104 protein-coding genes and 1 tRNA gene (2 of these 105 running past the window's edge) are annotated in these 115,343 nt (G+C 67.8%); 54 read left to right on the top strand and 51 right to left on the bottom strand.

What is annotated here, in order from left to right:
• The 4 genes in view from IEY68_RS08200 to IEY68_RS08185 are tightly spaced (at most 33 nt apart) and all read left to right on the top strand, a layout consistent with a single transcriptional unit that may run on beyond the window.
• Positions 1–836, top strand: the 3' portion of a protein-coding gene (locus tag IEY68_RS08200; RefSeq protein WP_229718663.1) for an ABC transporter permease. Its footprint begins 58 nt before the window's first position; 836 of the gene's 894 nt are visible here — the last part of the coding sequence; its start codon lies beyond the left edge, outside the window; its stop codon occupies positions 834–836.
• Between the two features lies 1 nt (position 837).
• Positions 838–2,490 (top strand): dipeptide ABC transporter ATP-binding protein, encoded by a 1,653-nt coding sequence (locus tag IEY68_RS08195; protein WP_062996479.1) that lies wholly within the window; start codon positions 838–840, stop codon positions 2,488–2,490.
• Positions 2,487–3,731, top strand: coding sequence for an NtaA/DmoA family FMN-dependent monooxygenase (locus tag IEY68_RS08190; protein ID WP_062996481.1), 1,245 nt, complete (start codon positions 2,487–2,489; stop codon positions 3,729–3,731). The genes IEY68_RS08195 and IEY68_RS08190 overlap by 4 nt, the downstream gene beginning before the upstream one ends.
• A gap of 33 nt (positions 3,732–3,764) precedes the next feature.
• On the top strand, positions 3,765–4,760 hold the full coding sequence (locus IEY68_RS08185) for an aldo/keto reductase (RefSeq protein ID WP_062996483.1): 996 nt from the start codon (positions 3,765–3,767) through the stop codon (positions 4,758–4,760).
• A 140-nt stretch (positions 4,761–4,900) separates the two neighbouring features.
• Here IEY68_RS08185 and IEY68_RS36025 read toward each other — a convergent pair whose 3' ends face one another.
• Complete coding sequence (locus IEY68_RS36025) at positions 4,901–5,071, bottom strand: hypothetical protein (protein ID WP_229718662.1); 171 nt, start codon at positions 5,069–5,071, stop codon at positions 4,901–4,903.
• 5 nt (positions 5,072–5,076) lie between these two features.
• The gene (locus IEY68_RS36020; protein ID WP_229718661.1) at positions 5,077–5,277 is read right to left on the bottom strand and encodes a nuclear transport factor 2 family protein; all 201 of its coding nucleotides are present in this window, start codon (positions 5,275–5,277) and stop codon (positions 5,077–5,079) included.
• A 232-nt stretch (positions 5,278–5,509) separates the two neighbouring features.
• Here IEY68_RS36020 and IEY68_RS08175 point away from each other — a divergent pair, with 232 nt between their 5' ends.
• Positions 5,510–6,637 carry a helix-turn-helix domain-containing protein gene (locus tag IEY68_RS08175; protein WP_062996485.1) on the top strand — a complete coding sequence of 376 codons (1,128 nt, stop codon included), beginning with the start codon at positions 5,510–5,512 and terminating at the stop codon, positions 6,635–6,637.
• Positions 6,638–6,731: 94 nt separating this feature from the next.
• Here IEY68_RS08175 and IEY68_RS08170 read toward each other — a convergent pair whose 3' ends face one another.
• Positions 6,732–8,027, bottom strand: a complete 1,296-nt coding sequence (locus IEY68_RS08170; RefSeq protein ID WP_189094127.1) for an MFS transporter — start codon at positions 8,025–8,027, stop codon at positions 6,732–6,734.
• Positions 8,028–8,098: 71 nt separating this feature from the next.
• Here IEY68_RS08170 and IEY68_RS08165 point away from each other — a divergent pair, with 71 nt between their 5' ends.
• The 3 genes from IEY68_RS08165 to IEY68_RS08155 all read left to right on the top strand — a co-directional run bounded on the left by IEY68_RS08165 (position 8,099) and on the right by IEY68_RS08155 (position 11,772).
• Positions 8,099–9,076, top strand: coding sequence for a LysR family transcriptional regulator (locus IEY68_RS08165; RefSeq protein ID WP_063916214.1), 978 nt, complete (start codon positions 8,099–8,101; stop codon positions 9,074–9,076).
• Positions 9,077–9,365: 289 nt separating this feature from the next.
• The gene (locus IEY68_RS08160; protein WP_062996489.1) at positions 9,366–10,277 is read left to right on the top strand and encodes a polysaccharide deacetylase family protein; all 912 of its coding nucleotides are present in this window, start codon (positions 9,366–9,368) and stop codon (positions 10,275–10,277) included.
• A 460-nt stretch (positions 10,278–10,737) separates the two neighbouring features.
• Complete coding sequence (locus tag IEY68_RS08155) at positions 10,738–11,772, top strand: TetR/AcrR family transcriptional regulator C-terminal domain-containing protein (RefSeq protein WP_063916202.1); 1,035 nt, start codon at positions 10,738–10,740, stop codon at positions 11,770–11,772.
• Positions 11,773–11,929: 157 nt separating this feature from the next.
• Here the strand turns inward: IEY68_RS08155 and IEY68_RS08150 are convergent, their stop codons facing one another.
• Positions 11,930–12,604 (bottom strand): EthD domain-containing protein, encoded by a 675-nt coding sequence (locus tag IEY68_RS08150; protein ID WP_062996491.1) that lies wholly within the window; start codon positions 12,602–12,604, stop codon positions 11,930–11,932.
• 111 nt (positions 12,605–12,715) lie between these two features.
• Between IEY68_RS08150 and IEY68_RS08145 the strand changes: the two genes are divergently transcribed.
• Positions 12,716–13,588: a TIGR03619 family F420-dependent LLM class oxidoreductase gene (locus IEY68_RS08145; protein WP_062996492.1), complete on the top strand. Its 873-nt coding sequence runs from the start codon at positions 12,716–12,718 to the stop codon at positions 13,586–13,588.
• 75 nt (positions 13,589–13,663) lie between these two features.
• Here the strand turns inward: IEY68_RS08145 and IEY68_RS08140 are convergent, their stop codons facing one another.
• Complete coding sequence (locus IEY68_RS08140) at positions 13,664–14,299, bottom strand: helix-turn-helix domain-containing protein (protein WP_062996494.1); 636 nt, start codon at positions 14,297–14,299, stop codon at positions 13,664–13,666.
• 94 nt (positions 14,300–14,393) lie between these two features.
• On the opposite strand from IEY68_RS08140, the gene IEY68_RS08135 reads away from it, so the two are divergent.
• Together IEY68_RS08135 and IEY68_RS08130 are read left to right on the top strand one after the other, a co-directional pair.
• Positions 14,394–15,221, top strand: coding sequence for an SDR family oxidoreductase (locus tag IEY68_RS08135; RefSeq protein WP_229718660.1), 828 nt, complete (start codon positions 14,394–14,396; stop codon positions 15,219–15,221).
• A 71-nt stretch (positions 15,222–15,292) separates the two neighbouring features.
• The gene (locus tag IEY68_RS08130) at positions 15,293–16,318 is read left to right on the top strand and encodes an NAD(P)H-dependent amine dehydrogenase family protein (protein WP_062996792.1); all 1,026 of its coding nucleotides are present in this window, start codon (positions 15,293–15,295) and stop codon (positions 16,316–16,318) included.
• Here IEY68_RS08130 and IEY68_RS08125 read toward each other — a convergent pair.
• Positions 16,253–17,230, bottom strand: coding sequence for a LysR family transcriptional regulator (locus IEY68_RS08125; RefSeq protein ID WP_189094126.1), 978 nt, complete (start codon positions 17,228–17,230; stop codon positions 16,253–16,255). The two genes, IEY68_RS08130 and IEY68_RS08125, sit on opposite strands and share 66 nt — an antisense overlap.
• A 102-nt stretch (positions 17,231–17,332) precedes the next feature.
• On the opposite strand from IEY68_RS08125, the gene IEY68_RS08120 reads away from it, so the two are divergent.
• Entirely contained in the window at positions 17,333–17,698 is a 366-nt protein-coding gene (locus IEY68_RS08120; protein WP_062996496.1) for a YybH family protein, read from the top strand.
• Positions 17,699–17,801: 103 nt separating this feature from the next.
• Here the strand turns inward: IEY68_RS08120 and IEY68_RS08115 are convergent, their stop codons facing one another.
• The 3 genes from IEY68_RS08115 to IEY68_RS08105 all read right to left on the bottom strand — a co-directional run bounded on the left by IEY68_RS08115 (position 17,802) and on the right by IEY68_RS08105 (position 21,966).
• Positions 17,802–19,757 (bottom strand): acetoacetate--CoA ligase, encoded by a 1,956-nt coding sequence (locus tag IEY68_RS08115; RefSeq protein ID WP_062996498.1) that lies wholly within the window; start codon positions 19,755–19,757, stop codon positions 17,802–17,804.
• 65 nt (positions 19,758–19,822) lie between these two features.
• Entirely contained in the window at positions 19,823–20,569 is a 747-nt protein-coding gene (locus IEY68_RS08110; RefSeq protein ID WP_062996500.1) for a 3-hydroxybutyrate dehydrogenase, read from the bottom strand.
• Positions 20,566–21,966 (bottom strand): MFS transporter, encoded by a 1,401-nt coding sequence (locus tag IEY68_RS08105; RefSeq protein WP_062996502.1) that lies wholly within the window; start codon positions 21,964–21,966, stop codon positions 20,566–20,568. The genes IEY68_RS08110 and IEY68_RS08105 overlap by 4 nt, the downstream gene beginning before the upstream one ends.
• Before the next feature lie 140 nt (positions 21,967–22,106).
• Here IEY68_RS08105 and IEY68_RS08100 point away from each other — a divergent pair, with 140 nt between their 5' ends.
• Positions 22,107–23,021, top strand: a complete 915-nt coding sequence (locus IEY68_RS08100; protein ID WP_229718659.1) for a LysR family transcriptional regulator — start codon at positions 22,107–22,109, stop codon at positions 23,019–23,021.
• Positions 23,022–23,035: 14 nt separating this feature from the next.
• Here the strand turns inward: IEY68_RS08100 and IEY68_RS08095 are convergent, their stop codons facing one another.
• A complete protein-coding gene (locus IEY68_RS08095) occupies positions 23,036–23,884 on the bottom strand; it encodes an LLM class F420-dependent oxidoreductase (RefSeq protein WP_062996506.1) in 849 nt (282 codons plus the stop codon).
• A 232-nt stretch (positions 23,885–24,116) separates the two neighbouring features.
• On the opposite strand from IEY68_RS08095, the gene IEY68_RS08090 reads away from it, so the two are divergent.
• A complete protein-coding gene (locus tag IEY68_RS08090) occupies positions 24,117–25,319 on the top strand; it encodes a glycoside hydrolase family 76 protein (protein ID WP_189094165.1) in 1,203 nt (400 codons plus the stop codon).
• A 101-nt stretch (positions 25,320–25,420) separates the two neighbouring features.
• Here IEY68_RS08090 and IEY68_RS08085 read toward each other — a convergent pair whose 3' ends face one another.
• Positions 25,421–27,007, bottom strand: coding sequence for an ABC-F family ATP-binding cassette domain-containing protein (locus tag IEY68_RS08085; protein ID WP_373292952.1), 1,587 nt, complete (start codon positions 27,005–27,007; stop codon positions 25,421–25,423).
• Positions 27,008–27,263: 256 nt separating this feature from the next.
• On the opposite strand from IEY68_RS08085, the gene IEY68_RS08080 reads away from it, so the two are divergent.
• The 16 genes from IEY68_RS08080 to IEY68_RS08005 all read left to right on the top strand — a co-directional run bounded on the left by IEY68_RS08080 (position 27,264) and on the right by IEY68_RS08005 (position 45,314).
• Entirely contained in the window at positions 27,264–27,950 is a 687-nt protein-coding gene (locus IEY68_RS08080) for a TetR/AcrR family transcriptional regulator (RefSeq protein ID WP_063916203.1), read from the top strand.
• A complete protein-coding gene (locus IEY68_RS08075; RefSeq protein WP_062996510.1) occupies positions 27,947–29,623 on the top strand; it encodes an acyl-CoA dehydrogenase family protein in 1,677 nt (558 codons plus the stop codon). Before IEY68_RS08080 ends, IEY68_RS08075 begins: the two co-directional genes overlap by 4 nt.
• Before the next feature lie 411 nt (positions 29,624–30,034).
• A complete protein-coding gene (locus tag IEY68_RS08070) occupies positions 30,035–30,541 on the top strand; it encodes an NADPH-dependent FMN reductase (protein WP_062996512.1) in 507 nt (168 codons plus the stop codon).
• Positions 30,538–31,038 carry a flavin reductase family protein gene (locus IEY68_RS08065; protein ID WP_062996514.1) on the top strand — a complete coding sequence of 167 codons (501 nt, stop codon included), beginning with the start codon at positions 30,538–30,540 and terminating at the stop codon, positions 31,036–31,038. The genes IEY68_RS08070 and IEY68_RS08065 overlap by 4 nt, the downstream gene beginning before the upstream one ends.
• A complete protein-coding gene (locus IEY68_RS08060) occupies positions 31,035–32,309 on the top strand; it encodes a bifunctional 3,4-dihydroxy-2-butanone-4-phosphate synthase/GTP cyclohydrolase II (RefSeq protein WP_062996516.1) in 1,275 nt (424 codons plus the stop codon). Before IEY68_RS08065 ends, IEY68_RS08060 begins: the two co-directional genes overlap by 4 nt.
• Before the next feature lie 166 nt (positions 32,310–32,475).
• A complete protein-coding gene (locus IEY68_RS08055) occupies positions 32,476–33,291 on the top strand; it encodes a UTRA domain-containing protein (RefSeq protein ID WP_062996518.1) in 816 nt (271 codons plus the stop codon).
• Positions 33,292–33,337: 46 nt separating this feature from the next.
• A complete protein-coding gene (locus tag IEY68_RS08050) occupies positions 33,338–34,006 on the top strand; it encodes a flavin reductase family protein (RefSeq protein ID WP_189094125.1) in 669 nt (222 codons plus the stop codon).
• A 242-nt stretch (positions 34,007–34,248) separates the two neighbouring features.
• On the top strand, positions 34,249–35,166 hold the full coding sequence (locus IEY68_RS08045) for an ABC transporter permease (RefSeq protein ID WP_062996522.1): 918 nt from the start codon (positions 34,249–34,251) through the stop codon (positions 35,164–35,166).
• Positions 35,163–36,023, top strand: a complete 861-nt coding sequence (locus IEY68_RS08040; protein ID WP_062996524.1) for an ABC transporter permease — start codon at positions 35,163–35,165, stop codon at positions 36,021–36,023. Before IEY68_RS08045 ends, IEY68_RS08040 begins: the two co-directional genes overlap by 4 nt.
• Entirely contained in the window at positions 36,020–37,681 is a 1,662-nt protein-coding gene (locus IEY68_RS08035) for an ABC transporter ATP-binding protein (protein ID WP_062996526.1), read from the top strand. The genes IEY68_RS08040 and IEY68_RS08035 overlap by 4 nt, the downstream gene beginning before the upstream one ends.
• Positions 37,678–39,210 carry an ABC transporter substrate-binding protein gene (locus IEY68_RS08030; RefSeq protein ID WP_189094124.1) on the top strand — a complete coding sequence of 511 codons (1,533 nt, stop codon included), beginning with the start codon at positions 37,678–37,680 and terminating at the stop codon, positions 39,208–39,210. The genes IEY68_RS08035 and IEY68_RS08030 overlap by 4 nt, the downstream gene beginning before the upstream one ends.
• Positions 39,211–39,487: 277 nt before the next feature.
• A complete protein-coding gene (locus IEY68_RS08025; RefSeq protein ID WP_062996530.1) occupies positions 39,488–40,801 on the top strand; it encodes an NtaA/DmoA family FMN-dependent monooxygenase in 1,314 nt (437 codons plus the stop codon).
• A gap of 53 nt (positions 40,802–40,854) precedes the next feature.
• Positions 40,855–42,165 carry an NtaA/DmoA family FMN-dependent monooxygenase gene (locus tag IEY68_RS08020; RefSeq protein ID WP_063916204.1) on the top strand — a complete coding sequence of 437 codons (1,311 nt, stop codon included), beginning with the start codon at positions 40,855–40,857 and terminating at the stop codon, positions 42,163–42,165.
• The gene (locus IEY68_RS08015; protein ID WP_062996532.1) at positions 42,165–42,980 is read left to right on the top strand and encodes an alpha/beta fold hydrolase; all 816 of its coding nucleotides are present in this window, start codon (positions 42,165–42,167) and stop codon (positions 42,978–42,980) included. The genes IEY68_RS08020 and IEY68_RS08015 overlap by 1 nt, the downstream gene beginning before the upstream one ends.
• A 56-nt stretch (positions 42,981–43,036) precedes the next feature.
• Positions 43,037–44,479, top strand: coding sequence for an MFS transporter (locus IEY68_RS08010; RefSeq protein WP_062996534.1), 1,443 nt, complete (start codon positions 43,037–43,039; stop codon positions 44,477–44,479).
• Positions 44,451–45,314, top strand: coding sequence for an alpha/beta fold hydrolase (locus IEY68_RS08005; protein ID WP_229718658.1), 864 nt, complete (start codon positions 44,451–44,453; stop codon positions 45,312–45,314). The genes IEY68_RS08010 and IEY68_RS08005 overlap by 29 nt, the downstream gene beginning before the upstream one ends.
• 150 nt (positions 45,315–45,464) lie before the next feature.
• Here the strand turns inward: IEY68_RS08005 and IEY68_RS08000 are convergent.
• The 3 genes from IEY68_RS08000 to IEY68_RS07990 form a co-directional block, all read right to left on the bottom strand.
• Positions 45,465–45,538, bottom strand: a tRNA-Asn gene (locus tag IEY68_RS08000).
• A gap of 279 nt (positions 45,539–45,817) precedes the next feature.
• The gene (locus IEY68_RS07995; RefSeq protein ID WP_062996798.1) at positions 45,818–46,552 is read right to left on the bottom strand and encodes a DUF7873 family protein; all 735 of its coding nucleotides are present in this window, start codon (positions 46,550–46,552) and stop codon (positions 45,818–45,820) included.
• Positions 46,553–46,669: 117 nt separating this feature from the next.
• Positions 46,670–47,416, bottom strand: a complete 747-nt coding sequence (locus IEY68_RS07990) for a histidine phosphatase family protein (RefSeq protein WP_062996538.1) — start codon at positions 47,414–47,416, stop codon at positions 46,670–46,672.
• 350 nt (positions 47,417–47,766) lie between these two features.
• On the opposite strand from IEY68_RS07990, the gene IEY68_RS07985 reads away from it, so the two are divergent.
• Positions 47,767–48,927: a transcription termination factor Rho, short form gene (locus IEY68_RS07985; protein ID WP_062996540.1), complete on the top strand. Its 1,161-nt coding sequence runs from the start codon at positions 47,767–47,769 to the stop codon at positions 48,925–48,927.
• Positions 48,928–49,088: 161 nt separating this feature from the next.
• On the opposite strand, the gene IEY68_RS07980 is transcribed toward IEY68_RS07985, so the two are convergent.
• Together IEY68_RS07980 and IEY68_RS07975 are read right to left on the bottom strand one after the other, a co-directional pair.
• Positions 49,089–49,874 (bottom strand): adenylate/guanylate cyclase domain-containing protein, encoded by a 786-nt coding sequence (locus tag IEY68_RS07980; RefSeq protein ID WP_062996542.1) that lies wholly within the window; start codon positions 49,872–49,874, stop codon positions 49,089–49,091.
• Between the two features lie 9 nt (positions 49,875–49,883).
• A complete protein-coding gene (locus tag IEY68_RS07975) occupies positions 49,884–50,663 on the bottom strand; it encodes a MerR family transcriptional regulator (protein WP_229718657.1) in 780 nt (259 codons plus the stop codon).
• Positions 50,664–50,900: 237 nt separating this feature from the next.
• Between IEY68_RS07975 and IEY68_RS07970 the strand changes: the two genes are divergently transcribed.
• Positions 50,901–52,262: a PucR family transcriptional regulator gene (locus tag IEY68_RS07970; RefSeq protein ID WP_189094123.1), complete on the top strand. Its 1,362-nt coding sequence runs from the start codon at positions 50,901–50,903 to the stop codon at positions 52,260–52,262.
• Between the two features lie 63 nt (positions 52,263–52,325).
• Here IEY68_RS07970 and IEY68_RS07965 read toward each other — a convergent pair whose 3' ends face one another.
• From IEY68_RS07965 to IEY68_RS07910, 12 genes are all read right to left on the bottom strand, one after another.
• Positions 52,326–53,225 carry an alpha/beta fold hydrolase gene (locus tag IEY68_RS07965; protein WP_062996548.1) on the bottom strand — a complete coding sequence of 300 codons (900 nt, stop codon included), beginning with the start codon at positions 53,223–53,225 and terminating at the stop codon, positions 52,326–52,328.
• A gap of 35 nt (positions 53,226–53,260) precedes the next feature.
• Complete coding sequence (locus tag IEY68_RS07960) at positions 53,261–54,400, bottom strand: MSMEG_0565 family glycosyltransferase (protein ID WP_062996550.1); 1,140 nt, start codon at positions 54,398–54,400, stop codon at positions 53,261–53,263.
• A complete protein-coding gene (locus tag IEY68_RS07955; protein ID WP_062996552.1) occupies positions 54,400–55,251 on the bottom strand; it encodes a carbon-nitrogen hydrolase family protein in 852 nt (283 codons plus the stop codon). Before IEY68_RS07955 ends, IEY68_RS07960 begins: the two co-directional genes overlap by 1 nt.
• A gap of 10 nt (positions 55,252–55,261) precedes the next feature.
• Complete coding sequence (locus IEY68_RS07950; RefSeq protein WP_062996800.1) at positions 55,262–56,452, bottom strand: MSMEG_0569 family flavin-dependent oxidoreductase; 1,191 nt, start codon at positions 56,450–56,452, stop codon at positions 55,262–55,264.
• 125 nt (positions 56,453–56,577) lie between these two features.
• A complete protein-coding gene (locus tag IEY68_RS07945; protein ID WP_062996554.1) occupies positions 56,578–57,501 on the bottom strand; it encodes a carbon-nitrogen hydrolase family protein in 924 nt (307 codons plus the stop codon).
• The gene (locus IEY68_RS07940) at positions 57,498–58,961 is read right to left on the bottom strand and encodes an MSMEG_0567/sll0787 family protein (RefSeq protein ID WP_189094122.1); all 1,464 of its coding nucleotides are present in this window, start codon (positions 58,959–58,961) and stop codon (positions 57,498–57,500) included. The genes IEY68_RS07945 and IEY68_RS07940 overlap by 4 nt, the downstream gene beginning before the upstream one ends.
• Position 58,962: 1 nt before the next feature.
• A complete protein-coding gene (locus IEY68_RS07935; RefSeq protein ID WP_062996556.1) occupies positions 58,963–60,021 on the bottom strand; it encodes an MSMEG_0568 family radical SAM protein in 1,059 nt (352 codons plus the stop codon).
• Positions 60,022–60,031: 10 nt separating this feature from the next.
• Positions 60,032–60,577, bottom strand: a complete 546-nt coding sequence (locus IEY68_RS07930; protein WP_062996558.1) for an MSMEG_0572/Sll0783 family nitrogen starvation response protein — start codon at positions 60,575–60,577, stop codon at positions 60,032–60,034.
• A gap of 414 nt (positions 60,578–60,991) precedes the next feature.
• Complete coding sequence (locus IEY68_RS07925) at positions 60,992–62,395, bottom strand: MATE family efflux transporter (RefSeq protein WP_062996560.1); 1,404 nt, start codon at positions 62,393–62,395, stop codon at positions 60,992–60,994.
• Between the two features lie 3 nt (positions 62,396–62,398).
• Positions 62,399–63,466, bottom strand: coding sequence for a PLP-dependent cysteine synthase family protein (locus IEY68_RS07920; protein ID WP_062996562.1), 1,068 nt, complete (start codon positions 63,464–63,466; stop codon positions 62,399–62,401).
• A complete protein-coding gene (locus IEY68_RS07915) occupies positions 63,463–64,809 on the bottom strand; it encodes a type III PLP-dependent enzyme domain-containing protein (RefSeq protein ID WP_062996564.1) in 1,347 nt (448 codons plus the stop codon). The genes IEY68_RS07920 and IEY68_RS07915 overlap by 4 nt, the downstream gene beginning before the upstream one ends.
• Positions 64,800–65,777, bottom strand: coding sequence for an ornithine cyclodeaminase family protein (locus tag IEY68_RS07910; RefSeq protein ID WP_062996566.1), 978 nt, complete (start codon positions 65,775–65,777; stop codon positions 64,800–64,802). Before IEY68_RS07910 ends, IEY68_RS07915 begins: the two co-directional genes overlap by 10 nt.
• Before the next feature lie 305 nt (positions 65,778–66,082).
• On the opposite strand from IEY68_RS07910, the gene IEY68_RS07905 reads away from it, so the two are divergent.
• Positions 66,083–69,958 carry a DUF6531 domain-containing protein gene (locus IEY68_RS07905; RefSeq protein WP_189094121.1) on the top strand — a complete coding sequence of 1,292 codons (3,876 nt, stop codon included), beginning with the start codon at positions 66,083–66,085 and terminating at the stop codon, positions 69,956–69,958.
• 2 nt (positions 69,959–69,960) lie between these two features.
• The gene (locus IEY68_RS07900) at positions 69,961–70,326 is read left to right on the top strand and encodes a hypothetical protein (RefSeq protein WP_062996570.1); all 366 of its coding nucleotides are present in this window, start codon (positions 69,961–69,963) and stop codon (positions 70,324–70,326) included.
• A 53-nt stretch (positions 70,327–70,379) separates the two neighbouring features.
• Here the strand turns inward: IEY68_RS07900 and IEY68_RS07895 are convergent, their stop codons facing one another.
• The 12 genes from IEY68_RS07895 to IEY68_RS07840 all read right to left on the bottom strand — a co-directional run bounded on the left by IEY68_RS07895 (position 70,380) and on the right by IEY68_RS07840 (position 84,704).
• On the bottom strand, positions 70,380–71,606 hold the full coding sequence (locus IEY68_RS07895; protein ID WP_189094120.1) for a glycosyltransferase: 1,227 nt from the start codon (positions 71,604–71,606) through the stop codon (positions 70,380–70,382).
• Positions 71,603–72,934 carry a glutamate-1-semialdehyde 2,1-aminomutase gene (locus IEY68_RS07890; protein WP_229718680.1) on the bottom strand — a complete coding sequence of 444 codons (1,332 nt, stop codon included), beginning with the start codon at positions 72,932–72,934 and terminating at the stop codon, positions 71,603–71,605. Before IEY68_RS07890 ends, IEY68_RS07895 begins: the two co-directional genes overlap by 4 nt.
• A gap of 20 nt (positions 72,935–72,954) precedes the next feature.
• Positions 72,955–73,515 carry a YdcF family protein gene (locus IEY68_RS07885; protein WP_189094119.1) on the bottom strand — a complete coding sequence of 187 codons (561 nt, stop codon included), beginning with the start codon at positions 73,513–73,515 and terminating at the stop codon, positions 72,955–72,957.
• Position 73,516: 1 nt separating this feature from the next.
• Positions 73,517–74,905: a glycosyl hydrolase family 28-related protein gene (locus tag IEY68_RS07880; protein ID WP_062996809.1), complete on the bottom strand. Its 1,389-nt coding sequence runs from the start codon at positions 74,903–74,905 to the stop codon at positions 73,517–73,519.
• Entirely contained in the window at positions 74,902–76,371 is a 1,470-nt protein-coding gene (locus tag IEY68_RS07875; protein ID WP_189094118.1) for a hypothetical protein, read from the bottom strand. The genes IEY68_RS07880 and IEY68_RS07875 overlap by 4 nt, the downstream gene beginning before the upstream one ends.
• The gene (locus IEY68_RS07870; protein WP_189094117.1) at positions 76,368–77,789 is read right to left on the bottom strand and encodes a hypothetical protein; all 1,422 of its coding nucleotides are present in this window, start codon (positions 77,787–77,789) and stop codon (positions 76,368–76,370) included. The genes IEY68_RS07875 and IEY68_RS07870 overlap by 4 nt, the downstream gene beginning before the upstream one ends.
• Positions 77,790–77,813: 24 nt before the next feature.
• The gene (locus IEY68_RS07865) at positions 77,814–78,818 is read right to left on the bottom strand and encodes a CgeB family protein (RefSeq protein WP_062996577.1); all 1,005 of its coding nucleotides are present in this window, start codon (positions 78,816–78,818) and stop codon (positions 77,814–77,816) included.
• Positions 78,815–80,287: a lipopolysaccharide biosynthesis protein gene (locus IEY68_RS07860; RefSeq protein WP_229718656.1), complete on the bottom strand. Its 1,473-nt coding sequence runs from the start codon at positions 80,285–80,287 to the stop codon at positions 78,815–78,817. Before IEY68_RS07860 ends, IEY68_RS07865 begins: the two co-directional genes overlap by 4 nt.
• On the bottom strand, positions 80,284–81,438 hold the full coding sequence (locus tag IEY68_RS07855) for a glycosyltransferase family 4 protein (protein ID WP_062996579.1): 1,155 nt from the start codon (positions 81,436–81,438) through the stop codon (positions 80,284–80,286). The genes IEY68_RS07860 and IEY68_RS07855 overlap by 4 nt, the downstream gene beginning before the upstream one ends.
• Positions 81,435–82,502 carry a glycosyltransferase family 4 protein gene (locus IEY68_RS07850; protein WP_229718679.1) on the bottom strand — a complete coding sequence of 356 codons (1,068 nt, stop codon included), beginning with the start codon at positions 82,500–82,502 and terminating at the stop codon, positions 81,435–81,437. Before IEY68_RS07850 ends, IEY68_RS07855 begins: the two co-directional genes overlap by 4 nt.
• A 23-nt stretch (positions 82,503–82,525) precedes the next feature.
• A complete protein-coding gene (locus IEY68_RS07845; RefSeq protein WP_062996581.1) occupies positions 82,526–83,362 on the bottom strand; it encodes a glycosyltransferase family 2 protein in 837 nt (278 codons plus the stop codon).
• A gap of 178 nt (positions 83,363–83,540) precedes the next feature.
• Positions 83,541–84,704 (bottom strand): class I SAM-dependent methyltransferase, encoded by a 1,164-nt coding sequence (locus IEY68_RS07840; RefSeq protein WP_189094116.1) that lies wholly within the window; start codon positions 84,702–84,704, stop codon positions 83,541–83,543.
• A 14-nt stretch (positions 84,705–84,718) separates the two neighbouring features.
• Between IEY68_RS07840 and rfbC the strand changes: the two genes are divergently transcribed.
• Positions 84,719–85,282: a dTDP-4-dehydrorhamnose 3,5-epimerase gene (rfbC, locus tag IEY68_RS07835; RefSeq protein ID WP_062996583.1), complete on the top strand. Its 564-nt coding sequence runs from the start codon at positions 84,719–84,721 to the stop codon at positions 85,280–85,282.
• On the opposite strand, the gene IEY68_RS07830 is transcribed toward rfbC, so the two are convergent.
• From IEY68_RS07830 to IEY68_RS07815, 4 genes are read right to left on the bottom strand one after another with little or no spacing between them, the layout of a single operon-like run.
• Complete coding sequence (locus IEY68_RS07830; protein WP_062996585.1) at positions 85,266–86,294, bottom strand: NAD-dependent epimerase/dehydratase family protein; 1,029 nt, start codon at positions 86,292–86,294, stop codon at positions 85,266–85,268. The two genes, rfbC and IEY68_RS07830, sit on opposite strands and share 17 nt — an antisense overlap.
• 2 nt (positions 86,295–86,296) lie before the next feature.
• Positions 86,297–86,947 carry a PIG-L deacetylase family protein gene (locus IEY68_RS07825; RefSeq protein ID WP_062996587.1) on the bottom strand — a complete coding sequence of 217 codons (651 nt, stop codon included), beginning with the start codon at positions 86,945–86,947 and terminating at the stop codon, positions 86,297–86,299.
• Positions 86,944–87,726: a glycosyltransferase family protein gene (locus IEY68_RS07820; protein WP_062996589.1), complete on the bottom strand. Its 783-nt coding sequence runs from the start codon at positions 87,724–87,726 to the stop codon at positions 86,944–86,946. The genes IEY68_RS07825 and IEY68_RS07820 overlap by 4 nt, the downstream gene beginning before the upstream one ends.
• Entirely contained in the window at positions 87,723–88,970 is a 1,248-nt protein-coding gene (locus IEY68_RS07815) for a class I SAM-dependent methyltransferase (protein WP_062996591.1), read from the bottom strand. Before IEY68_RS07815 ends, IEY68_RS07820 begins: the two co-directional genes overlap by 4 nt.
• Before the next feature lie 427 nt (positions 88,971–89,397).
• On the opposite strand from IEY68_RS07815, the gene IEY68_RS07810 reads away from it, so the two are divergent.
• Positions 89,398–90,888, top strand: coding sequence for a sugar transferase (locus IEY68_RS07810; RefSeq protein WP_062996593.1), 1,491 nt, complete (start codon positions 89,398–89,400; stop codon positions 90,886–90,888).
• Positions 90,889–90,915: 27 nt separating this feature from the next.
• Here the strand turns inward: IEY68_RS07810 and IEY68_RS07805 are convergent, their stop codons facing one another.
• On the bottom strand, positions 90,916–91,062 hold the full coding sequence (locus tag IEY68_RS07805) for a hypothetical protein (protein ID WP_189094115.1): 147 nt from the start codon (positions 91,060–91,062) through the stop codon (positions 90,916–90,918).
• A gap of 212 nt (positions 91,063–91,274) precedes the next feature.
• Between IEY68_RS07805 and IEY68_RS07800 the strand changes: the two genes are divergently transcribed.
• Positions 91,275–91,736, top strand: a complete 462-nt coding sequence (locus IEY68_RS07800) for an SRPBCC family protein (RefSeq protein WP_062996595.1) — start codon at positions 91,275–91,277, stop codon at positions 91,734–91,736.
• Positions 91,737–91,802: 66 nt separating this feature from the next.
• Here IEY68_RS07800 and IEY68_RS07795 read toward each other — a convergent pair whose 3' ends face one another.
• On the bottom strand, positions 91,803–92,729 hold the full coding sequence (locus tag IEY68_RS07795; RefSeq protein WP_229718655.1) for a MerR family transcriptional regulator: 927 nt from the start codon (positions 92,727–92,729) through the stop codon (positions 91,803–91,805).
• Between the two features lie 71 nt (positions 92,730–92,800).
• On the opposite strand from IEY68_RS07795, the gene IEY68_RS07790 reads away from it, so the two are divergent.
• The 3 genes from IEY68_RS07790 (at position 92,801) to IEY68_RS07780 (ending at position 95,511) form a co-directional block, all read left to right on the top strand.
• Entirely contained in the window at positions 92,801–93,427 is a 627-nt protein-coding gene (locus tag IEY68_RS07790) for a maleylpyruvate isomerase family mycothiol-dependent enzyme (protein ID WP_062996599.1), read from the top strand.
• 64 nt (positions 93,428–93,491) lie between these two features.
• On the top strand, positions 93,492–95,099 hold the full coding sequence (locus tag IEY68_RS07785) for a long-chain-fatty-acid--CoA ligase (RefSeq protein WP_373292951.1): 1,608 nt from the start codon (positions 93,492–93,494) through the stop codon (positions 95,097–95,099).
• Positions 95,100–95,307: 208 nt separating this feature from the next.
• A complete protein-coding gene (locus IEY68_RS07780; RefSeq protein WP_062996605.1) occupies positions 95,308–95,511 on the top strand; it encodes a GNAT family N-acetyltransferase in 204 nt (67 codons plus the stop codon).
• 50 nt (positions 95,512–95,561) lie between these two features.
• Here IEY68_RS07780 and IEY68_RS07775 read toward each other — a convergent pair whose 3' ends face one another.
• Positions 95,562–96,113, bottom strand: a complete 552-nt coding sequence (locus tag IEY68_RS07775; RefSeq protein ID WP_062996607.1) for a TetR/AcrR family transcriptional regulator — start codon at positions 96,111–96,113, stop codon at positions 95,562–95,564.
• Positions 96,114–96,149: 36 nt separating this feature from the next.
• Here IEY68_RS07775 and IEY68_RS07770 point away from each other — a divergent pair, with 36 nt between their 5' ends.
• Together IEY68_RS07770 and IEY68_RS07765 are read left to right on the top strand one after the other, a co-directional pair.
• Positions 96,150–96,839 (top strand): lysophospholipid acyltransferase family protein, encoded by a 690-nt coding sequence (locus IEY68_RS07770; protein WP_062996609.1) that lies wholly within the window; start codon positions 96,150–96,152, stop codon positions 96,837–96,839.
• Positions 96,840–96,856: 17 nt separating this feature from the next.
• On the top strand, positions 96,857–97,153 hold the full coding sequence (locus IEY68_RS07765) for a winged helix-turn-helix transcriptional regulator (protein WP_062996611.1): 297 nt from the start codon (positions 96,857–96,859) through the stop codon (positions 97,151–97,153).
• A 44-nt stretch (positions 97,154–97,197) separates the two neighbouring features.
• Here IEY68_RS07765 and IEY68_RS07760 read toward each other — a convergent pair whose 3' ends face one another.
• Positions 97,198–98,874, bottom strand: coding sequence for an acyl-CoA synthetase (locus IEY68_RS07760; protein ID WP_062996613.1), 1,677 nt, complete (start codon positions 98,872–98,874; stop codon positions 97,198–97,200).
• 85 nt (positions 98,875–98,959) lie between these two features.
• Between IEY68_RS07760 and IEY68_RS07755 the strand changes: the two genes are divergently transcribed.
• Positions 98,960–99,814 carry an oxygenase MpaB family protein gene (locus IEY68_RS07755; protein WP_062996615.1) on the top strand — a complete coding sequence of 285 codons (855 nt, stop codon included), beginning with the start codon at positions 98,960–98,962 and terminating at the stop codon, positions 99,812–99,814.
• Positions 99,815–99,854: 40 nt separating this feature from the next.
• On the opposite strand, the gene IEY68_RS07750 is transcribed toward IEY68_RS07755, so the two are convergent.
• On the bottom strand, positions 99,855–100,748 hold the full coding sequence (locus IEY68_RS07750; RefSeq protein WP_189094112.1) for an SAM-dependent methyltransferase: 894 nt from the start codon (positions 100,746–100,748) through the stop codon (positions 99,855–99,857).
• 497 nt (positions 100,749–101,245) lie between these two features.
• Here IEY68_RS07750 and IEY68_RS07745 point away from each other — a divergent pair, with 497 nt between their 5' ends.
• From IEY68_RS07745 to IEY68_RS07710, 8 genes are all read left to right on the top strand, one after another.
• Complete coding sequence (locus tag IEY68_RS07745) at positions 101,246–102,181, top strand: TauD/TfdA dioxygenase family protein (protein ID WP_062996619.1); 936 nt, start codon at positions 101,246–101,248, stop codon at positions 102,179–102,181.
• Positions 102,182–102,588: 407 nt separating this feature from the next.
• Positions 102,589–103,233: an ABC transporter permease gene (locus IEY68_RS07740; RefSeq protein ID WP_062996819.1), complete on the top strand. Its 645-nt coding sequence runs from the start codon at positions 102,589–102,591 to the stop codon at positions 103,231–103,233.
• A gap of 64 nt (positions 103,234–103,297) precedes the next feature.
• Complete coding sequence (locus IEY68_RS07735) at positions 103,298–104,584, top strand: ABC transporter ATP-binding protein (protein WP_062996621.1); 1,287 nt, start codon at positions 103,298–103,300, stop codon at positions 104,582–104,584.
• The gene (locus IEY68_RS07730) at positions 104,581–105,318 is read left to right on the top strand and encodes an ABC transporter permease (protein ID WP_189094111.1); all 738 of its coding nucleotides are present in this window, start codon (positions 104,581–104,583) and stop codon (positions 105,316–105,318) included. Before IEY68_RS07735 ends, IEY68_RS07730 begins: the two co-directional genes overlap by 4 nt.
• Positions 105,315–106,301: a glycine betaine ABC transporter substrate-binding protein gene (locus IEY68_RS07725; RefSeq protein WP_062996625.1), complete on the top strand. Its 987-nt coding sequence runs from the start codon at positions 105,315–105,317 to the stop codon at positions 106,299–106,301. Before IEY68_RS07730 ends, IEY68_RS07725 begins: the two co-directional genes overlap by 4 nt.
• Before the next feature lie 250 nt (positions 106,302–106,551).
• Positions 106,552–107,595, top strand: coding sequence for an FAD-dependent oxidoreductase (locus IEY68_RS07720; RefSeq protein WP_062996629.1), 1,044 nt, complete (start codon positions 106,552–106,554; stop codon positions 107,593–107,595).
• 99 nt (positions 107,596–107,694) lie between these two features.
• A complete protein-coding gene (locus tag IEY68_RS07715; RefSeq protein ID WP_062996631.1) occupies positions 107,695–108,273 on the top strand; it encodes a pyridoxamine 5'-phosphate oxidase family protein in 579 nt (192 codons plus the stop codon).
• A gap of 342 nt (positions 108,274–108,615) precedes the next feature.
• Positions 108,616–108,978, top strand: a complete 363-nt coding sequence (locus IEY68_RS07710; protein ID WP_062996633.1) for a hypothetical protein — start codon at positions 108,616–108,618, stop codon at positions 108,976–108,978.
• A 393-nt stretch (positions 108,979–109,371) separates the two neighbouring features.
• Here the strand turns inward: IEY68_RS07710 and IEY68_RS07705 are convergent, their stop codons facing one another.
• Entirely contained in the window at positions 109,372–110,016 is a 645-nt protein-coding gene (locus IEY68_RS07705; RefSeq protein ID WP_062996635.1) for a TetR/AcrR family transcriptional regulator, read from the bottom strand.
• Between the two features lie 200 nt (positions 110,017–110,216).
• On the opposite strand from IEY68_RS07705, the gene IEY68_RS07700 reads away from it, so the two are divergent.
• From IEY68_RS07700 to IEY68_RS07690, 3 genes are read left to right on the top strand one after another with little or no spacing between them, the layout of a single operon-like run.
• Complete coding sequence (locus IEY68_RS07700) at positions 110,217–111,020, top strand: SDR family NAD(P)-dependent oxidoreductase (RefSeq protein ID WP_062996637.1); 804 nt, start codon at positions 110,217–110,219, stop codon at positions 111,018–111,020.
• Between the two features lie 59 nt (positions 111,021–111,079).
• Positions 111,080–112,207 carry a DUF5938 domain-containing protein gene (locus IEY68_RS07695; RefSeq protein ID WP_062996821.1) on the top strand — a complete coding sequence of 376 codons (1,128 nt, stop codon included), beginning with the start codon at positions 111,080–111,082 and terminating at the stop codon, positions 112,205–112,207.
• 9 nt (positions 112,208–112,216) lie between these two features.
• Entirely contained in the window at positions 112,217–113,749 is a 1,533-nt protein-coding gene (locus IEY68_RS07690) for an acyl-CoA synthetase (RefSeq protein WP_062996638.1), read from the top strand.
• Between the two features lie 297 nt (positions 113,750–114,046).
• On the opposite strand, the gene IEY68_RS07685 is transcribed toward IEY68_RS07690, so the two are convergent.
• A protein-coding gene (locus tag IEY68_RS07685) for an ATP-binding protein (RefSeq protein ID WP_062996640.1) crosses the window boundary here: on the bottom strand, positions 114,047–115,343 show its 3' portion. The gene runs 1,214 nt beyond the window's last position; 1,297 of the gene's 2,511 nt are visible here — the last part of the coding sequence; the start codon falls outside the window, past its right edge — the gene reads right to left on this strand; it ends in the stop codon at positions 114,047–114,049.

Raw genomic sequence — 115,343 nt, 5'->3', positions numbered from 1 at the left:
CGATCTACGCGACCCCGCGCACGAGACTCCGGCCGGCGGCAACGGATCTCTGGAACACCTACACGTTTCTGGCCGTGGTCGTCGTCGTGGTGATCACCGCCTGGGCAATCGCCCCGGGGCTGTTCACCGACCAGGATCCCTACTCCGGGATCACCGCCGACAACTTCCGGGCACCGTCCTGGGAACACCCGTTCGGGACCGATCAGCTGGGCCGCGACATCTCGGCGCGAGTCGTCTACGGAACGCGGCCGGCCGTACTGACAGCACTGCTGGCCGTGGCCATCGGACTGTTCGCGGGCAGCGTCGTCGGATTGGTCGCGGGATTCTTCGGACGTACCGTCGACGCGGTCCTGGGGCGGGTTATCGACGCGCTGCTGGCGATTCCCGGTTTCCTGCTGGCCGTCATCGTGGTGGTGTCACTGGGCTTCACGAGTGTCAATGCGGCCATCGCGGTGGGTATTTCCTCGGTGGCCGTCTTCGCCCGGCTGATCAGATCGGAGACCCTGTGGGTGAAGAACCGGGCGTTCATCGAATCCTCCCACCTCATCGGCGGCGGGAAGCTCACCGTGTTGTTCCACCACGTCCTTCCGAACGTGTACCGATCGGTGCTGGCACTGGCGGTACTGCAGTTCGGGCTGGCCATCATCAATGTCTCGGCGCTGGCGTTCCTCGGCTACGGGAACCCCCCACCGAGCCCGGACTGGGGGCTGCTCGTGGCCGAGGGCAAGGATTTCTTCTACCGCTACCCGTGGTTCGTCTACGCCCCAGGGATTGTCATGGTGGCGTCCGTTCTGGCGCTGGGACAACTGGGCAAGCAGATCGGCAGGGACAGGTGATATGACAGCGACAGCAGACCTGCAGGTCGATTCCGATCGGGCGACGACTCCGGCACCGCTGCTCACCGTGCGCGATCTGGCGGTGTCCTACAGCGGGAAGCTGGAGACGCCGACGGTCTCGGGGGTGTCGTTCGACGTGCGGCCCGGCACCACGGTGGCGATCGTCGGTGAATCCGGGTCCGGAAAATCGACAGTGGTGAACGCGATCCTCCGACTGCTGGACCACCGGGTGGCGGTCGGCGGCACCGCCGAGTTCCAGGGTCGCGACATACTCCGATTGCGGGAACGCGATGTCCGCCGTATCCGCGGTCGCGAGATCGGTTTCGTGCCGCAGGACCCGACCTCGTCGCTGAACCCGGTACGGCGCATCGACCGCCAGATATTCGAAGCCTTCCGGTCGTCCGGGCTGCCCGAATACGCTCACTCCGGTCGTTTCCACGACCAGGCGGTCGACCTACTGGACTCGGTGGGCATCGCCCATCCCGAGCGTGCGCTGCACTCGTATCCGCATCAGCTCTCCGGCGGTCAGCTCCAGCGTGTCCTGATCGGGATCGCGATCGCGCAGCGCCCCGCCCTTGTCATCGCGGACGAACCGACCTCCGCGCTGGACGTAACCATCCAGAAGACGATCCTGGATCTCATCGACCGGCTGAAGGACCGGCACGGGCTGTCCGTACTGCTGATCACTCACGACCTCTCGCTCGCCGCCGAGCGGGCAGACCGGATCGTCGTGCTGAATTCCGGCCGGGTCGAGGAGGCGGGCACCTCGTGGGAGGTGCTCCGAGAACCGGAATCGCACTACGCGCGCACACTGATCGGTGATATTCCGAGTATCGATCCCGACCGCTTCGCTGCCGCGAAGGCCGGTCGTGCCGAGCCGGACGACGAGGCTGCCTTGACGGTGATCGATGTGCACAAGGTGTTCCAGGTCGGTGCGCACCGGACGCAGGCGCTGAAGGGTGTGTCCTTCGACATCCCGTCCGGCCGTACGCATGCCCTCGTGGGTGAATCCGGGTCGGGAAAATCCACTCTCGCCCGGATCGCGCTGCGACTGCTGGAGCCGGACTCGGGGCAGGTACTGGTGGGCGGCCGGGACATCTCGCACCTGGGCCGCCGTGAGCTCCGCGATGCGCGCCGGAATCTGCAACTGGTGTACCAGAATCCCTTCCACTCGCTCGACCCCACGTACACGGTCGGACGGCTCGTCGCCGAGCCGCTCGTGCGCTACCGCGTCGGGTCGAGAGCGCAGCGGCGGGAGCGAGTGATCGAGGTCCTGGATCTCGTCGGTCTCGACGAGTCGTTCCTGACCCGCGGAATCCGCCGGCTCTCCGGCGGGCAGCGGCAGCGCGTGGCCATCGCGCGGGCCCTGGGCCTGAGCCCGAAGGTGCTCGTACTCGACGAGCCGACATCGGCATTGGATGTGACCGTGCAGGCACAGATCCTGGAGGTTCTGGTCGATCTGCAGGCCCGGTTGGGCGTCAGTTACCTGTTCATCTCCCATGATCTGAGCGTGGTGCGGCAGCTGGCGGATACGGTGACCGTGCTACGGCGCGGTGAGGTCCAGGAATACGGCGATACCGCGGACGTGTTCTCGAATCCGGCGGGGGAGTACACCGCGACACTGGTCGACTCGATTCCGAAGGCAGGCGTATGAGTCGATATATCCGCCTCACGGTCAACCTGATTCCGGGTCCGCTACAGGCCCCGGACGGATCGCACCCGTTCATCGATATCGACGACTTCGTCCGCTCGGCGCGACTCGCCGAGCAGGCGAGATTCGATGCCGTGTTCTTCGCCGATTCGCAGGGAATCGGGCCCGACGGTAGGGGATTCGCCTACCTCGACCCGCTGGTGGTTCTGCCCGCGCTCGCACGCGAGACCGAGCACATCGGTCTCGTCGCGACGGCGTCGACCACCTATGGAACGCCGTACGCGCTGGCCCGGTCGATTCTGTCGATCGACCACATCTCGCACGGCCGCGCGGGCTGGAACATCATCACCACGATGGATCCGGCCGTGGCCCGCAATTTCGGATTGCGCACGCCCCCGCCCCGGGAGGAGAGATACCGCCGCGCACAGGAATTCACGGAAGTGGTCGACAAGCTGTGGGCCTCGTGGCGCGACGATGTCACCGAAGTGTGGGATCTCGACGGTCTGCGGCGCGCTCCGATCGATCACCACGGCGAGTTCTTCTCGGTAGCCGGGCCGTTGCAGCTACCACGATCCCGTCAGGGCAAGCCGGTGGTCTTCCAGGCCGGCGGGTCGGATCAGGGGATCGACACCGCGGCGCAATTCGCCGACGCCGTCTTCTCGGTCGGACTCGGCGAAGCGGCGTCCCGGGACTACCGGGAAAGGTTGAACAAGGAGGCCAGGAGCCGGCGCGGCGACTCGGCGGAGGTACTCGTACTACCCGGTATCTTCTGCACCATCGGAAGTACCACCGGCGAGGTCGAGCGACTGCTGCACGAGGCGGAGCAGGCATTGGACGATTCGGATGTCCTGCATCGTTTCCTGTCCCGATTCGATCTCGACCCCGCGACCGTGGACCTCGACGGACCGGTACCGCCGGAGGTCGCGGTGACCGGCAGTACCCGTTCGATCGGGTTCGCGCGGGGCGGGGTCGATCTGGCGGCGAACAACCCGGGTCTCACGCTGCGCAGATTCATCGTGCTCGGCGGGGGTGGCCATCGGCGGGTGTTCGGCACGCCCGAGTCGATCGCGGACGAGCTGATCGGCTGGGTGGAGCGCGGCGCCGCGGACGGTTTCACGGTATTCGTGGAGTCGCTGCCCCTATTCGCCGAGCATATCGTGCCGCTGCTGTGGGAGCGCGGCGTCCATCGGCGCGAATACACGGGTACCACCCTCCGCGACAATTTCCGGCAACACGACGGTTGAATACCTGTCGACCAACACAATTCGAGGACAACAATGACCGACCAGCGCCGGCTCGGCACCGACGGACCATGGGTTTCGCCGATCGGTGTCGGATTCATGAGCTTCCGGGCCGGGGCGGGACCGCAGGACGAGCGTGCCGCGCACAAGGTCGTCGACGCGGCCCTGGAATCCGGGATCTCGTTCTTCGATACCGCCGACGTGTACGGCCCCGAGCACAGCGAGATCCTGCTCGGCCGGGCGTTGCGGGGTCGCCGTGATCAGGCGGTCGTCGCGACCAAGTTCGGTAATCCCCTGGACCGCGCCACCAATCCGGATCCCCGGATCGACGGGCGGCCGGAATACCTCCGGTCCGCCATCGACGCCTCGCTGCGGCGACTGGATGTCGACCACGTCGACCTCTACTACCTGCACCGCGTGGATCCCACGGTTCCGATCGAGGATACGGTCGGAGCGCTGAAAGAACTGGTCGAGGCGGGCAAGGTGCGGTACATCGGACTGTCCGAGGCCGGTCCGAACACCATCCGCCGCGCACACGCGGTCCACCCGATCGCGGCGATCCAGAGCGAATGGTCGCTGTTCAGCCGTGATATCGAGAGTTCGACCGTACCGGTGGCGCGGGAACTGGGGATCGCGCTGGTCCCGTACTCGCCCCTCGGGCGGGCCTGGCTGACCGGTACCGTGCGCTCGCGCGACGATATCGAGGAGCAGCTCGCGGCACACCCGCGATTCGCCGAGGAGAATTTCGAAACCAATCGCGCGCTGGCCGCCGAGGTCGCCGCGGTGGCCGAGGAACTGGAGATCCGCCCGTCCCAGGTGGCACTCGCCTGGGTGCTCGGGCGGGGTACCGATGTTGTGCCGATTCCCGGGACCCGCCATCCCGAATACGTCCGTGAGAACGCCGGCGCCCGCACGGTCGAATTGTCGGGGGACCAGGTGAGCCGGCTCGAGAAGCTGGCCGACCGGGTCGCCGGGCACCGGTCCCTGCAGCCGCAGAACCTCGGAACGGAAGCACCGGCACCTGGCGCCTAGAGCCGTGCGGTGGTAGCGAGGTGTGGCCGGACAGCCGCGCCCCGCTACCTCGGCCTATCGGATCATCGCCGGTCAGGAGCTGTCGGCGGACGGTCCCGGTGCGGCACTTCGGACCGGCTTCCCGGCGAGCTCGATGGTCTTCAGGCCAGCGCTGCCTGCATGGCGACCCCGTCGACATAGGAATGTTTCTCCTCGACCGCGCCTTCCTCGACCAGGACGTAGTCCGCGAGGTCTACGCGGACGGGTCGACCGCTCGCCGAGTGGCCGGTCAACTGCCACTGCACCACCCAGAAGTCCGCTCCGGTGCGCAACGAGATCAGATGGAAGTCAGATCCGGAACCAGGGCGAACGTATTCGCCGCGGCCTCCCGGATGGCGGCCCGGCCACGGGCGGGTTCTTGTCCGGAGTGCAGGTGGAATATCGAATCGGGGGAGTGGAGTTCGACGATCCGGTCGGGGTCGCGATCGACCCAGCGGGCGTGGTAGCGCTCGAACAGTTCGCGGGTGGTAGTGGTCACGGGCACCTCCGAGGCGTGACGGCGAGGAACGATCCCGGTTCGCGCGGACTGCGGAGGCGACGATTCCGGTCGGCCGCGACCGGCTCAGCCGGCCCGCGCAACCGGCGCGCTCCTTCCGCGTCGATCGGGGAAACCCAGTATCGGAGAGGACTATCCGTCCTGGCGATGGGCGGAAGCCACCACTTGTCGTGACTCGTTGTGCTCGCGCACAATCGACGCTAGGTTGGCGGCAGTGAGCCAGGACACACCCGCTGATCATTCGCGGCTGCTGGGCGACCTGCGGGCCGATTCGAGTGCGATCGCCGATTCGGTGACCGCCCGGATCCAGCACGACGACACCGACTACGGCAATGCCGCGCTCGCACAGGACGAGTTGGCGGGCCTTGTCGCCGACAGTTGTGCGGCCTGGCTGGATGCCCTCGCCGAGGCGCCGTACTCACTCGCGCCCGCACAGCGCGCCGGACGACTCGAGGCCGAGCGCGGTATTCCGCTGGAAAGTCTGCTGCACGCCTTCCGCGTCGCGGGCCTGGCATTCTGGGAGATCATCGTCGAATATGCCGGCCCGGACGATCGCGGCACGTTGCCCCGGCTGTCCACCCTGGTCTGGGCCACCGTCGACGAATACTCCGTCGCCGCCGCCGAAACCTACCGGCGTGTGGTCGCCGCCGGGACGGACCGTCCCGAGCAGGGTTTGCTGCGGGCGCTTCTCGACCCCGGCTTCCCCTCGGCGCAACGCGAAGAACTGGGTAGCAGGATGCGTCTGCCCCACCGAGCCGCACTGGTTGTCCTGGTCGGTGAGATCCGATTCACCACGACCGGGGTGACCACCGTCCAAGCCCTGCTCACCGGCGAACGGGTCACTCTCGCTGCCATGTTCTCGCCGGATACGCTCGCGAGCGCGCTGCGGACCGCGCAGGCGAGGGCCGGGGCCAGCCGGCAGTTCACCGATCTCGCGGCTGCGCCCGCTGCCCTGGACCAGGCGCGCCTCGCGTTCCGGTGCCTGAGTCCGACGGACACCGGGGTCCATATATTCGCCTCCTCGCCGTCGCGGGCGTTGATCGCCGCGAATCCCGCACTCGCCGCAGATGTCTTCTCCGAGATGCTCTCCGCGTTCGATCGGCTCCCTCCCGGCGAGGCCGATCTGCTCGTGCAGACCGCCTCGGCCTGGTACGAACTCGGTGGCTCCACCTCGGCGGTGGGCGAGCGCCTGCACCTGCACCGGAACACAGTCCTGCATCGTCTCGAGCGGATCGAACGGCTCACCGGTACGGCGTTCGCGGCACCGGCGGATGCGGCCCTGCTGTATCTGGCCCTGCAGGCACGATCGCTCCGGGCGCCGGGCTCGCGGCCGCGGACGTAGTTCCGGTGTGGCCTCCTCTGGCGTATCCGGCCCGGCCGGAACAACGCGGGCGGCGGCTGGTCGAGGGTAACGGGCGCCGGGCGGGCCGGTTCGATCAGGACACACCGGACCGTGCGGAGCCCGGGCCCGTCGATCGCAGCAGCGCCCAGGAGAGGAGGGCCGCTGCGATACAGCCGCCCAGTAACACGAGAACGAAGATAGTCCAGCCGAAATGCTCGTACGGGAAACCGAACAGCCAGCCGAGCACCGCCGAGCCCGCATAGTAGAAGAGCGAGTACAGGGCGGAGGCTGTGGCACTCCGCTGCGGCCCGGCGATCTGCCCGACCCAGCCCGATGCCACCGCGTGGGCCGCGAAGAAGGCAGTGGTGAAGAGAAGGAGTCCGGCCGCGAGCGCGCCGAGCTCGTCGAGCAGTGTCACCCCGGCGCCCGCGAGCATGAGCGTGACCGCGACGGCGAGCGTTGTGCCGCGTCCGAAACGTCCGGCAGCCGAACCGGCGAGCCGGGCGCCCACGGTCCCGCCGAGGTAGGCGAAGTAGAACAGGCCCACCCTGGCGGCGGACAGATCGTAAGGCGGGTCCGCGAGGTGGAAGGCGAAGTAGTTGTACAGGGCTACCAGGCTGCCCATGAGGACGAAGATCAGCAGGTAGAGCCCGGCCACCGGCCGGTGCGTCAGGCATTCGACGAGATCGGTGGCGGTGGTGGTCGCTACCGCGTGATCGGCCGAGGGGGTGGCACCCGCCTCCGTGGCCGGTCGGGGGCGGGACCTCCAGCCCGCGTAAATGAACAGACCCGCGAAGAGCAGCGATATCAGCGCCACACCCAGCAGGGAACCCCGCCAATCCGCGACACCTGCCAGCGCGGCTCCCGCGATACGGCCGGACAGGCCGCCGATCGTGGTGCCGGATACATATATCCCCGCGACGACCGGGACGTCGCGGGGGCTGACCCGTTCGACGATGTAGGCCACGGCCAGCGCCGCCATGCCCGCGGCGCCGATGCCCTGGAGGACGCGGATCGCCAGCAGGACGCCGAAATCGGGTGCCACGGCGACGGCGAAGCTCATGACCGTGGTGAGGGTCAACGACGCGCAGATGATCGGGAAAGCGCCGAAACGTTTGGCGAGGACCGCCCAGACCAAGACGGATGCGGCGAGACCGAAAGTGGCCGCGGAGATTGTGAGAGCGGCCTGGGAAGCCGACAGGTCCCAGCCCGGTTCGGCCTCGATGAGGGGCAGCACGCTCTGCGGCGCGTACAACTGCGCGAATGTCACGACACCGGCCGCGAACAGGGCCAGGAGCAGCATCCGGTAGCGCGCCTCGCCTCGGCGGAGCAGCGTGCCGGCGCCGGCATCGCCTTCCGCCGGCTCGAGTGCGCGGGTCGGTGTGCTCACGGCGGTCAAGGTAGACCGGAGCGCAATCGCTGCACAATTGCATGAATGATAGGTGAGATATGCTTTTCGTCATGGAAACGGGTGGTGCGCGGGACCTCGACGAGCTCCTCGACCACGGCGTGCGGTCCCTGCTGCCCGAACTCGCCGTCTTCGTCGGACTCGCGGACTGGTCGACATTGACCGGGGCGGCGGATCGGGTGCGGATCGGCCAGCCGACCGCCAGCCGCATGCTCGCTCGGCTCCAGCGCGAACTGGGCTTGGAACTGGTCCGGCGGGAAGGCAGGAATATCGTCCTCACGCCTGTCGGTCTCCGGCTTCTACCCTTCGCCAGGCGCAGCCTGGAGGAGTTCCAGCACGGAATTCTGGAAGCTCGTGAAGAGAGCGGACGATCACGTGGCACGGTCACCCTGTCGTTCCTGCACACCCTGGGTGCCCGATTCGTTCCCGAACTCATCGCGGAATTCCGGGCTGACCACCCCGGTGTGGATTTCGTGCTCATGCAGGACAATCGGGAGAACTGCCTACGGTCACTCGGCCGGCGAGAAGTCGATCTCGCCTTCGTCTCGCCTGCGCCGTCGGAATCGATGTACATCTCCAAAACGATTCAGGCGCAGGAACTTCTGCTCACCGTGCCGGCCGGGCACTGGGTAGCGAGCAGGAAGTCGGTGGACCTGTCGGAGGTACAGAACGAGGACTTCATCGTCTTCACACCCGGAGTAGGCCTGCGCTCGCTGAGCGACACCCTCTGCCGGCAAGCCGGGTTCACCCCCAGGGCCCGGTTCCAGGTCCAGGACACGACGACTGCTCGAGGGGTCGTCGCCGCCGGCCTCGGTGTCGCGATACTTCCGCATTCCGACCAGAAGGTCGCGGTGGGTAGAGGGTGTCGCGAGATCCCGATATCGGGAGCCCTGGCGCAGCGGCAGCTCGTGCTGACCTGGCTGACCGAACCACGGATCACCAAGGCGTCTCTGGCATTTCGGCGCTTCGTGCTCAGCAGATTCGCGGGGGACAGGGAGCGAACTGCTGTGGACGACCAGCTGCCCGGCTGATCGCTGCGGACCGGGCCGCTGCGGCCCGGTGTGGGGCGCTGCTCCGGACCGTGGCACCACGCACCGACGGGCCGATCACCGACCTTCCGGCGATTCGGCGGACCGAGTGCCGTTCCGGCCGGTACGCCGCACGCGGCCTATCGTATGAGTGCTCGGATGCTCCGCCCCGGAAGGGCCGGCCGCGATAGCGCGGCAGGGCCGGTGCGCCCGCTGCCGGCCGTATCTTCCGCGCGAACATCCGGCCAGCGTTGTGTTCTCCTCGACCGCCGACCAGCAGAGGACGTGGTGCATGACGAACAAGAAGATCCAGGTGGCCCTCGGGATAGATGTCGATTCCTGCGCCGGATGGCTGGGCTCCTACGGCGGCCAGGATTCGCCCAACGATATGCAACGCGGCGTATTCGCCGGTGAGGTCGGAGTGCCGCGGCTGCTGCGGCTGCTCGAGCGGCGCGGTATCCGTAGCACCTGGTTCTGGCCGGGGCATTCCCTGGAGACATTTCCCGCACCGGCCCGGTTGTGTGTCGAGGCGGGACACGAGATAGGCGCGCACGGGTACAGCCACGAGAATCCGCGCTCGCTCACCCCTGCGCAGGAACGCGATGTCATGGCCAAGTGCGTGGAACTCATCGAGGGACTGTGCGGCCGCCCGCCCCGAGGCTATGTCGCGCCGTGGTGGGAGATGAGCGAGCACACCGCTTCGATTCTCGCCGAGTACGGGTTCTCCTACGGCCACTCGCAGAACTACAACGATTTCGTCCCCTTCTACGCCAGAGTCGGCGACACCTGGACGCCCGTCGACACCTCCGGGCCGGCCGCGCACTGGATGAAACCGCTCGTGCACGGGCGAGAAATCGATCTGGTCGAGTTCTGCGGTAACTGGTATGTCGACGATCTGCCGCCGATGATGTTCATCAAGGCGCACCCCAACTCGCACGGATTCGTCAATCCGCGCGATATCGAGCAGATGTGGAACGACCAGTTCGACTGGGTGTACCGGGAACTGGACTACGCGGTCGTCCCGGTGACCCTGCATCCGGATGTATCCGGACGGCCGCAGGTACTCCTCGCGCTCGAACGCCTGCTGGACCGTTGGGCATCCTTCGACGGGGTCGAGTTCGTGACGATGGCCGAGGCTGCCGTCGAATTCCGGTCACGCTATCCGTTCGACCGCCCGGAACGGCCGGAATGTATCGGCCGCTGACATATCCGGGACCATATCCGCTACCTCGGTGCCGCACTTGCCACGGCGAACACCGTGGCCGGTGCGGCACCGAGGGTCTTTTGGTCCAGCCCCACGGGCCTCGATAGCCGGGGTCCTGGCGCGTTCCACCACAGTGGGGTGGAAGCCATATCTGGGCAGCCAGATGCCAGGGCCGGGCCGGCGATCCCGGTACCGGAAATCAGGATGTTCCAGTTCTTCATCGCTTTCTCCTGCTGTCTGGTCGAGGTCGTCGGCCGGGTCCCGGGATCGGGGACGGGATGGCAACTGTGCGATTGATGCCAGTACGATGTACGCGTACGGCGTTTCCTGAACACCCAGAATAGGCAGACCATATTGGCAATTATTTACTTTTGGCGCCGAAATGTGTACTAGTTCGAATTGCAATTGAACTAGTACACATGATAGGAGATGTGCACCGCATCGGAGCATTGGAGGAACCATGTCGGCGCTATCGCAGCATCCGGATCCGCCGTATCAGGCGATCACCGCGGCGATCCGCACCCGGATCGAGACCGGTGACCTGCGGCCCGGCGATCGGGTGCCCTCGATCAGGCAGATCGCCCAGCGGTGGGGGGTCGCGGTCGCCACCGCGACCAAGGTCACGGCGGCTCTGCGCGCGGAAGGTCTGGTCGAGGCGAAGGTCGGTTCGGGCACGGTTGTCAGAGGGCCCGGCGGCCGGGGCGGACCGGCCGATCCGTTGTCGACGAACCTGAGTGCCACACGGACGTCGCGACGGCCGGGTCCTACCGCCGATCGGGGCTCGCACCGTGAGCGCCTGCTGCCCGCGGCCATCGCCATCGCCGATTCGGAGGGGCTCGACGCGGTATCGATGCGACGCCTCGCCACCGAACTCGGTGCCGGCCCGATGTCGCTGTACCGGCATGTGGCGAACAAGGACGAACTCCTGACCCAGATGGCCGACACGGTCTTCGGGGAGCTCGACCTCCCGCAGCCGGGCTCCCGCGGGTGGCGCGCCGACCTCGAAGAGATCTCTCGCCTGCAGTGGCAGCTGTGCCGACGGCATCTGTGGCTGCCCAGGGTCGTCTCTTTCACCCGCCCCGTGCTGGCACCCAATATGATGGCGCAGACCGAATGGATACTCCGTGCGCTCGACGGGCTGGGACTTCCCGTGGAGGTCCGGATGCGCGAAGCCCTCACCCTGCACTCGCTCGTCATCACCGCGGCGCTGTCCGCGGCGGAAGAAGTCGAGGCGGAACAGAACACCGGTGTCACGCTCGACGGATGGCAGTCCGCGGCGCGCGCCCGCGCCGCCGAACTTCTGGGCACCGGGCGTTTTCCCCTGCTCGCGGCGATACCCGGAGAAACGACAGCCGACCTCGACGGACTGTTCGAGTACGGACTGGCACGTCACCTCGACGGCTTCGCCGTTCTGCTGCAGGAACGGGCCCGCATCGGCCGCGCCGCCATCGCGGGTGGTCCGGCTGGTGGCCGCGGCGGATCGTCCCGCGGATGACCGTGCGCCCTCGACCTCCTGGGGGACGGCCTCGCCCTTGCGAACCGAACCGAGGGTGCGGGGTGGGCGCACCGCACTAGCTTCTTCGCCGCGATCTGTACCAGGTCAGAGCAACTGCCGGGCGCAGGCCCGCGCCTCGGGGCGTAGCCGCGCGAAGTCAGAGATTCCAGTGGTATCGGCTGGTGGGTACCAGGTCCAAGCCGGTGTCCGCGCCGAATCGGGCCACACTGGCCATCAATTCGGTGACTCGGCGGTCGAGTTCCCGGTCGTCGCCGCGACTGCCGTAGAACGCGTGCGGATCGGTCATCGCCGCCATGGGGAAATGTTCCTCGACGATGGCCGATACCTCCGGTGTCGCCGGGGTCAGTACTTCCTCGACGGTGTTCTGGATATAGGCGACGGTGTTCTGCGTGCGGATGGCGATGGGCGTGTGGTGGATCTGCCAGTAGCGCAGGTATTCCTCCCTGGTCATCGATTCGGGCCTGCGCAGTAGTGCGACATTGACCAGAGCGTCGCAACGGACGCCGTCGGGTACCGGCACCGGGTCCAGACGCACATGTTCACGGACGCGGTAGGCGTGGAGCGCGGATTCCTCCGCGGCGTCGGCCACAGTGCGCACAGCGTCGGCAGGGTCTCCGCCGGTCCATACCGAGACGAGCGCGGTGATCGGCTCGCCCGGGCCGAATCGCATCGCCGCCGGCGCGACGTCGGCGTCGTCGAGGTTCAGCTGGACCGCGGTCGCTCCTCCGGTTGCCAGCGCTGTCCGGAACGCGGGCGCCGAGAGCCGCGTCTCCGGATCGGTGACGTGCAGTGCGAGGATCACCTTCGTCATGGCGGAAAACTAGCACGTGTTCCAATTTCCGATCCACAGATCGGGTAGGACGGCTAATCTGGGCGCCCACCCCGCCAGACACGCGGACCGGATCCGCAGAAAGGCCGGCTCATGAGGTTCACCTACGCAGAGGCCATGACCGACCCGTCCTACTACATACCGTTGGCGCAGGCCGCCGAGGCCGCCGGGTACACCTCGATGGCGCTGGCCGACAGCGTCGCCTACCCCCGCGACTCCGATGCCACCTACCCCTACACGCCGGACGGCGGCCGGGAGTTCCTCGAGGACAAGCCGTTCATCGAAACCTTCGTTCTCGCCGCCGCGCTGGCTGCGGCCACCACCACGCTGCGGTTCACTCCGTTCGTCTTGAAGCTGCCGATCCGGCCCCCGGTGCTGACGGCGAAGCAGGCGGCATCGGTGGCGGCGCTCAGCGGTAACCGGCTCGGACTGGGCGTCGGGATCAGCCCGTGGCCGGACGATTTCGAGATCCTCGATGTGCCGTTCGACGCACGCGGCAAGCGGATGGACGAATGTCTCGATATCGTCCGCGGGCTCACCGCGGGCGGGTACTTCGAATTCCACGGCGAGTTCTACGATCTGCCGCCGATCAAGATCTCGCCGGTGCCCACCGAGCCGATTCCGCTGCTCATCGGCGGGCACAGCCGGCCCGCACTACGCCGCGCCGCCCGGCGCGGTGACGGCTGGATGCACGCCGGCGGCGATCCGGCGGAACTGGACCGATTGCTCGCCGAACTCGACGCGCTGCGCAAGGAATACGACACCCGTGCGGATTTCGAGGTGCATGTCATCTCGGTCGACGGTTTCACCGTCGACGGCATAAGGCGGCTGGAGGACAAGGGCGTCACCGACGTCATCGTCGGCTTCCGCAATCCCTACACGCGGGACCACGACACCGAAACCGTCGATACCAAGATCGCGAACCTTTCCCGCTTCGCCGAGCGCGTCATCGCCCGCACGCAGTGAGGAACTTCGTCTCCGCGGTAGGGCGGTAGGTGACACCGGCCGGTCCGTCGGACGCGGCGGCCCCGGGGCGAGCGGTTACGGAGCCGCCGGTGCGTCGTCGCCTTCGGGGCCGGCCTCCCCGGGCCGGGCGGAATCGGCGTTCCGCCCGGCGATACCGTGGAGCAGCAGATCTTCCAGCGATTCGGCGAAACCGTCCAGGTCGTCGATATCGCGGATACACATGGCGAACAAGGCCGCGCCCGCGATCGTGTCCAGCAGCGTATTCGAATCGAGTACGGGTCCCGCGGAAGTGCGCCCCGAGGACAGGTAGCCCGACAGTTCCTTGCGGGTCGGTGAATCCAGCCGTGCCGAAAGCTTCTGGTAGAGGTTCGAATCCGCGCGCATATCCGCCATCAGTCCGGGCATGGCCGCGCGCGCCTCGGCCGAACCGAACAGCTGAATCGTGCCGCGGATCACCGTGCGCACCTCGCTGACCAGATCGGGCGCGACCTCGTCGGTGCTCACATCGGGGAACACGGCCTTGGCGATCAGGTGTGCCTTGGACGGCCAGCGCCGGTAGATCGCCGGACGGCTGACACCCGCGCGCGTGGCGATCGCGTCGATGGACGTGGCGGCGTAACCCCGTTCGACCAGGAGGTCGCGCGCGGCTTCGAGTACCGCCCGGTCCACCGCGGGGTCGCGGTGCGGGCCCAGACGATGGCGTGCGGTCACCGAATCCGTCCTTGTCCGAATGAGCAGGAGTCGTTACAGTCTGTCACAACAAAGCCGTTACACCGTGTAACCGCTGGTGCTCGGAGGAGGAGATGTGCCCGCTGACCCCGCAGTCGCCACATCCGATCGGATATATCGGCCGGTACCCCTGCTGCAGGACAAGGTCGTCGTGATCTCCGGTGTCGGCCCCGGTCTGGGTACCGCGCTCGCGGTGGAGGCCGCCGGAATGGGCGCCGACCTGGTGCTGGTGAGCCGTACCGAACGCAAACTCGAGCGATTGGCCGAGAAGATCCGCGCCGACGGCCGGACGGTGTTACCGATCCCGGCCGATATCACCGATGAAGAGCAGCGCGCGGGACTGGCCGAAAGGGTGGTGGCCGAATTCGGCCGGGTCGACTGCCTGATCAACAACGCCTTCGCCATTCCGCCCATGGACCCGATCACCGGGATCGATCTCGCCGCGTTGCGCACGGCCAACGAGACGAATGTCTTCGCGCCGTTGCGACTTTCGGCGCTGTTCGCCGACGCGCTCGCGGCGTCGCGGGGCTCTGTCATCATGCTCAATTCGTGCGTGTCCTACAGCTCGCAGCCCGAATACTCCGGTTACAAACTGTCGAAAGGCGCACTGGCGCATCTGGCCTCGTCGCTGGCGACAGAGCTGGGACCGCGCGGAATCCGGGTCAACAGCGTCGCGCCGTCGTATGTGTACGAGGACATCAACAAGGCGTATTTCGATTGGCTGGCCGCGCAGGCCGGGGTCACTCACGAGGACATCTATCGAGAGAAAGCCGCGCCTACCGATCTGCGGCGACTCGCCGGACCGGAAGAAGTCGCCCGCGCGACACTCTTCCTGGCCAGTGATCTGGCCACCGCGGTCACCGGGCAGATGCTGACCGTCGACTGCGGTGAATTCCACCGTTGACCGCGTAAGGAGGAACCGTGACGGACGCGAGGAAACGAATCGTGCTGTGGGGCACCGGCACCGTCGGATCGATGGTGCTGGCCGAGATCCTGCGCCATCCACGGTTCGAGCTGGTCGGGGTCGGCGTGAGCAATCCGGAGAAGATCGGTCTGGATGCCGGTGACCTGTGTGGCGCACCGAAAACCGGAATATCGGCGACCGGTTCGGTCGCCGAGCTGATCGCCCTGCGGCCCGACGCGGTGGTGCACTACGGCCCCACCGCCCAGTTCGCCGACGAGAACATCCGGGTCATCGGTGATTTCCTGCGCGCCGGGATCGATGTGTGTTCCACCGCCATGACGCCCTGGGTGTGGCCGTCGATGGACAAGATCCCCGGTGTCTGGCGCGATCCGATCTCCGAAGCCTGCGCCACCGGCGGGGCGTCCTGTTTCACCACAGGTATCGACCCGGGTTTCGCCAACGATCTGTTCCCGATGACCCTGATGGGGCTGTGCGGTGAGGTGCAGTCGGTGCGTGCTTCGGAGCTGCTGGACTACACCGATTACGAGGGTGATTACGAACTCGAGATGGGCATCGGCAAACCGCCGGAGTACACCGCCCTGCTCGAACACCCCGATCTGTTGATCATGGCGTGGGGTCCGACGGTGCCCATGATCGCGGAGGCCGCCGGGATAGATCTGGAGCGCATCACCACCACCTGGGACAAGTGGGTCACGCCGGTGGATCGTCCGTCGGCGAAGGGCACGGTCCGGGCGGGGACCGTCGCGGCGATCCGGTTCACCGTCAACGGTATTCACCACGACCGGGAGGTGATCACACTCGAACACGTCAACCGGATCGGCCTCGACGCCGCGCCGGACTGGCCTTCGGGCATCCGCGACGATGTCTACCGGGTGGATATCCTGGGCTCCCCGTCGATTTCGCAGGAGACCTCGTTCCGGTTCACCGACGGCTCGGGCCGCACTCCGGCGATCGCGGGGTGCCTGGCGACCGGTATGCGCGCGCTCAATGCCGTCCCGGCCGTCAACAACCTACCGCCCGGCTGGGTGACCGCGCTCGATCTGCCGCTGATCGCCGGGACCGGCACGATCCGCTGACCCGCTGGGAGGCCTGACACCGGCGTCGGGGAATGGCCCGGTGAATGCCCGGCGGCCGTGGGCGAGGAATTCGCGTATCGCCGGATTGTGTGTGTGCTGCCAGACCAGGGCGAGCAGTGCGGGAATCTCGATATCGACGATGGGGCGGGCACTGAGCCGGTCGCTGTAGTGTGCCGCCATCGAGTCGCTGAGGACGGCGACGGCCAGACCGCGAGTGGCGAGATCTGCGATGGTGTCCGCCGCACCGGCCTGCAGCGCGATCACGGGCCGGAGGTTCTGTGCGGCACAGGCCTGGTCGAGTACCGCACGCAGTCCGGTGCCGGCCGGCATGCAGACGAGCGGGTGGGCGCACAGCTCGCGCAGAGTCACTCGGGGCTGTGTCGCCAAGGGATGTCCGGCGGGGACCGCCGCGACGATTCGTTCGCTGGCGACGGTCAGCGCGGGCAATCCCTCCGGTGTGGCAGTGGCCGTGCCGACGAGAGCGAGGTCGAGGACACCGGCGCGTACCGCGTCGACGAGCCGGTCGGAGTTGTCCTCCGACAGCGAGATCTCGACACCGGGGTGGGCGCGGTGAAACGTGGACAGAGCGTCGAACAGCGGTGTGATGGTGCAGCCCATGACCATTCCGACGGTGAGTGTGCCCTGGATCAGGTCGGTGACCTCGCCGACCGCTCGACCCACCGCCGCGGCGGCGGCGAGCGCGGCGCGCGCGTGGTCGAGTGCGGCCTTTCCCGCCACGGTGAGCGTCGCGGTGCGGGTCGTCCGGTCGAACAGGTCGGCGCCGAGCTCTCGTTCCAACTGTCGGATCTGGGCGCTGACACCGGATTGACTGATGTGCACCCGCTCGGCCGCCCGGGTGAAGTTCTGTTCCTCGGCGACCGCGACGAAGTATTCGAGCTGCCTCAATTCCACAACTTCTGATCATAGTTTATATCAGAAGTATCTGTTGGACTTCTGGGTCGTGGCTGAGCACGCTGGGAAGGTACCGAAACAGAACGATCAGGAGGAAAAGCTGTGGCGGAATACGAGAAGGCCCTGCGTCCCGAGGACCTCACCCGCTTGTTCGTCGAACGATCCAACGCCGGTGACGCGGCCGGTGTCGCCGAGCTGTACGAAGAGAACGCGGTCCTGGCCTACCCGCCCGGCAGCCGGACGGTGGGGCGGGAAGCGATCCGCGTGCTGTGGGAGAAAGTCCTGTCCGGACGTCCCCACTTCGAGCCGGAATCGCCGTTGCCGACACTGCACAGCGGAGATATCGCGCTCACTTCCACCCCGCCGAAGGACGGCACCGGCGCCCGGGCACAGGTTGTCCGGCGTCAGCCGGACGGCAGCTGGCTGCGCCTGCTCGACCAGCCCGAATTCGTCCCTCCCGCCGGGTGAGCGGGTTCGGGAAGGTCTGATCGCCGCATGACATCGGCCCCGGGCCGCAGGAGCACGAGTCCTGCTACGCCCGGGGCCGGCGGCGAGCCTTCGCGCAGCAGTCTCAGCTGCCCCGGCTCGGACGGATCGTGCGATACCAGTCGAGCAGGTCCGGGTGGTCCACCGCGCTACGGTCGACGACGTGGTCCGGGTCGGCGCCCTGGAGCAGCTTCTTGATCGGTACCTCCAGTTTCTTACCCGTGCGGGTGTGCGGGATACCCGGGGCCTGGATTATCTCGTCGGGGACGTGGCGGGGTGATACCTCGGTGCGGATGGTGGCGGCGATGCGCGATATCAGTTCTCCGGTGAGTTCGGCACCGGGCGCCGGCACCACGAACAACGGCATCCAGTATCCGCCGTCGGGTTGTTCGACGCCGATCACCAGTGCCTCGGCGATCTCGGTCAGCCGTTCGACGGACTGATAGATATCCGCGCTACCCATCCGGATACCGTGCCGGTTGAGTGTGGAGTCCGAACGGCCGTGCACGATCACACTGTGGCGATCGGTGACGGTGATCCAGTCGCCGTGCCGCCACACGCCGGGGAACATATCGAAATACGCTTCGTGATAACGCTTCCCGTCCTCGTCGCGCCAGAAGCCGACCGGCATCGACGGCATCGGTGCGGTGATGACGAGCTCGCCCACCTCGCCGCGCACCGGCCGCCCGGCCGGGTCGTAGGCGTCGAGCGCGACACCGAGGTAGGGTGCCGACAGCTCGCCCGGCCATACGGGCACGGTCCGCACGCCGCCGGCGAACGCCGACACCACATCGGTGCCGCCGCTGATCGAGGAGACCTGGACGTGTTCGCCGACGTTCTCGCTCAGCCACAACGCCGAGGAGGCCGGTAGCGCGGAGCCGGTGATGCCGACGGTGCGCAGCGCGGACAGATCGTGCTCGGCGCGTGGTACAGATCCCGCTTTACCGCAGGCCAGCACGTAGCCGGGGCTGGCGCCCAGAACGGTGGCACCGACATCGGCGGCGATTCGCCACAACGCGTCCGGGGCCGGCGCGGTGGGGCTGCCCTCGTAGGTGATGATGGTCGCCCCGGCCAGCAGCCCCGCGACCTGGAAGTTCCACATCATCCAGCTCGGGCTGGTGTACCAGAAGAATGTGTCCTCGGATCCGATATCGAAGTGCAGCGCCACGGCTTTGAGGTGTTCCAGCAATACACCGCCGTGTCCGTGCACGATGCCCTTGGGCAGGCCGGTGGTGCCCGAGGAGAACACGATCCACAGCGGATGGTCGAAATCGACCGGTTCGGTGGTGATCATCGCGTCCGGCGGCCCGGTGCCGGCGCGGATCGCGTCGTCCCACGACATCGTGCCCGGCACGCCGAGGCCGAGCCGGGGAACCACGACCGTGCCCCGCAGCGAGTCCAGGCCCGCTCGCATCGCGGCGATATCGTCGCGTTTATCGTGGGCCCGGCCGCCGAAGCGGTAGCCGTCGGCGGTGATCAGGACCGTGGGTTCGAGCTGTCCGAGCCGGTCCAGCGCGGCTTTCGGCGAATAGTCCTGGCCGCAGGCGCTCCAGACCGCTCCGAGGCTCGCGGTGGCGAGGAACGCGACGACCGCCTCCGCGATATTCGGCAGATATCCCGCCACGCGATCGCCGGGCCGGACGCCCAGGGTGCGTAACGTCCGGGCGAGGGCGGCGGTGTGGTCGATCAGCTCCGCCCAGGAGATCTCGCGAATCGGGCCGTCCTCGCCGACCGCTCTGATCGCGGGCCGGTCGGGCTGTATCCGGCGAACCACGTGATCGACGTAGTTGAGCCTCGTGCCGGGGAACCAGCGCGCGCCCGGCATCTCCGCCCGTGCCAGTACCTCGCCGCCGATCTCACCGAGCTGGAAGTAGTCCCAGAGCGCATGCCAGAACCCGGCGAGATCCTCGATCGACCACCGCCACAGCGCGTGATAGCCGTCGGCGCGCACCCCGGTGCGCTCGGCCACGAATCGCGCGAAATCGGTGACCCTGGCGTCGGCCACATCCTGTTCGGTCGGCACCCACAGCGGTCGCATCATGTCTCTCCCTGGCAGTGGAACTGGTGATCAGCGGTTCGGGCCACCCGCGCGGGTGGAGCGTGCCCTCATCGCGCGCTCCACCCGCCGTCCATCGTGTAGGCCGCGCCGGTGACCATCGCGGCCTCGGGGGACGCGAGCCAGCTCACGAGGGAGGCGACCTCGTCCGGTTCGACGAGACGTTTGATCGCGCTCTCGGTGAGCAGGATCTTCGCCAGCACCTCCTGCTCCGGGATGCCGTGCGCCGCAGCCTGGTCCGCGATCTGCTCGTCCACCAGCGGAGTGCGCACATAGCCGGGGTTGACGCAGTTGCTCGTCACACCGTGCGGGCCGCCCTCCAGCGCGGTCACCTTCGACAACCCCTCCAGCCCGTGTTTGGCAGTCACATAGGCGACTTTGTACGCGGAGGCCCGCAGACCGTGCACCGAGGAGATATTGACGATTCGCCCCCACCCTTGCCGGTACATATGCGGCAGGGCAGCGCGCACCAGCAGAAACGGTGCCTCCACCATCAGCGTCTGCAGAGCGCGGAACCGTTGTGGCGCGAACTGCTCGATCGGGCCGATGTGCTGCACCCCGGCGTTGTTCACCAGGATGTCGGTGCCGAGTGCCAGATCCTCCAGTGCCGCCACGTCGAGCAGGTCCACGGTCCACGGTATGCCGCCTACCTCCCGGGCCACGGTTTCGGCGCCGGCCTCGTCGATATCGGCCACCGTGACATTGGCGCCGCGGGCCGCGAGCGCCCGGGCGCACGCCGCGCCGATACCGCTCGCGCCGCCGGTGATCAGGGCGCTACGCCCCGCCAGATCGCTCATCGTGCCGACACTTCGTCGGTGCGCGCGCCCAGGCTCTCGGCGTCGGCGCGGTCGATACTCTCCAGGGCCAGCCCCTTCGTTTCGCGGGCGGCGACTACCGCGACAGCGCTGACCGCCGCCGCGCCGGCCAGATACCAGGCGATCGGTGCCGCGGAACCGTAGGTGTCGAGCAGCTTGACGGCGATGATCGGCGCGAGCGATCCGGCCACGATCGAGGTCACCTGATAGCCCAGGGACACACCGGAATAACGCATCCGGGTCGGGAACATCTCGGCCATGATCGCGGGTTGCCCGGCGTACATGAAGGCATGGAAGACCAGACCGATGATGATGGCGGACAGGATGATCACGTGGTTACCGCTGTCCATCATCGGGAAGGCGAAGAAACCCCAGGTGCCCGCGGTCAGCGCGCCGACCATATAGATCGGGCGCCGGCCGAAGCGGTCGGACAGGTTGCCGACCAGCGGGATCACCATGAAGTGCACCGCATGCGCGGCGAGCAGCCACCACAGGATCTCGGTGGTGTCGGCGTGCACCTCCACCTTCAGATAGGTGATGGTGAAAGTGACCACCAGGTAATACATGATGTTCTCGCCGAAACGCAGTCCCATCGCGGTGAGCACGCCGCGCGGGTAGCGGCGCAGCACCTCCACAACGCTCAGCGAGGTGGCCTCGAGGGCCTCGGCTTCCTGCTGCGCCGCGACGAAGATGGGTGCGTCGGTGATCTTGGTGCGGATGTAGTAGCCGACCAGTACCACCACCGCCGACAACCAGAACGCGACACGCCAGCCCCAGCTGAGGAACGCGTCGTCGGACAGTGTGGAGGTCAGCACCAGCAGCACCACCGTGGCCAGCAGATTGCCCGCGGGAACCCCCGCCTGCGGCCAGCTGGCCCAGAAACCGCGGCTGCGGCTCGGACTGTGTTCGGCGACGAGCAGTACGGCGCCGCCCCATTCGCCGCCCACCGCGAAACCCTGGATGAAACGCAAGGTCACCAGCAGGGCCGGCGCCCAGTATCCGATCTGCCCGAAGGTGGGCAGACAACCCATCAGGAAGGTCGCGGCGCCCACTAGGACGAGACTCAGTTGCAGCAGCTTCTTGCGGCCGTACTTGTCGCCGTAATGGCCGAAGACCACGCCGCCCAGCGGGCGTGCCGCGAAACCGACCGCGTAGGTGACGAACGCCGCGAGAATCGCGTCGAGATCGCTGGTGCCCGCGGCGAAGAACACCTTGCTGAACACGAGCGTGGCGGCGGTGCCATAGAGGAAGAATTCGTACCACTCCACGACGGTGCCCGCCATCGACGCGGCCACCACGCGCCGCAGACCCCCGGCCGTCCCGCCGGGATCGGCGTCCTTCGCTCCGGCCGGGTCGGACCCGGCGGTGTGCTCCCTCATCGCACTACTCCTTCGTGCCTGGGGCCACACGTCGGACTCGATGTGACGGCCCCCACAATAAACGGCTGTCTCGAGTATTCGTGCAGAGGTAAGGCGCCGCAATGACCACTTCCGCAGCAGTGATGTGCAAAAATGCAGATATGAGCACGGCGTTTTCGGGTCGTCCCAGCGCGGACGACCTTCTGGTACTCCTGGCCGTCGGGCGTTCCGGCCGATTCGTGACCGCGGCCGAGGAACTCGGCCTGAACCACACCACCATCTCCCGGCGGATCGCCGGGCTGGAGCAGACCCTCGGCGGCCGGGTACTCACGCGGGTGACCGGCGGCTGGGAACTGACCGATCTCGGCCGGGAAGCGCTGGCCGCGGCCGAGGCGGTGGAGTCGGCGGTGAAATCGCTCGCGGCGGACGCGGACGGAAACCGGCTACTGGAGGGCGTGGTCCGGATCTCGGCGACCGACGGCTTCAGCGCCTATATCGCCGCGCCCGCGGCGGCACGGGTGCGGCGGGATCATCCGAACGTGGCGGTCGAGATCGTGGCGACCACCAGGCGGGCGTCGCAACATCGTTCCGGGCTCGATCTCGAGATCGTCGTCGGCGAGCCACAGGTGCGCCGGGCAACAGCCACTCAGCTGGCGGACTACCGTCTAGGCCTCTACGGATCCAGCGAATACCTGCGTGAACACGATGCTCCCGCGACGGTCGAGGATCTGGCCGGGTACCCGCTGGTGTACTTCATCGATTCCATGCTCCGGGTCGACGACCTCGACCTGGCCTCCGGATTCGTCCCCGGTATGCGCGAATCCGTTACCTCGACAAATGTTTTTGTGCACGTCGAGGCGACGCGCGCATCCGCCGGACTGGGCCTGCTGCCCTGTTTCATGGCCGACCGTCACCCCGATCTGGTACGCGTCCTGGCGGATTCGGTGGCCGTGACTCTCGGCTACTGGCTGGTCGCCCGTGCCGAGACGCTGCGCCGTCCGGAAGTCGCCGCGGTGGTCGCGGCGATCCGGTCGGTACTGGACGAGCAGCGCGGCACCCTCCTCGGCCGAGAGTGAGCGCTATGCCGTGTTCACGAGGCGAGCCCCGAATCCCGGATGGCCTCGGCCAGCGGTTCCAGCACTGCCGGATCGTGCGGCGGCGGCAGGTAGATGATCGCGAGTTCCAGGCCCTCCGCGCCCAGCGCGGCCGCCCAGTCGATCAGCTCGCCGTAGCCGAGCTGCGGGTCCAGCCGCTTCTGCGCCGAGAGCGTGATCTCCTTCGGGTCGCGACCGATATCGGCACAGTGGGCTGCCAATACATCACGCTTGCGAGCGAACTCCTCGGTGGTTCCGTTGACGAAGTTCCAGTGCTGGGCGTAGCGGGCGGTGATGCGGAGGGTGCGCTTCTCGCCGTTGCCGCCGATGCAGATCGGGGGATGCGGGCGCTGCGGACCCTTGGGTTCGTTCCGGGCGGCGGTCAGTTGGTAGAACTTGCCGTCGAAATCCGTGGTCTCCCGGCTCAACAGGCCGATGAGGACCTGGCAGGCCTCCTCGAACCGGTCGAGACGTTCGGTGATCGTGCCGAGCGGAATACCGTAGGCACCGGACTCCTCCTCGTTCCAGCCGGCGCCGATGCCGAGTTCGAGACGGCCGCCGGAGATGACGTCGAGGGTGGCGGCCATATTGGCCAGCACCGCGGGATGCCGGTAGTGCACGCCGGTGACCATCGTGCCGAGACGCAGGCGTTCGGTGGCCTGTGCGAGCGCCGTCAAGGTGGTCCAGCCCTCGAGGCACGGGCCGGTGGAATCGGAGAAGATCGGATAGAAGTGGTCGAAGGTCCATCCGGATTCGTAGATCTCGATATCGTCGGCGGCCCGCCAGACGGCCAGCATATCGGCCCAGGTGGTGTCCTGTGGCGAGGTCTTGAACGCGAATCGCATGACACCAGGCTAGAAGTTGGAGCTCACTCCAGGTCAAGCCCGATTCGCGGCCGAGCCGCTGAGCTTGCTGGTGACCCGACACGGTGCGTGGCCCACTACGTGCCGTCGGCCGACGGTGGTGCTGGTCACCGCGGTCGAGTTCTGTCGTGCTGCCGGAGCCGTGGCGGGATAGGCTCCGGCTGTCCGGTGTCCATCTCCGAGGATCGTTGTTCAGTTGGAGGAGTCCGAGCGGATGGATCGCCGGATGGGGATGAGCCGACGCAGCGTGCTGTGTGCCGCGGGATCGGGAATCGCGCTCACCGTACTGGCACAGCCGATACAGGCGGGAACGATCACGCGGCAGATATCGACCGGTCCCGATGAGTCCGGGAAGCGGGCGGACCTGGCGGAACAGGCGATCGTGACGCGGCACGTGCGAACGCTGTGGGGTATGCGGCGGATGCGGCTGGGTACGCTCACCTGGCCCGGCTATCTACCCGGACAGTCGTTCGCGCAGTGGCACTACTGGTGGCAGGCCCATTTGCTCGACTGCGCTGTCGATGCCGCGCACCGCGCCCGCACTCCCGAGCGCATCGACCGGGTCGTATCTCTCGCGCGCGGTATCCGCACCCGGAATCTCACCGGCTGGACCAACCGGTACTACGACGATATGGCGTGGCTGATGCTGGCGCTGGAACGGGCCGACCGGTTGCTCGGCGTCCGATTCGGTGACGCTGTCGGCGAGTTGCGCATCGCATTGCTCGCCGGATGGAACACCGCCGTCGGCGCGCTGCCCTGGCGGGTCGGCGACGACTATTACAACACCCCCGCCAACGGTCCGGCCGGTATCGCGCTGGTGCGTTCGGGTGACCTCGCTCGCGCCCGGCAACTCGCCGATTTCCTGTACACACGGTTGCGTGACAACGGCAGCGGCCTCGTGCTCGACGGCGTTCACGAACCCGGTGGACGAGTGGATCGTACGATTTACACCTACTGCCAGGGGGTAGCCATCGGACTCGAAACCGAACTGGCCGTGCGTACCGGTGAATCCGTGCATTACCGCCGCGCGGCCGCGCTCGTCGCCGCGGCCGAATCCGGGCTCACGGACGCGGGAGTCATCGTCGCGGCCGCGGGGGACGATACCGGGCTGTTCATGGGTATTCTCGCGCGCTATCTCGCCGTAGCCGCAGTTTCGCTGGGCGACCCCACCGCCGCGGAAGTCGTGCGCGCTTCCGCGCGGGCGGCCTGGGAAAACCGCGCCGAAGTGGACGGGCTACCGCTGTTCGGCGCGGACTGGAGCCGCGCGGTTACCGAACCGGGGCGTCCGGAGTCCTTTCCCCTGCTCACGGACTCGGCAGCCGCTGTCTCGTCGAACCTGAGCCGCGATCTCTCGGTACAGCTGAGCGGCTGGATGCTGCTGGAAGCCGACTACCGGCTCACCGCCGCCGGATTGTGAGGGGGCTTTCCGAGTACCGCGACGACCGCGAGCCGGGACACCGGCTCGCGGTCTCCTGATCCTCGCGGCCGGGTGGCCGAGCCCGAGGCGGGCTTTGTGGGTTACTCCTCGGTGAGCTGTCCGCCGGACATATGCCAGCGGCGGGTCGCGCGCACGGAGTCCAGCATGCGGCGGTCGTGGGTGACCAGCAGGAGTGTGCCGGTGAAGGATTCGACGGCCTGCTCGAGCTGTTCGATAGCGGGCAGATCCAGGTGGTTGGTCGGCTCGTCGAGGACGAGCAGGTTCACGCCGCGAGCCTGGAGCAGGGCGAGCGCGGCGCGGGTGCGCTCCCCGGGAGACAAGGTGTCGCAGGCGCGGTTGACGTGTGGGCCGCGCAGGCCGAATTTGGCCAGCAGGGTACGCACTTCGGCATCGGGCCAGTCCGGCATCGCCGCGCCGAAGGTGGCGGCGAGGGTCGCGTCACCACGGAACAGGCCGCGCGCCTGGTCGACTTCGCCGACGTGCACTCCCGAACCGAGTGCGGCAGTGCCGGAATCAGGGCGGAGCTTGCCGAGCAGCAGGGCGAGCAGGGTGGATTTGCCGGAGCCGTTCGGACCGGCCAGGACGATGCGGTCGGCCCACTCGATCTGGGTGGTCACCGGGCCGAGGGTGAAATCGCCCCGTGTGACAGTGGCATTACCGGCGGTCGCGACGACGGAACCGCTGCGCGGAGCCGTCGCGATCGCCATCCGCAGGTCCCATTCCTTGCGCGGCTCCTCGACCACGTCGAGCCGTTCGATACGCCGCTGGGTCTGGCGGGCTTTGGCGGCTTGTTTCTCGGTGGACTCCGCGCGCATTTTGCGGCCGGCCTTGTCGGAATCGTTCTTGCTCTTGCGGCGCGCGTTGCGGACACCGTGTTCGAGCCAGTTGCGTTGCCTCTGCGCCCGGGATTCCAAACCGGATCTGGTATCTGCGTATTCGTCGTAGGCCTCGCGGGCGTGGCGGCGCGCGATCTCGCGTTCTGTCAGGTAGGAGTCGTAGCCCCCGTCGTAGAAACCGACCTGCTGCTGGGCGAGGTCGAGTTCGAGTACGCCGTTCGCGGTGCGGGTCAGGAACTCCCGGTCGTGGCTGATGATCATCAGCGGGGTCCGGACACCGGTGACGAAGCGTTCGAGGCGTTCGAGTCCGTCGAGGTCGAGGTCGTTGGTGGGTTCGTCGAGCAGCAGGATGTCGAAACGCGAGAGCAGGACCGAGGCGAGACCGGCACGGGCGGCCTGTCCGCCGGACAGGCCCGTCATCGGCGTGTCCAGCCCGCCGGCCAGGTTGTCGGTCAGTCCGAGGTCGGCGGCGACCTCCTCGGCCCGCTGATCGAGGTCGGCGCCGCCGAGGGCGAGCCAGTGTTCGAGCGCGGGGGAGTAATCGTCGGCGCCGCCGTCGCCGAGGCGTTCGGCCGCCGCGTCCATGACCTGCTGGGCGGCTGCGACGCCGGTTCGGCGAGCGAGGAATCCGAGTACGGTCTCGCCCTCGACGCGTTCGGGTTCCTGAGCGAGGTAGCCGACGGTGGCGTCGGGCGGGCTCAGCGTGATCGTGCCCTCGTCCGGGGCGCCGCCGGCGAGCATCCGCAACAGGGTGGATTTGCCTGCACCGTTGACGCCCACCAGACCGATCACATCGCCGGGGGCGAGGGTGAAGTCGAGGTCGGCGAACAGGGTGCGTTCGGCGTGCCCGGCCGCTAGACCGCTGGCCTGCAATGTTGCGCTCACCAGGGGTATTCTGCCCGCCTCGGTCGCGGCGCCCGGATCTGGCCCGTCCGGTAGGCGGGTGGAGACCGGTTGACGGCGTCCCGCCGGTGTCGGTCGAGTGCGCCCATTTCTCCGGGCGTTGCCGCGGGTCGGGTTTCGGTCTACAGTTCACGTACTAAGAATTGAATCGTGATTCAAAGCTTACTGGAGGGAGTTCGGGCAAGTGGTGTACCGGCCGACGGAGAAGACGCGCGCCGCCCGGGCGCAGCGGCGGGCCGCGCTCCTGAAAGAAGCCACCGAACTGGTCGCGACCGGTGGGTTCGCCGCCGCCACCGTCAAGGCGATCGCCGAGCGCAGCGGGCTCAGCGTGGGCACGGTGTACTCCTACTTCGACGGCAATACCGACCTGCTCGCCGCGGTCTTCCGGGCCGGTGCGGATCAGGAGCTCGCGGTGATCGAAGCGGCGGTCAGCCGCGCGGACGACGCGCCCGCCCGGGTGCGCGCTCTGGTCGAGACGTTCGCGATGCGGGCGATCCGCGGCAGGCAACTGGCCTGGTCGCTGCTGTTCGAGCCCGTCGACCCTCGGATCGAAGCCGAGCGCCTGACCTACCGGGCCGCCTACCACCGGCTGACCACCGAGATCCTGCGGGAGGGCATCGAGGCGGGGGTGTTCGGGGACCAGCATCTCGGTGTCACCGCGGCAGCGCTGATCGGCGCCGTCAGCGAATCACTCACCGGCCGGCTCTCCCCGAGCCACGCCGTGACCGCCGACGAGGAGGCCGACGACCGCCGCATCGTGGAGTCGATCCTGCGGTTCTGCTTCCACGGCATCGACTACACCGGTGACGCGGCCCGCCGCGCCCCGGACGCACCGCAACCGACTCCGCATACCGATGGGACACCCTCATGACAGCCATCGCCCCCGCGGGATTCCGCACCCATGAGGTGTTCAACCAGGCGCCGCCGCGCACCGGCGTGAACGAGTACACCTCGAATATCCCGCTGGTCGAGGGAGTTTCCCGGCACGACGCCGCGTGGGCGACCGAAGCACTGATCGACATCGGCGAGCTGGTGGGCACCGAATCCTTCCAGCACGACGCCGAGCTGGCGAACACCGTCACCCCGGTCTTCCGGTCCCACGACAGGTACGGCAACCGGATCGACGAGGTCGAATACCACCCCTCCTACCACCGGATCATCGGCGCCGCGGTGGCGCACGGCGCCCATACCGCGGCATGGGCGGATCCGAAGCCCGGTGCGAATATCGCGCGAGCCGCGACATTCATGTTGTTCTCGCAGGTGGAGGCGGGCCATGCCTGTCCGGTCTCGATGACCCACTCGGTGGTTCCGGCGCTGGAGTTCTCGCCCGAGATCGCGCAGACCTGGTTGCCGCGGCTCTACAGCCGCGGCTACGACGGCCGCCTGCGGCCTCCCGGTGAGAAGCCCGGTGTGCTCTTCGGTATGGCGATGACCGAGAAGCAGGGTGGCTCCGACGTCCGGGTGAACACCACCCGCGCGGTCCCGAATTCGGACGGTAATTGGTCGCTGACCGGGCACAAATGGTTCTGCTCGGCCCCCATGTCCGACGGATTCCTGATCCTCGCGCAGGCACAGGACGCCTACCTGCCCGGCAATGAGGCGACCCTGTCGTGCTTCCTGGTACCGCGGGTGCTCGCGGACGGCACGCGTAACGTATTCCGGATCCAGCGCCTCAAGGACAAGCTGGGCAACAAGTCCAACGCGTCCTCGGAGATCGAACTCGACGGCACCGTGGGCTATCTCGTCGGTGAGCCGGGCCGCGGGGTACGCACCATCATCGAGATGGTCGCCCGTACCCGCCTGGACTGCGTCTACGGCTCGACCGCCGGGATGCGGCAGTCCGTCGCCGAGGCGTTGTGGCATATCCGGCACCGCTCCGCCTTCGGCGCGACATTGATCGACCAGCCCGCCATGACCGCGGTCGCCGCCGATCTCGCGCTCGAATCCGAGGCCGCCACCGTCACCGCGCTACGACTCGCTCGCGCCCACGACGCGGACGCCGACGCGAGCGAGAAGGCATTCCGCCGCCTGGCCACCGCGGTCTCGAAATATTGGATCTGCAAACGCGGCCCGCACCACGCCTACGAGGCCCTCGAATGTCTGGGCGGTAACGGTTACACCGAATCGTTCCCGCTGGCGCGGCGGTACCGGGAGCAGCCGGTCATGGCGGTATGGGAGGGGTCGGGCAATGTCATCGCCCTGGACGTGCTGCGGGCGATGACCCGCGAACCCGAGTCGGTACAGGCATTCGACGCCGAACTCGCGCGGGCGCGCGGTGCCTCCGTCCTGTTCGACCGTCAGCACGACCGTATGCGCACCGCGCTCACCGAACTATCGGTGCTCTCGCCGGACCGGGCGCAGTTGCGGGCCCGGGCGGTCGCGTCGTCGATGGCGCTGGGACTGCAGGCGTCACTGCTGCTGCGCTACTCACCGACGGCGGTCGCGGAGGCGTTTCTCGCGGCGCGACTGGGCGAGGATCGTGATCTGCAGTACGGATCCCTGCCTGCCGGGACCGATTTCGCCGCCGTTCTCGATCGGCACTGAGCGCGACGGTATACCCGGCCGGCCGATCGTCGTGCGCGGATCGCCGGGTCGGCGTACCGCGCGGCCGACCCGATGGCGCGCCGGCCGGTCGGTGGGTGCGCTGTTCGAGGCGTTCCTCGGCGGCGGTGACCCGGCCGTTCGGCGACCGCCTTCCCGCTCGCCGGCCGAACGCCCGGTACCTCTCGGCCCGGATACCGCGATCGTGGTGCCGGACTGTGCGCACGGCACCGGCGGTTTCGCGCGCCGACGAGGTTTTTCCTGGCGGCCACCGGCAGGTGCACCGCGCTCACCTGCGCTTTCCTCGGCGACCGACCGGCGAAATGAGGCGGCCACCGGCAGGTTTCATCACCGACATCGCCTGCGTATCCAATGGAGTCGCAAGTAGATCGACGAGGTACCGAGGAGTGGGTCGTGAAGGTAACCGTCGTTGCGGGAAACCCGAAACCGCAGTCGCGAACATTGGACGCGGCGCGGCTGCTGGCGGCCGCGGCAACCGGCCGCGACGCCGATGAGATCGTCGATGTGATCACCCTGGGGCCGGGTCTGCTGGGTTGGGGCGACGAAGGCGTCGCCGCCGCCGTGGAGAAGACCCGGGTGTCCGATCTGGTGGTGTTCGCCAGCCCGACCTTCAAGGGCAGCTTCACCGGAGTATTGAAACTCTTTCTGGACCAGTTCGCGACCGGTTCCGGCTTGCGGGATGTGGTCGCGATCCCACTCATGCTCGGCGCCGGCCCCGGGCACGCGATGGCCCCGATGTATCTCGAGCAGGTGCTGCGGGAACTGGGCGCGACTCTGCCCGCACCAGGCCTCTACCTGCTGGATTCGGAGTACGCGACGAGTTCGGCGATCGCGGACTACGCGGCACGATGGGGCTCGGTGCTGAAGGTATCGGTGCCGGACCGGACGGACGCGCGATGACGGCGGCGGCGGTCCCGTTCGATCAGGTCGCACTACGCCGGGCGTACGGCCGTTTCCCCAGCGGCGTCGTGGCGTTGTGCGCGGTCGTCGGCGGTGAATACGTCGGGATGGCGGCGAGCAGCTTCGTGACGGTTTCGCTGGACCCGCCGTTGGTGGCGTTCTGTGTCCAGCGGACCTCGACCACCTGGCCGAGGCTGCGCACCGGGGCACAGCTCGGAATCAGTGTCCTGGGCGAGGACCATCAGGACGCGGCACGCGCGTTGGCCGCCAAGGACCGGGACCGCTTCGCGGGGTTGGCGACCCGGTCCACCGAGGCCGGGGCACTGTTCGTCGAAGGCGCGAGTATGTGGATGGAGGCGGTGGTGACCGAGGAGATGCCCGCCGGTGACCACGACATCGTGCTGATGGCAGTGAGCGGGTTCGAGATCGCGGGGGAGATCGCGCCGATGGTGTTCCACGGCAGCAAGTTCCGCCGTCTGGTTCAGGAGAGCGAATGAGTGTGTTCGACGCGGCAATCGACGCGCTGCGTGCGGGTCGTCCGGTGCTGGTGACCGATGCCGCGGATCGGGAGAACGAGGGCGATATCGTCCTCGCGGCGGACCGGGTCGGTACGGAATGGATCGCGTGGACGGTGCGCAACACTTCGGGGCTGCTGTGCGCGCCGATGACCGCCGAACGCGCCGACGCCCTCGACCTGCCGGCGATGGTGGCCCACAACGAAGATCCGAAGTCGACCGCCTACACCGTGACTGTCGATGCCGCGCGGGGTGTTTCGACCGGGATCTCCGCCGCGGACAGAGGGCATACGCTGCGGCTGCTCGCCGCGGCGGAGGCCGGCCCGGCGGATTTCACCCGCCCCGGACATGTGCTGCCGCTGCGGGCTCGCCCCGGCGGGGTACTCGAACGACCCGGCCATACCGAGGCCGCGGTGGACCTGTGCACGCTGGCCGGTCTTCCGGCGGTCGGTGTGATCGCCGAACTCGTCGCCGACGATGGGTCGATGATGCGTTATCCGCAGGTGGCGGCGCTGGGCACCCGGATGGGTCTGCCGGTTCTGACGATCGCGGAACTCGCCGAGTATCGCCGCCGCCACGATCCGGACCGCTGGGAGGTGGCCCCGCGGGTTCGCCGTGGCGCGGAAACCGTCCTGCCTACGCTGTCCGGGGAGCTGCGAGCCATCGGCTACCAGGACACCGAAACCGGTGCCGAGCACATCGCGCTCCTCTCCGGCGATGTGCACCGGGGCGCGCCGCTGGTGCGGGTGCACTCGGAATGCCTCACGGGCGAGGCCTTCCACTCCCGGCGTTGCGAGTGCGGGCCACAGCTGGACGCGGCGCTCGACCGGATCCGTCGCGACGGCGGGGTGGTGGTGTACCTGCGTGGCCACGAAGGGCGCGGTATCGGACTGCTGAAGAAGCTCGCGGCCTACCGGCTGCAGGACCGGGGGCTGGATACGGTCGAGGCGAATATCGAACTCGACGAGCCGGTCGACGGCCGCGAGTACGGTGCCGCCGCGGCCATCCTGCGCGACCTCCGCATCGATCGGGTCCGCGTGCTGACGAACAATCCGGACAAGGTCCGGGGACTACAGACCGCGGGCATAGATATCGCCGAGCGCATTCCCTTGGTCGTCGGAGTGGCGGCGTCGAATGTGCGTTATCTCGACGCCAAACGGCGGCGGATGGGACACCTCTTCGACGCCGCCGCGGCCGGAGAATTCGACCTACGTCACCGTGCGGTATCCGGTGGAAGAGTGCCGGAGCAGTGAAAAACACAGGTAACGGGCTTATCGTTCGCTGATTTCGGACAATTTCCACCTGCGTCACGCGGCGTAATTCTTTTGTCACCCGGTGTCGAAAGACTGCTCTGCGTCGACGCTACGCCGGTAAAGGCAGGCGCGGTCGGCGTATGGCAACCCACGAAAGGGGACCGTCATGACCGTGTCGTCGCACGACGAACTCACCGAGGCGCTCGGGCGTGCTCGTGCGGGCAGCAGCAAACGGGTCCGGGAACTGCTCCAGTCGTCCCCGCGCCGGGCGCATGTACTGCTCCGGGCCGGAATACGGCGGCACCTGCTGACCGATCGCGACGCATTCGCGGAAGAGAATCTCGTCATGTCCCTGATGATGACGCGGAACTCGATCCGGTCCGCGCTGCAGATGCTGGGCAGTGAAGGGCTCATCCAACGTCGTCAGAAGGTCGGTACCCGGGTCGTCGCCGCCATCTCCGAACTCCCGCTCCTCGAAATGCTCCCGGTCGGCACCTGGCGATCCTCCACCGGCGGGGTCGACCATCCCTCCCTGGGTGTCGAACTCGAACACGTCGAACGGACCACTGTCCTCGCCGACGGATACCTCCGTGCCCGCCTCGAACTCGACGATTTCCGGGTCGTCCTGCAGGAGGATCTCGTGCGCCGGGGTGGTGAGGTGATCGGCATCATCGTCGGCTATCACCGGCCCGGGGCCCCGGACCCCCGCGGAGACCTCGAGACCCAGCTGTCCGAGCTGCGCGCGATGTCGGAGTCGCATATCGAGGCGACGGTCGAAGCGGTCAACTGTGACGAGCGGACGGCCAAGGTGCTCGGCGTCGAACCGGGCTCGGCGCTGCTGGTGCGCGAAACCCTCGTCCGCGACGCCACGGGCCGTCCTCGCATGCTGGCCTACGGACACTATCGCGGCGATCGCGTCGCGCTCTGGGCCCGTGACGACAGCGTGCGCGCTATGCACCAGGTCGTGGACGAATCCCACTGAGATCCACCCGCGGGGCGGGTCTGTCGCGCTGAGCTAGGAGTGAGTCATGTACCTCGACATGTCTTCGGACCGGGTCGATTTCACCTGGATGATCAAGAATGCCGTGGTGCCCCGCCCGATCGCCTGGGTGAGCACTGTTTCGGCCACGGGTGTGGGGAATCTCGCACCGTACAGCTACTTCGCGCTGGTCACGATGGACCCGCCGATGCTGATGGTGTCGTTCACCGGTCGGAAGGACACGCTGGACAATATCCGTGAGACGGGCGATTTCGTCGTCAATCTCGTCACCGAGGGATCGGCCGGCACACAAACCGATACCGCCGCGGTCGTCCCACCGGAGATCGACGAGGCCGAGCTGCTCGGATTGCGCACCGTAGCGGGAACAGCGGTCCGGGCGCCCCGTCTGGCGGGGGCCAAGGCCGCCCTCGAGTGCCGGGCGGTCGAGGAGAAGGCCATGCCCGGGACCACGTTGGTATTCGCCGAGGTCGTCGCGATCCATGTCGACGATGGCGTGCTCGACGAGCGGGGGCGTATCGATATCGCCGCCTACCGTCCGGTGGGCCGACTGGGTGGTGCGCTGTACACAACTGTCGCCGAGTCGTACCGGATTCCGGTTCCCGCCGCGGCCGATGTCCTGGCCGGGAAGCGGTCGGTAGAACTGGCCGGAAGTCACGCCGATCGCACCACCGGAGTACCGGTGACCGACCTTCGATGAACATTGGATCGAAATCGTCCACACCGGCGTAGGCGAATACCGGCGGAAGCCACTGAAAAGACCAGGTCAGGTCGTACGAAACCGAATCGGTTTCGGCGAAATCAAAACATGACGGCTCGGACCAGCTCGCGAAACAGCCGCCGGATGGAATCTCTACGGGTCGTATCACGACCCGGCACACCCGCCCATCGTTCGCGTGGGGTGCCGAACCAACCCGAGACATGTGAACAGGAGGGTCTCTGGTGCCCCGATATCTGGCTCGCCGGATCGTGCAGAGCCTCGTGACGATCTTCGGTGTCGTCACGGTCGCGTTCTTCTTGGTCAGGCTCTCCGGTAACCCCGCGGCGCTGCTGCTGGGGCCCGACGCCTCCGCCGCGGACGTCGACGAACTCTCGAAGACATTGGGCTTCGACGATCCGCTGGTGGTGCAGTACGGCCGATTCCTCGGTGACGCCGTCACGGGCGATCTGGGAATGTCGCTGAAACAGAACATCCCGAGCCTGGACCTCGTCGCACAGCGGTTGCCGGCGACCCTGGAACTCGCGTCGACCGGCTTCGTCCTCGGTATCGCGGCGGCCTTCGCCGTCGTGATGATCCTCCAGTACACCGACTCCGCGCGGCTGCGTGCGGCCGTGCTGTGGTTCGCCAGTGCGCGCCAGGCGATCCCGTCGTTCTGGCTCGGCGTCATGCTGGTCATGGTGTTCGCGGTGACACTGCGCATGTTCCCGGCGCTGGGCAACAACAGTCCGCTGTCCATCGTGCTCCCGGCGATCACCATCGCCACACTCGAATGCGCGCTGTACATCAGGCTGCTCGATACCGCATTCGTCGAACAGCGGAGCGCCGATTATGTACGCACCGCGTATGCGAAAGGTCAGCGGCGCGGGGTAGTCCTGTTGCGGCATATGCTCCCCAACGCGGTGCTGCCGGTCATCACGGTGGCCGGTATCAACCTGGGCGTTCTGCTGGGTGGCTCCATCGTCGTGGAACTGGTGTTCAACTGGCCCGGTATCGGCCAGTTGCTGATCCAGTCCATCGCCGGGCGCGACTACACGGTGGTGCAGACCTCGATTCTGGTGATCGCCCTCTTCTTCGTCGTGGTCAACCTGGCGGTCGACCTCCTGTACTCGGTCATCGACCCGCGAGTGAGGCTGAAATGACTTCTGTAGCCATCGGATCACGTCCCGACGCCCGGCGCCGCCGGATCGATCCCAGCGTGGCGATCGCCGTCACCATGCTCACGGTGGTCCTGCTCGTGGTCGTCGTCACCCCGATCCTGCCCTCCTACGATCCGACCGGACAGGATCTGCAGAACCGTTTCCTGCCGATGCTGGCCGATCCGGCGCATCCGCTCGGCACCGACGATCTCGGCCGGGACACGCTGTCGCGGCTCGCGGTCGCCGGATGTATGTGCCTGCTGGTCGCGGTGCCCGCGGTACTCATCAGCGTGGTGCTAGGTGTGCTCCTCGGGTTGTGCGCCGGCTACTTCGGTGGCCGGCTCGACAACATCATCTCGGCTATCTCCGATATCCAGCTGGCCATGCCGGTGATGCTGCTGCTGATCGCGATCGTCTCGGCGCTCGGGCCGTCGATCCCCGTTCTCGTCATCGTGATCGGACTCGCCAATTGGGTCGGGTACGCCCGTGTCTCGCGTGCCACGGCGTGGTCGCTGCGTGAACGCGAATTCATCTGGGCGCCGAAAACCCACGGGGCGGGCACCGCCTGGATCCTGCGGCGGCACCTGCTCCCCAACGCGCTGCCCACCGTATTGATCATGATCCCGTTCGATGTCGGCACCATCGTGCTCTACGAGGCGGCCATGTCGTATCTGGGGCTCGGGATCCAGGCACCCACACCCAGCCTCGGCGGGATGATCCGGGACGGTCAGTCGTTCCTGCGCTCCGAGCCGATGCTCACCGTTGTCCCCGGCGTGCTGCTCTTCATGCTCATCGCCGGTCTCCAATTCCTCAGCAAACGACTGACGAGCGCCGAGACGCCGGAAAAGAGTGACCGATGACCCGACAACAAGTGATCAGTGTTCGTGACCTGGTGATCGAAGCCGGACCCGCCCACGCGCCGAACCGGCTGGTGGACGGCGTCTCGTTCGATATCCATCCCGGCGAAGCGGTCGCACTGGTGGGCGAATCCGGATCCGGCAAGTCGATGACCGTGCTGGCCGCCATGGGCCTGCTGCCACGCGGAGTGCGAGTCACCGGTGGCAGCGTGCGGCTCGGGGACCTCGACCTGCTGACAGCGGACGACAGGTCCCTACGGGCCGTGCGGGGCGCCGATCTCGCCATGGTCTTCCAGGATCCGATGATGTCGCTGAATCCGGTGATGCGTGTCTACACGCAGATGGCCGAGATGATCGGACTGCATGCCGGTGGTCTCACCAAGGACGAGGTCCGGTCCCGGTGCCTCGAATTGCTCGAGTCGGTGCATATGCCCGATCCCGAACGCACACTGCGGTCCTATCCCCATGAGCTCTCGGGCGGCCAGCGGCAGCGGGTGATGATCGCCATGGCGATGGCCCACGATCCGCGCATGCTCATCGCCGACGAACCGACCACCGCGCTCGATGTCACGGTGCAGGCACAGGTGATGAGGGTGATGCAGGAGGTGCGTGAACGGGTCGGCTCCTCGCTCGTCCTGGTCACCCACGATCTCGGCCTGGTCGCCGAGAACGCCGACCGGGTACTGGTCATGTACCGCGGCAAGCTGGTGGAACAGGGAACTACGCTCGAGATCTTCCGGAGTCCGCGCGAGGAATACACGCGCCGGCTCCTGTCCGCGGTGCTCGCACTGGGCGACGGGCGCGTAGCCGGCAAGGCCGCGCCGTTACCCGATACGAAACGGAGCCGGCCCGTCGTCGACGTCGAAGACGTCCACGTGCACTATCCGATCCGGAACTCGTGGCGCTCGAAACCGGAACAGTTCCGGGCGGTGGACGGTGTGACCCTGCGTCTGGACAAAGGCGTCACCATCGGCCTGGTGGGCGAATCGGGCTGCGGGAAGAGCACCTTGGTGAAGACGATCCTGGGTATCCAGAAGCCCACGTCGGGGGCGGTGTATGTGCACGGACGGGACGTCACCAGGTTGTCCGATCGCGCCCGACGGCCGTTGCGCCGCGCGGTCCAGGCCGTGTTCCAGGACCCGTACTCCAGTCTCGACCCACGGCTGACCGTGCACGAGATAGTCGCCGAACCGCTGCGTATCGACAAATGCTATTCGCCGGCGCGCGTCGCGGAAGTTCTCGACCAGGTGGGCCTGACCACGGCGATGGCGCGGCGGCGTCCCGCGGAGTTCTCGGGTGGCCAGCGTCAGCGGATCGGTATCGCCCGAGCCCTGGCCCTGCGCCCCGAGGCGCTGATCCTCGACGAGCCGACATCGGCGCTCGATGTCTCCATCCAGGCCCAGGTCCTCGACCTACTGCGCGACCTGCAACGAGAGCTGGGGCTGGCGTATCTGTTCGTCTCCCACGATCTCGCAGTGGTGCGCAGCCTCGCCGACGAGGTGGCGGTGATGCGGCGGGGCCGCTTCGTCGAATACGGTCCCGCCGAACAGGTATTCGGCGACCCGCAGCACGAGTACACGCGGATGCTGCTGGATTCGGCGCCGGTACCCGACCCGTCGCGCCGGGCCGTTCGCCGCGCCGACGAGGTGGCGGTGGCATGAGCCGGCTTCCTGCGATGCGCGCGGCCCGCGGACGCGCTACCGCTGCGGTCGCCGCCCTGGTGGCGGGCGCTCTCGTCCTCGCCGGCTGCGCCGGTCCCACGGGCGCGGAGACGGATTCGATCACCGTCGCCCAGCCCATGGACCTGAAATCGCCAGATCCGGTGGTCGACAACAGTCTGTACTCGACGAATATCTTCCGGTCGGTCTTCGATCAGCTGAACGAGGTCATGCCGGACGGAAGTCTGGCACCTCGTCTCGCCACCGGATGGACGGCGTCCGGCGACGGTGGGGTGTGGACTTTCCCGCTGCGCCGGGACGCCGTATTCCACGACGGCACACCCGTGACCGCCGCCGATGTCGTCTTCAGTTTCCGGGCCGTGATGGACAACCCGAGATCGCTCAACCGGATCTACACGAACAACATCGCGAGTGTCGGGACCGGCGCGAACGGCGAGGTGGTGTTCACCTTGAAGAAGGCGGACGCGGCGTTCCCGCGGATGGCCTACTACATCTCGGTCGTGCCGGAGCAGTACTACCGGCGGGTCGGATCGAAAGGGTTCGCCGATCGGCCGATCGGTTCCGGCCCGTACCGGTTCGTGAGCTGGACGCCCGGTGTGTCGGTCGAGCTGGCTTCCTATCCGCGGTACTGGGGCGGTGAACCGTCGATCGGCCATGTCACCGTCCTGCCGGTCGCCGATCCGGAAGCACGGATCAACGGCCTGCTCGCCGGTGATATCGACCTGACATCGCTCACACCCGCGCAGATCAGCGCGGTCCGGGGCGCGGCCGAACCGGTGGAGAAGCAGGCGAACCAGCTCGTGTACCTGTCGGGTAACGCCGAGGCCGGTGGGCCGCTGGCGGATCAGAAGCTGCGCAATGCGATCAGTATGGCCATCGACCGCGAGACGATCATCGATACCGTGCTCTACGGGTACGGTGCCGTAGCCAGTGGATCGGCCGTCGCCCCCGATGTCGAGGGTTACGACGGCACACTCGCGCCACTCGATCACGATCTCGCGACGGCCGAGCGGCTGGTGGCCGAGAGCGGATACCGCGGCACCGCGATTCCGCTGGATTATCCCACCGACGGCAATGTTCCGATGTCGAGTCAGCTCGCCCAGGCGGTGGCCGCGCAACTCTCCCGGATCGGCATCGACATCGAACTGCGGGGGTCGGATGCGGCGAGTTTCGATCTCAAATGGACCACCCACCAGTTCCGGGGTCTATATCTCTCGCAGTTCTCGCCGTCGATGATGGATGCCTCCACCACGTTGAACTATCTGTTCGGCCCCACCGGGAACGCCCTGTTCTCCGACCCGGATATCGATGCGCTGATCGTGCGGGCCGGAACAACGGTGGACCAGCGGCAGCGGCGGGCGGTGATATCGGAGATCTGGGCGTTGAACCAGCAACGATCCTGGGTCGTCAATCTCGACTACACCGTATCGACCTACGGCAAGACCATCGGCCTGCAGTGGCAGCCCCGCGCCGATGGTCATGTGGACTGGCGGACCGCGTCCTGGCAGTGACCGCGTATCTCCGCGGATCGGGTCCGTAACGGCGAATTGCCGTTACGGACCCGCTGTGTGATCCGGCGCGGCCGCCGCAAGCGGCGAATTGACTTGTGGCATAGCGATTGCCCCAGATCAGCGGCCTTTTTACGAATGTTCCGTACGCGAAAAGAAATCCTTACCGCTCAGGCCTTCGGCCGAAATCACCTCGGCGTCGAATGGAGGAGCCGACCGAGACGCGCGGGCGCCGGGGAGCGATCCGCGACAGTCCATCCATATCCGAAGGAGAATTCCGATGGCCGACCCGTTCCATCTCGCCTGGTTCACGCCCTTCAAGACGCCGGCGTGGAAGAGCCCCTGGGCCGCCGGCACCGCCACCGAATGGCTCAACGGCGACTACTACATCGATATGGCCCGCGCCCTGGAACGCGCCGGATTCGATTTCATGATGTTCGAGGACTCCACTCTCGTCTCCGATACCTACGGGGGCAGCCAGGACAACGATCTCAAACACGGGCTGCACTCGCCGAAGGGCGATCCGGTTCCGCTGCTGCCGATCCTGGCCCAGCATACGAAGCACATGGGTTTCATCGCGACCATGTCCACCTCGTTCTACCCGCCGTTCATCCTCGCCCGCACCATGGCGACCATGGACCATCTGACCCGCGGTCGCGTCGGGTGGAATGTCGTGACCTCCTCGGAGAACCTCGCGGCACAGAACTACGGAATCGAGAAACTGCTCGAACACGACGAGCGCTATGTGATGGCCGAGGAGTTCATCACCGTGGTGAAGGGGCTGTGGGATTCCTGGGAGCCGGGCGCGATCATCGCCGACCGCGAGACCGGAGTTCTGGTCGATCCCACCAAGGTCCATCCCATCCACCACAAAGGCAAGTACTTCGATGTGCGTGGCCCGCTGAACCTTCCGCCCGGGCCGCAGGGCCACCCGGTGATCTGTCAGGCGGGCGGATCACCCGCCGGGCGCGACTTCGCGTCGAAACACGCGAACGTGCTGCTGTGCCAGCCGTCGGGCCTGGACGAGATGAAGGAATACCGCGACGATATCCGGGCCCGTGCCGCCGCTCACGGGCGCAATCCCGACGACATCAAGGTCATGTACATCATTCAGCCGGTGCTCGGCGAGACCGCCCAGGAAGCGAAGGAGCTCGCGGCCCGCCGCGACGAGCTGACACAGGACCAGATCGAGACCCAGCTGGGAATCATGTCGATCACCACCGAGGTCGACTTCGCGCAGTTCGACCTGGATTCCCCACTGCCCGAGGACATCCACACCAACGGTCACGCGTCGAGCCTGAAATCACTGGTCAAGGCCGCCGCCGGGAGAACCCTGCGCGAGGCCCTGCTCGGGCGTACGAATCCGGCCGTACCGCTGGTCGGCACCCCCGACTCGGTGGCCGCACAACTGGAAGAGGTCGCCGACGCCGTCGGCGGTGACGGATTCCTGGTGCGCGGCGAGCCCGTGCGCACACACTCGCGGCGCTACGTAGACGAGATCGCCTCGGGTCTGGCGCCGGCGCTGCGCCGGCGCGGCCTGATCCGCAGCGCCTACGACAAGCCGACCTTCAAGGCGAATCTGTCGGCCTTCTGACCACCCAGTCGTCGGACCGATCCGGTGGGGCCGGTCCAGCAAGGAGTTTCCCCATGACCAAGCCGTTCCATCTGGGCTGGTTCCTCAACGGCACCAGTGTGCCGGCCTGGAACAGGCCGTTCAGCGGTTCGATCGGCACCCAGTGGCAGCACGCCGAGATCTTCGCCGACCTGGCGCGTGCGATGGAGCGCGCCTGCTTCGACTACGTCCTGATCGAGGACAACACCTTCGTCGGTGATACCTACGGGGATTCGATGGAGGTCTACCTGAAGTACGCCTTCCAGGCTCCCCGGCAGGACCCGATGATCGTGGCGACCCTGCTGGCACAGGCCACCGAGCGCCTCGGGATCATCGCCACAGCAGGCACTTTCGCCTACCACCCGTACATGCTGGCACGGCTCGCCGCCACGCTCGATCAGGTCTCGCGGGGGCGGATGGGCGTCAACTTCGTCACCGGGACATCGGATCGTGCTCTGCAGAACTACGGATATCCCGGAATGGACGAGCACGACAGCCGCTACGACATCGCCGAGGATTTCGTCACGGCGACCAAGGCGCTGTGGGACACCTGGGACGGTGACGCGGTGGTCGCCGACCACCGGAGCGGGTACTGGGCCGACCATACGAAGGTTCGTCGTGCCGACCACGCGGGGCCGTACTTCTCGACACGTGGACCGCTCAACACCGGCCCGATGCCGCAGGGCCGGCCGGTCATCGCCCAGGCGGGCGGCTCCCCGCGGGGAATCGCCTTCGCGGCGAAGCATGCCGATACGATCGTCGCCATCCAGCCGACCGCGGAGAAGATGCGGGACTATCGCGAGCGCGTCCGGGGGGCGGCCATCGACGCGGGACGCAAACCCGACGAGATCAAGGTGCTGTTCGGTATCGGTCCTATCGTCGCCGGCACCGAGCGTGAGGCGCAGGAGCGGATCGAGCAGCGCAGAGCGGAGATGGCGGCGAATATCGAGGTGGAGCTGGCCAAGATGGCGAAATCCACCGATATCGATTTCGCGGAGGTGCCGCTCGACGAGCCGCTCGGGGAGCTGGCGCTGAACACCAACGGCACGCAGCAGTTCGCCGAATTCGCCCGCCGCAATGCGGACCGGACCCTGCGTGAGGCGGTGCTCGGTCGCGGTATCGGCAACGGGGCCATGGTGGCCGGCACTCCGGAGTCGGTAGCCGACCAGCTGGCGGAGATCATGGAAATGGTGGGTGGCGACGGTTTCCTGATCTGCTCCGACGGTGTCACCCGGCGTTTCATCGCCGAGATCTGCGACGGCTTGGTACCGGAGTTGCAGCGGCGGGGGCTCACCCGCGATCGCTACTCCTTCGCGCAGCTTCGTGACAATCTGCTGGAGTTCTGATGCGCGGATACGTCGATACCGAATGGGGCCAGCTGCACTACCGCAACGCCGGGCCGGAAATCGGAGCGGCCCGCGCAGTCGTCGTGCTGCTGCACGAATCACCCAGATCGTCGGCGGTCTATGAGCCGGTCCTGGACAGACTGGGGGAGAAGGTCGCGGTATACGCCTTCGACACCCCGGGATTCGGAGCCAGCGATTCCGCGTCCGAGGGCGCGGCGCTGGCCGACTATGCGCGTATCCTCGTCCAGGCGCTCGACGCGCTGGGTGTGGGCCCGTTCGTGCCCGTGGGTATGAAAACCGGGAGTTCGCTGGCCACCGCCGTCGCCACCACGCTGCGTGGTACCGGGCGAGTCGACCGGATGGTCCTGTACGGGTTGTCGGATCCGGCGACGAGGAACAGCGAGTACTGGGCCCGGAATTGGGCGCCGGCGCTCGAGGTGACCGCGGACGGGGCCATCTTCGACGAACTCTGGCGTAAGAACACCGGTATCTACGGCACCGGTTGTCCCGCCCAGATCGCCGGGTGCGTGGCCGAGACGGTGCTCAACCTGGAGCGGTACAACTCGATATACCCAGCCGTCTTCCGAGGTCACCAGCAGACCTGGGACGATAATCTGACCCTGATCCGCGACGGTGTCGCGGTCACGGTACTGGAACCCACCGAAGCGCGGATGACCCCGGACGCACCGATCGAATTCGTCCACGTTCCCGGCACCCGGGTCGTGCGAATGCCGGTGAACGGGCAGTTCGCGGTGCGGGCTCCGCGGGCCTTCACCGCTGCTGTGCTCGACGCGGTGCTCGCCGTGCGGACATGATCCGCGCGAAACCGCCGACAGCGACCGGAAGAGCTAGGACGAGTTCGCTACGACCGGTGCTGGCGCCGCTTTCCGGGCTGATGTCGGCACAGTTCGCGTCCGGGCTTTCCGCGACGGTCGTCGCCACCGCGGTGCCCACCGTCGTCACCGATCTCGCGGCGCCTGCGTCGGTATCGACCTGGCTCATCGCCGCGACCATCCTGGGCAATACCGCGAGTGCCGCGATCTGGGGCCGGCTGTGCGATCTGCTGGCCCGCCGGACGGTTCTCGTCGCCGCGATCACGGTCTTCGTCACCGGTTCGGTGCTGGCGGTGCTCGCTCCACAGATCTGGGTGCTGCTGATCGCTCGTGCCGTCCAGGGGATCGGCCTGGGCGGGATCGGATCGACGGTGCTGGTGGTGGCCGCGGGGCTGGTGGCACCGCGCGACCGCGGCCGGGTCAACGGACTGCTGCAGAGCACCATGACGACGGCGATGGTGCTGGGGCCGCTGGTCGGCGGTGCCGTTGTGGAGTGGGCGGGGTGGCGTTGGTGTTTCGCCGTATCGGTCCCGTTCGCGGTGGCCTCGATCGTCCTCGTCGGAATCTGGTTGCGCGAAGTCCCCAGAATCCGGCTGGAGACGACGGAGACCGATTATCTCGGGGCGGTGCTGGCGGCGACCGGTCTTCCGGCCTGCTTGATCTCACTGACGCTGGCCACCAGCGGGGCAGTGCTGTGGGCTGCCGGATTCGCGGCCTTCGGCATCGCCGCACTGGGGATGTTCGTCCGGTCGCAGACGCGGATCCGAGATCCGCTGGTGCCGGTGCGCCTGCTCCGGCACCGGACTCTCGCTCTCACGACGGTCGCCGCATTGTGCTTCGGATCGACGCTTTTCGGCGGGACGGTTTTCGCTACGCAGTACCTGCAGTGGGGCCTGGGGTTCGGTCCGGCCGTCGCCGGACTGCTGCTCGCGCCGATGGCGGTGGGCACGATCGCCGCTTCCTGGGTCGCCGGTCGCTCGATCAGTCTCTCCGGACATCTGCGGCCCGTACTCGTGACGACAGGAGTGCTGCTGCTGGCGGGAAATATCGCGATGGCTCTCGCGAACATTGCGCCGGTCGTCCTGGCCCTCGCCGGATCGCTGTTGATTTCGGCCGGTACCGGGCTGGGATTGCCGAATCTCGTGCTGGCGGGCCAGACCCTCGCGCCACCGGATCGGATCGGGTCGGTGTCGTCGATGATCTCGCTCGTGTTCACCCTCGGCGGGACCGTCGGCCTGGTCGGCTACGGCGCGGCGCTCGACCTTCGGGTGACCGCACTTCTGGCCGGTGGTGCGTCGAGTCGTGCGGCGTACGCCCACGGGCTCCCGGTCGTCTTCCTCCTCGCCGCGGCGGTGGTGACGGCCGGGCTCCTCGCCGTGACGCGATTGCCTCCGGTCACCGTCGACCCTTCACCAGGCGTGGCGGGTGAGCCGCCATCGGTGGAAACCGAGTGTGTACGAACTGATCGAAAGGACCGATGAGATGCGCGGATACGCCGATACCGACTGGGGGCAGGTGCACTATCGCCGATCCGGCCCACCGCCTCCGGATACGAATGCGGTGGTGCTACTGCACGAATCGCCGAGGTCGTCGCTGGTGTACGAGCCGATCATGGATGAACTCGGGAAACGGGTGCCGGTCTTCGCGTTCGACACTCCGGGATTCGGGCTCAGCGATTCCGCACCGGCGGGTGCCACCATGGCCGATTACGGCCGGATCCTGATCCAGGCGATGGACGCACTCGGGATCGACGGCTTCGTACCGGTCGGAATGAAGACCGGTGGTTTCCTCGCCACCGAGATCGCGCGCCTGCTGCTGGACACCGGTCGTGTGCAGCGTGCGGTCCTCTACGCGCTCGAAGAACCGGATGCCGAGGTATGCGAGTACTGGGCGGCCAACTGGGCGCCCGACCTCGAGGTGACCGCGGACGGTGCGATCTTCCGGCAGCTGTGGCAGAAGAACGTGGGTATCTACGGAAGCGATTCACCGCGGGAGCTGTCGCTGTGCGTCGCCGAGGTCGTGGGGAATATCGAACGCTACAACTCGATCTATCCGGCCGTGTTCCGTCATATGCCGCAGTCGTGGCTGGATACGCACGCGCTGGTCGACGCGGGGATCGAGCTCACCTTTCTCGAACCGCCGAGCGGGCGGATGACCCCCGATGTCCCGGTGGTCTTCACCCGGATCCCCGGTACACGGGTGATCGAGATGCCCGTCAGCGGGCAGTTTCCCGCACGCGCGCCACAACAGTTCATCGACGCGGTGCTGAGTGCCGTCCTACCGGATGCGCACATCGTTCGAGCGGCCCGCGGCTGAGCGTGCCGGAACCGGGGACCGGCGTTCCGCTCATCGCCGCCGGGTGATTTCGGGTGTCGGTGCCCAGCGCGGGGTACCCCGTCGGTGCTCGCCCGAGACGGTGCCACGGACAGGCGGAGGGGCCGGGAATACCCTTCCCGGCCCCTCCTGAACAACGAGTGGGATTCGAACCCACTACCGTCGGATTAACAGTCCGATGCTCTACCAGATGAGCTACCGTGTGCCCCACCTGTGATCGCCGATCCGCGGATACGAGTCATCATGAGTAACCCCGCGCGTTGCCTTTACGCTACAGCGGCAGGGAGAGCCGCCACCGGGAATCGAACCCGGATCTCGGGGGTGCGTCGCAGCATATCCGCACGCCGAGCGATCGATGGAGTTGTAGAGCTTGGAGCGAGAAGCTGAATCTATCGGCAGGCCCTGGCAGCGCCCGCACGGGTGAGCTTGAACTTCAGTTTCAGATTGTGCTCCATCCCCCCTCGCAGGGGGAGTTCGTGTCCCGGCTAACCGAACAGGTAGCCGAGAATGGCGTGACCGGGCTCGATATCGCTCACCGGCGCCGCGTTCGCCGTTTCACGGGCGATACGTACCGCGTCGAGCAGTTTGCCGAGCCGATCGGTGAGGTCGCCGACCTCCTTCGCGGGCAGCGCACCGGAGAACTTCGTGGTGGTCCAGCGGCCCACCACCACATCCTCGTGGTACACCTCCACCTGCGCCGGGTGCTTATCGGTGGCCGCGGCCAGTACGTGGTTACGCGGCACTTTCTTGGTCCGCACGGTCTGCGACGGCTGGGTGGCGTAGCAGTCGGTGACATTGTCGAACGACCACGATTCGGCCGGATCCAGAGTCGGCAGCTTGGCGACGAACTTCTTCAGTTCGCTCAGCTGCTTCTCCAGGAACAACAGGTAGGTGACCGGCAGCTCGCGGGCGATGGTGACGCCGTCGACCGTGATATCGGCCTTCGCCGAGCAGTTGGCGGTGTCCTTCGTAGCTGTCACGTCGAACAACCGGGTCAGCGTGCGCTTCACATCGGCGATCACCTCGCCCGCCCGCACCTGGACCCGCTTGGACTCCGCCGGCAACTCCTCGCCCATATCGTCCAGCGGCCGATAGGTGCGCGAAATACCCGACAGCAGATCGGCCTTGCCCACGCGCTGGTAGGCCGCGGTCACATCGGCGGTCGCCTGTGCCTTCGCGCCCTTCTCGATGGCGATGAGCTGATTCAGCTTGGTGGACACGGGTTTTCCCTCCTTCGGCCACCTCGTCGCGACCGGGATCACCGTAACCGCACGAGGCCGGAGTACGCCACCGAAATATCCACTGCGCCCCGGGGCCACCGCGGGCCTACGCGCCGGTCATCCGTGGGGGAGGTGGTCGCGACGGTCGTAGTACAGCAGGCGATAGTCGTCCCGCTCCCGCGTCCATGCCGTGATCGAGGCGTTTCCGGCCAGGCCGCCCGCGGCGACGGCGAGAGTTCCGGTGTCGTCGAGATTTTCGAGCAGGCGGCGTAACAGCAGGATCACCGCGTCGTGGGCGACGATGAGCACCCGGCGATGCCGGGTGTCGCGGGCGATACGGTCGACCACCCCGGTCAGGCGGGTCGCGACGTCGCGGAAGGATTCGCCGCCGGGTGGCCGGTAGCCGAGCGGATCGGCCTGTTCGGCCGCGTACTGCTCGGGGTAGCGCTGCCGCACCTCCTCGGCGGGGATATGGGACAGAGTGCCCCGGAATCGGTCGTGCAGGTGCGGCTCGGTCTGCAGGCAGGGCACCGCGACACCCGCGGCTCGTAGTTCCGCTTCCGCGAACTGCCAGGTGGCGACAGTCCGCCGGTACGGCGAGCACAGCACGATATCCGGGAGGTGCCCCGAGGGCAGCGCGGCGATCCATCGTCCGAGGGCGGACGCCTGCCGCGCACCGAGCTCGGTGAGTTCGATGACCATATCGTCGGCTTCGGCGGCGGTCGCGGGACGGAGACCGGCATTGACGGTGCTCTGGCCGTGCCGGACGGCGTAGAGCAGGCGCGGGCTCGGGTCCGCGCGATGTGTGCAGGGTTGTGCGCGCGGGCCCGGGGGCTCGGGGGCGCCGGGTGGATAGGTACTCATACCCACAGGACGTTTCGGAAGGCGTCCGGGTTCCCTGCGGCGAGGACGGGGCGAAGGCTCGGTGAGGGCGCATGCCGGCCACTTCGCGGATTCGCGTGTGAGCAGTGGAACAATCGGGCACGGTTGCGTGTTCTTCCCAGTGACGCTACCGTTGGTCCCGTCTTCACCTTGTGGATGTAGGTGTCAGTTCCCTCCCACGAGGATCATCGTTCACCTCGGCGGCCCGGCCGCCGCGGATTTCGTGCTCGTCCCGGACCGTTCCGGCGCAACAACGTGTGCGGCGAGCGTCCGTTCCCATCGGCAGCCCCCATCGGCCTGCCGAATCCACAACTTCCTCCCGAGGAGGAGCCATGCAGAACAACACTGTCCACGATCAGGACACCGCAACCGCGATCGACCCGGCGACGCCCGTCGCCGGAATCCTCGATATCGAAGGCAATCGTGCCACGTTACGAGTCGACGGCTACCTGCCCGGGCCACGCGATGCCCGCGTTCCGTCCCGGCTGCTGCACCGGTACGGACTCCGCCGCGGCGATACCCTTACCGGCACAGTCGGACCCGGTCGTGACGGCGGCGCGACGGTATCGCTGGCCGGAGTCGACACCGTCAACGGTGTGCCGGCCGGTACCGCCGGTCCGCGACCGCATTTCGCCGATCTGGTCCCGCTCTACCCGCAGGACCGCCTGGTCCTGGAAACCGAACCGCACGAGCTGACCACCCGGATCACCGATTTGGTCATGCCGATCGGCAAGGGCCAGCGCGCGCTGGTGGTCGCACCGCCCAAAGCGGGCAAGACCTCGGTACTGGCATCCATCGCCCACGGTATCGCCAAGAACCATCCCGAATGTCAGTTGATGCTCGTCCTGGTCGGCGAACGCCCGGAAGAGGTCACCGACCTGTCCCGTGCGGTGCCCGCCGAGATCGCCGCCGCGACCTTCGACCAACCTGCCCGCGAACATATCGCGCTCGCGGAATTGGCCATCGAACGTGCCAAACGGCTCGTCGAATCGGGACGCGATGTGGTCGTACTCCTGGACTCGCTGACCCGGTTGGCCCGCGCCTACAACCTGGCCGCCACCGGGTCCGGCCGCGTCCTCTCCGGCGGCGTGGACGCGGCGGCGCTCGCCCCGCCCAAGAAATTCCTCGGTGCCGCCCGCAATATCGAGAACGGCGGTTCGCTCACCATCATCGCCACGGCCCTGGTCGAGACCGGATCGCTCGCCGACACCGTCATCTTCGAGGAGTACAAGGGCACCGGAAACGCCGAACTGAAACTCGACCGCCATCTCGCCGACCGCCGCCTGTTCCCCGCGATCGATATCGACCGGTCGAGCACCCGCAAAGAGGAACTGCTGCTGTCCCCGGGCGAACTCACCGCCACCCGATCCTTCCGGAAAACCCTCGCGGGCCGTGACCCCCAGCAGGCGCTCGAGCTGCTGCGGACCGGTCTCCGTCAGACCTCCACAAACTTCGAATTCCTGTCCCAGATCCGCGCCGCGGGCCAGGAATAGGCGATGTCACCGGGGCAGCCCGGGTCGCTGTCCCCGGCGGTGCTGCGGCGGGCGCCGATGAGGGCGCCCGCCCGTGGGTCCGAAGTCGGCCCGAGCGGCTCGGCCGGTGGATGTCGATGCGACGGCGGTCCGATGTGGGAGATGTTCGCGGAGAGCTTGTTTCAGTTCCGATCCGCGACAGTGTAGAGCTGATAGGTGCCGCTGAAACCCTTCAGTTCGGCTTCGCGCGCGGCGGTGACGGTGATATCGGGCCGACCGGCCACTGCGTCGCGTACCTCCTCGCTGACGAGGATCTCTCCACCGTGTGCCTGGCCGGCCACGCGGGCGGCCATGGCCACATTCCGTCCGAAGAGGTCGTCACCGCGGCGAACCGATCTGCCCGAGTGGATACCGATACGCACGCGCACCCGGGCGACAGGTGCGGCGACGGTGCCGATGGCACCCTGCACCCGCAGGCCGCAGCGCACCGCCTGCTCGGCGTCACCGAACGCGATCATGAAACCGTCGCCCTGGCTCTTCACGATATGCCCACCGTGCCCGGCGACGAGTCTGCGGATCAGCCGGTCGTGGCGGCCGAGCAGAGCGACCCACGCGCGATCGCCCAGCCGCTCGTTGAGCGCGGTGGATCCTTCGATATCGGAGAACGCGATCACGACATCACCTCCGGCGGTGAGCCGTGCCAGATCGGGTCTTTCGACCTGGGCCCATCCGGCCAGGTCTTCGATCGAGCTGAGTACGGCCGCGCGCAAACCCTTGCGGCGCACCAGGCTCGCGGTCTGCCAGACGGTTCTCACCGCTTCGCGGCCGCCGTTCATCAGCAACTGCCGGGTGTCCGGTCGGCTCTGTAGCTCGGCGAGTTCGTGACGGCTGTGTACCAGCAACCGCCACAGCACGATCAGGCCGGCAGCTTCGGATACGGCGATTGCCGCGAGTAGGTATGCGATCATCACCGGGGCCTATCGAGAGGCAGTGTCGTCGTCGCCGGGCGCCGGGTCCGCGCTGGTGGCCTGGCTCAACTGCTGGGAGACTTCGGGCAGGTCCGCGTGGATGCGGCGGTCCATGGCCCGGGCGAGGAGTTCGTCGGCGACCAGGCGGACCGCCGGGCGGAGTTCGGTGAGCGTACCGGCGAGGTCGTGTAATCGCTCGGGGGAGGGGTTTTCCAGGACCTGGTTGACCAGGTTTACCCGGAATTCCCGGACGAACGCGTAGGCCATCCGGTCGAAGGCCGCCTCCAGTTCCCAGCTCAACGCGAGTATCGAGCGCAGCGGGAGACCCACGGCGACGAACGCGGTGGCGGCCTCGAGCAGCCGGCCACTGGAATAGACGAAACGGTCCTCCTCGATGCGGAGGTAACCCAGGGCGATCGCTTCGGCGATGGCCTGCGGGGTCGCCTGTTCGCCGAAGCGGGTCAGCATCTCGGCGAAATCGATATCGACTTCTCCGTCACCCCACGCCACCGCGGCCGCGGTTTCGAATCCCAGTAGTTCCGAGACCCCGCCGCCGTGCTCGGCACTGGTCAGCAGGTCGGCGATACCTTCGAGGCTGTGGCCGCGCGCGAGCAGATCGGCGACGAGCTTCAGCCGCTCGAGGTGGGTGTGGTTGTAGAAGGCGTGCCTGCCCTGCCGCCGCGGGGGTTCGAGCAGGCCGCGTTCCTGGTAGTAGCGCACTGTCCGCACCGCGACGCCGGCGGCCTCGGCCAGTTCGGCGACCCGGTACTCCTGTGTTCGTGGCGTCATCATCGTCCTCCCGCTCACCGGTTCGCGAGCCGAATCACGGCAAGCTTAACCACACTGTCTCAGTAGATGCTGATTCGAACACGGAACTCGAGGGGTACATCTGTCGTCGATGCGCGGTCGGCACGCCTTCATTGTGGGCCAACTCACCATCGGTTACAGTTTTTACTGATATGGACGGCCTGCCCAGCCGGGCGCACAGAGGCCCGTGCATAGGCAGCAAGGAGGTCGAGGTCAGTGTTGACGAGCAGCTCTCACGCTATTCCAGAACTGGAGATCGCCGGGATGCCCGCGGTGACCCATCTACGCCGAACCCACCGACTATCCCAGCAGTTACTGGACCACCTGGCGGGTGACAACGGTGCCGAGCCGGCCGCGACGATGCCGTGCGGCGTGGTGCGCCGCGAAGCCGCCGAGGTGGTGGCCGGTTGCCTGGAGCTGGTAGCGGCGGCGTTGCAGGGTCGTGCGGTGGGCGATGTGCCCGAGCGGCTGCACAGCAGGATCGAGGACTGGGCCGCGGAGGGAGTGGCACTGGAGGCCGTCCAGCACGCCACCCACCTCGGGTTCCGGTTCGTGCTGGAACTGCTCGCCGGCCGGGCCCACGGTGCCGACGGTCCGATGATGGTGGCCGCGGGTCAGCGCCTGGCCGAGGTTCTGGATCGCATCATCACCGGCTTCACCCGGGCCTACCTGCGCGAGCTCCGGGCCAACACGGCCGCGCGTCACGCGGGTGCCGAAGCGCTGGCCGCCGCGCTGATCGCGGGGGCCGGCACCGCGGAGACGGCGCGTGAGAACGGTTTCCGGAACGCGGATTCCTATGCGGTGCTGGCCCTCGCCCTCCCCGGCGCGGCGCACGACGCCGCCGATGCCGGATACGACCGCACGGGTGCCCGCCGCCGGCTGCGCCGGTTGCGCACCGAACTCTGCGTCGGCGGCGATATGCCGCCCGCCCGGCTCAGTGAAGCCGGTGGCACCGTCCTCGTCCCCCGGTACCGAGACGACGACGTCGCGGTCACCCGGCTGTTCGAGCGGCTGCGGGTCGCGGCCCGCAGCCCATTGCTTGCCACCGTCGTGCATGCTCGCCGCGAGGAGATCCCCGACGCCACCCGGCGTGCGCACGAATTGCTCGACCTCGCCCAGCGTCTGCACCGGCCGGCCCGGCTGTACCGGCTGGCCGATCTGGCGGTGGAGTACCAGATAACCCGGCCAGGCCCGGCCCGGCGGCGGCTGGCGACGGCACTGGACCCGTTGCTGTCCCAGCCCGAACTGCTGCACACCCTCGCTACGCATCTGGCCAACGACCGCAACCGTCAGCTCACCGCCCGCGCGCTCTACATCCATGCCAACACCCTCGACTACCGGTTGCGCCGCATCGCCCATCACACCGGTCTGGATCCCGCCCACGCCGATGATCTGTGGCATCTGCAAGCCGCCCTTGTCGCCAACGCCTACGAAACCGACCCGGCGGTCGGCGGCCCGATCGTGGTTCCGGTGGAACAGGAGAGCGCGAAGCATCCCGGCCCGGCCGGTGCGGATCCGGCAGGCCCCGATCAGCGGGCGCGCGAACTGCTCGCCGAGGCCGCCGGGGTGGGAATCGGATAGCCTCGTCCTCCGTGTGTGCCCGGCGCGGCCGCAGCGGGCCGAACACGTTCCCGGCGCGACGTCTCAGCCGGCTCCGCCGGTGCGCGCGAGGATGATCGCGGCCAGTTCGGCCGGGCGTTCCTCCGGAATCCAGTGGGTGGCGTCCAGAATTTCGTGGCCGAACGGACCGGTCACGTACTCGGCGGTCAGTTCGGCGCCGCGACGGGCCATGAAGACATCCCGGGTGCTCGATACATGCGTCGTCGGAGCGCTGACCTTCTGCCCGGCCCGCCGCCGGTCGACGATCGGCATCGCCCGATACCAGTTCAGGGCGTAGCTCAGCGCACCGCTGTCGACGATATCGCGGCGCACCCGATCGAACTGCTCTTCGTCGAGCCCCGACAGGGCGGCCGCACGCCGTCGCAGACCCGGCCGGCCGGCCGGACCGGCCGCGCGGAACGCAGCGGAGATCACCGCCTCGGGGATCCAGGGCAACTGGAACAGAGCCATATAGCAGGTGCGGAAGGCCTGGCTACTGCTCACCAGGGACCGCGCGAAAGCCATCGGATGCGGAACCGATACCGAGGTGAGCGTCCGCACCAGATCCGGGCGTTGTGCCGCGGTGGCCCAGGCGACGGTGGATCCCCAATCGTGCCCGACGAGATGGACGGGCCCGTCACCGAGCGCGGTGATCAGCGCCGTCGTATCACCGACCAGCGCGCTGATCCGGTAGGCGAAACGCCCGCGGGGACGTGCGCCGGGCGAGTACCCGCGCTGCACGGGAGCGATGGTGCGGTAACCGGATTCGTGCAGGAACGGGGTCAGCCGCGACCACTGCGTGGCGGTCTGGGGAAACCCGTGCAACAGTACGATCGGCGTGCCGTCGAGCGGGCCCTCGTCGATCACATCGAAGGTGAGATCGTCGTTGACGAACGAGGTCAACCGGTTCCGCGTGTACCGCCCGGGCGGTGTATCGGCCTGCATGGTGAAACGCTACGACACATCGCCCCATACCGCCCTCAGACCCGGACGCGAGGCGGTGCCGAAGGCCTCGCGAAATTCTTCGACCTCGACAGATGGTGCTGGTAGCAAGCCCGGTGGGCGAGTGCCGCACGTTCCCAATCGAATCGCGCCGCCAGGGCCGCCCCGTAGGTGATGCGGTGTGGATCCGGGTGTAGCGCACGGGCCAGACCCGCCGCCATCTCGGCGGGAGTCGTGGCGTAGCGGACGGCGTCGCCGAAGACTTCGCGCAGCACCGGGAGGTCGCGCGCGACAACCGGTACACCGGCGGCGAGCGCCTCCATCGCGGCCAGGCCGAACCCCTCTTTGGTGGAGAAGAACGGAACCGCGGCCGCGCCGGCCATCAGTGCGGGTAGTTCCGTATGTGCGACGGTAGGCAGCACGGTCGGCCGGATGCCGAGCTCGGCGGCCCGGGCATCGAAGTGGAGACGGTAGTCGCGGTAGTCGAACAGCGTTTCGCCACCGGCGAAGACGAGGCGCAGCCGGGGTTCCTCGCGCCGGAACAGCGCGAATGCCTCGAGCAGATCGATACTGCCCTTGCGGGGTTCGATACCGCCGACTGCCAGAACGTACCGTCCGAGCCGCCGCTGCCAGGCGGATCGGGCGTCGGCCGCACCGGCAGTATTACCGGCGGCGTGGGCGAAGCGGTCGTATTCGACCCCGTTGGGGATCACCGAGGCGCGCAATCCCCACCCGGCTCGGATCTCGCCGGCGACGGCCTCCGATACGCAGACGAGACCATAGGGCTCGACGATCGCGCGTTCGTGGCAGCGGGCGAGTTCGGGTGTGGTGAACGTATCGAGGTGGTGGACGGTGCGCAGGCAGGGCCCGGCGGCGTTGGCGCTGAGGCAGTCCTGGGCGTGCACGATGTCGTAGTGGCCGGGGGTGAACGCGGCCCGCAGTACATCGATGGAACGCAGGATGCGGTGACCCACCGGCTCGCCGTCTGTACTCGCGAACGGCACGACGCGCACCGTGACCGCGGGGTCGACCGGCCGGAAGAAGGCAGCGTCACCGCCGCGTCCCAGCGTCCACACGGTCACCGATTCACCGAGTGCGGCCAGGGCTTCGGCGAGGTTCAGCGTGTGCACGACACCGCCGCGGGGTTTCGTGGAATAGGTCAGCAAAGCGATGCGCATCAGCGTCCGCCCTTATCTGTCAGCAGATTGTGATAGGCGTGCACGCGGCGTTCCTCGAGGTGGCGCAGTACCCGGCGCGCGCGATCGACCTCGGCATCGATATCGATATCGGTGACCGCGAGACCGCCCTTGGACCAGGTTTTGGCGAGGATGTCACCACCCGGTCCGACTACCTTGGCCTGGCCGAGGAAGCGCAGGCTACCGGTGATCCCCGTCTGGTTGGAAGAGGCGAGCACGACCTGGTTCTCGGCCGCCCGTGCCTGGTCGTAGAGGTCGAACAGGCGGGCCTGACGGTCGTTGGGCATGCGGGAGGCGCGGTCGGTGACACTGGCGGGCCAGGCCGAGAGCGCGGCGAGCGTGCGTGCGCCGTCGAGTGCGAGGGCGCGCGCCGATTCGGGGAAGGTCTTGTCGTAGTCGATGAGCATCCCGATCCGGCCCACCGGGGTGTCGAAGGCGGTGAAGCGGTCGCCCGCGGCGTAGGCGAGGTGTTCGCCCGCCGGCTGGTGCACCTTGCGGTGGCGGCCCAGCACCCCGTCGCCGGAGAGGCATACCGCGGCGTTGTACCGGGTCGTACCGGCGCGTTCGGCGTAACCGACGCAGACGGTCATCGCCCCGGCCAGGCGACACAGCAGCCGGATCTCGGGACCGTCGGGATCGATGGCCTCCGGTGCGGTCGCCGGATCCGGGTTGCGGAGGTCGCCGATATAGCCGCCGAGAGTGGCGTCGGGCAGCACGAGCAGATCGACGCCGTCGGCAGCGAGCCGCTCCACGATGCCGCTGATCTTGTCCATCGATCGTGCGATATCCGCACCGAAATGTGCTGCCACGGCGGCGATTCTGGTGACTGCCATATCGGCGTGCTCAGGCCGCGGCGGTTTCGCGGGCCGTGCGGCGGATCCGGTCGGCGAGATATTCGGCGTCGCGCGCCACGGCGGCGAAACGCCCGGAACCCCAGGTGTGCAACCAGGGCAGCCCCAGGAAATAGAGACCGTCCGTACCGGTGACGCCGCGATTGTGGCAGGGATGTCCTTCCCCGTCGAATACTCCGACGCGTAACCACCGGTAGTCGGTCCGGAAACCCACCGCCCACACCAGCGAAGTGATGCCCAGCGCCACGGGGTCGAGGACGGTGGTCTCGTGATCGGGCCGCCACACCGGTTGGTAGCGCGGTTCGATGGGCGCGTCGACCGCCGCACGAGCGATATAGGCGTCGATCGAGTCCTTGATCCCCTCGGCCACCGCATCGGCGGCGTCGAGAGATTTCTCCAGCGAGGGCTCGAAGAGAAAAGATCCGTCCCGGACGTCGACCATCCGGCCGTACAGGGCCATCCCCTCCAGTGCGAATCGGCGGAGATCGATATCGCGGCCACCGTCGCGTCCGGTGACGTAGTGGTTGGTGTTCTCACGCTTTCCGAGGCCGCCGGGCTGGTTCTCGATGGGGAGGTCGTAGTGGCCCATGTCCTGGAGCCAGGCCACACAATCGCGCCCCCGGTAGAAGCGGGCCACCCGGGGGGCGCTCCCGACCGCCAGGTGTACTTCCCGGCCGGCCAGATGGAGATCTTCGGCGATCTGGGCGCCGGATTGCCCGGTGCCCACGACGAATACGCCGCCTTCGGGCAGGTCTGCGGCGTTGCGGTACTCGGCGGAGTGCAGTTGCCGGATGCCGGCGGGTAACCGCTCGGCGAAACGTGGAACGGTAGGCGTGTGGTAGCCGCCGGCCGCGACCACCACCTGATCGGCATGCAGGCGCCCCGCAGTCGTTTCGATGTCGAACCCACCGGCTGCCGCGGCGGTGACCGCGGTGACCGCGATATGTTCGCGGACCGGGGGCGCGAAGGTGTCCGCGTAGGCGCGGACCCACGCGTAGACCTCCTCGCGTGTCATGAATCCATCCGGGTCCGGCCCGTCGTAACGATAACCGGGGAGCGCGCACTGCCAGTTCGGTGTGACGAGCGTGAAGTTGTCCCAGCGGGTATCACGCCATTCGTGGGCGATGGTGTCGCGTTCGAAGACGATATGGTCGATACCGCGATCGGTGAGCTGCCGGCTCATGGACAGGCCGGCCTGCCCCGCACCGATCACCACGACGTCGTGGTGCGGTATCGGTCCGATCGGCTCGGGCTGCGGGTTCACGGTTCTCCTCCGGAGTGGTTCGGGGGCGGATATCGAAGGTCATCTCAGGCATGGGTCGCCGCCAGTTCCCCGGGAAGCGCGGGGCGGCCGACGACACCGTGCCGCGCTACGACGCGGTCGTAGACTTCGGGCCGCCGATCACGCAGGTTGTACATTCCGCCGCCGCGCGCCGCGTCGAGGGCCTGCCCGATATCGACGGTCGCGGTGGCGAGTCCGGGTTCGGTGCCGGTGCTCGCGAGAACCTCCCCGCCGGGACCGACGATTTTGGCGCTGCACACGAAGCGCAGCGAGCCGAAGGTGCCGGCCTGGTTGGACGCGATCCACACCACCTGGTTCTCCACCGCGCGAGCGCGATCGTAGATATCGAAGCGCTGGGTCCACCGGTCGTCCTCGAGGCGTTCGGCGGTGGCGGTACGGGAGGTGGGCCAGGCCGAGAGCGAGGTGATGATCTCCGCGCCGTCGAGTGCCAGGGCCCGGGCGGCTTCCGGGAAGGCCTTGTCGTAGCAGATCTGCATACCCATCCGGCCGACCGGAGTGTCGAAGGCGCGGTACTCCGACCCCGCGGCGTAGCAGAGGTTCTCCCCGAGGGGCTGGTGGACCTTGCGGTAGGAGCCCAGGATGCCGTCACCGGTGAGGGTTACCGCGGTGTTGTAGCGGATATCGCCGTCGGCTTCACAGAATCCGAGGGTGATTACGAGATCCCCGGCCAGGGCCGCGATCCGGCCCAGTTCGGGTCCGTCGAGCCCGAGCGCGGGCGGCAGGCTTCGCAGGCGGCGCTGTCTGGCTTCCTCGGATTCGGTTCCGCCGCCCAGGCTGGGCAGATACCCGCCGAGGCAGGCTTCCGGCAGGACGAGCAGCCGGCTGCCCCGGGCGCGGGCGCGTTCGATCAGATCCGCGACAGTATGGAAACAGCGTTCCATATCGCGGCCGAATTCGGCCGCGGCTACAGACATGGTGAGTTCGGTCATGAGTGTCCCAATCCGGTGACGGTGCCGGGCACCGCTGTGGTGGTGGTTCCGTCCGGCCAGCGCAGCAGCACCCCTGGCGTTGCGGTCAGTACTCCGCACACCGCCGAGGTGGCCGGTCCCGTGGCGGCTATCGGTGCCCCGGCGCGATCGGTCGTCAACATGGCGAATCCGGGGAAGCAGGTGAGCCAGTCGGCGAGGGCGACCCGGTCGGGCCGGGGCAGGCGCGCGATATCCAGCTCGACCCCTGTTCCGGACGCCTCGGCGAGCATTCCGGCTGTACCGGCGATCCCCGCCATGCTCACATCCTTCGCTGCCGCGGGTCCGGTGTCCGCGACGAACCGGCCCATGGCCCGCAGCTCCGGTGCCGCCCTGTGTGACGACGAATCCCACTGTTGCCCGCGGTATCCGGGCCGCCAGCCACCACCGAGATCAGCGGTCAGCCGCACCTCGTGCCCGGCTCTGCCTCCCCCGCCGCGCACCGGCCGGTGCGTGCGTCCCAGCGCCGTGACCGAGAGGGCGGCCGGTCCCAGCTGCGTGTGCCCGCCCAGCACCGGGACGTCCCAGATCTCGCTCGCCCGGGCGAGACCGCGCAGGATCCGGGTCAGCGACGAGCGGGTGGGGGCAGCGACGGAGTCCAGCAACCCGACCGGCTGCGCGCCCATGGCCGCGAGATCGTTGAGGTTCACCAGCACCGAACACCATCCGGCCCATTCGGGGTCGCGTTGCACCATCGACGGGATGATGGCATCACACGCCGCGACCAGATCGCTGCCGGGCACGGGAGCGCCGTCGTCACCGTGGAATCCGGGGCCGCCCAGTGTCATCGGCGCGGAGCCGAGGGTGCGCAGCAGCGGACCGAGCATCGCCTTGGCCGACCGTGCGAGCCGTTCGATCCGATCGATGGGCCAGCGCATTCTCGTGTGCGGCACGCCGCCGATCCGGGTCTCACCGGTCCGGATCCAGCCCAGGTGCGTGAACATCGGCGCGTGCCGCTGCTGGACGGTGGCCTCGAAGCGCAGGGCGTTCGTGTCCTCGGCGTAGGCGCATGCGGCCCGGACCAGGGCGTTGCCCACACCGCGGGTGCGCCGGTGGCGGTCCACGACCAATCTGCTGCCGGTCCACCAGCCCAGATCCTCGGTGGTGGCGGGGGCGAGGCGGACGCCACCGAGGACCGTGCCGACCGGGGCGACCGCGACCAGTACCACCGTGCGCGGGTCGTCGTCGATATCGTCGGCGTCGGAGCTGTCGAACAAGTGCTGTTCGACGACGAAGTTCTCCCGCCGGAGCCTGCGGTACGCGGCGAGTTGCCGTGCGTCGGCGGTCCTGATCAGGAACCCGTGCGCCGGTGGCGCCGGCGATGGATATCCGGACAGGACACAGTGATCCGGAGCGGGCGCCGCGGAGAGTGGTGATCCGATCGGCCAGGAGCGCGGTACGGACAGCGTATCGGGTGTGCTCATCTCAGGCTCCCGTGGTCTGTAGCACGCTGCACGCCCCGCACGCCGCGCATCCGGCCTTCTGCCCGGATCCGAACATCTCGGCCGCGCGGAGTTCCGCGGCGACCCGCCGGGTCACATCCTCGAGGTGCTGCGCAGACGGTGCCTGTGCGCCGTCGACGTCCACGGCCAGGGTTCCGTTCAGCGGCCGGAACGGGACGACGAACGGGTAAACTCCCATCTCGATCAGTTCCCGGGCGCCCGAGACCAGTTCGTCGGGATCTTCCCCGAGGCCCACCAGCAGATAGGTGGACACCTGATTGCGACCGAATACGCGCACCGCCTCCGACCACGCCGCGCGGTACTCGGCCAGCGGGACGGTCGATTTGCCCGGCATCCACCGGGCGCGTACCCGGTCGTCGAGCGATTCCACGTGGATCCCGATCGAATCCGCACCGGCCTCGCGTAGTTCGCGGAGAGTACCGAGGTCGCCCGGCGGTTCACACTGCACCTGGATCGGCAGGCCGGGTACGGCCGCCTTCACGGCCCGGACACAGCGGGCCAGGTGCCGCGCACCGCGGTCCCGGCCCGCGGAGGTACCTGTGGTCATCACCATCTGGCGGACCCCGTCGAGCCGGACCGCAGCGGCCGCGACCTCGGCCAGCTGCCCGGGACGTTTCACCGCCACGGTGTCTCCGGCTGTCAGCGATGCCTCGATGGCGCAGAAGCGGCAGCGCTGGTCCTCGGTATACCGGACACATGTCTGCACCACTGTCGTGGCCAGCACATCCGCGCCGTGCAACCGGGCGATCCGGTCGTAGGCGATCCCGTCGGCCGTGCGCAGATCGTAGAAGCGGGGTCGCCGGACCGGCTCCACCGAGACCCCGGCGTCGGAGCCTTCGAACAACAATCGGTTTCCACGCACCGTGTACGGGCTGTCGGACCGGATGGGGACGGCAGCGCCGGCGCCCCCGAACAGCATATGACCGTCATCGCTGGGACCGGCCCCGGCTCGGCGCTGCACCGGCGCGTCGACGCGGATGCCGAGTAGCGCGAGGTCTACTCGGGTGGATACCTCGGTCATCGTGGTGGGCCTAGACCTGGTAGGTGGAATTGATGATGGCGCCCTTGCGGGCGTAGTGGATGAGCGCGTCCTGCACATCCAGCGGGTGCGCGGGGACGACTCCCTCGATGAGGTCTTCTTCGCGGGCGCCGTGCAGGGCGAGTCCGAACCGGCACGCGAATACAGTGCCACCCTCTTTTATGAAGGTGGCGAGCGCGTCGTTGATGTTCTGCTCACCGGGGAAACCGCTGTCGCCGGTGAGTGGGAAACCGCGGTTGGCGATGCAGTTGATCGCGCCGGGGCCGTAGAAGTAGAGGGCGGATTCGAAACCCTTGCGCAGCGCCCGGGTGGCCTGCAGGACGGCCACGAAACTCACCGACGACTCGTGCGCGATGCCGTGGACGAGGGTGAAATAGGTTTCCCCGGCCTCGGCCCGGTAGTCGGGAAAGATCTTGGTGGACCCGTAGATATCGGTGCCTTTGGGCAGCGCCGGATGCGGGATCTCGGCCAGGGATTTCGCGATGTTCTCCTCGATGGCCTTATCGATATCGGACGTCGCCTCGGCGGGTGCGGACATGATCGGTCTCCTGCGAACGGGTCGGGTGGGGATCGGTGGAACGGGGGAGACTGCTCAGTGGAGGAGCGGTTCACCGATGAATCAAGTTGACGCCCGAATCGTTTCCGATTGGTCACGTCCGGAAGAAGACGGAATATCCGGATGTTAACGGTGCTGATTGTTGTGCTCGGCGCTGGAAATTGCTGGGGTGCAACTAGATCCGCGTCTCGCGAGTGAATCGCCGGGTTCGCGCGAGCGGGTGGGATCGGGTGCGGTGTAATCGTCTCCCTGGGATTTCTCGTCCGCCGTTAACACCGACCGGTTGTGTGGTACTCGGTGTCGTAACCTCGGCGAAATCGAGGACCGCCGAATCGCGGGGTGGACGCCGTGCCGCTGGATGGTGGGCGGGACGATGCGCGACCCGGCGGCACCGGATCAGCTCCGGCCCGCCAGTTCCGCTCCGGCGATCTCGTCCCGGAGTCCGCGCCGGAACCTGCGCAGGACCAGTAGGGCTGTCGCGGCGAAGCCGAGGCAGAGGCCCAGCCAGATTCCGGGGCCGTGCAGGCCGATCCCGAAGCCGAACAGCACCATCGCGGGAACGCCGATCGCGAAGTACCCGATGAGGGTGCTCTGCATTCCGGCCCGGGTGTTCCCGATCCCGCGCAGCAGGCCGATGCACAGGTTCTGCGAACCTTTGCAGTACTGCTGGACGATCGCGAACCAGAGCAGTGCCGAGGCGGCCGCGATCACCGCGGTGTCGTCGTGGTGCGAGCCGAGGAAGGGGGCGAGTACGAGGTGCGGCGCCAGCACGTAGAGCAGTCCGATCGCCGTCATGAAGGTGAAACCGATGACGAAGGTACGGCGCGCGATGGCCGCTACCGCGCCCCGGTCGCCCTGGGCCACCGTACGGCTGACCAGGATCGATGAGCCCTGGGACAGACCGATATTGACCTGGTAGACGATATAGGCGAGTTGATTGACGATATTGCTCGCGGCCAGCGCGACCGGGCCGAACCCGCCCATCAGTACGGTCGCGATCGAGGTGATCGCGGCTTCCGCGCCGTAGGTCAGCGAGATCGGTGTCCCCATTCGCACGATCCGCGCGACAGTGGACCGATCGGCCTGCCAGGCGCGGAGCGACAGCAGGGCGCCGAGCACCGGATCACGCCGGACACTGCTCAGATAGGCGCCGAAGGTCCAGCACTGGACCAGGGTGGTGGCAAGTCCGATACCTGCGAGTCCCAGTTTCGGGAACCCGAACCAGCCGAACACGAACAACGCGTCGAGCAGCGCGTTGACCCCTACCGACCAGAGTGTGACCCGCAGCAGTGATCCCGCCCGGCGCATCCCCACCGCGAATTGCCGCAGCACGTTCAGCCACAGCATCGGCACCAGACCGGGAGCGAGCATCCAGATGACCGGGCGGGCCAGATCGAGGACGGCGGCGTCCTGGCCCATCCAGCGCAGGGCGTAACCGAGTGCGATCAGCGCGAGCGCTCCTGTTGCGGCGGTCGTCGTGGCGACGAACAGGGCGGCGCGCAGGTAGGCGCGGATCTCGGTGCGCGCCTCGTCATCGAGTTCTAGTGTTCCGGTGCGTTTCTCACCCCGACCGGCTGCCGCGGCGACCAGATTCCCGACGCCGGTGACCATACCGACGCACATGGTGCGCAGCTGGTTGTACAGCAGCAGGGCGAGCCCGCCGGCTGCGACGGCGGCCACACCGAGAAACCCCATCATGGCCAGATCGACGGTGGTCAACGCTACCTGGGCGAGCTGGATTCCGGCGATCGGCGCGGCGAGGGCGAGGATCGCGCGGTAGTCGCGCCACTGAAACGTCATGCGTCAGGCTCCCGTTCGTTCGAGATCGAGGGCCGCGAGTCGCAGGGATTCGTCGTAGGCCCGGAACAGCCGCACGATGCGCTGCTCGGTCGCCCGGTCGTAGAGACCGCGAGCGACCAGCCAGTCCTCGTCGTAGACCGAATCGAGGTACTTCTCGCCCGCGTCGCACACCAGCACCACCACGGTGCTGCCGGCCGGGAATCGCACCAGTCTGCGCAGCGCCACATGGACGGCCGCGCCCGCGGTGCCGCCGATCAGGATGCCGGTGCGGCGCGCGGCCACCCGTGCCGTCGCGAAGGCCTCGATATCGCCGACGCGAAAGTCCTCGTCGATCACTTCGTATTTCACATTGCGGCCCACCGGGAAACCCGCCGGGCTGCCCGCCCCGGTCTGCCGATATGGACCCGGGTCACCGCCGAAGATGATGGAGCCCGCCGGTTCCACGCCGATGGCACAGACCCCGGAACCGAGCCGGCGCAGCTCTTCGACCGTGCCGCACAGTGATCCGCCGGTGCCCACCGCGCCGACGAGGTAGTCGATATCGGTCGCCAGATCCTTGCGCAGTTCCGCGGCGAGATCCCGGTAGCCGGCATTGTTGTGCGGATTGTTGTGCTGGTCGGGCTGATAGGCGCCGCTGGTCGCCGCGATCTCGGCGGCGATGTTCCGGCGCCGGACGCTGCTGGGGCCGCCGCGCCCGTCGCTGTCCACCGTGACCAGTCGCGCACCCATCGCCTTCATCGCGCGCAGTTTGTCCTTCGCGGCGTGGTCGTCGACCACGGCGGTGAAGGTGTAGCCGCGTTCGAGGGCGATGAGTGCCAGCCCGGTTCCGGTATTGCCGGAGGTGGGTTCCACGATATGGCCGCCGGGTGCGAGCTCACCGCTGTGCTCGGCCCGCAGCACCATTTCCCGGGCCATACGCACTTTGGCCGAGCCGGTCGGATTGAACTGTTCGAGTTTGAGCAGCAGCCTGCTACCGGACCCGGTGCGCACCAGTTCGAGCAAGGGCGTGGCGCCGATCAATTCGGACGCGTATCGCACGATGTTCTCGCCACCGAGTGGCGGGGCGGTCATCGGTCGATTCTCCATTGCCAGCGGCCCTCCACTCCGGTGACCACGATCTTCGGCGGCAGTGGGAGCTGATGGAATTCGCTCTCGTTCTTGTCCATCTGATAGCCGGCGGTATTCGGGTACAGCAGCAGGTCACCCGGCCGCGGCCGTTGCGGCATAACCACTTTGCGCCAGGTGAGGACGTCGTATTCCATACAGCTGGCACCGCCCACGCAGGTGGCGACCGGATGGGGATCCGGATCGGCGGTACGCGGAATCAGGATCGGGTCGGGCAGGAACTCGCTGCCCTTCCACTGCTCGGACACACTCATGCTCAGCCCGTGTGCGGTGGTGATGCCGTAGTCGGCATGCTGTTTGAACCCGAGCACCGGGAACACGGTGAAACCGGAATCGATGAGTAGCGCGCGTCCGGGTTCGAGGAACAGTGCGATATCAGCGGCGTGTAACCGCTCGGCCAGTGTCCGGCCCCGGAATTCCTCGTTCAGGACTGCCTCGAGCATGGCCGCACCGGTCGGCTGCTGCGCGTAGGGGTAGAACTTCTCGAACCGTTTGCCCGCGTGGAACCAGTCGTCGCGGTGGTTCCGGGTGAAGTCGGCCCAGTCCTCGTCCCGGACGTAGCGGCAGGCGAAACCGCCGCCGATGGAGATCGCGGATACCGGCAGCCCCTGGTCACGTGTCCGCGCGCACAATTCGATCAGGTCGTGCGCCAGTTCGGCACGGGGCGCGGCCTCGTAGCCGTCGAGATGGAACGAGAATCCGGTCAGTTCGAGGTGCTCGCGCAGTTCGGCGCAGCGGACGACGGCTCGCTCCAGATCGGCGTCCGCCGAACCGAAGCGGCTGTGCGGTGCGTTCGGCGGCAATCGGCGCAACAGGATTCGTAACCGGCCGGCCGACCGGGCGATTGTGCCGGCCCGTTCCAGCTCGTCCAGCGCGTCGATGGCGACGAGGCAGTCGTGGCGCGCGGCCAGACGGAGCAGCGCATCGGTTTTCGCCGCGCCTGTCACCCCGATATCGCGGCCGCGGACACCGTGTGCGAGCGCGTGCACGAGTTCCGGCTCGGAGGCCACGTCCACCCCGGCGTCGAGATCGGCCGCGGCGGTCAGCCAGCAGCCCGCCTTGTTCGCCTTCTTTCCGTAGTAGACCCGGCCGCGAATCCCGCGCCGCGCCAGCACTTCCTGGAACGCGGTGAGGTTGGTGGCGAACTGTGGGGGATGGACCACATGGAAGGGCCCGCCGACCGCGTGGTGGATATCGAAGAGCAGTTGCCGGTCGGCACGTACCGCGCGTTGCCAGTCGGGTTCGAGCGCGCGCAGGACGGGGAGTTCGGTGAGGGCGGTCAGGTCCACAGTCGCACCTGCTGTCCACGACCGGCCGCCACAGCTCTGGTCGCCAGGGCGTGGGCCACCGGGATATCGGTGATGATCATTCCGCTGGAGAAGGCGAAAACGCGGTCGGCCGGATCCCGCCGGCCCGGAGCGCGGCCCGCCACGATATCGGGGAGTTCGGCGTCGATGACGAGTTCACCGTCGTGGCCCGCCAGGCGTGTTCCGGTGACTCCCAGCTGTCCGGTGCTGGTCGCGATCGTGTAGTCCGCGGCGCGCAGCGCGCCGCTCTCGACCCCTTTGCTCGCCACCGAGATCAGCAGACCGCCCGGGCGCAGCCATTCGGTGCGCACCTTCGGATGCGCCGCGCGCCCCGAGGCCACGACCACGATATCGGATTCGGCGATCGCGGCGGGAACATCGTCGACGAGTTCGAGTTCCCGGTCGGGGAACCACCGGCGCAATGCCGCCCGGCTCTCGGCGATTCCGTCGGGGTGGGTGCCGTACAGGCGTAGCCGTTCGAGGCCGGGTAATGCGGTGAGCAGGTAGGGGAGTGTGTTGCGGCCCTGGATACCGGTACCGATCATCAAGACGCTCGCGGCTCCGTCGGGCGCGGCGTGTTTCGCGGTGATCGCGGTGGTGGCCGGAGTCCGCGCGGCGCCGACCCGCTGGCAGTCCATCAGCGCGAACGGCAATCCGGTCGTATCGTCGTAGAGGCTGATGGTGGTGTAGTACTTCTCCGCGCTGGTGCTGCCTTGCCGGTAGGAGGTCTTGAAGCCGAGGTGCTCGAGCGAGCCGTCGTAGCCGAGCATGGAGTACGAGACCGCGTCACGTTCGGTATCCGGCAGCGGCAGCATGAGTTTCACCGGGCAGCGGGATTCGCCGCGGGCGAATGCCAGATACCCCTCCTCGACGAGTTCGATGACCTCCTCCGGGGTGATATCGATATCGGCCAGATCGGTGCGGGTGAGGATGTGCAGGGCATTGCTCATGGAACTCCGATGTCGTGCGGTCCGAGCGTAGGTCGATCGGCGGTTTCTGGTGTAAAGCGTTGTGGCAGAGGGGTGTCGGTGCCTTTCGGATTGGTATGCCGAACATGGTAAGTCAAAGATAACGACAATCATTATCGTTTGGGTCGTGATGTGGAACACGTAGGGCGCCCTGGGTGACGCCTTCCGGGCTTCTCCGGCCGCTGGTCGGATCGATCACCTGTAGATACCAAGATATGCGCATCTAGCCATTCATCTCATGGTGGCGCCGTGCGATGATGCCAACGGCCGGGAGGAGGGAGAGGGTCGTGTTCGTATCGAGAGCATTAGTTCTCGCCGGCTCTCGGCTGTCGGATATCGCCGAGAATATTGCGAGGGGGTGGGGCCGTCGTTCGCCGAATCACGAGGGGGCGCTCGACAGGGCAGTGAAAACCCTTCTCGATGCCCAGGTTCGTGGCGAACAGACGATTCGTGGCGCCGCGCCGGCCGCGTCGATCGATTTTCCGCGCGGACCGCGAACGGCAGCCCGGGTCGGCCAGTGGCGTGACACCGGCCGGGCCCACGCCGACCGCGGGCTCGCTCGTGCGGCACTGACGAATCGCTCCGAGACGAATCGCACCGCGGATCAAGTGACCGTCTGCAACGACCCGGTGGATGTCGCCACCGGTGAATTCGTACTCCCGGACACCGATCTGCGGCTACCCGGCGTGCTGCCGCTGGTGCTGCGGCGGCGGCATCGGTCGGGCTATCGGTTCGGGCGGTGGTTCGGCCCGTCCTGGTCGGCGACACTCGATATGCGCGTCGTCGTGGAGGTCGCCACCGTGACCTTCGTCGGCGAAGACGGCCTCCTGCTGGTGTATCCGCATCCGGAGCAGGGCCGGCCGGTGTTTCCCGGCAACGGCGGACCGCGGTGGCCGCTGGAGGCGGTTGAGAGCGGCGGATATCTCGTGACCGACCCGGATCGTGAACTGATATGGCATTTCACCGTACGCGAACCGGGCACCGTCGACCGCCGGTGCGGCGGCTATGCCCTCTCCGCCCTCACCGACCGCTACCGTAACCGGATTTCGTTCCATTACGACGGCGAGGGGGTTCCGGTCGGCGTCGACCATTCCGGCGGCTACCGGGTACGCATCGATTGCGAACACGGCCGGGTGGTCGCGCTCCGTGTACTCGGGTCGGACGACAACGAAAGCGGTTCTACGGTCCGGGAATTCGGATATCACGCCGAACAGCTGGAGACGGTCCGCAACGGAGTGGGCGCAGTTACGCACTACACCTACGACTCCGAGCACCGGATGACGTCGTGGACCGATTCCAACGGCAACCGGATGTGTAATACCTACGATACGTCCGGCCGGGTCATAGCCCAGCGGGGCAGCGCGGGGGTGCTCGATGCCGGCTTCGAGTACTCCGCCGACCCGGAGAGCGGAGTTCGCCGTACCGTCCATATCGATTCCGCCGGTGCGGCGACGGAATACGTACTGGATCGCGAGTACCGGTTGTGCGAGTACATCGATCCCGTCGGCGGACGGACCCGCACCGAATTCGCCGACGACCGGCGCCCGGTCCGGGTGATCGCCGCGGATGGTGCCGTGACCACCTATCGGTACAACCCGGACGGCGATATGGTCGAGGTCGTCGGTCCGGACGGGCGACCTGTCCGGATCTCCTATACGGCCCGGCGGCGGGTGGCCGCTGTCGCCGACGCCGACGGTGTGTCCCATACCCAGGAGTGGGACGACTCGGGCACGATTTCGGCGGTGACCGTGCCGGGCGGAACGCGGACCGAGTACAGCCATCACCCCTGCGGTGCGGTCGCCACCGTCACCGAATCCACCGGTGCGATCACCCGCCTCGAGGTCGATCCGACGGGGCTCCCCGTCCGAGTCACCGACGCCCACGGCGTGGTCACGACCATCGCGCGCGATCATCTGGGCCGCCCGGTCGTCGTCACCGACGGCCTCGGCGGTGTCACGGCCTACACCTGGTCCGGCGACGACCGTCTCATCGGACGTACCGATCCCGATGGCTACGGCGAGGCCTGGGAGTTCGATGGTGAAGGCAACCTGCTCGCGCACACCGACCGCGCGGGCGGCCGGACCCGGTACACCTACGGTGCGTTCGATCTGGTGAGCAGCCGTACCGGCCCGGACGGCGCCACCACCCGCTACGCCTGGGATACGCAGCGCCGGCTCGTCGGCGTCACCAGCCCGCTCGGTGACACCTGGCACTACACCTACGACCGGGCGGGCCGGTGTACCGGTGAGACCGATTACGCCGGAGCGCTCACCCGCTACAGCCATGACCCGTGCGGCCGGATCGCGACCGTGACACCCGCGACCGGCGTCACCCGCACCCACACCTATGACGTCCTCGGTCGTCCGATCGCGGTGATCGCCGAAACCGGGGAATGGCTGCGCTACAGCTACGACACCGCGGGGCGGATGACGACCGCGGTTACCGGTGTCGCCGAGCTCGCGACACATACCCTCCGATTCACCCACGCCGCGAACGGGCAGCCGGTCACTCAGCAGGTGGACGACCGCCCGCCGAGCGTCTTCGAATACGACCGGCACGGTCGTCGCGTCTCGTACACCGCACCCAGCGGGACGGTCACCACATGGCAGTACGATCCGGCCGATCGGATCACGGCGATGCAACACAGTGGCCGGCGTCTGGACTTCACCCATGACCGGCTCGGGCGCCCCACCGGCTGGCGGACCGGCGAACTCACGGTCGGCGGCGTCTTCTCCCCGGTCGGCCATATGGTCGCCCAGACCGTCGGAACCGTTCCCGCTGGACCGGACACCCGCCCAGCGATCCGCCGTGACGACTATGTCTGGCGTGCGGACGGGTATCCCCTCGCACAGACGACCGTGGAAGACGGAGGGACACAGGTTCGCCGCGAGTACGCACTCGACGAGATCGGACGGATCACCAGCATCGCCAGCGGTGAGCGGGTCGTCGAGCGTTACAGCTACGACCGGCTCGGCAACATCTTGTCCGGCGGCGCGGCGGACCGGGTGACCTCGACGGAGAAATCCGCTCCGGCGATCCGCTCGGACGGGCGTCACCGCCGTGAGTACCGCAACAACGTGCTCGTCCGGCGCGGCCGTACGCGATTCCACTACGACGACAGCGGCCGGCTGATTCGCAGCACCACGAGGCGACCCTCCCGTCCACCGGAGATCCGGCACTATCGATACAACGCGTTCGACCAGCTCACCGAGCTGCGGACATCGAGCGGCGAGCGCTGGCGCTACACCTACGACGCGCTCGGACGGCGGGCGGCGAAGCAGCGGCTTTCCGACGACGGAGTGGCGGTCGAACAAACGGACTACACCTGGGACGGCAGCCGGCTGACGGAACAGGCCGACCGGCACACCACCACCCACTGGTCGTATCGGCCGGGCACCCATATCCCGCTCACCCAAACCGTCGACCAGAACGGTGTCGACCGGGAATTCTTGGCCATCGTGACCGACCTCGTCGGGACACCGATCCGGCTGCTCACCGAATCCGGGCAGGTCGCCGCGAGCGCTGCCGTCACCCTGTGGGGTGAGACAACCTGGACGGGGAGCACCCAGACGCTCCTGCGGTACCCCGGACAGCAGTACGACCCGGAGAGCGGTCTGCACTACAACCTGCACCGCACCTACGATCCCGCCACCGGTCGGTATCTCACCCGGGATCCGCTGGGACTGGGTCCGGCGCCGAACCCGGTCACCTATCCGCACAACCCCATCACCTGGTGCGACCCGCTGGGGCTGGTACCCAAAGAATGCGAGCCGGATCGTACACACCGTGACTTCGCGCACGGTACCTCGGCAGATCACGCCGAGTACATCCAGATGTACGGTCTGAATCAGCAGGTGGCCGTCACGGCCTCACGTCGCGGGTCGATGGGCCGGCCCGGATCGTTCTTCACTCACGAAGTGGACGGCGATCGATCGCCGGGCTTCCAGGCCGCCTACGAATGGGGTCTGCGGCACAGCCAGTACTCTTCGTCCACAGTGCTGGTGGGACGGCTGCCGGAGTCGACCTATCAGGAGCTGGTCGAGAAGGGATTGGTAACCGTGCGGCCGGTCGGGCGCGGTGTACCGGACGAAACCATCTTCGCTCCGGGTTCGTTCGCCGTTCTGACAGCTCAGATGGAATGGATCGCGAGAGTGACTCCCTGACAATGACAGAAGAACCACCCGGCTATTCCGCCGCGCACCTGCGCCCCACGGTATGGGGTACCCGCGCGGAACTCGACAACGGACAATGGGAGACGGTGTGGCGTCTCACCTTCGCGACGCCTCAGCCGCGTCGGTCGGTGCCGATCCACGTGGACGAGAAGTCCGGATTCCGCGCGATACTGGAGACGAACGGGGGGACCCGTGGCGACCTGCGGGTATCGACCCGGGGCGACGCCATGTCGGCGGCCTACTATCCGCTCACCTTCACCAGCTTCGCGATCGTCAACGATTCGGTCGCGGAGATACGGGAGATCCAGGGGCGGCCCCGGGACTGGTACGCGCCTTTCCGTGACCGGATCGGTGAGTAGGGCCGGAACACGGCGGGTTCGCGGTAGCCGTCCCGGACCCGCTGTGCGGCGATTCAGTTTCCGAGCATATGGGCGACGGTCTCGGCCATCCGGGCGCGGAACACCTCGGGACCGAACGACTCCGCGTGATCGCGGATCCGGAGTGGATCGAGACCGGTGGTGGACGGGTCGCGTAGGGCGGCCGCGAAACCGTCGACTACTTGCTCGTCGGAACCGGCCGCGATATGGGCGCCGCTGAGACCGGGCACCACCGTGTCCAGGGCACCGCCCGCACCGACGGCCAGAACGGGCGCTCCGCAGGCCATCGCCTCCACCGGCACGATCCCGAAATCCTCCACTCCGGGCATCAGCAGGGCGCGGCAGCGGCGGTACATATCGGCCAGCACTTCGTCGGGCGCGGCACCCAGGAAGGTGGTCTCCGGACCCGCGAGGGCCTCGAGCCGGCGGCGGTACCGGCCGTCGCCGACCACCACCAGGCGCAGGCCCGCCCGTTGGGCGGCGCGGATGGCCAGGTCGGGGCGTTTGTACGGGACCAAACGGCCGGCGAACAGCAGGAAATTTTCGCGTGGCACTGTGGGATCGGTGGCGAAGCGGTCCAGGCGCACCGGGGGGTTGACGACCGTCGCGGGCAGACCCCACCAGTCCCGGACACGGTCGGCCACCGCGCGTGAATTCGCGACCACCGCGGTGAGGTGCGGTGCCGCGGTGATCTCGGTGCGGCGGGCCAGGCCGCCGAGGACAGTGAGGGCGGCGCGCCCGGCGGGGCCGCTCGCCTCCTGGGCACGGAAGGCAGGGTCCCAGGCCCAGCGGGCCGGGCTGTGCACATAGGCGATCACCGGAGCGTCGGTGGCGAACACCGCCTGTGTCGCGAAGGCGTGATGACTCACGACCACCGCGTCGAAACCGTCACGCAGGGGGAGCCGGCGCAGGGCGCGGGGGACCAGTGGCAGTAGCGGTGCGTGCGAACGCCGGCCGGTCGCGGTGTAGGCGCGGGAGAGCCAGGTCCCGGAGACGGTGTCCCAGGGCGGGTGCGCGATCGCCGGAGCGGCGGCGGGATCGACGATCGGCGCGAACACCCGCGATTGCGGCCAGGTGCGGGCCAGTTCCCCGACGACTGCCTCGGAGCCGCCGTATTCGGTGAACCGCTCGTGCACGATCGCCAGGCGCAGTCGTGCCGCCGCGGTCGTCGCGCTCGGCGTTCCGGCCGGTTCGGCGGTCGCCGGAGAGCGCCCGGTGATCCGGTGGGCGGAGTGTTCCGGGTTCCGGGCGTGCGTGGTCATCGCACAGCCTCCTCGACGAGACGGCGGGGCGCCGCGTGGGCGCGCAGAGCGGGGGCCACCGGACGCCCCTCGAGCAGGCCCGCGACCGTGCCCTGTTCGAGGGCTCGCCGGTAGACGGCGGCGGCGCCGCGGCAGGCCTCGATGGTGTGGTCGATATCGCGGTCGGTATGGGCTGCCGAGGTGACGAACGATTGTCCGAGGACGCCGCGGCGCAACAGTTCCTGGAGGAACAGGGTGCGGAACTCCTGAGACGGGTCGCCGTCCGGATCCAGTGTCAGGAACAGCAGGCACGAAGGTCGGCCGGCGATGCGGAGGTGGTCGCCGATACCGAGTTCGGCGGTGATCTCCTCGATTCCGGCCCGCAGCCGACGACCTGCGTGTTCCATCCGGCCCACCGGATCGGTGGTGGCGTAGGCGTGCACCACGGCCCGGAAGGCGGCCAGTGCACCGGTTTCCGGGCCGTGGGTGGTGGACAGCAGGAACACCCGGGCGTCGTCGGTCCGCAACCCACCCAGTTCGAGGTACTCGCGGCGCCCGGCGAGGGCGGCGATGGGGAAACCGTTACCCATCGCCTTGCCCCAGCACGACAGATCCGGCACCACCCCGTACACCTGCTGCGCACCACCGGCCGCCCACCGGAATCCGGTGATCATCTCGTCGAATACCAGCAGTGTCCCGAAGCGATCGCACAGCTCGCGGACCCCGGTCAGATAGCCGGGCGGCGGCTCGTGCAGTGCGGTCGCGGCCTCCATGACCACACAGGCGACCGCCCGCCCGGCCAGGGCTTGTTCCAGCGCGGGCAGGTCCCCGTAGGGGAAGGAGACGGTCGGCTGACGGGGGATACCGGCCGACATCGCGGTTGTCCCGATGAACCAGTCGTCGACGGAGAAGAAGGGTTGTGCGCAGACGGCCACGGTGACCCGGCCGGTCACCGCGCGTGCCAGCCGGACGGCGGCGGTGGTGGCATCGGAGCCGTTCTTCGCGAATTTCACCATCTCCGCACCCGGCACGAGATCCAGGAAGTCCTCGGCGGCAGCCAGTTCCGACACTGTGGGCCGGGAGAAGTTCACGCCGTCGGCGATGGCGGCGGCGACGGCGTCGACGACCGGTCGGTAACCGTGCCCGAGCGTCACCGAGCGCAGACCTATGCCGTATTCGACGAATTCGTTACCGTCGCAATCGGTGACGCGGCAGCCGTGTCCGCGCACCAATACCGGCGCCATATGCTCGGGATACTGATCGGATCCGCGGGCATAGGTGTGCGCGCCGCCGGGCACCAGTTCGTGCAACCGCGCCTGGGCGCGGTCACTGCGGCCGAAATCGGTGATCACACTCGCTCCTTCGCGGCTCAACAGCCGGACTCGGTGAAAGCCTTCAGGTATCCGGCGGTCTGCCGCACGTACATCCACGTCCGGAACACCGAGTCGGTACGGCTCGGGCTGGCGACCATGGTGAGTTCGCCGTCGAAGCAGCGACCGACGATATAGCGGGCCCGGGAGATATGCGGAGTGAAGGTGACGACGATGATGTGCCGCCAGCCGTTGGCCGCGGCCGATCGGCGTATCTCCTGGGCCTCCCCGCGGGTGGTCCACGGGCGCGGTTCGAAACAGGTCACCCGGAACGGGTACGGGGTATGGCAATAGCGGTCCATCCGCGGATCGTCGAGTCCGGTGGACGCGGAGATCAGCAGCTCCGGCGCCCAGTGTCGGCGGACCAGTTCGAGCCCGATATCGAACCGTTCGTACGGGGTACCGCCGAGTACCACGACGGCGTCCGCGGGACGCAACGGATCCAGCTGGGGCCGGACGAACACGGGCCAGCCCGCCACGGTCGCGAGCGTGATCAGGACGAGCGCGGCGGCCGCCGATCGCCACAGCCGCCGGTGCGCGCCGGAAATATTCGCCGTCATATCACCGAACCGGGCGGTCCCGGCCCAGCGGCGCGGTGCGCAGCGCGCCGTCGGGGGCGACGCCCAGCCGCCAGTATCCACCCTCCGGATCCCGCAGTACGACACCGGCATCGGCGTGGTCGGACAGCCATGCCCCGCTGGCCAGTACCGAGGCCAATCCCGCACCGTCGGGTGCCACGGCCCGCAGGATCTCCTCCGCGCCCTCGGCCCGCGCGGTGACCGGCCCGGTGAACGTCGGCCGGTGGGTCTGACCGCGACCGAGGACCTGCCAATTGCTGGGGAAAACCCGAGGGCCGATCTCGGCGCCCGCGCCGGAGATCAGATTGACGGCGATCCCCTCCGGGCAACCGGCCTCATCGATCCGAAGTTCGGCGGGGCTGCCCCCGGGATCGGCGTCGAAGGCGATATTCGCCAGATACGGCTGACGGCAATAGATCAGGTCGATATCGCACGACCGGGCCGCGACCTTGCAGTTCACCATCCCGAACTGGGATGGTCCGCCCTGACCGGCGGTACCCACCTGCACGGCGATATCCGAGCCCTCGAACCAGACATTGGTGAGCCACCAGTTGTTGGCGGCGCCGTCGACGAACAGATGGCGGTCGGTGGTCGCCGGATCATTGTCGGAGACGAATTCGACGTTGGTCAGCGCCAGCCCGGCGTTGTGGTCGTTACCGGTCCCGAGTACGCCGATGCGGTTTCCGGAGAACTTCGACGACGTAACGTAGTTCTGGATACACGAGGTCGACAGCCCGACGCCGAAATTGTTGATATCGCAGTCGATGAACGAGGTGCCGCCGGTATTCGCCTCCAGCACCACACCTTTCTGCCCGGCGTAGCGCGGCCAGTTGTCGGCGAGATGGTTGCCGCGGATGAGGACCGTGTCGAAACTGCAGCGGAAGCATTCCGCGAGTCGTATCGCCGTGGCGCCGGGCCCCGACAGGTAGAAACCCATCCGCGCGAAACGGATCCGCTGTTTACCCGCCAGATCGACCAGTGTGGTGTCGCGATCGCAGAACACCGTGGTGACATCGGCGCCGTCGCCGTAGACGACGGAGCCGTCGGGTAGATCGGGCCAGGCGGTGATCCGGTACTCGCCGGCCGGGAGGTACACCACCGGCGGTATGTCGTCGGTGCGGCAGGCGGCGGCCAGCGCCTCCGTATCGTCGGCTTTCCCGTCGCCGACGGCGCCGAAGGCACGGATATCGTGGACGGTCGGCGACGCGGTCCCGCTCGCCACGACGATGGGCGCGGGCGGTGGTCCCGACGCGGCCAACGGCACGGTGACGGCGCCGATACCGGCCGCGCCCAGCCCGGCCGCGAGCAGATCACGGCGCTGGAGACGACGCCGGCCGTGCCCGGCCGGCTCTGCGCGATGTGCTTTGCTCACGACCGCCGCCACCACGTACGCCGGGGCGGTACCGCCACCAGACCGGCCACCGTGGCACCGGCCGCGGTCAACGCGGTGAGCGCCGACTCGATCCGGTCGCGGCGGGCACCACCCAACCGCACCACCCCGACCGTGCCCGCCGCTCTCGGGGCCACGGCGGTGGCGTCGGCGACCGCGACGTCGACGATCACCCGGTCGAAACGTTTCGCGACCTCACCGAGGAGGGTCTCGAATCGGTCGGCGGCCAGCAGATCCGCGGTGCGCTCGTCGGCCGTGCCCAGCGCCAGGACGACTACCGACCGATCCGGCCACGGCACGAAGGCCTCGTCGATGTGGATGTCCTCACGCAGGACGGCGGCCAGGCCGTCCGCGGCGCGCGCGCCGGTCTTGGTGGGGACGGTGGGAGTGGTCGCGGGCAGGTCGTCGAGCGGAACGGCCGGGGCGGTACGCAGATCCAGTTTCACCGTCGGCGGATCGAAGATCTCCCCGCGCACGACCGCGGAAGTCCGGCCGGAGGCCGCGGTCACCAGTTCCCGGGGCGGATTCGGTTCGCGGACCGGCCACTCGCCGTTCGCCGGGGGCAGCTGGAGCAGTGTTTCGGGGAGCAGCGTGGAGACACCGTGACCGGTGGTGTTCGCGTCGATCACCAGGACCTGTGCTCCGGTGGCTCCGAGTGCCGCCGCCGTGCCGAGTACCAGGGCAGGCTCGGATTGTCCGTCGAGCGCGGTGATCACGAGCCGCGGCGCCGCGGGCAGCCGTGCCCGCAATGCCCGCAACTCGGCCGGCTCCCTATCGGTGCCCAGCGCGACGGTACCCAGTACCGGCCGGCCCAGCGCGGCGAATTCCGCGCTGTCGCGTACCCGCTTGTTCAGCCGGTCCAGCAGGTAGGCGACGACCGCGCCGAGCAGCAGTCCGGCGATCGCACCGACCAGATACAGCCGGGTGCCGCCCGCACTACTCGATTCGGCGGGTGCCTGCGCCGCGTCGACGACCGCGACCCGCGCGGCCGGGGCGGCGGTGACCTCGATGGTCTCCAGTTCGTCGACGAGGGCGCGGAACTGGGCGACCACCTGGTCGGTGAGCACCCGGCTGGTCTCGGGATCCTCATCGGTTACCGATACTCGTAGCAGCGAGGTCGCCGGCGGGGTGTCGGCGGTGATCGCGGCGCGTAGTTCTTCGCGGTCCAGGTTCAGTCCGAGCTGGCCGATGACCCGGTCGACCACATGGTCGCTGGTGATCAGCTCGAGATAGGACCGCACCCGCTGCTGGGCGGCCAGACCGCCCTGATAGGAGTCGGCGACCGAGGTACCGGTCGCCATCGATACGTACAGGGTGCTGGTGGCGGTATAGGTTGTCGGCGTCGATTCGACCTGGTACGCCGCCAGACCCACGCCCAGCGCCACACCCGCCAGCAGCACCGCCCAGTAGCGGCGCAGCAGGCGCAGGTAGTCGGGCAGTTCCATCATTGTCTTCCTTCACTTCCCACGCTCGCGCCGACCGGTTCCGCGGCGGGGCCGGTCGGTAGGTCTCGATCAAGTTCACCGGAGGGCCCGGGCGGCCCGTGTGCGCGTCGCCAGTAACCCACCGCCAGACGCACCAGCCAGGCCAGGATCACGACCTGCAGATATTTACCGAGAGTTTCGGCGCTGCCGAGCATGCCGCGTTCGAACACCACCGGAACCTCGATCAACGCGATACCGAAGAGCACCGGCACCAGATGGTGCGCATACAGCGACCGCGCCCATCCCACCAGCACGATCGCGGTGAACGCGACGCCGACGACGACCCCCGGCAGGCCGCCGATCACATATCCCTCACTGATATTGCCCTCCGCCAGCGATACCGATACCTGACTCATATCCACCGAGGCGCCGCGCACCTCGCTCGCCCAGGCCGTTCCGGCGTGTAGTTTCTCCTCCGCCAGCAGCTGCGCCGGCACCATACTGCGGGCCAGATGTCCCAGCACTTCGCCGGGACTCAGCCAGGAGTCCGGCCCCACGTAGTAGGCGTCGGTCGCGGCCTCGAGCAGGTCGAACCGGCGTAGCAGACTGAGGAACGGGCGGACGCCCTCGGGATAGGCGCCGTCGACGGCGGCCGCCTCCGCGCGCAGATACGGTGAGGTCTTCAGCGACTGCAACCAGTCGAATCCGGCGATACCGGTGACCGAGACCGCACCGATGCCGAGCACCTTGGCCCGCGTCCAGCCGGTCAGCGCGAACCGGACCGCGACCGCCAGCGCGGCCCCCAGGATCGGCGTCTTCGACTCGGTGGCCGTTGTCCACCACAATTCTCCCGCCATCAGCACACCCAGCACGGCGATCGTCCCGGATTGCCGTGGCGGGCGCGCGAAGACGATCAACCCGACCGCGCCCAGGATGGCGGGCATGGTGAGCAGGCTCAGCACCGGTGAGGCGCTCTGCACATCGCCGGCCTGTCCGGCCGCGCCGGAGGCGACGCTGAGCAATCGGGCGAAAGTCCCCAGCACGTACAGCACCCACAGGGTGCCGATCAGATCCGGATCGCCGGCCAGTGGTGCCCGGCCCGGTCGTGGCCGGCGCCGCGTCCACAGTACGAAGCCGAGGACGATCAGGGCGTAGACGGTGAGACCGAACGCCACCGGACGCAGCGCCGCCTCGATACCCACGTCGTAACCGATATCGGCCAGCCGTGGGTCGGCGATGTTATCGCCGAAACGCGGTTCGGGGCGCACGATCAGCAGGATCACCGGGCGCGCGACATAGGACATCGCCCAGTACACCGCCTGCGCGATCAACAGCACCCGCAGCACTCCGTGGGTGAACAGAGCGGCGACCACCAGCGCCGCCAGCGCCGCGACGACGACCAGCAGCGGCCCGTTGGAGGTGATCAGATCCGGGATCAGCATCGGCATCGTCCGGCGAGCCGCGAATCATTCCAGCGCACGCAGGATCTCCTTCGCCCGGTCGGTGTAGGTGTGCCCACCCTCGACGATCCGCCGGTAGCCGGCCTCGGCGGTTTTGGCCGCCTGATCCGGATACGAGGCACACCGCTCCAGGATCTCGTCGAGTTCGTCGCGACTGGAGAACAGGAAGGCCTCGGTCTCGTCGTCGAGCAGGTCGGCGTGTTCGTCGGTGCGCTCGCCGACGAACAAACCACCGGAGGCGGGCACCTCGAAGGTGCGGCAGGTGTGGGTGTCACGGTTCTCGGAGTTGAGCAACACCAGGTTCGCCGTCACCGACGCCACCGCGATGGCGAAATCCTCGCCGTACACCGGGCCCGCGACCGCGGCACGTGTCGTCTGCAACTGCCGCACCCGGCGCCACCCGGGGCCGCGGACCAGCAGTTGTGACCCGTAGGTGCGCGCCAGCGAAACCATGCCGGGGCGCCGATCCGGGCGGCAGGCGCCGATGAACCCGACCAGGAACTGCCGGGTGCCGCGCCGGGCCGCCGGATGATGCCAGGCCGGATCGTAGGCGCTGCGCACGAACAGGGTCCGGGAGACGCCGCGACCGGCGAGTTCGGGAAGGTTGTGCCGTTTGGTGGTGACCACCATGTCCCATTCGGACTCGTGCGCCAGATAGTCCGCGGTGGTGTTCGCCGGGTTCGAGACATCGTCGGGGCTGTAGTGCACATGCAGGGCGGCCGGGATCTCCAGCAGGCGGCGCTGATCCAGGAATACCGATTTGAAGCCGAACACCAGATCCGGATGCAGTTCGGCGGCGGCCCGCTCCAGCCGGGTGTGTACCCGGTCCACCGTCCACGGCGCCCGCCGCTCACCGGTTTTCGCATACGACCACGACGGTGACAACCGCGGCGGCAGGGTCACCGGGGTGGAGTCGACCACGATCACCTCGTGGCCGAGCCTGCGAAACCCTTCGGCGAACGAGCGGGCGTTGCTGCCGAGCCAGTCGTCGCCGACGAACAGAATCCTCATCGCGTCCCTCTTCTCTGCGCGTCGGCGGGCAGGGGGCTGCCCGCGGCGCGTTCCCGCACGATCAGTGCGCGCATCCGCGCGAGATACCAGATCGCCACCGCGAATTCCGCGGCCACGATCCCGGCTGCCAGCGTCCACACCGAATGTGTGCGCAGGGTGAGCAGCAGTGCGCACCCGGCCACGACCGTGCCGGTGGCCGATCCGATCAACACCCCGACGGTGTCCTGGCGTACCGGCAGGATCGCGGTGGTGACGAACGAGGTCACGGTGGTGGCCGGCAGGATCAGCGCCTCCAGGCGCAGCACCCCCGCCGCCCCGCTGAACTCGTCACCGAAGACCAGCCCGATGACCAGCGGCGCCGCCAGCCACAGCGCCGCGGTCGCCACACACGCCGCCGCCACACAGAGCCCCAGCGCGCGCAGTGCGTCCGGCCAGAACCGTTCGTCGCCGCCGCGTTTGGCCATCCGGGGTAGTAGTGCGAAACCGATCGGGTCCAGCAGTGACTGCACCGCGCGAACCAGCCGGTCCGAGGCGGAATACAACCCGAGCGACGCCGCGTTGAGCACCGCGCCGTACACGGCGGCCGCGCCCTGCCCGTAGCTGGTGACCAGCAGTCGTCCCGTCACCACCGGCAGCGCGGCGCGGATCAGTTTCCACGCACCGCGTGGCCGTCCGGGTGCGCCGAACGCGCGCCAGGTGTCCCACCAGGTCAGCGCGAGACTGATCACCGAGGAACCGAGCAGGCACAGCATCGCCATCGCGGCGGTCGGGAAGCGGGGTAGCAGTGTGAGCAGCAGGACGAGATAGCCGACCCGGGCGATCGACTGGTACAGCGTGGACGCGCCGAACCGGCCTTGGCCGATCAGCACCCAGTCCTCCGACATCGACCAGAATCCGCCGACGAACAACCCCAGCAGCACCATGCCCAGGTAGTCCGGCGCACCCGCGGTCACCGATGTCACCAGCGCCACCGCGAGCACACCGAGGATTCCGCCCCGGATGGCCAGGTAGGTGCCCCGGGTGTGGTTCACCACGTCCCGGTCGGTCCCCGATTCCTGTACGCGCGCGGCCAGATAGGAGGTGATCCCCAGGTCGACGACGAGCGAACCGAGAAAGTACGCCGACATGCCGATGGCGAGCAGACCCATCCCGGAGGCGCCGAGCAAGCGCGCGATCAGCGGTAGCGTCGCCACGGTGACCAGGTACTGGCCGTATTTCCCGAAACTGACGTAGGCGATATCGCGCAGCACCGTCGCCAGTTCGCGCACCCGAGTCGATCCGGTACGGGGCCCCGGCTCCTCCAGCGGGACAACCTTGATAACCGGGAGCTTCTCGGTCGGCCAGTCGGCGAAGGCCGGGATGATCTCGGTCGGCAGGTCGTAATCGGGGACGCGCAGGCCGTCCATCGACACCGGATAGTGCCGGTGGACGATGCGGATCGGGATGGTGTGCTGGTCGGGCGGATTCATCGTGCGCGTACCGCCCGCCGTGCCGTGACCTGTTCGAGCACTCCGGTGACCGCGCGCGCGGTGGCCGTGATCCCGAAGTCGGCGCTGCGCTCGTGCGCGGCCGCGCCCAGCCGGGTGCGCAATGCCGGATCCGCGATGAGCCGGTCCAGCGCCGCGGCGAGCGCGACCGGATCTCCGGGTGGGACCAGCAGGCCGTCGACCTCCGGCCGGACGATCTCGGTGGGACCGCCCGCGTCCGCCGCCACCACCGCGCAGCCGGCGGCCATGGCCTCCACCACCACTTGGCCGAAGGGTTCGGCGATCACCGAGCAGTGCACCGCGATATCGGCCCGGGCGAAGTAGGGCCCGGGATCGTCGATATGGCCGGCGAATTCGACCGGCAGACCCAGTTCGGCGGCGGTGCGTTCCAGTTCGGCGCGGTAATCCTGCTCGCCGAAGAACGTGCCACCCACCAGGTGGACCGCGGCGGGCCGGTGGCGTAGCAAGGGCAGGGCCCGCAGCAGGATCTCCTGCCCCTTCCACGGGGTGAGGCGTCCGACCATGGCGATCCGCACCGCGCCGGGATCGCGCTGCGCCACCCGGGCCGGGTTCGCGATGGGCTCGACGCCCGGATAGGCGATCACCGCGACCCGGCCCCGGGTGTACAGGGTGCGCAGGGTGGACCGGCTGTTGGCGACGATGCCACGTGCTGTCGACCACCCCAGCGCCCGCAGCGCGAAAGCCATTACCCGCCCGAAGTATTCACCGCTGACCCGGTCGTGCACCTGCCAGACCAGCGGCACCCCGGCGCGGCGTGCGGCCACCGCGCCCATCAGCAGTGCCTTCGTACTCTGCGCGACCACCACATCGGCGTCTTCGGCGCGCACCAGCGCCCCGAGCCGGACGCCCAGCCGCACCAGGCCCGCCGCTCCGGTGAACAACCGCAGCGGCCCGGATCCGGAAACAGTCAGCGCGGTGCTGTCGAAAGCGTTACCGCACACCGTCACCGGAATCCGGCGGCCGCGCAGCCGATCCACCAGCGGTCCGGGCGCGGTCAGCAGGACCGAGGGATCCACCACGCCGCTTTCGCGCAATGCGGTCAACAGCCGCAGGGTCGCGAGTTCGGCACCGGAGGGAGCGGCGGTATGGGAGAGGAATACGGCGCGGATCATCCGGTCAGCTCCCGGTACAGGGCGATATGGCGGTCGGCGGCCACGGCCCAGGAAAAGATCTCGGCGTGCGCCCGGCAGCGGTCCGGGCCGGGTACTGTGCCGTCGAGCGCGGCGGCCAGCCGGGCGGCCAACGCGCCGGCGTCGCCCGGGGCGACGATCAGCGAAGGGTCCAGGTCACGGACCGAATCGGGCAGGCCGCCGCATTCGGTGACGACCGGGGCGCGGCCCGCGGCCAGCGATTCCAGTGCGATCAGTCCGAAACCCTCGAGTGCCACCGACGGCACCACAGTGACCGCCGCCCGCCCGTACCAGGCAGTGAGTTCGCTATCGGTGATGCGGCCGGTGAAGGTGATGCCGGTGCCGAGATCGCGGGCCTGTTCCCGCAGCGCGGACTCGGCCGTTCCGGTGCCGATCAGTACCAGCCGGGCCGCCGGATGGGCCGCGCGCACGGCGGGCCAGGCGCGCAGCAGGACATCGATACCCATCCGGTGCTCGAGCCGCCGTACGCACAGGACCACGGGCTCGGTGGGTTCGGGCAGGGGAGTAGGGCGGAATCGGTCCAGGTCGACCCCTGGCGCGATCACCGTGACCGCGTCGGGTCGCACCCGGTAGTCGTGCACCAGCAGATCGCGGAAATACGTCGAGAGCACCACGAATCTGTCGGCCGGGTGGGCCCGGAGTCGTTCCAGCGCGTATTTGGCGCCCGCCGCGAGCGCGCTGCCGCCCGCCGCCCGGCTCTCTGCCGCCCACGGTCCGTGGAAATGCACCACCAGATGCCGGGCGCGGGGATCGCGCGCCGGGGGTCCGTACAGCGCGAAATGCCGATCCAATACGGCAGCCCGGCCAGGTTCCGCGGTCCGTCGGTCCCGGAACGCGGCGCGCGCCCGGTGCCACGTGGAGCCCCCGACAGGTCCCCACGACAGCCCACCCGGCGGCGCCGCGCCGAATGCGGCGGCCGATACATCGATCTCGGGGCGCGGGGTGAGCGCCTCGAAAAGGTCGGTGAAATAGCGGTTCAGCCCGCCCGGCGCGGCGCCGAACCATTCCGAGCCGGTCATATGCACGCGCGGCGGCGCGGCCGGCGCGGTCATCGGCGAGCTCCGATCCGGGCGCCGAGGAACTGTCCCGCCCGCACCCGCAATCGCTCCAGAGCGGTCCGTGCCAGCCGCAGATCGCCGATGGTCACATCCAGCGATGAGACCAGCAGCGGGCAGTCCCGGGCCAGCCGGTGGTGGAAGCGCAACGTTTCGCTCAGTTTGCTCACCGTCGAGGTGCGCGCGCACAGATTGAACGACGAGGCGCGCCACGCCGCCGCCACATCGGGCATCCCGAAGAACAACCCGAACTGCCCCACCCGCGCGAACAGATCGACATCCATCGGGAACACCAGATCCCCGCGCAACCCACCGACCCGGTCGAAATGTTCGCGTCGGAACATCGCGGCGGCGGTGGGCCCGAAATCGGCCGGACCCCGCCGCACGATGGTGCGGGCCAACGTGCGCGAGGTGCGGACTCCGTCGAGACCCGGGAGGCCGAGCCCGGTCTCCACCAGCTCACCCTGCTCATCGATCACCTGAAATCGGCTGGAGCTGATGGCGAATGCCGGATCGGCCATCACCTCGAGCTGTGCCGCCAGCGAACCGGGCAGCAGGATATCGTCGGCGCACACCACCTTCACCAGATCTCCGGTGGACAGCGCGATCGCGCGGTTCCAGTTGTCCCCGATGGCCAGGGTGGTGGCGTTACGTTCCACCCGTATCCGGGGGTCGTCGAAGGATGCGGCGATCTCACCGGTGGCATCGGTACTCGCGTTGTCGAGCACCACCAGTTCGAAATCGACATCCTGACTCAGAATCGAACGCAGCGTCTGTTCGAGCGTCCGCGCGGCCTCGAAGGCCGGGACACAGACCGACACGCTGACCACTGGTGGATCCTTTCGAAGAAATGGGAGAGATACGCCGAGGGATCTCGGCGTATCCGAGGAGAAACCGTTTTCGCTGTCCGGTGACCGGAGATATCCGATCACCGCGACCTGTGGATTCGAGGTACGGCCGGCGTGCGAAGGGGCAGTGGTCCGCACACCCGGCGGCGGTTCGCGAGCTCTACCGGATGGGCCGCTCCCGCGTATGGTCCGCGGGTTCGTCCACGAGCCAGCGCCCGGCCAACTCCGGGAAACGTCCGGACACCTCGGTGAGCAGGTCCGGTACGGTCAGCAGCACCCGATCCGGCCGGGCGGCGAGCAGTTCCGCCGGGCTGATGATCGGTACGTCCGTTCCCGGCATCCGCCGGCCCTGTTTGGCCGGTGCGGCATCGGCGACACCGGCCAGCAGGTCGCGTCGCACCCGAGCCCGGCAGAACAATGCCACGGCCCGCGAGGCCGCCCCGTAGGCGTACACGCGCTCGCCCCGCGCGGCCGCCGTTTCCAGTGTCGTCCGCAGGTTCTCGGTGTGCCGGTCCGCCGCGTGCTGTAATCCGGCCAGGGTGGCCGGATCGGCCGTCGCGGCTTCCCGGTCCAGTATCCGCCGCACCGCGTCGTCGGGTGCGCCGCCGCCGTGCACCGCCGCGAGCAGCACCGTGCCGCCGTACAGTTCGAAATCCCACGCGGTCACCACCGACATCCCGGCGGTCGCGAGCATCTCGGACAGCACGCGCAGCGAGTAGTACGCGAAATGGCCGTGCCGCAGCGCGTTCCACTGGCCCAGCGTCACGATCGTGTGCAGTGGGTGGTACTGCAGCAGCAGCACACCGCCGGGCGCGGTGGCCGCCACCCGCCCGGCGACGGCGGCCGCCTGGTCGCGCTCGTGCATCAGACCGAACGAATCCAGCACCACATCCGCAGGCCGCTCGGTCACCGCGAAACCACGCCCGGACAGTAGTTCCAGCCAGCTGCCGCCGTGCGGGCTGGCGAATTCGCGCACAGTGCGGCCCCGCAACAGCCCGGCGGCGGCGACCCGCCGCACCGCGTCGGCGGCCTGTTCGCGCAGGGCCTGCGGCTCCACCCCGCGTGGTTCGGCGGTGACCGTATCGTCGTGGGCCAGCTGGGCCAGTCCGCAGTCGTGGCAGATCACCATCGCCAGCGGATGCGCGGCTTCGCCGGGGTCCGGGCCGGTGCCGGCCGGTGGGAAGTGATCCGCGGCCGGCATCGCGCCGAGATCCAGTACCGGCACCAGTCGATCACCGCGGCATATCCGGCAGCCCGGTGGATCGGTGGTGGGCGCGTCCAGGAGTGCCGCCCGGCCGCCGCGCGCCGTCCCGTCCCCGCTCATGGCACCATCACCCGGTGCGAATCGAACAGGCGGAACTCGCCGATGTACTGATCCTGGTGCCCGAACCCTTCCGCGACGCCCGCGGCCTGTTCACCCGCACCTTCGATACCGAGATCTTCGACGCCCACCTCGGTCCGGGCTCCTCCGCGGCGTTCGTGCAGGATTCGCAGTCGCGGTCGGCGCGCGGTGTGGTCCGCGGTATGCACGGGCGCGGCGGCCGCGGCGAGGCCAAACTGGTGCGCTGCGCGCACGGCGCGGTACACGATGTCCTCGTCGATATCCGGCCCGGGTCGCCCACCTTCGGTCGCAGCCAGGCGTTCCTGCTGGACGACGTCGAATTCCGGCAGCTCTACGTTCCGGCGGGCTTCCTGCACGGCTTCCAGGCGCTCACCGATATCGCCGACGTCTGCTACCGCATCGACCGCCCGCACGACCCGGCCGAGGACCTCGCTGTCGCCTACGACGATCCCGATCTGGCCCTGGACTGGCCCCGGGAGGTCACGCTGGTGTCCGCCCGGGACCGTACCGCGGGCAGCTGGCGGGCACTGCTGGAAACACATCTCACGCACCGACCCTGACCCGCCGCAGCGTCGCGTCGACCACACCCGATTCACCCAGCTGCCGCAGCCGCGCCAGGCGTACGAAACGTTCCGAGAAATCCGCCGCGGTCAATCCGCCGGCGGTGTACTCGGCGTACAACTGTGCGGCGCCCTCGGCGATCGTCCAGCGTGCCTCGAAGCCCAGTTCTCGCCGCGCCGCGCCGAAATCGACCCGGTAGGACCGCGGATCGGCACCGGATTCACCGGTGATCAGGACCTCGGACCCGGGCACCGACTCCGCCACCGCCTGCGCGATCTCGGCGACTGTGCGGTTGTTGGCCTCGGTACCGATGTTGTAGGCCCGCGAATGGATCGCGTCGACCGGGGCGTCCAGGCATACCGCGAACGCTTCGGCGATATCCGCCGCGTGCACCAGCGGCCGCCACGGTGTGCCGTCCGACAGCACCTTCACCACTCCGTCCAGTACGGCGTGGCCGACCAGGTTGTTGAGCACGATATCGGCGCGCAGCCGCGGCGAGAATCCGAACGCGGTCGCGTTGCGCAGGAACACCGGAGCGAAATCGGCATCCGCCATCGCCTCCAGGTCGTCCTCCACCCGCACCTTGCTCTCGGCGTACGGGGTGAGCGGCCGCAGCGGTGCGTTCTCGTCGACCAGTTCTTCCCCGGCCGCGCCGTAGACCGAACAGGTGGAGGCGTACAGGAAGCGGCGCGTCCCGGCCTCCTTGGCCAGCCGGGCCAGCCGCACCGAGGCGTGATGGTTGATCTCGTGGGTGATCTCGGGGACCAGGGCGCCCAGCGGATCGTTGGACAGTGCCGCGAGGTGCACGACCGCGTCGAAGCCGGTGAGCTGTCCGATCGTCACGTCCCGCAGATCCACGGCCAGTCTGGGCGGGTCCTGTGGTGCGGGGCCCAGGACACAGTCGGCGAACCAGCCCGTATCCAACCCGACCACCTCGTGTCCCCGGGCGCGCAGCACCGGAACCATGACGGTGCCGAGATATCCCTGATGACCGGTGACGAGAACCCGCACCGCTACACACCTCCCAGATCGAGGACGGCCTTGGTCAGTTCGAATCCCTCGGCGTATCCGGTGTGGCACTGCACACCCCGGATACGCGCCAAGCCCAGGAACGCCGCGTCGTCGAACCAATCGCGGTGGGATTGCGAGGGATAGCATTCGGCCAGGAGCCGGGCCTTCTCCGCCGCGATCTCCGGTGCCACCGGATGCAGCACGGCCGGCCGCGGCGTATCGGTCTCCCATTTGAGGATCTCGTAGCCGAGCACCAGATGATCGCGGAACTCGGTGGTCGCGAGTTCGGCCAGCAGCCGATGGTCCTGGTGGGCGTCGCCGCGTTGCGGAGCGAAGACGATATCGGGCTCGGTGCCGCGCCGGAACTCGGCGAGGGCGGTTTTCACCCGGTCCCAATGCGCCGGCGCCCGTCCGTCCGGTACATCCAGCACCGTCAGTTCCAGTGCGGTTCCCGCGCAGAACCGTTCGAGCGCGGCGTGCTCTTCCTGCGCCCGGGCGGTGCCGCCGCCGGAGAGCACCAGCGCGCGCACCCGCAGTCCCGGATTTCCGTGTGCCAGGGTGAGCAGGGTCGCGCCCATGCCGATGGCGATATCGTCGCAATGCGCGCCGAGTAGCGCGACCTCGGTGAGTCGCGCGGGAGCGAGAGTGATCACGAAGCGGCCCGCTCCCAGACCATCCAGGGGCGGTTGCCCCGGTGATACCCGGCGTCGAGCTCAGCACGTTCCTTGAACGTGTCGGCGGGTTTCCAGAACCCGTCGTGCTGGTATCCGTACAGTCGGCCGAGCGCGGCCAATGCTCCACAGCTGTCCTCGACCAGGTCTCCGCCCTCCGGCAGATGGTCGAAGATCTCCTGGGTGAGGACGAAATAGCCGCCGTTCTCCCAGATCGGGAGTTTGCCGACCGCGGTGATCTGCTTGACCTCACCTGAGGGCAGCACGTCCACACAGTGGAACGAGGACTGCGGCGGCACGATCATCATCGATGCCGCCGCACCCGAGGCGGTGAATCGGTCGATCATCCGGTCGAGCGGGGCATCGGTGAGCACATCGGAATAGTTGGCCAGGAACATATCGTCGCCCTCGAGGTAGGGGCGCACCCGGCGCAGCCTCTCCCCGATGGCCGATTCCAGACCGGTATCGACGAAGGTGATCGTCCAGTCGGCGATATCGGAGTGCAGCAATTCGACCCGGCCGTCGCGGATGACGAAATCGTTGGACATCGTCTCCTGGTAGTTCAGGAAGAAATTCTTGATGTGGTGGGCACCGTAGCCGAGGCAGAGAATGAATTCGGTATGCCCGAAATGCGCGTAGTAGCGCATCACATGCCAGATCAGCGGGCGCGGACCCACCATCTGCATCGGCTTGGGCGGACTGTCGCTCTCCCCGCTGCGCATCCGCATTCCGTAGCCACCACAGAACAACACGACCTTCATCGCGCGGCGACCTCCACCGGACGAGGCGTGACCACTCGGACAGTGGGTAGCGGGAACACCAGCCGGCCACCCCATTCACCGATATGACTCAGCTGTGCGGTGAGTTCGGTTTCCAGATTCCACGGCAGCACCACCACGAAATCCGGCCGGTCCGCATCGATTTGCTCCGGCGGATGGATGGGAATCCGGGTGCCCGGCGTGTAGCGGCCGTGTTTGTAGGGGTTGCGGTCCACCGTGTACTCGAGCAGGTCGGGGCGGATACCGCAGTAGTTCAGTAGGGTGTTGCCCTTACCCGGTGCCCCGTAGCCGACCACCCGCCGCCCGGCGGCCCGCTGGTCGAGCAGGAACCGCAGCAGATCCTGGCGCGCCCGCTCGGCCTGTTCGCGCAGCGACCGGTAGCCCGCCACCGCGTGCAGGCCCGCAGCCGCCTCGGCCGCCAGCAGTTCGGCCACCCGTGGAGTCGGTTCGGCGACAGCCTCGGGGCGCGCCCAGATACGCAGCGAGCCACCGTGGGTCGTCAGATTCTCCACATCAGCGACCGCCAGGCCGGCCGTGGCCAGCGCCCGTTGCGCGGAGGCGAGGGTGTAGTACTGGAAGTGCTCGTGGTAGATCGTGTCGAACTGGCCGTACCGCACGAGGTTGCCCGCATAGTGCACCTCGATCGAGATCCACCCGTCGTCGGCGACCAGTGTCCGCAGGGCGCGGGTGAAACCGCGCAGGTCGGGGATATGGGCATACACATTGTTCGCGACCACCAGGTCCGCGGTGCCGTACTCGGCGCGGACGTGGTGGGCCGATTCCTCGGTCAGGAATTCGGTGAGCGTCGGCACCCCGGCCGCACGCGCGGCGGCGCCGACATTCGCCGAGGGTTCGATACCGAGGCAGGGGATCCCGGCCGCCACCACATGGCGCAGCAGGTAGCCGTCATTGCTCGCGACCTCCACGACGAACGAATCGGGGCCCAGCCCCAGCCGGGTGGTGGCCGCCGCCGTGAATTCCCGTGCGTGCCGGACCCAGGAGTCGGAGTACGAGGAGAAGTAGGCGTATTCGGTGAACGTCTCCTCCGGCGTGATGAGTGCGGGGATCTGCAACAGCAGACAATCCGCGCACACCCGGAGATGGAGCGGATAGGTGGATTCCGGCAGGTTTAGCTGGTCCTCGGAGAGGAAACTCTCGCAAGGAGGTGTCGCCCCCAGGTCGACGACACTGGTCAGCCGGGACGACTCACACAAACGACAATGCACTCGGGCTCCACTCGAACGGTCACGTACATCGGCGGCGCCCCGCAGCCCCGAGAAGTAACTTCTCTTTGCCGATCGAACGGAAAAATAGCACCTATCCGGCGCATCTGCGACACAGTCCGGGGAGACTTTTGCGCAGAAGTGACCTATGGCATATGTTCAGCAAACCCCGTAACGAACAGCCCCCGTATGACGATGGCGGCCAATCGAAAAGGGCGATTCCGCCGTATTCGCCGACCGCCGGGAAGCGCGTCCGGCCGATGATCTCATTCCTGCACTTGTGCGCGGCGGCGTTGGGGGCAATAATTCTGCAACAAGATCGGCCGGTATTCGTATTTTCGAGGCGGATCTTCCTGGAAAAAGCGTGTGATCTGCTGTCGCGGACGGCAGCCGAAGGCACGGACGTTCGAAGTTCAAGCGGGTACGTTTCATGGTTCTGGATCTCCGTGCGGTCGGGGGCGCTGTCGATCTGCACCTACCGAATCCCGGTGACCGGGACTCCTGGCGGGCCGGATATGTCCGCCGCATCGCCCGCACCGATATCGCTGTGGTCACCGTGGCGGCCCTGTGCGCGCAACTGTTCAGCATCGCCGCGGAGCACCCCCTCGGCTGGGAACTCGAACCGCGAACCACCGCGTTCACACTCGGCATCGCCCTCGGATGGTCGTTTCTGCTGGGCTGGAACGGGTCCCGGTCCCCGCACACCGTCGGTACCGGCAGCAACGAATACCGCCGCCTGATCTCGGCGACCCTGCAGCTGTTCGGCACGGTCGCGATCGTCTCGCTGATACTGCGTGTCGATATCGCGCACGACCATCTCGTAGTCGCGCTGCCACTGGGCCTACTGGGTCTGGTGACGACCCGGGCGTTGTGGCGCGGGCACGCGGCACGGCACCGGGCGCTCGGGCGCTACCGTCGTTCGGTACTGGTCGTCGGCAGCCCCGAGGCGGTCCGCGCCATCGCCGCCGCCCTCTCCGAACAGGAGATGCACGGCTATCACGTCGTCGGCGCCTGCACACCCACCGGTGACGCGCTCGCCGAACCCACCGCATTGCGTGCCGGGCACCGCGATATCCCGATCGTCGGCAACGATCGTTCGGTCCGCAGCGCCGTCCGGCGCACCGGCGCCGATACCGTTGTGGTGATGGCCACCGACCGGCTGGGGCCCCGCGATATCCGCCGGCTCGCCTGGGACCTCGACGCATTCGGCACCGAACTCATTGTCGCGCCCGGCATCATGGACATCTCCGGAACGCGGATGTCGAACCAGGTACTCGCCGGAATTCCGATGCTGCACATCGAACGTCCGCAATACGATCGGGCGCTCTCGTTCGGCAAGGCCGTCTTCGACCTCTGCTTCTCCGTCCTGGTCCTCATCGCGATCTCCCCGGTACTTCTCGTGCTGGCGGGCGCGGTGAAATTCACCAGCGCCGGGCCGGTCTTCTACCTCTCCGAGCGGATCGGCATGGACGGCAAACCGTTCCGGATGATCAAGTTCCGCAGCATGTACCTGCGGGCCGACCGGGAAGCCGCCTCACTGATCAGTGCCAACGGCGGCAATGCACTGTTCTTCAAACTGAAGGTCGATCCGCGGGTGACTCCGGTGGGCCGGTTCCTGCGCAAGTACAGCCTCGACGAACTGCCGCAGTTCTTCAATGTGCTGTTCCGCGATATGAGCGTCGTCGGACCGCGCCCGCAGGTGCGCCGCGAGGTCCACTCCTATGACGGTGTGATGCGCCGCCGGTTGCTGGTGCGTCCCGGGATCACCGGACTGTGGCAGGTCAGTGGTCGTTCGGATCTGTCCCCGGAGGAATCGGTCGAACTCGATATCTCCTATGTGGAGAACTGGTCGATGCTGCTGGACCTGCGGATAATCGCCCGCACTCTGCGGACGGTCGCCAGCGGAGACGGGGCCTACTGACCCCGTCCGCCGGCGTGGGGCGATCGGTCAGAGCAGGGCCAGCGCCAGACTGACGGCGGCCATGAGGATCACCCAGACGATCAGCAGTGAGCGCGCGGGACCCGGACGTTCGAAGCGCGGTGTCAGTACACCGGCCTGTCGATGGTCCTTGTGTGTCGTGGCGACGGTGCTCACGGTCCACCTCCTCGAAAGAGTTTGTGTACCTGTCGGATACCGGCTTCCCCGATTTCGCTCGATCAATCCACCGAGACGATTTCCGGCGCCCGTGTTTGTGCCGCCGGACCCCGGGTAGCCGCTCCGTGTACCGAAGCCGACTGTCCCGGACGGCCGCGCCCGCTGAAACCCACGGCGGGTGTGGGTGATCCGGGCCCGAGGGAGGTTGTCCCATGAGCACTGTCACCGCTTCGACCGAGGTCCAGGTACCGATCCGTACTGCTTACAACCAGTGGACGCAGTTCGAGTCGTTCCCGAACTTCATGGAGGGTGTCGAACGAGTCGACCAGATCGACAACACCCACACGCACTGGAAGATCAAGATCGGTCCGGCGGATCGCGAATTCGACGCCACCATCACCGAACAGCATCCGGAAGAGCGGGTGGCGTGGCGTTCGGACAGCGGTCCGGGACACGCCGGTGTGGTGACCTTCCATCGCATCGATGACGCGACCACCCGGGTGATCACCCAGCTGGATATCGACCCGGAGGGTTTCGTCGAGAACGCCGCCGACAAACTCGGCATCCTGGATCGCCGGGTCAAGGGCGACCTCGAACGTTTCAAGGAGTTCATCGAATCCCGGCCGCGGGAGAGCGGTGCCTGGCGCGGGGATGTACCGCGCCCGGGCATCTGACGCCCGGCCCCCATCGCGCCGCAGGAACCCGGTTCCTGCGGCGCGATGTCTTCGCAACGGCTCCGATCACGACCCTTCCGGTTCGAGGGAAAGCGTGAGAGCGGTGTGCAGCCAGTTCTCGGTCGCGCCGGTGGTGTTCCGGGTGCCGAGTGCCTCGGCGGTCAGCGCCCAGTAGCGGGCGACCGCGGGGTGGCCCACCCCGGCGATGGCCAACCGGTGGCGGAACGCCGGGGAATCGCGGTATCCGCGTGCCGACGCGTGTGCGGCGACGAAAAGGTCCAGTTCCGGGCCCGGTTCCGGATCGTCCCCGGCGAACACCCGTTGCCCGGCCTGTCCATAAGCGGCCGCCAGTTCGACGATCAGTGCCCGCTCGTCGCGGACCGACCCCCGATCCGACAACCACAGCCGGCGGGATACCTCGTGCGCTACCTCCGGGGTCCGGGCCAGGGCGGTCAGCTCGGCGACGGCGAGAACATGGCCGGCCGTGGGCACCGCGGGGACCGGCGGGATGTCCATCTCCACGAAATCATCGAACAGCCCGGGCGGCATCGTGGCCAGGATCCGGCGCCAGAAGGTGACGAGCACATCGCGCGCGACACCGCGCTCGGCGACGCCGGCGAGTCGTGCGAGCACATCCGGCCGTTCCCCGTCGGAGGCGCCTTCGAGAGCGCGGAGTACCGCGTGCCGCCACGCCAGGGCATCCAGTTCGGCTTCCACGCTCGCCCGCTCGCGAGCGACGGTGTCACGGGTGGTGCCCTCGTCGTCGAGTACCCCGGCGATATCGGACAGCCCGAGACCTACCGTGCGCAACCGCCGGATCAGCGTCAGTCGAGCGAGGGCGTCCGCCGTGAAAACCCGGTGGCCGCCGCTGGACCGGTGCGCCACCAGAATGCCCTCGTCGCAGTAGAACCGGATGGTCCGCACCGGGACGCCGGTGCGCCGGGACGCCTCTCCGATGCTTACTGCGCCCCGGAGATCTGTGATGTATACCACTTCTGCTGGAACCTCCACCCGGGTGGAGCTCCTACGGTACCGGAAGCGATCGAGCACAGGAGGTACGGAGAATGGGCACCGATATCGTCGCCGACGAACTCGTCTGGGCGGCCGTCGCCGCCGAACGCGCGAGTCTGGCCGACATGCTGGAAGGTCTGTCCGCAGCGCAATGGGACCGGAGTTCCTGGTGTGCGGGCTGGCGTATCCGCGATGTCGTCGGCCATGTCCTGCTCACCTCGCGCGCCGGGGTCGGGCAGGTGCTGTGGGAACTGCTGCGGGCTCGCGGGAATCTCGACCGGATGAGTTTCACGACCGCTGTCCGATATGCCGAGCACAGATCGCCCGAAACCCTCGTCGCCGAATTACGCGCCGTCGTCGATCTACGGCATACCCCGGTGGGCACCACCGCCCTAGACCGTTTGATGGATCTGCTGGTGCACGGCCAGGACATCGCGGTCCCGCTGGGCCTGCGCCGGGTGATGCCGGTGGACGCTACACGCTGGGCCGTCGAACGAGTCTGGCAGATGGGGCGGCCATTTCACGCCCAGCGGGCGCTGGCGGGCCACCGCCTGGTCGCGACCGATACGGAGTGGTCGGCCGGGACCGGCGCGGCGGTGCCGGCGCCGATCGGGGAATTGCTGCTGGTGGTCACCGGCCGGTTACCGGTGGGGTCGGCGGGGCGCACGGTATCGTCCTGACGGGCATCATGGGCAGGTATGCCGAATGCGATCCACCGCACCGGGCGCGCGGCGTACGCTTCGCATCTGTTCGACCCGAGATGTGGAGCCCACCATGGCCAGTAGCGCACACCCGATATCTCGAGGAATGACCGCCGGCGATCAGCTGGCGCGCCATGCCCGCAAGATCCCCGGCACCGCGGCCCTGCGGTTCGCGGGCGCCTCCCGTAGTTACCGGGAGCTGGACGAGCGGGTCTCCCGGCTGGCCGACGCCCTGCGGGCGCGCGGTATCGGCACCGGGGACCGGGTCGCCGTCCTCGGCCTGAACTCGATGGAGGTCGTGGAGACCTTCCTGGCCACCAACCGCCTCGGCGCGATCGGTGTCCCGATCAATTTCCGCCTGGTGGCCGGGGAGATCGCCTACCTGCTGGCTGATTCCGGTGCGAAAGCGGCGATCGTCGACGCGGGGTTCGCGACCGGGCTGGCCGAGGCCCGCCGGGAAACCCCTGAGTTGCGAACCTGTCTGGTGATCGGTGGCGGTGACGGCGAATACGGTGAGGACTACGAGGCGGTGCTGCGCGCCGCGGATCCCGTATACGCGGCCGCGGCCGTGGACGATCGCGAACCGGCCTACATCATGTACACCTCGGGCACGACCGGCCGGCCCAAAGGGGCGGTACTCACCCACGACAACCTGATGTTGCACGCCTTCAGTGTCGCCGTGCACCAGGGCGTATCCGGTGACGACCGGGTCGCGTTGAACGGCGCGCCACTTTTCCATATCGCGGGTCTGTCCAGTTATCTGATGTGCTTGCTGCCCGGTGGCACGTTCGTGATCACCCCCTCCGGCGGTTTCGATCCGGCCGCTTCCGTCGAGCTGCTCGCGCGTGAACGCGTATCCAGCTGTTTCTTCGTGCCGGCGCAGTGGCAGGCGATCTGCGCGCTCCCGGGTATCGCGAACTACGATCTGTCCGCCCTACGACATATCTCCTGGGGTGCGGCGCTGGCGTCGACAACCCTGTTGCGCACGATGATCGAGACCTTCCCGCAGGCCTCGGTGTCGACCGCGTTCGGGCAGACCGAATGCAGCCCGGTCACCTGCACGCTGCGCGGTGAGGACGCTATCCGCAAGATCGGCTCGGTCGGCACCCCGATCCTGAATGTCGAGGTCAGGATTGTCGACGACGAGATGAACGAGGTGGCCCCCGGAGCGGTCGGCGAGATCGTCTACCGGGGACCGACGGTGATGCGGGAGTACTGGAACAAACCGGAGGCGACGGCGGAGGCATTCGCGGGTGGCTGGTTCCACTCCGGTGATCTGGTCCGGCAGGACGAGGACGGATATCTGTACGTCGTCGACCGGAAGAAGGACATGATCATCTCCGGTGGGGAGAACATCTACTGCGCCGAGGTGGAGAATGTGCTGGCCGGCCATCCCGGAGTCGCCGATATAGCGTTGATCGGGGTACCGCATACCAAATGGGGCGAGACGCCGCTGGCCGTGATCGTGCCGGCCGATCCCGCCGACCCGCCCACGGCCGCGGGTGTCGAGGCATTCGCCCGGGCCCGGCTGGCAGCTTACAAATGCCCCAGGGCGACAGTGGTGGTCGCCGAACTACCGCGTAACGCCAGCGGCAAGGTCCTCAAAACCGAACTCCGGGAGAAGTATTCGGCTCCCTCCGCGGAGGTGTGACCAGTCCGCTCTGCCGTATCGAGCAGCAGCCGGATTCCGTGTACCGCCTCCGGGTCGGTGCCGCCGGCCTCGGCGCGGGTCAGCATCACAGATGCCGCGGCCCGGCGGTGTGCGGCTCCCGGCATCGGGTGCGTGGTGAACAGGCCACCGGAGCCGGAGCGTGTCCCGGCCGCGCAAATACCTTGCTGCGCGGGGGAGTGCCCGGCTGATGTCGGCAGCCGATCCGTGCGCAGTCGATATAGCCGAAGCCCTCGCCGATCGGCCCGAATGGCTGGATCGCTTCGGTCATCGCATTGTGCTGGAACGCGCCGGCGGTGCGGCGGTCGGATCCATCGGCCTGTTCTGGCCGCCGAGCGCCGGCGTTCTCGAACTCGGCTACGGAATCGTGCCGTCGCGCCGGGGGCTCGGATAGGCGACGGAGGCAACCGTGGCGCGATCCCCGGATCGCGCCGCGGCGGTGGTTCATCCGAGCGTGTTCCGCAGCACCCGCCGGATCAGTTCGTCGATATCCACGCCGGGAGCGGCCAGCGTGAGGGCGCCGGTGGTGGACAGTACCGCGATACCGTGCACGCCGACCCACAGTGCCGTCGCGGTGGTGAGCGGATCGGGATCCGCGCGGGTCGTGCGCACCCGCCCGACGAGGCGGTCGAACAGCGGCTTGGACACCGAGCGCAGACCGGCGCCGGAACCCTCTAGCAGGTCGTGGCGGAATATCAGCGTGAACATCGCCGGTCTGGCCCACGCGAATTCGATATAGGCCCTGGCCCATCCGGTGATGTCGGAAGTATCGCCGGAGGCGCCGGCCGCGGCCAGTGCTCGGGCCAGATCGCGCAATCCCACGTCGGCGACTGCCCCGAGCAAGGCCTTGTGTGTCGGAAACCAGCGGCGGGGCGCACCGTGGGAGACGCCGGCCCGCCGCGCGATCTCCCGGAGGCCTATCTCGGTCGAGCCGGTTTCCTCGAGCAGGTCGATACCGGCCTGCACCAGGGCTTCTCTGGTTTGACTGACACTCACATAGACATTGTCTACCCGGTGCGGTAGACAATGTCTATGTCGCTGTGGACCGCGTTCTGCTATCGCCTGTGCCGGTATGTCCTGATCGGGCCTGTGCTCTGGTTGATCGGCCGGCCCGAAGTGAAAGGGCGCGAACACCTGCCGCCGCGCGGGCCCTATATCGTTGCCGCCAACCACTTGGCGGTACTGGACTCCTTCTATCTGACCCGGGCGCTGCGCCGGCAGGTGTTCTTTCTCGCCAAATCGGATTACTTCGATCGCCCGGGTCCGCTCGGGCTGGCCCAGCGCTGGTTCTTCCGCGGTGTGGGGCAGATCAGGGTCGATCGCCGGGGTGGGCCCGGCTCCACGCCCGCGCTCACCGCGGCCGCCGGAATCATCGAACGCGGCGGCGTATGGGGAATCCATCCGGAAGGGACGAGGTCGCCGGACGGCCGGCTCTATCGCGGGCACACCGGGGTGGTCCGGGTCGCGATGGCTACGGGTGTGCCTGTGCTTCCGGTGGCCATCACAGGTACCGGTCCCGACCCGGCGCGCCCGTGGTGGCGCCGCCGGGTGGTACTGGAGATCCTGCCGCCGCTCGACCTGACCGCGTATCGGACCTCCGGTTCGCACGGGACCCGTAGGGCGACCGATACGCTGATGCGGACCATCGCCGCCCGGACCGGTCAGCAATACGTGGACCGGTACGCCAATCGACGGCGTCCGGACCACGACCTCGCGGCCTGAAATTCGCCGAGGGAACTGTGGCCCGGCTCCGGGTTCGCGCGGGTGGCCCGTATCGCGGCCCTGGCCCGTATCGCGCGGAGGGGCAGCGCGAGCGATTCGAGTACCGGCCGACCGAGAAAGCGCGGGAGCTCTACCCCGTGATCGTCGGCCTGATGCAGTGGGGCGAACGCCATCTCACCGACCCGGCCGGTCCCGCCGTCCGGTTGGTGGACGGCCGGACCGGCACGCCGGTGAGCGCCGCCGCCGTCCCGGCCGGTTCGCCTACCTGTGAGCCCAAGGAGATCGCCGTGGTTCCGCTCGACCGGCGCGGGTGACGCGGCAGGCCGGTCCGCGCTGCTGGGCCGGAACAGGAGAGGTTTCAGTCCGGATTCGCTGCGGTCGACGGCAGGGTTCCGGGTTCGCCGGTGTTCTCCAGATGCCGCCGCATCAGCTTGCCGGTCGCGTTGCGCGGGAGCTCGTCGAGGAAGATCACATCGCGGGGTACTTTGTGGCGGGCGAGATTCGCCTTGACGTAGTCACGGATATCCTCCTCGCCGAGGGCGGCCCCCGCCGCAGGGACGACGAAGGCCCGTAACCGGGTACCGAAATCGCGATCGGGGACGCCCACCACCGCCGCTTCCAGAACGTCGGATCGCTCGACGAGCAGATTCTCCACCTCCAGCGGAAAGACATTCTCGCCGCCGGAGACGATCATGTCGTCGTCGCGGCCGTCGATGAACAGGCGGCCCTCGGCATCGAAATGTCCTACGTCTCCGCTGGACAACAGGCCGTCGACGATCTCCTTGTGCCGGCCGTCGGTGTAGCCACCGAAACTCAGCCCGCTGGATACGAAAATCGTGCCCACGGTTCCCGGTTCGGTGATCCGGTTGCGTTGTTCGTCGTAGAGCGCCACCCGGCAGCCGACCGGCGGTTTGCCGACCGTACCGGGAGCGTCCCGCATATCCCGCGGTGTCGCCACCGCCGCGACGGCGACCTCGGTCGAGGCGTACAGGTTGTAGAGCACCTCGCCGAATGCTTCGGCCGTCCGGCGGCCGAGGTCCGGGGAGACCGGGGAGCCGGCCGAGAAGATTACTCGCAGTGACGACGTGTCGTACCGGGCGAGCGCCTCGGGTCCGAGGTCGATGATGCGCTGCAACATCGTCGGCACGACGACCAGACTCGCGGCGCGATGTGCGGCGATATCGGCGAGTATCGCCTGCGGGTCGAACCTGCCCTGCCGGAACACGATCTTGTTGCCGAGCGCCCAGCCCAGGGTGAACTGGGACAGTCCGGTGCCGTGGAAGATAGGCGCGGCCATCACCATCGTATCGTCACGGGGGAGGGGGATCCGAGCGAGGAACTGTGCCGATTGCAGGGGTGAAACCTTATCGCGGGGAGCGCCTTTGGGAGTTCCCGTGGTACCGCTGGTCAGGATCACGGTGCTACCCGGATGCGGTGGTGGTGCCAGTTTCGCGGTGGAGTTCGCCGCGATGAGCGAGTCGATCGTGGTGACCGCGGTATCGCCGGAGGCGCCCCAGGTGAGGAAGCGCGCAGTGGTGCCCGGGATCGCCTCGAGCAGACCGGTGAACTCCGCGTCGAGCAGGAGCGCGCCGACATTCTCGCGCCGGGCGACATCGGCGAGCTGGGGTCCGGCGAAACCGGTGTTCATCAGGACGGCGCGGGCGCCCAGTTTCCCCGCGGCGAGCAGGGTGAGCACCATGCCGCGATGGTCGCGGCACAGTGCCGCCACCACGGATCCGGCTCCGATTCCGTGCGCGGCGAGCCCGCGGGCCAGCGCGTTCGACTGCTCGTCGAGCTGAGCGAAGGTGAGGGCGCCGCGTTCGTCGACGATCGCATCGGCCGTGCCGTCGCGGCGCGTGGCATGTCGGAGCACGGTGACGAACGGCCCGTGGACCCGAGCGTCGCGGATGGTCCGGATCAGCTCGTCGGGACGCTTCGGATCCAGCATCCCGCGGCGGCGCAGGACGGCCACCGCGGCCAGCGGTTCGGTCACCGAACGCAGCATCGCGCCGGGCGCGGGCAGGTTCGTCGGCATGGGGCACCTCCAGAAGAGCGAGCAGGCCGGCTGTCGAGTGTGAGAGAATGGAGCAGAATATCTATCAGTATTGCATGGAGGTCCTATGTCGCGCCCAGTGTCACCGGCATCGAGCACCGACCTGCCGGAGGAGGCCGGGCGCCGGAAATACCTCGCGGGTCCCGCCGCTCTGCTCGGTGGTCCGGCCAACGTGGTGATGCAGCTGAGCCAGGCGCCGGTCGGCCGCGGTGTCGTGGAAAGCACGGTGGACAGCGGCCGTTTCGATCTGCACCCGCGTAAACGGGGCCGGACGACGTTGACCTATCTCGCGGTGGCCATGCTGGGCACCGACGAGGAGCGCGCCGCCTATCGCGAGGCGACGAACACCTCGCACCGCCACGTGCGCTCCCGGCCGGGTAGTGCGGTGAAATACAACGCGTTCGATCCGGAACTGCAACTGTGGGTTGCTGCCTGTATCTATCGCGGCGTCGTCGACTCGCTCCAGTACCTCTACGGTCCGCTCGACGACGACTACGCCGATGAGCTGTACCTCGAATCGAGCAGATTCGGGACCACCCTGCAGGTCCGCCCGGAGATGTGGCCGGCCGACCGGGCCGCGTTCGCCGAATACTGGGAGTCGAGATCCGCGCAGATCTCGATCGACGACGAGGTGAAACGGTATCTACTGGACCAGGTCGTCGGCCTCGGGCCGTACGGTCGCGCCGAACGGGTCCTGTTCGGGCCGGTGAACCGGTTCTTCACCACCGGTTTCCTACCCCAGCGTTACCGCGACGAACTGGGGCTGGCCTGGGGACCGTGGCGACAGCGTGTCTTCGTGGTGATCATGCGCGCGATCGGTGCGGTGATGCGACTGGGCCCAGAACGATGGCGGCTCTACCCGCTCGATAAACATCTCGCCGATATGCGGCGGCGTCGCGCGCTGGGCAAACCCCTGGTCTGATCGCCGGTGCCCGGCCCCGCGCGCAGGCCGCGCGGACCGCTCAGCGTCGTCGCGCGACGACCAGACCGTTGCGGGCCTCATCGGCGAAACGGTCGAGGTCGGGATCACCGGGCGGCGGCATTTCCCGGTGGTAGGCGGCGGCCCGTTCGTAGGTATCGAAGGTCTCGGCATCCCAGCCGTGCCGGTCGAGCCAGGGCTGCGCCGGCTCGGCGACACCGCCGCCCCGCCACATCGCTTGCAGCTCCGTGCCGAATTCGCCGGTGACCGTGGTGGCCATCAGCGCGACCGCGTCCACGCTCAGGTATTCCATCGACAGCCGGCTCCCGGCGGCCGATCGGTCGCTGATACCGGACAGCAATCGGTCGTTGTGCTCGGGGCTCAGATAGCTGAGCAGTCCCTCGACGAGCCACGCCGAGGGAATCGACGGCTCGAATCCCGCCGCGGCCAGCGGGCTACCCCAATCCTCCCGGAGATCGACCGGCACCGGCGCCCGGCGCCCGGCCGGTTGCGCCCCCCGCGCGTCGAGGACCTGCTGTTTGAAAGCCAGCATTTCCGGAGTGTCCAGTTCGTACACGGTGACCTCCGGTGTGATCGGAAGCCGGAAGGCCCGGGTGTCCAGCCCGGCCGCGATGATCACGACCTGCCGGACGGTGCGGGTGGCATCGAGGAGGTAATCGTCGAAGAAGCGAGTGCGTACGGGTAGGTAACTGCTGAACGAGTCCCATTCCCGCGTGGCAGCGTCGGTGCCGATGGATTCTTCTTCCATCCCGCCGGCGGCCACGAAGTCGGCGGCGTAGGGGTCGACGAACAGGGGCTCCTCGCGCGCCGATTCGGCGGCTCGCCCGGCGGCGACCATGAGCGCGGTGCGTCCGACACCCGTCGGAGAGGGGGCGGGGTCACCCGGACGATCGGAAGGAGAACCAGGGGTGGTCACGGCCTCAGCCTAGGACGGTTGCGCGGGTACGGGCGGGACCGTCGGATGCGTCGCTGTGCCGTGCCCGCCGGTCATCGGTCCGCACGGGTGCGGCGTACTACCCCCGCCTCTTCCGCGGCGGCCGTACCGGCGTCGCGGTTCCCCGGCGGCGAGTCCGTAGGAGGTGTCGTTGTCATAGAGGTGGGGCGCGCGGAGCAGCGGTTCCTCGGCGAGGAACCATCTCGATATCTCTCGTCCGGGGCACACAGACTTCGCCGGCGGGGTGCTCGCCGGCTGCGTCCGCCCGAGGCCCGCATTCTGTGGTCCGTCGGCGCGGCGCACTGCTGTGGTCTGCGCGGAAGGTGCCACTGCGGCCTGGCGATACCTCCCCGAGCGGAGAGAGGGCGGGTTCGCTGGGTGGCTGCGGATTGCGATCCTGGTGACCGAAACCCTGGGCGTGCCGGTCGAACGGTGGTTCCATCCGACGGAGAGTCAGGTTCGAGCGAAAGGCCCCGGATATGTCCGTCGACACCCTTGACACCGCCACCACTGTGCAGGTGACCAAGCTCGGTACCCATATCGGTGCGCGGATCGACGGGGTCCGCCTGGGTGGGGACCTCGCCCCGGCGGCCGTCGCCGACATCCGCGCCGCGCTCGCCGAGCACAAGGTGATCTTCTTCCGCGGTCAGGACCATCTCACCGAGGACGGACAGTACGAGTTCGCCGAACTGCTCGGCAGCCCGACGACCCCGCATCCCACCGTCCGATCGGCGGGGGTGAAGAGCCTGGCCATCGATTCGCGCCTGGGCCGGTCCAACAGCTGGCACACCGATGTCACTTTCGTCGATCGGGTCCCGAAGGCATCCATCCTGCGCGCGGTCGTACTGCCCAGCTACGGCGGCTCGACCACCTGGGCCTCGACGGTCGCCGCCTACAACTCACTCCCGGAACCGCTCGAGCGGCTGGCCGAGAGCCTGCGGGCGCGGCACACCAACCTCTACGACTACGCCGCCACCGCCGAGGACAATCCCGACGAGGGCGCCACCGCGTACCGGCGCGAATTCGAGTCGAGCTATTTCGAAACCGAGCATCCGGTGGTGGAAGTCCATCCGGAGACCGGGGAACGGGCGCTGTTGCTCGGCGGTTTCGTGAAGCATTTCGTCGGCCTGTCCGATAGTGAATCGCAGGCGCTGTTCCGGTTGTTCCAGGACCGCATCACCCGGCTGGAGAACACCACTCGCTGGAACTGGGAGCTGGGCGATGTCGCGATCTGGGACAACCGCGCCACCCAGCACTACGCGATCGACGACTACGACGGCAGCGAGCACCGCCGGCTGACCCGGATCACCCTGGCCGGTGGCGTCCCGGTGGGAGTCGACGGTGCACAGAGCACCGTCATCGCCGGTGACGCCGAGTACTACTCCGCCGTTGACCAGTTGACCCGCGCGGCATAGCCTTCGCGGTCGACCGATGTTCCGTTCGTCGCGGAAATGTCTGTTCCACAGTGGATTCGAAGGCGGCCTCGAGACAACGGTTGTTCGCGGCCCGAACCGGTTGCCGTCGCCGGTTCGCCGGAAAGGCATCCGCCCGGTGTCCGCACCCCGGCTGGTCGCCGCATTCGTCCACTGCCACGGAACCGGTTTCGAACTCGTCATGAGCGAAATGGTGGACAGCATTTCGCGGTATCGCATTTGCGCCGGTAGCGGCCGGGTATTCGCGCCGCCGCGGCGGCCGGGTACGCCGGTCGCCGCGCGCCGTCCTGAATCGACCGCCCGGTTTCGATTAGTCTTTGACAGCTTGCGTGTCCGATGACCGCACATGGACGGGCGCCGCACGATTTCCGGCCGACGAGGGGAGTCCCGTGAATCTATGGAGCTATATCCGAGGGCGGGGGGAGCTGCTCACGTTCCTCACCTATCAGCATGCCTCTCTGGCATTCCAGACGGTTCTGGTCGGCACTGTTGTCGCTGTGCTCATCGCCGTGGCGGTGTACCGGTTACCGCTGCTGTCCGCGCTGTCGCTGACCTCCAGCCGGGTCGCGCTGACCATCCCGTCACTGGCGCTGCTGGCGTTGTTGCTGGTCCCGTTCGGTCTCGGCGTCACGCCGTCGTTCATCATGCTGGCGTTCTTCGCGGCCCTGCCGGTGATCGGTAACGCGATCGTCGGATTGCGTTCGGTACCGGCTTCGGTTGTCGAATCCGCCCGGGGGATCGGCTTTTCGCGATTACGCATTCTGGTGACCGTGGAACTGCCCATCGCCTGGCCGGTGATCCTCACCGGAATCAGAGTGTCCACTCAGATGATCGTCGGTGTCGCGGCCATCGTCGCCTACGTCCTCGGACCCGGTCTCGGGTCACTGATCTTCAACGGGCTGTCCCGGCTCGGCGGCGCGAACGCCCTCGAGATGGCGCTCACCGGAACCATTCTCATCGTCATCATCGCGTTGGTCTTCGACGCGCTACTCGTCCTGCTCGGACGCCTCACGATCGCAAAGGGACTGTCATGATGCGATACCTCCGCCTTCGCTGCGGCCTCCGCGGTTCGTATGTACCCGCTTCGAAGGAGACTCCATGACCGACTTTGTGGCCGGCCGGGAGACGGCGGCGACGACATCCGGACGTACGGTCACCGGGGCATCGATCACGTTGGACTCGGTCGTGAAACGGTTCAAGGGCCAGCAGAAGCCGGCCGTGGAACGTCTCGACCTGGAGATCCCCGCCGGCGAGATCGTCGCGTTCGTGGGCCCGTCCGGTTGTGGGAAGACCACCACCCTCAAGATGATCAACCGGTTGATCGAACCCACCGAGGGCCGGATCTTCATCGACGGCCGCGATGTCACCAGGGAGGATCCCGACAAACTGCGGCAGTCGATCGGATACGTCATCCAATCCGGCGGGCTCTTCCCGCACTGGTCGGTCGCCAAGAATGTCGGTGCTATCCCGCGGGTCCTCGGCTGGGACAAGAAACGGGTCGCCGAGCGCACCGAATATCTGCTCGATCTGGTCGGGTTGGACCCCGCCGTCTTCGCCGACCGGCTCCCGAAGGATATGTCGGGCGGCCAGCAGCAGCGGGTCGGCGTGGCCCGCGCCCTCGCGGCGGATCCGCCGGTCCTGCTCATGGACGAGCCGTTCGGCGCGGTCGACCCCATCACCCGGGCGCGCCTCCAGGACAGCCTGATCGCCATCCAGCACGAACTCGGTAAGACCATCGTGATCGTCACCCACGATTTCGAGGAGGCCACCAAACTCGGCGACAAGGTGCTCATCCTGTCCGAGGGCGGGCATGTGGAGCAGTACGCGCCCCCGGAGGACATCCTCACCGACCCGGCTACGCCCTTCGTGGAGGAGTTCGTCGGATCCGGGGCGAAACTGGCGTATTTGACCGTGTCCCGGGTCCGTGATGTCACGTCCGACAAGGTGGTCACCGCCCGGATCGGCGAATCCGCACCGGCGGTGATCGAACGCGCGAAGGCCGCCGGGCACAGCTGGGTGGTCGTCGTGGACAGCGCGGGTCGGCCGCGGTCCTGGCCTACGCTGACCGAACTCGCGACCAAACCGGAGGTCTCCGACTTCCTCGATCGGCGGCTGCCCGTCGTCGCCCGGTCCTCCACCCTCAACGACGCGCTCGACGCCATGCTCGCGACCAGCCAGGGCGCCGCGCTGGTCACCGACGGGCGCGGCGCGGTGGTCGGATCACTGAGCATCGACTCGGTCACCGAGGTGATCCGGGACAAGCTCGCCGACGCGCGCGCCGACGCCGAGGTCCCGTCCTACGTGACCTATGTGGACGGCACCGACCCGGCGCCCACTCCGGTCGTCGCCGCCGATGACGAACCCGGATCGGCCGCGCAGTCATGAACCGGCTGCGCCGCGTGCCCATCGATGTGTGGTTCGAACCGCTCATCATCGCCGTCATCGGCATCGGGTATCTGCTGTGGTACCGGTCCACGACGTTCACCGAGACCGAAAGTGCCTCGCTGGGCTGGGCGAATCTACAGAACACGATCCTGCAGCACATCAAACTGACCGTGGTCGCCACGGTGATCGTGGTCGTGATCGCTATTCCGCTGGGCATCGCGCTGACTCGGCCCGCGCTGAAGCGATTCGAGCCGATCGCGGTCAATATCGCCAATATCGGCCAGGCCGCGCCCGCGGTCGGTCTGCTGGTCCTGTTCACCTTCTGGCTGGGCACCGGATTCCGCACCGCGATCGTCGGTCTGGTCGTCTACGCGATCCTGCCGATTCTGCAGAACACGATCGTCGGGTTGCGGCAGGTCGATCAGCGCACCATCGAGGCCTCCCGCGGGATCGGCTACTCCGGCACCCGCACCCTGTTCCAGGTGGAGCTGCCGCTGGCGGTGCCGGTGATCCTCAACGGTGTGCGGACCGCCCTGGTCATCCTGGTCGGCACCGCGACGCTGAGCACGTTCATCGGTGCCACCAGCCTCGGTACGCTGATCACCACCGGCGTCACTCTGTTCCTGCCCAAACTGCTCATCTCCGGCGCGATCCTGGTCGGGCTCCTGGCATTGACCATCGACTGGCTGGGCCGACTCGTCGAACTGGCCGCGACCCCACGAGGTGTGGCATGAGAACGGCACCGGCCCGGCTGGTCACCACGATTTCGGTCTTCCTCGCGGCGATCTCGCTGCTGGCCGGATGCGGGCTGGTGAGTTCGTCGGGCACCTTCCACGAAGCGCGGTTGCCGGACGGGCAGCGTCCGCTGGACGGTGCGGAACTCGTGGTGACATCGAAGAGTTTCACCGAAGGCGTGCTGCTGGGCAAGATCACCGCGACCTATCTGGCCGCGGCCGGCGCCCGAGTCACCGACCTCACCGGGGCTCCGGGCTCGGCATCGTCGCGGCAGGCCCAGCTCAACGGCGACGCCGATATTCTCTGGGAGTACACCGGCACCGGTTGGGTCAATTACCACAACCAGACCGAGACGATCTCCGATCCCCAGGAACTCTGGCAGCGCGTGCACGAGATCGAGAAACGCGACTACGACCTGGAATGGCTGCCCCCGGCCAACTTCAACGACACCTATGCTTTCGGCGCGTCGACGCCGGCCGCCGAACGGCTGAGGGTGAAATCCCTCTCCGATGTCGCGGCGCTGCCGGTCCGCGACCGCACCTTCTGCGTCGACGACGAATTCTTCAGCCGCTCAGATGGTTTCATCCCGATGCTGCAGAAGTACGGCATCCCCTACAACGATCCCAACGGTGTCCCGGCGGGCAATGTGACGCGGATGGACGCCGGTGTCGTCTATACGGCGACCGCCAAGAGCGCCCCGTGCAATTTCGGCATGATCTACACCACCGACGGCCGGGTGAAGAATCTGAACCTCGTCGTACTCGAGGACGACAAGAAGTTCTTCCTGCCCTACAGCGGCACAGCGGTCGTGCGTGGTGAGATCATCGACCGTTACCCGGAGTTGGCACCGCTGCTCGCGACGATCTCCGGCCTGCTTACCGACGACCTCATGCAGGAGCTCAACGGGCGCGTCGATATCGACGGCGAGGATCCCTCCGATGTCGCCTACGACTGGTTGAAGAGCGAAAACCTCATCGACTAGGAAGTATCGTCGGCAGTTCTCGTGATCTGCCCCGGTGATATCGGCCCCGGGCCGGTGCGGCCGCCTGCGACGCCGAGCCCGGCGTCGGCCGGGAACCGTTGCCGGTCTTGTATGTTGGCCACCAGGGACCGGATATCCGGCCGCGCCGACCGCCGGCCTCGACCGTCACCGTCGAGCAGGGCACGATCGTGGGCGCCGTCCGGCCGATCGCGGTGCCGTGTGCATACCCACCTCACCTGAAGGAGATCCGATGATCACCATCCTGGGCAGCGGTATCGCCGGAACCGCACTGGCCGGCGCACTGTCGAGGTCCGGGCGGCCGGTCACGGTCTACGAGCAGCGCGACGGCGGGGGAGGCGGGGCGTTCCTGATCCTCGACGGTCGCGGCCACCGCAGTCTCGTCGCCCTCGGTGTGCCGGAGGCGGAGCTGCACGCGGCCTCGTATCCGCTGAGCGAACTGCGCTACACCCCTGATGACGGAGTGACCCGGCGGCGTCCCAGCGAGGGGCATCGATTCTGGCTGCGCGGCGATCTGATCGCGGTGCTGAAACGGTTCGCGCTCGACGCGGGCGCCGAGATCGGTTACGGCAGCCCGATCGCCGAGGTGGCGGTCGACGCCGCGACCGGGCACACCACCCTGCGCATCGGTAGTCGCACGGTGACCGCACGAGATCTGGTCATCGGTGCCGACGGTATCGACTCGGTCGCGCGGGCGGGTACCGAACCCGGTCGCATCCCGGAGTACGCCGGGGACGTCGTGATCTACGGTATGACGGCGACACCGGTGGAATGCCCCACCGACCCCTTCGTCCTGCACTTCCATGCCGAGTCGGCGGCCGGCGCCCGCCCGGCCACCACTTTCGGGCATATCTGGCGGCCCGGCGCCGATGCGGCCCTCTGGTTCCTGCGCATCGAGCGTGCACCGCTGCCGGTCGCCGAGACCGGGATCGTGCCGACCGGTCGCTGGGCCGCGGCGGTGACCGAGGCGGCACCCCGCTCGATCCGGGAGCTGACCGAGCCGCTGGTCGCGGCGACCGAGCAGGTCCATGTATCCAACGCGCGCAATGTCGCGTTCGCGACCGCAGCGGCACCGGTCGCTCCGGTGATCCTGGTCGGCGACGCGGACCACGCCATCACGCCGGCGGCGGGTGTGGGAGCGCGGGAAGGTATCGAGGACATCGAAGCGGTCCACCACGCGATCGTCACGGGTGGTTCCCCGGCCGAGGCCATGATCGCCCGCCGCCGCGCGATTGCCGACGAACGTGCGCGGGTGGCCCGCCGGATGCGTGCGTGATCGGAGCCGCCGGGGATCCGGGCTGAGACTATTTTCACCCCGGCGGTGGGCGCTTCCGCCGTTAGGCTGGCCGAGCGGCCCACCGAGGTGAGGGGATCCATGGCCAAGGAATTCTCGCAGCTGGACGGCCCCCTACGGCAGTTCATCGAGGCACAGGCGATGTTCTTCGTCGCCACGGCACCGTCGGAGGGCGGACGGGTCAATCTGTCGCCCAAGGGGTATCAGGACACATTCGCGGTACTCGACGGGCACACTGTCGCGTATCTGGATCTGTTCGGCAGCGGAGTGGAGACGATCTCGCACCTGCGTGAGAACGGCCGGATCACGATCATGTTCTGCTCGTTCACCCGCAACTCCCGGATCCTGAGACTGTTCGGATCGGGTCGGGTCGTACGTCCCGACGATCCCGAATTCCAGGACCTCCGAACTCATTTCGGTGTCGAACATCCCGGAGTTCGCGCGGTCGTCGTGATCGAGGTCGACCGTATCGCCGACTCGTGTGGATACGCTGTCCCCTACTACGAATTCGTCGGCGAACGACCGGTGCTCGACGCTCACCACGCCCGGCAGCCCGACGAGAAGTTCGCGCGCCGGATCGGCGGAGACAACGGGCACAGTATCGACGGCCTCCCGGCTCTGGACCCGGACCATCCGCTGCCGTCCGGGATCCCGCGCTGACAGATCGTGGTGGCGATCGTCGTGTGCCGCACCTACCGGCCCGGGGCCACGGTCATCGACGGCAGCCGGCACCCACCGGCGCCGCGGAAGGCCGGATGAGTGCATCGATACGCGACCGGCACGTCATCTGCCGCCATGAATCAGCACACCGATACCTGTCTGATACGAGAACCGCGTGGTCGCACAGATGATCCGGACTCGCCGGACCGGTCCCCGGATGCGGTAGCCGGGGCGGACGCTCTGCGGGCCGCGGGAACTCGATTGTTCAGCTGATTTCTTACCAGCAGTAACATTCGGGCGCTTCCAGCCGAATCACCTCTGACCAATACAGAAGGGGTTCTCGTGAAAGAAACGATTGTTGCCGCCGCACGCGTCGCGGCCGCCGGTGTTTCGGGCCTGGCCTTCGTCGCGATCGTCGGTTCCGGCGCCGCCCAGGCGGCGCCGCAGGATTGCGTGGTCCAGCGGGATCTCTCCGGGGCGTCGGCGACCTGCGGGCCCGACGGGGGAAGCAACTACGTCCTGCATGTCGACTGTTTCGGCCTTTACGCCAGCGGGCCGTTCCCGCTGTACGGTATCGGTCCCTACAGCGCCCTCAGCTATCCCTTCACACCGAACGGCCAGCGCATCACCGCGGGCTGCACGGGTATGGGACCCGGCGTCGTCGCAGTGGCGACCAACGCCTACGTCGAGATCTATCGCGGCTAGCGGACCGCGGCGAGCGGCGCAGTGCGGGTCGTAGCGCCGGTCGCGGGTGATGCGCGCGATCACTCATCGATCCCATACCGGCGGGGCCACTGGTGATCAGTGGGCCGGTGAGCGAACCGGAACACACCCCGTAGCCCCCTCGTCGAGCTACACGGTGTGTTCCGGTTTTTCGCGGTGACAGCGCTTGTGAAATGCCGGCCCGGAATCTTCTACGCGGGCCCGGCGGTTCTCACTCGATGGTGTCGCAGATCGTCAATGCTCCGGGGTAGTTCCGTGGGTGCTGCCGATACGACCTGTGCAGCACGCCGTTCACACGTTCAGGTGTCGATCGCGGCGATCCGGTTCGGACGGGCGCTTCGCCCGCGATGGCCGGCCGGGGCGCAAGCGAGCTCGTTACGATCGCGACAACGAGGGAGCGCCGAGCAAGCCGAATATCGAATCGAGCTGGTCGCCCACGTTATCGACCTCATCGGTACGGCCCGCCAGCTGGTGGAGCAGTGCGCGCTGGAAGATTCCGTCGATGGTGACGTACGCGGTGGCCGGTGTGAGGTTCGGGACGGTATCGCGGTGTTCGCAATAGCGGGAGACGACCCGCCAGATCATATCCTCGCGGCGGGCTTCGATCTCGAGTACATCGTCGCGGAACGAATCGTCGAACAGGCTCTGATTGCGTAGGTCGTACCAGAGCCGGTGGATGGCGGCGTCGGCGGCCAGCGTGGCCGAGAACGTGGCGATGAACTCGGTGCGCAGTTCGTCGGCGTTGTTCGCGGCGGCGATCACATCGTCGTAGCGGGTTACGCAGACCGCCTCGTACTGCCGCACGGCGTGCACGAGAAGGTCGATCTTGTCGCGGAAATAGTAGTGCAGTACGCCGTGGGAGTATTCGGAGTTCTGCGCGATCTCCCGCAGGCTCGTATGGGCGTAGCCACGCTCGGCGAGCGTATGCAGCGTGGCCAGTGCCAGCTCGGTGCGCTTCGCCGCGAACTTGTCGCGAGCGCGCTCGTCTATGCGGGATCTGGGATCAGCGGCCTGTGTCACTCGTTTGCAATCTTCTCGGTTCGGATCTGACCTGCCCGGGTTTCTCTGAGTGTAAGCGCACGACCGCGGGCAATCTCTGTACGACTGTCAAGATTTTTCTTGACGACTGTCAAGATTTCGCCCTAGTGTGTCATGCGACACAGTGGACTGCGTTTGTGGCTCGGATCACGTGTCAGTGGCTTTCGGAGAGAGGAACAGGGATGACGAGTTACGACTTGGGCGGACGCGCCGCACTGGTGACCGGGGGCGCGCGCGGTCTGGGGGCGGGGATGGCCCAGGCCCTCACCGAGGCCGGGGCGTCGGTCGTGGTGGCCGATATCGAGGCCGGCGCAGGCCGGGCCACGGTCGAGAAATTGCAGGCACAGGGCAGCCGAGCCGAGTTCGTAGCGCTGAACGTCACCGACGACCGTGCGTGGGAGCGGGCCGTCGAGACCACTGTCGATGCGCTGGGCGGCCTCGATATCGTGGTGAACAACGCGGGCGTGGAAGTCACCAGTCTGTTGGCCGATCTCGATCCCGAGCAGGCCCGCACCATGCTGGATGTCAATCTGCTCGGCACCGCGCTCGGCATCAAACACGCGTTCCGGGCCATGCGGCCGGGTGGGGCCGCCGGACGTGGTGGGGCCGTGGTGAATATCGCTTCGGTGGCCGCGACGATCGCTTTCCCCGGTATCGGCCTCTATTCGGCCACCAAATCGGGTATCGATCGGCTGACCAGGGTGGCCGCCGCGGAATCCGGGAAACTCGGCTACGGCGTACGCGTCAACTCGATCTATCCCGCCCTCACGCCGACCGCGATGGGGAACAAGCTCGCTGTCGACTGCGCCGAACTGGGATTGTTCCCGTCCCCCGAGGCCGCGGCTCAGGCCGTCGCCGAGCTGACGCCGTTGGGCCGGCTGGGGCAGGTCGACGATATGGCCGACGCGGTCGTATTCCTCGCATCCGATGCGGCGAAATTCATCACCGGTGCCGGGCTGCCGGTCGACGGGGGGATGGGTATGTAGCGGCAGCCTTCCCACTCACCGGTCACCCAATCCATCAGATGACGAGGAGTATCAGCATCATGACCACCGACAAGAAGGTTGTCGTATACGGCGCGTCCGGTTACACCGGCCGGTTGATCTGTGAGTATCTGCGCGAGTACGGAATCCCCTTCCTGGCCGCGGGCCGGGACCACGGGCGGTTGAAGGCGGCGGTCGAGGCGGTACCCGGGATCGACACCGTGGACTACGAGATCGTCGAGGTCGAGCACACCGCGGCCGCCCTGGCCGATGCCTTCCAAGGGGCACAGGTCGTGCTCAACACGGTCGGACCGTTCGCCCGATACGGACACCCGGTGGTGGAGGCGTGCCTGCGGATCGGTGCGCACTACACCGATACCAACGGTGAGCAGAACTGGATGATCGATGCGCAGGAACGCTACGACGCCGAGTTCGCCTCTCGCGGACTGCTGCTCACGCCCGGCCTGGCGCAGATGTACACGATCGGCGAGATCGCCGCCAATATCTGTCTGGAGAATCCGGGCCTGGACACCCTGGATATCGAGGTCTTCTGGAAGGGGCATCCGACAGTCGCCTCGACCAACACCATCCTCACCAATGCCGCGTTCGCCGAGGCGTACTACCTCGAGCAGAACGAGTATGTGGAGTGGCCCGTCGACGAAGGGCTGTACCAGGTGGTGGTGCCGGGACAGCACGAACTGGGCCTGGCGCTGCCGTGGGGCGGCACCTCGCATCCGGTGTGGTTCAAGAACGATCCCCGGGTCTCCAGTGTGCGCGCGCTCGGCGGCGTCATGAACCGACCGCTGATGCTGGGTGTGCCACAGCTGGTCGCGGCGGCGCTGGCGCGGATGGAAGGCAAATCGGAGGCGGAGAAGTACCGCATCATCGACGAGCAGTCCGCCGCGATCCGCAGCGAGATGCCGCCGCGGGAGAATCCACGGATCAACACCTCGCTCGACTCGGTCTACGCGTCGGGACCGCTGGGCCGGGCCCACTGCCTGATCCACGGCAACTGCAACTACAAGCAGACCGCGCTGCTCAACGCATATGCCGCGGCGGCCCTGCTACAGGGTGCGCCGCGGGCGACCGGATTCGCCTCGAGCTGCCGGGCGTTCGGACATCGTGAACTGCTCGGCACGCTGCGCGCGTTCGGGCTCGTCCTCGATCCCATCGTCACGGTTCACCGCTGAGGCCCGTCGATGCGACTCGCGGACTATCTCGACAAGGGGGCCTCGCTCGGCCGCGGGACCCCCTGCCTCACCACCGGCGCGACAACACTGACCTACGGCGAGGTGTACGACCGCTCGGTGGCCGTCGCCGGCGCACTACAGCACACCGGGATCGCGACCGGCGATCGGGTCGCGGTGCTGTCGGCCAATGACCCGCTCGCCCTGACCTGCGTATTCGGGATCTCGCGCGCGGGAGCGGTGTGGTGCCCGGTCAACCCGCGCAACGAGGCCGAGGAGAACCGTCAACTGTTCGACCTGTTCGGCTGCCGATTGCTCTTCTTCCAGCGGAGATTCGCCGGTCTCGTCGCCGGTATCCGCGATCGGTTACCGAACCTGCGGTGGCTGGTCTGCCTGGACGGTGCGGTCGACGGCGCCATTACGTTCGATACCTGGCTGGCCCAGCATCCGGCCGAACCCGATGTGCACCGGCATCCGGCGGACGGCCTGTGCATGCTCGCGGGAACCGGTGGTACCACCGGCAGACCGAAGGGCGTGCGGCTGACCGAACTCAATATGATGACCTCGACCGCGCTGGCCCTGATGAGCTACCCGTTCGGGGACCGCCCGCGCTACCTCGCCCTCGCACCGCTCACCCATTCGGCGGGAGTTCTCACCTTTCCGATCCTCAGCCTCGGCGGCGAGGTCGTGATCATGCCGGCCCCCGATATCGGAGAGTTCCTCGCGCTCGTCGCGCAGCACCGCATCACGCACGCGTTCCTCCCTCCGACGGTCATCTACGGCCTGCTCGATCACCCCGACCTCGACCGCACCGATCTGTCGTCGCTGCGGTGCCTGTGGTACGGAGCCGCTCCGATCTCGCCGACCCGGCTGGAAGAGGCGCTGACCCGTATCGGCCCGGTCCTGGGGCAGTTGTTCGGCCAGACCGAGGCGCCGAACATGATCGCCACCCTCGCTCCGGCCGAGCATTTCCGGCCCGACGGAACAATCGCCACCGAGCGCCTCGCCTCGGCGGGACGGCCGACCCCGCTGACCACCGTCGCCATCATGGACGGGCAGGGCGCGCTCCTGCCGCCCGGCGAGCGCGGCGAGATCGTGGTGCGGGGTCCGCTGGTGATGGACGGATACCACGAGAACCCCGCTGCCACCGCGGAAGTCAGCACATTCGACTGGCACCACACCGGTGATATCGGCTATCTGGACGACGACAACTTCCTCTACGTCGTCGACAGGGCCAAGGACATGATCATCACCGGTGGATTCAACGTCTACTCCGCCGAGGTCGAACAGGCGGTCCTCGCGCATACCGCGGTGGCGGAGAGTGCGGTGGTGGGTCTGGCCGACGAGAAATGGGGTGAACGAATTACCGCCGTGGTGCAGCTACGTCCGGGACGCAGTGTGACTGCCGATGAGCTGATCGCGTTCGTCAAACAGCGCCTCGGCAGCGTCAAAGCACCCAAGCAGGTGGAGATCTGGCCGGATCTGCCCCGCTCGAAGGTCGGCAAGGTGCTGAAGAACGTGATCCGTTCCGAACTGCAGGAATGAGCCAGGGCCGGGAGCCGGCATTCACCCGGAGTCGGTGCGGGCAGTTCGCGTGGAGCGCGCCGCAGCGTTGTTCACTACGCCGAGAAGTTCGCCTCCGAGATCCCACACATCACGCTCGTCCGCATCCCCGGGGCGGACCATATCCCCACGGAGAGCGCCCCCGGCCGGATTGCCCACGCCCTGACCGATTTCTGCACGGGATAGAGCTCTCTCACACCGCAGACCGAGGACTCGGTTCACTCGGCACCGGGCGCGTATCGCCGTCACCGGCTCGCTCGGCCGCCGATGCGACGGAGGTCAGCCGCGCCCGTCGGATGTTCCGGTCCGCACCGTCTCGTCGGCTGTCGCGGGCACGAATCCGATGATCTCACGGCGGGAACCGATCATCAGCTTCTGCAGGATCGACGATATCTGAGCCGCAACGGTTTTGGCCGAGCTGCCGCGCCGAGCGGCGATGGCGGTATTGGGGAGCCCGGCCGCGGCGAGGATCGCGACATCGCGTTCCGCGACAGTCAGCTCGTCCCATTCCGTGCGCACAGCGGCGACCGGAGCCTCGGGGCGTGACCGGACGCCGAGGGCAAGGCGCTGGACCTCGCCCAGCTCCACGCTCAGTAGCGCTCCTTCGTGTTCGGCCGCGTCGTAGGCGTTGTCGCCCAGGACATCACGTACCGTTTCGATCGCGAGATAGGTCTGGTCGGCGAACGGTCCCAGTCCATCGAGATCGACGCCCACACCCGCGCGCAGCGTACGAGCCCCGCCCACCAGCCGGGCCGTCTCCATGGCCCGGCCCACCGCATCCTCGCTCGTGCTGCCCGGCCGCGGCGCCCGGACCTCCGCGGCCAACGCCCATGCGGCGATATGTACCGCCCACAGCGCGCCCCACTGATCCTGGTGGTCGAGTTGGCGTCTGAGCGCGCTGCGAGCGGTCGACAGTGCCACCCGGGGGTCGCCGAACCGGACGAGAGCGATGGCCGAGGCCAGTTCCGCCCAGGAGATGGCCCAGTTCGCCCCGGAAGCTCGTGCCGCGTTCAGATGCCGGAAGGTGAGTTGCTCCGCGGCGGGGCCCGGGCCGAAGAAACCCGCGGCGAGCGCCTGGAACATCTCCGCGGTCGCGCTGCCACCGATATCGCCCGCCTCGCGGAAATTACTACGGGCCGCGCCGAACACAGCCACGGCGCCGGGATCCCGGTCGACGAGCATGAGCCGGGCGCCCTCGGCGAGCGCCAGCGGTGCGGGCAGATCCGCCGCCGGCACCGGCTCGCCCGTGGTATCGGCGCCGCACGCGCGCCGAGCTCCGGCCAGGATGCGCTCGGCGTCGCCGTGGCTCCCCTGGCACAGTGCCAGCCACCCGATCATCGCCAGGGCGCCGATCCGGGCCTGCGTCGGCTGTGGGCGCGAGCGCTGATCGGTGAGTACGGCCAGTTCTGCCCACCGGCGCATCTCGCGCAATGTGCCCATGAAGAACGGAGCGCGTATCGCGATCAGCCCGGTCGCGATCTCGAGGCCCACGCCCGCTTCGCCCGGCGCCGTCGCGCAACCCTCGATCGCGACGAGCAGGTTGTCCCACGCGGCGCGCGCCCAGTCCAGCAACCGC

Source organism: Nocardia jinanensis (genome assembly GCF_014645735.1).
In the GTDB taxonomy this organism is placed as follows: domain Bacteria; phylum Actinomycetota; class Actinomycetes; order Mycobacteriales; family Mycobacteriaceae; genus Nocardia; species Nocardia jinanensis.
This window is presented reverse-complemented; position numbering and strand designations above follow the sequence as displayed.

Coding starts and splice junctions, on each gene's coding strand:
- IEY68_RS08195 (WP_062996479.1), top strand. CDS start 838: ATGACAGCGACAGCAGACCTGCAGGTCGATTCCGATCGGGCGACGACT.
- IEY68_RS08190 (WP_062996481.1), top strand. CDS start 2,487: ATGAGTCGATATATCCGCCTCACGGTCAACCTGATTCCGGGTCCGCTA.
- IEY68_RS08185 (WP_062996483.1), top strand. CDS start 3,765: ATGACCGACCAGCGCCGGCTCGGCACCGACGGACCATGGGTTTCGCCG.
- IEY68_RS08165 (WP_063916214.1), top strand. CDS start 8,099: ATGGAAACGGGTGGTGCGCGGGACCTCGACGAGCTCCTCGACCACGGC.
- IEY68_RS08160 (WP_062996489.1), top strand. CDS start 9,366: ATGACGAACAAGAAGATCCAGGTGGCCCTCGGGATAGATGTCGATTCC.
- IEY68_RS08155 (WP_063916202.1), top strand. CDS start 10,738: ATGTCGGCGCTATCGCAGCATCCGGATCCGCCGTATCAGGCGATCACC.
- IEY68_RS08150 (WP_062996491.1), bottom strand. CDS start 12,604: ATGACGAAGGTGATCCTCGCACTGCACGTCACCGATCCGGAGACGCGG.
- IEY68_RS08145 (WP_062996492.1), top strand. CDS start 12,716: ATGAGGTTCACCTACGCAGAGGCCATGACCGACCCGTCCTACTACATA.
- IEY68_RS08130 (WP_062996792.1), top strand. CDS start 15,293: ATGGTGCTGGCCGAGATCCTGCGCCATCCACGGTTCGAGCTGGTCGGG.
- IEY68_RS08115 (WP_062996498.1), bottom strand. CDS start 19,757: ATGATGCGACCGCTGTGGGTGCCGACCGAACAGGATGTGGCCGACGCC.
- IEY68_RS08110 (WP_062996500.1), bottom strand. CDS start 20,569: ATGAGCGATCTGGCGGGGCGTAGCGCCCTGATCACCGGCGGCGCGAGC.
- IEY68_RS08105 (WP_062996502.1), bottom strand. CDS start 21,966: ATGAGGGAGCACACCGCCGGGTCCGACCCGGCCGGAGCGAAGGACGCC.
- IEY68_RS08100 (WP_229718659.1), top strand. CDS start 22,107: ATGAGCACGGCGTTTTCGGGTCGTCCCAGCGCGGACGACCTTCTGGTA.
- IEY68_RS08095 (WP_062996506.1), bottom strand. CDS start 23,884: ATGCGATTCGCGTTCAAGACCTCGCCACAGGACACCACCTGGGCCGAT.
- IEY68_RS08090 (WP_189094165.1), top strand. CDS start 24,117: ATGGATCGCCGGATGGGGATGAGCCGACGCAGCGTGCTGTGTGCCGCG.
- IEY68_RS08075 (WP_062996510.1), top strand. CDS start 27,947: ATGACAGCCATCGCCCCCGCGGGATTCCGCACCCATGAGGTGTTCAAC.
- IEY68_RS08065 (WP_062996514.1), top strand. CDS start 30,538: ATGACGGCGGCGGCGGTCCCGTTCGATCAGGTCGCACTACGCCGGGCG.
- IEY68_RS08060 (WP_062996516.1), top strand. CDS start 31,035: ATGAGTGTGTTCGACGCGGCAATCGACGCGCTGCGTGCGGGTCGTCCG.
- IEY68_RS08055 (WP_062996518.1), top strand. CDS start 32,476: ATGACCGTGTCGTCGCACGACGAACTCACCGAGGCGCTCGGGCGTGCT.
- IEY68_RS08050 (WP_189094125.1), top strand. CDS start 33,338: ATGTACCTCGACATGTCTTCGGACCGGGTCGATTTCACCTGGATGATC.
- IEY68_RS08040 (WP_062996524.1), top strand. CDS start 35,163: ATGACTTCTGTAGCCATCGGATCACGTCCCGACGCCCGGCGCCGCCGG.
- IEY68_RS08035 (WP_062996526.1), top strand. CDS start 36,020: ATGACCCGACAACAAGTGATCAGTGTTCGTGACCTGGTGATCGAAGCC.
- IEY68_RS08030 (WP_189094124.1), top strand. CDS start 37,678: ATGAGCCGGCTTCCTGCGATGCGCGCGGCCCGCGGACGCGCTACCGCT.
- IEY68_RS08025 (WP_062996530.1), top strand. CDS start 39,488: ATGGCCGACCCGTTCCATCTCGCCTGGTTCACGCCCTTCAAGACGCCG.
- IEY68_RS08020 (WP_063916204.1), top strand. CDS start 40,855: ATGACCAAGCCGTTCCATCTGGGCTGGTTCCTCAACGGCACCAGTGTG.
- IEY68_RS08015 (WP_062996532.1), top strand. CDS start 42,165: ATGCGCGGATACGTCGATACCGAATGGGGCCAGCTGCACTACCGCAAC.
- IEY68_RS07990 (WP_062996538.1), bottom strand. CDS start 47,416: ATGAGTACCTATCCACCCGGCGCCCCCGAGCCCCCGGGCCCGCGCGCA.
- IEY68_RS07985 (WP_062996540.1), top strand. CDS start 47,767: ATGCAGAACAACACTGTCCACGATCAGGACACCGCAACCGCGATCGAC.
- IEY68_RS07980 (WP_062996542.1), bottom strand. CDS start 49,874: ATGATCGCATACCTACTCGCGGCAATCGCCGTATCCGAAGCTGCCGGC.
- IEY68_RS07975 (WP_229718657.1), bottom strand. CDS start 50,663: ATGACGCCACGAACACAGGAGTACCGGGTCGCCGAACTGGCCGAGGCC.
- IEY68_RS07965 (WP_062996548.1), bottom strand. CDS start 53,225: ATGCAGGCCGATACACCGCCCGGGCGGTACACGCGGAACCGGTTGACC.
- IEY68_RS07960 (WP_062996550.1), bottom strand. CDS start 54,400: ATGCGCATCGCTTTGCTGACCTATTCCACGAAACCCCGCGGCGGTGTC.
- IEY68_RS07955 (WP_062996552.1), bottom strand. CDS start 55,251: ATGGCAGTCACCAGAATCGCCGCCGTGGCAGCACATTTCGGTGCGGAT.
- IEY68_RS07950 (WP_062996800.1), bottom strand. CDS start 56,452: ATGAGCCGGCAGCTCACCGATCGCGGTATCGACCATATCGTCTTCGAA.
- IEY68_RS07945 (WP_062996554.1), bottom strand. CDS start 57,501: ATGACCGAACTCACCATGTCTGTAGCCGCGGCCGAATTCGGCCGCGAT.
- IEY68_RS07940 (WP_189094122.1), bottom strand. CDS start 58,961: ATGAGCACACCCGATACGCTGTCCGTACCGCGCTCCTGGCCGATCGGA.
- IEY68_RS07935 (WP_062996556.1), bottom strand. CDS start 60,021: ATGACCGAGGTATCCACCCGAGTAGACCTCGCGCTACTCGGCATCCGC.
- IEY68_RS07930 (WP_062996558.1), bottom strand. CDS start 60,577: ATGTCCGCACCCGCCGAGGCGACGTCCGATATCGATAAGGCCATCGAG.
- IEY68_RS07925 (WP_062996560.1), bottom strand. CDS start 62,395: ATGACGTTTCAGTGGCGCGACTACCGCGCGATCCTCGCCCTCGCCGCG.
- IEY68_RS07920 (WP_062996562.1), bottom strand. CDS start 63,466: ATGACCGCCCCGCCACTCGGTGGCGAGAACATCGTGCGATACGCGTCC.
- IEY68_RS07910 (WP_062996566.1), bottom strand. CDS start 65,777: ATGAGCAATGCCCTGCACATCCTCACCCGCACCGATCTGGCCGATATC.
- IEY68_RS07900 (WP_062996570.1), top strand. CDS start 69,961: ATGACAGAAGAACCACCCGGCTATTCCGCCGCGCACCTGCGCCCCACG.
- IEY68_RS07895 (WP_189094120.1), bottom strand. CDS start 71,606: ATGACCACGCACGCCCGGAACCCGGAACACTCCGCCCACCGGATCACC.
- IEY68_RS07885 (WP_189094119.1), bottom strand. CDS start 73,515: ATGACGGCGAATATTTCCGGCGCGCACCGGCGGCTGTGGCGATCGGCG.
- IEY68_RS07875 (WP_189094118.1), bottom strand. CDS start 76,371: ATGATGGAACTGCCCGACTACCTGCGCCTGCTGCGCCGCTACTGGGCG.
- IEY68_RS07870 (WP_189094117.1), bottom strand. CDS start 77,789: ATGCTGATCCCGGATCTGATCACCTCCAACGGGCCGCTGCTGGTCGTC.
- IEY68_RS07865 (WP_062996577.1), bottom strand. CDS start 78,818: ATGAGGATTCTGTTCGTCGGCGACGACTGGCTCGGCAGCAACGCCCGC.
- IEY68_RS07860 (WP_229718656.1), bottom strand. CDS start 80,287: ATGAATCCGCCCGACCAGCACACCATCCCGATCCGCATCGTCCACCGG.
- IEY68_RS07855 (WP_062996579.1), bottom strand. CDS start 81,438: ATGATCCGCGCCGTATTCCTCTCCCATACCGCCGCTCCCTCCGGTGCC.
- IEY68_RS07840 (WP_189094116.1), bottom strand. CDS start 84,704: ATGAGCGGGGACGGGACGGCGCGCGGCGGCCGGGCGGCACTCCTGGAC.
- IEY68_RS07820 (WP_062996589.1), bottom strand. CDS start 87,726: ATGAAGGTCGTGTTGTTCTGTGGTGGCTACGGAATGCGGATGCGCAGC.
- IEY68_RS07810 (WP_062996593.1), top strand. CDS start 89,398: ATGGTTCTGGATCTCCGTGCGGTCGGGGGCGCTGTCGATCTGCACCTA.
- IEY68_RS07800 (WP_062996595.1), top strand. CDS start 91,275: ATGAGCACTGTCACCGCTTCGACCGAGGTCCAGGTACCGATCCGTACT.
- IEY68_RS07790 (WP_062996599.1), top strand. CDS start 92,801: ATGGGCACCGATATCGTCGCCGACGAACTCGTCTGGGCGGCCGTCGCC.
- IEY68_RS07780 (WP_062996605.1), top strand. CDS start 95,308: ATGTCGGCAGCCGATCCGTGCGCAGTCGATATAGCCGAAGCCCTCGCC.
- IEY68_RS07770 (WP_062996609.1), top strand. CDS start 96,150: ATGTCGCTGTGGACCGCGTTCTGCTATCGCCTGTGCCGGTATGTCCTG.
- IEY68_RS07760 (WP_062996613.1), bottom strand. CDS start 98,874: ATGCCGACGAACCTGCCCGCGCCCGGCGCGATGCTGCGTTCGGTGACC.
- IEY68_RS07755 (WP_062996615.1), top strand. CDS start 98,960: ATGTCGCGCCCAGTGTCACCGGCATCGAGCACCGACCTGCCGGAGGAG.
- IEY68_RS07745 (WP_062996619.1), top strand. CDS start 101,246: ATGTCCGTCGACACCCTTGACACCGCCACCACTGTGCAGGTGACCAAG.
- IEY68_RS07735 (WP_062996621.1), top strand. CDS start 103,298: ATGACCGACTTTGTGGCCGGCCGGGAGACGGCGGCGACGACATCCGGA.
- IEY68_RS07730 (WP_189094111.1), top strand. CDS start 104,581: ATGAACCGGCTGCGCCGCGTGCCCATCGATGTGTGGTTCGAACCGCTC.
- IEY68_RS07725 (WP_062996625.1), top strand. CDS start 105,315: ATGAGAACGGCACCGGCCCGGCTGGTCACCACGATTTCGGTCTTCCTC.
- IEY68_RS07720 (WP_062996629.1), top strand. CDS start 106,552: ATGATCACCATCCTGGGCAGCGGTATCGCCGGAACCGCACTGGCCGGC.
- IEY68_RS07715 (WP_062996631.1), top strand. CDS start 107,695: ATGGCCAAGGAATTCTCGCAGCTGGACGGCCCCCTACGGCAGTTCATC.
- IEY68_RS07700 (WP_062996637.1), top strand. CDS start 110,217: ATGACGAGTTACGACTTGGGCGGACGCGCCGCACTGGTGACCGGGGGC.
- IEY68_RS07695 (WP_062996821.1), top strand. CDS start 111,080: ATGACCACCGACAAGAAGGTTGTCGTATACGGCGCGTCCGGTTACACC.
- IEY68_RS07690 (WP_062996638.1), top strand. CDS start 112,217: ATGCGACTCGCGGACTATCTCGACAAGGGGGCCTCGCTCGGCCGCGGG.